The following is a 115,343-nucleotide window of genomic DNA, read 5'->3' as shown; positions in this document are numbered from 1 at the left end:
TCTTTCTTCACAAAAGCAGTTGTAGCAGCACTGAAGAAATATCCGCTGCTTAACGCAGAAATTCAAGGTGATGAGCTCGTCTTGAAGAAATTCTATGACATCGGCATCGCTGTTGCTGCTAACGAAGGACTTGTCGTACCGGTTGTCCGTGATGCAGACAGATTGTCGTTTGCAGGGATTGAAAAGGAAATTGGTCATCTTGCGAAAAAAGCACGAGATAACAAATTGTCTCTAAATGAGCTGCAAGGTGGATCATTCACGATCACAAACGGCGGAACATTTGGTTCACTGCTTTCAACACCAATTTTAAACAGCCCTCAAGTTGGAATTTTAGGGATGCACAAAATTCAGCTTCGACCTGTGGCAATTGATGAAGAACGTTTTGAGAACCGTCCGATGATGTATTTAGCTCTTTCTTACGACCACCGGATTGTCGATGGTAAAGAAGCAGTTGGATTCCTTGTCACGATTAAAAACTTACTTGAAGATCCAGAGCAGCTCTTGCTTGAAGGATAATCTTCAATTTGAAAAGCTAGCACCCATTAAAGGTGCTAGCTTTTTTTCTTTTCATTTTCAGTATTTCCTCTCTTTGACCAATACGTCGCAAGCCAGGAACCAGATAAATTATGCCACACACTAAAAATGGCACTTGGTACGGCTGCAAGTGGCGAGAAGTGTGCTGTCGCTAGAGCTGCACCAAGTCCAGAGTTTTGCATGCCTACTTCAATCGAGATGGCTCTTCGAGAAGGGATATCCATTTTGCACCACTTTGCAATAAGGTAACCAAATAAAAGACCAAGTCCATTATGTAAGATCACAACAGCCAATATTAGCAGCCCAGATTGAAGAATCTGCTCTTTATTTGCACTGACAACCGCTGCAATGATCACTACAATTCCGGCGACAGATACAAGCGGCAATGCTTGAACCGCATAGGTCACTTGTTTTTTGAAAAACAATTTAACGATGACACCTAAGATAATTGGGATCAACACAACTTGTACAATTGACAAAAATAGCGCTTCTGGCGATACAGGTAACCATGATCTTGCAAAGAGTAAAATAAAGACAGGTGTTAAAAATGGAGCAAGAAGGGTCGATATGGTGGTGACGGCTACAGATAATGCCGTATTTCCTTTCGCCAAAAAGGTCATCACATTGGATGCTGTACCGCCTGGGCAGCAGCCCACAAGAATAACGCCTACTGCAATTTCAGAAGGAAGCTGTAATCCGTAAGCTAATAGAAAGGCGATAAGCGGCATGAGTGTGTACTGCGCCAGAACCCCAATCAGCACATAGAGAGGTTTTCGAAACAGCTCTTTAAAATCTTCAGCAGACAGGGTAAGCCCCATCCCAAACATAATAATACCGAGTAAAAAAGGAATATAAGTTCCAATCTTAGAAAATTCGGCAGGAAAGGCAAATCCAAGACACGCAAATAAAATGACCCAAATTGCAAAGGTTCTTCCTGCAAAGTGACTAATGGTTAATAAAATCTTCATTCATTGCTTCAGCTCTCTTTCTATACATATCTTTTCTATTTTAAATGAATTTTCTGAAAAAACAACCCATTCTTTTAGTGGTGATAATAATATTATGTAAACTATAAATACTCCATATAAGCAAATGCCTACATGGAGTAGCGTTTTTAAAAAGGGGTCCATTTCACTTGCTGAGCTTGCTTAAGGCGTGCTTCTGGCTCACGCCAGTCAACGACATTCCACCAGCGATCTACATATGTCGCTTTTTCATTCAGATATTGCAGATAGTAGGCGTGCTCCCATACGTCAAGAGCTAGAAGAGGGAGCACATCCCATTGTGATAAAAATTGATGGCGTTCTGCTTGTAAAATCTCTAATCGCTGAGATCTTGGTGCCCATACGAGAATGGCCCATCCAACACCTTCAACTTGTTTGGCTGCAGCTGAAAATTGGGATTTGAATGCATCATAGCTTTCAAACGATTGTTCAATAAGACGAAGCATTTGACCAGTGGGCTTTCGTTTGCCTGAAGGACTCATAGAAAACCAAAAAATGCAATGTAAATAGTGTCCCGCACCATTGAAGGCTAGCTCCCGTTCCCAATGCTTGATCATTTTAAAATCATTGGTTCTTCTTGCTCTTTTTAAGGCAAGCTCAGCTTGGTTCAGACCATCAACATATGATTGATGATGCTTCTGGTGATGCAAATACATCACCTCTTTTGAAATAAACGGTTCTAGTGCATCATACCGGTAAGGGAGAGGGGGTAATTGATGGCCGCCAACTGCCACATCTCGCATTGCATCTTGTGGAATTATATCCTCTGCAATACTTTCAGCCAATTCGTACCACTCTTCTTCACTGGAATGTTCATCATTCATGATGAACGATAAATGTTCTGCTTTCTGACGGGTGTTGTCATCTTGAACTGCACCTTGAATGAAGCTAAGCCAATCTTTAAGCTGCATGCGATATTCTTCCTTATTCATTTTTACGCCTCATTTCTTCTAAAAATGTGGAACAAGCCATCATTGGAAAGACAAATGGATAGCTATGATAGGTGATGTAAAATTGCTTTGGAAGACCAATACCTACTGGATAGTGCAAGGCTTCACTCGAGTGCTGATGTTGAATCAAAAATGAGATGGCTTTTAAAATCACTTTGTCATCTGGCTGCACATATTGTAAAAGTGCCTCAGCAGCCCAAGCCGTTTGAACCACTGTCCCAAATGGAAGCGGGACGTACCTTTTAACCTCTGCACTTTTACACGATTCTCCGAAGCTGCCATCTTCTAATTGAATTGTTTTTAAAAATCGACATGCTTTTTGAACAGCAGAATGCGATGAGGAGATGCCAGCAGCCTTTAGTCCTGTTAACGCAGCCCAAGTACCATAAATATAGCAAACGCCCCATCTTCCGAACCATGATCCGTTTTTCTCTTGATGATCAAGCAGCCATTTCACACAATGATCTTTTTGCCTTTGCATGAGTGGTGACATGCTATTCTCTTCAAGAGCAATAAGATGGAGCACACGACCTGTAATATCAGGCGTAGAAGGATCAATGGCCGCATCCTCAGCAGATTCGAGCGGGAGATGACGAAGCAAGAAGTGATTTTGATTTTTTTCAAAAGCTGAAAAGCCGCCATCCCGGTTTTGCATGGAAAGAAGCCAATCAAATCCTCGTTTCCACTGAACGGGAGCGTATGTTTGAGGAACGGCTTTTAACACAATTTGCGTATCATCGCAATCTGGGTTATTTGTGTTTAAATCTGAAAAACCAAAGCCTCCCGGAGCCGCATGCCGGTTATGGATCGCCCAATCTGCTTTCTTCATTTGCTGCCGGTTCAGTAAGTACGTAAAAGACTTTTTGATCACTGGATCATCTTGTGTTCTGCCTGCTCGCTGAGAAGCATAACTGACAAGCGCTGTATCCCAAACAGTGGATGTAGAATTCTCAGCATATTTCCTGCCCCCACAGTCAGTGACTAGCTGTTTCATCCCTTTGACTGCTTTTAAAATGAGATGATGTCCCGGAGAGTATCCAAGACTCATGAGTGCATAGACCATAAAAATACTGGCACTTAAATAGCTATAAAGCGTGCCATCTTTTTCAAGGCGTTCAAACATATACCGCTTCGCTGCCTCATACCCGAAAAAGTCGAGCCGGCTGTCGAGTGCAGTATACGACCGCATGTATGCTAGAAAGTGGTGAGTGGAACGTTCTTCTCTTGCCATAAACCAGTCAAAAGGATTTTTAGACATGTTTGCATCGAGATGTGCTAAGCTTGGAAACTGTTCATGAGAGGCATATCGTTTGTTGAGTGCAATCATCATTGGGACAAAATGAATTCTTGCATATGCACTAAGATGATAGAAGTGAAGCGGGAAATATGTAGGGATGAGTAAAAATGAAAGTGGTGCATAGAAGTATGGCCAAGGGTGCATGCCATTGACAGCAAGCATCCACTTTGTCATAAAATGAACATTCTTCAAGCCGCCATTTGATCGAATAAAATGTGCTGCTTTTTCCATATGCGGCTCATCTTGTTGATACCTGCCTGACACGAGCATCCCGCAGTAGCCTTGCACAGTCGCGGTTACATGTCCCGCCTGATCATGATACAAAGAAAAAGAACCATCCTCATTTTGCTTTTCACGTATAGCTTCTGCCAATTGATGAACCAAAGCCTGATCCGAATCACCGACCGCCTTTAACAGCATAATCAAAAAAGCATTTGTCATCATTGGCCCTTCAAAGCAGAAGACAAAAGCGCCATCTTCTCGTTGTCTGCGCTGCATTTGCATGTGCAATTCATCAATATATTCGTTTACTTTTGTTTTAAAATCTTGCATATTCGGCCATGCTCCTTTCCTTTATTACTATATTCAGGAGCCTGCCTGTCACATGCAATCACAAAAAAGCCGATGACATGGTCACCGGCTTTATAGGCGTCATTAGTCTTGGAGATTAATCCACACACTTTTGACTTCTGTATAGTTGTTAAGGGCGTATGATCCCATTTCTCTGCCAAGACCTGATTGCTTGTATCCTCCAAACGGGGAGGCAGCATCAAAGACGTTATAGCAGTTGACCCAAATCGTGCCTGCTTCAAGACGTGCAGCAATGTCATGGGCATGCTTTAAGTTTTCTGTCCAAAGTCCTGCGGCTAAACCATAGTCAGACTGGTTGGCTCTTTCGACCACTTCATCAATGGAATCGTAAGGAATCGCAGATAGGACAGGTCCAAAGATTTCTTCTTTTGCGATGGTCATGTCATCTTCTACATCTTTAAAAACAGTAGGGGAGACAAAATAACCAGCCTCATAAGGGCAATCGCCACCGACAACGGCTGTTGCACCTTCTGATTTACCTTTTTCAATATAGCCTAACACGCGCTCGTGCTGTTCTTTACTTACGAGAGGTCCGATTTGCGTATCTTGATGAAGACCGGCTCCTTGTTTGAGGGATGTCGCATATTCAGCCATTTGATCGACAACCTCATCATATTGGCTCCGGTGAACAAAGACCCTAGAACCAGCACAGCATACCTGACCTTGGTTAAACATGACCCCATTTAAAGCACCTGGAATGGCTTTCTTTAAATCAGCGTCTGGCAAAATAATATTTGGTGATTTTCCGCCAAGTTCTAATGTGACCCTCTTAATGGATTTGGCTGCTTTCTCCATGATGAGTTTCCCAACACTTGTTGACCCCGTGAAGGCAAGCTTATTCACATCAGGGTGATCGGTTAACGCATTCCCGGCTGTTTCGCCAAATCCAGGTACGATGTTAATCACACCTTCTGGGAAGCCGGCTTTATCAACTAATTCAGCTAAATAAAGAGCAGAGAGGGGTGTTTGTTCAGCTGGTTTTAAAACGATGGTGCAGCCTGTCGCAAGTGCAGCACCCATTTTCCACATGGCCATGAGCAGCGGGAAGTTCCAAGGAATGATTTGTCCAACAACGCCAACAGGCTCATGACGGGTATAATTAAAGTATCCTTGGCTGACAGGAATGGTTTGTCCACTTATTTTGGTTGTCCAGCCCGCATAATAGCGCATATGCTCGATTGCGAGAGGGATATCTGCATTGGTTGTTTCATTAATTGGCTTTCCGTTATCTAAAGTTTCAAGCTGAGCGAGCTCTTCTTGGTTTTCTTCCATTAAATCAGCAAGCTTGAACATGAGCCGGGCGCGTTCGGCGGCAGACATGGAGCGCCAAGGACCATGAAAGGCTTTTTTGGCTGCTTTTACTGCCTCATCAATGTCTTTTGCACCTGCTTCATATACATCAATAAGGGTTTCACCTGTGGCTGGGTTAGGAGTTGAAAAGGTTTTGTTATCGTGACTTGTGACAAACTGACCATTAATGTAGAGTTTTTTCGTCCCTTGGAGAAAAGATTCGAGTTTTGAACTAATTTGAAGTGTTGTAGAGCTCATAAATAAACAAACCTCCTTAAAGATATGGATTGTTCTGCGAGTTCTAGGTGAAAAAGCGGACCTGAAGCAAATGATCTAGTATACGCACATGGATGTAAACGTATACATTCATCATATTACATGACATCTTTGAAAGCAATCCATAACACTCATTGCATTTCATGAAAAATTGGCTACAATAAATGTATAGATGAAAAAAGGAGTTTTTAAATCATGATCCATCAAAACTGGCAAACGGCTCAAACGTTAAAACAAGTAAAATGTATACATACGAATGCGAAAAAATATATGGTCGACCGTGCACTAACGGTTGGAAGCACATATGAAGTGAAAAATGAAACAGAAGAATTCCTGTTTGTCGTTGATAATACAGGTAAAGTAGGCGGGTATTATAAAGAGTATTTCGAAGACTTTTCTGCTGAATGATTTTGATCATCATCACTCATACTAAGAAAAACAGTAAAGGGTGATGATGATGAAAAAGAAGCAAACAGATGAGCAGAATCAACAAAATGCTTGGCATGATAACGAAGATGCTGATATGGCAATTACGCTTGAGCAGATTTCCGATGTATATGCCGAGGGAACCATTGAAACACCAAAAGACGAATAGTCCAGATTGTTGACAGAGTGCTAAAATGATCTTTATTTTAGCACTTTGTCTTCTTTTTCAGTGTGACATGAAAACCTTTGCAGCCCTAGGAAGGACGAGTACCGGCGCGGAGCGAATTTGACATTCGTGATCACCGGACTGACAAAGAATGCGAGGGTTTGTCTACACGCTGACAGTGATTTGAAAAAATCACTGTTTTTTTATTGGTCACAATTCAACCATTTTTCTCAAAAAGAACTGAAACTTTTTTCCTGCTTTAACTGTCTAAATAAGTAGAGGAAAGAGCATCGAATCAAAAAGAAAAAGTTAAATGAAATTTAATCTATTCGTAATGGAATAACGATCATTTATAGCGTATTCTATAAGTGAGAACAAAACGTACCCACAGAGCGTGTGGCCGTTTTTTCATAAAGGAATTTGATGGAGGAAGAGGGGGTTTACGTGGGTATTTTTTCTGTCAGTAAACAAAATGATAAGAAATTCGAATCCTTACTAATTGAAGGGGAAAGAATTGAAGCTGTTTACAGACTGCGTCACGACCAAATTTGTTTCACCAATAAACGACTGATCTTTGGCGATAACCGCGTATTTTCTAAGAAGAAAGTTAGGGTCTCCTTGCCATATCGATCAATTGAAAGTTTTGCCATTCAAGAAGCTGGCGTGTTTGATCAGGACACAGGTATGCTGCTTGTCACAAGCTCAAAAGTATTTGAACTTGATTTTTCAAAAGAGACGGATTTGAGTGATGTTCAAGCCATTTTGACAAAACATATTTGCTGATCAACCTTGCGATTACATAGATCACATGCACTTTTCTCATTCTACGTATTTATTTTAATAGATCGCACATTGCCTGAGCCCTTCCCCATATTTTCTTGGAAGGGCTTTTTTGTTTAGGTGTTTGAATGATAGCAAAAAAGGATAAAGATGAAACAGATACAGAAAGGGGAATGAACAATGAAAGTATTAGTTGCAGGAGCAAATGGACATACAGGTAGACTCGTCATTCGTTATTTAAAAGAAAAAGGACATGAGCCGCTTGCTCTCATTCGAGATGAAAAACAAGCGGATGCGCTAAAAGAACTTGGTGCAGCGCCTGTCATCGGTGATCTTGAAAAGGATGTGACAGATGCTGTGAAACAAGCAGATGCTGTCATCTTTGCAGCTGGTTCAGGCTCCAAAACAGGTGCAGATAAGACGATTGCAGTGGATCAAGAAGGTGCAAAACGTCTTGTCGACACAGCGAAAAAAGAAAACATTCAGCATTTTGTGATGCTGAGTTCCTTTAATGCCGATGATCCAAACCAGGGAAAAGGGCAAGGAAGTATGGAAATTTATTATGAGGCGAAAAGAAAAGCAGATGAACATCTAAAACAGTCTGGACTTTCCTATACCATTGTCCGTCCAGGTGCCTTGCTGCATGAGGAAAAGACAGGAAAGATTGAAGCTGCGGAGCATATTTCAGATAATCAAAACATTGAGATTTCAAGAGAGGACGTAGCCACTGTACTAGTGGAAAGCTTAACAGAATCCAATGTGAAAAATAAATCCTTTGACTTAATTAAAGGGGATAAACCAGTAGAAGAAGCACTTCGCACCCTGTAAGAGAAGCAAGCTGCTGCCAATAAGGCGGCGGCTTTTTTGATGTTTTCATTTCGTTTGCAGCGGGAAGGGAATAAGAAAGGAGTGATTGACCGTGGGCTTAACGAAAGAACAAAAAGCTGATTTATACGAAAGATTGAATCAATTAAAGGAAGATGTAAAAGGGTCAAAAAAGAAAGAAGAATCTATGCTAAGTGAATCGAGCGAGATTTCAAATGGTGTTGGGAACCATATCGCTGATCATGGGAGCATTTATTTAGACCGCATGACCGAACAAACGCTGGACCAAGTTGATGGCCAGCTTGAAGCTGAAATTGATGCAGCCCTGAAACGAATGGAAGACGGAACATATGGGGTCTGTGAGAAAACAGGGAAAGACATTCCATATGAACGTTTAAAAGCAGTTCCCTATACACGTTATTCAATCGATGCGAAGAAAAATGAAGAAACCACTCAAGACCCAAACGAGTTTGACCGTAATTTCTCAGATCAAATGCGTGATTTAACAAATAGACAAACAATGGATCAGATGCATTCAGATACGTATGAACGATTAGAGGAAGAGCAGGATGTTGACATAGACGAAGAAAAATAGGATAATAAATCGAAGTTACATTTTTTCAGAATAATTTTTTCTTATGTATGCAATGACAAATATCTTGTATACATGAGTATTTCATAGAAAAAAGATCTCTTGAAATTTAATAAACTTTCGTGTAATATAGTTTAAAGGCTGCGATGCGCGTAATGTTAATTAAGTTTTAACCTTTAAGCTGTAATAGGGAGTTTTATATTGAAGCCGGAATGTCATGCCTCCTTAGAGAGGAAGACAGGAACGTTTCTGCAAACACCCACTTTGAGGAGTGGTGGTTTAAAACTTTCTTACTTAGATTACGGCATCCGCAGCTTTTCCTAGGATGATTCAAGCCATTTTCCATTTCGGAAAATGGCTTTTTATTTTGTAAAAAGACGAAATTCGACTGATCGCCTGTAGAGGCAAGAATCTATGTTAAAATGGACAAAACAAATGACGGAGAGGGAATTGAATGTTAGAACAAGCAGAAGCACTCCTGAAACAATATTATGGCTTTGATGCCTTTAGAAAAGGACAGAAACAAGCTATTGAAGCGATTGTAAATAAACAAAAGGATACCGTCTGCATTATGCCGACAGGCGGAGGGAAGTCAGTTTGCTATCAGATCCCTGCGCTAATGATGGAAGGTACAACGATCGTAGTATCTCCGCTTATTTCTTTAATGAAGGATCAGGTTGATGCGTTAAATGAGATGGGCATACGTTCTTCCTTTTTAAACAGCACTCTGTCCGCAGCTGAAATGAATGAAAGGCTGAAAAAATGCGAAAACGGGGAATATGAACTGCTTTATATCACACCTGAACGCTTACAAAATGAACGTTTTTTTCAGCTGTTAGATCGGTTAACGATTCCTTTAATCGCGATTGATGAAGCGCACTGTATATCCGAGTGGGGACATGATTTTAGGCCAAGTTATCGCTTCATTCAAGAATGCTTGAACAAGCTGTCAAAAAGACCGGTGATTGTCGCATTAACAGCTACAGCGACGAAAAAGGTACACCAAGATATATGTGAACAGCTTGGCATAAACGGAGAAGAAACCGTCTTTACTGGGTTTGCTAGAGAAAATTTGTCCTTTCAAGTGATCAAAGGAGAAAACAGTGAACGTTTTATCACACAATATATGAAGAAAAACAGTCTTGAGTCTGGCATTATTTATACAGCCACTCGTAAAGAAGCAGATAATATTTATCATCGACTAAAAAAACAAAAGATCAAAGCTGGCGTTTATCATGGTGGATTGGATGATCATACGAGAGAAGAGCAGCAAAACCTCTTTTTAAATGATGATATCCAGGTGATGGTCGCCACATCAGCATTTGGCATGGGAATCAATAAGTCGAATGTCCGTTTTGTGATCCATCATCAAATTCCAAGGGATATTGAAAGCTACTATCAAGAAGCTGGGCGTGCCGGCAGAGATGGGCTTGAAAGTGAATGCATCTTACTGTTTTCACCTCAAGGTGTAAGAGTGCAGCGCTTTCTCATTGAACAGTCAATAGAAGATGAGACGCGCTACCAGCATGAGCTGCTTAAATTAAGGCAAATGGTGGATTACTGTCATACTGAGCAATGTCTGCAGCAATTTGTGATGGATTATTTTGATCAAACAGCTAGTTCGCCTTGTGGTAAATGCAGCAACTGCCTTGATGAAAGAGAGCGTGAAGAGGTCACAAGAGAAGCACAGATGGTGTTATCTTGTACAGTGAGAATGAATGAGCGCTTCGGTAAAATGATGATCGCCCAAGTACTGGCGGGCTCTAAAAACAAAAAAGTGCTAGAGCTAGGATTCGATCGTCTCCCTACATATGCTTTAATGAAACAACATTCGGCTCAGCAAATCAGTGACTTCATTGAATTTTTAATTACAGAAGAGTATTTGCACATGTCTGAAGGAGCTTACCCAACACTGAAGGTGACCCATAAAGGGAAGAAAGTGTTAGTTGGACAAGAGGCTGTGTATAAAAAGCAGGCGTTCAAAGCAGAAGCCATTCAAGAAAACGATGCATTATTTGAGCGATTGAGATCGCTAAGAATGAAGCTAGCTAGAGAGCAAGGTGTTCCGCCGTTTGTTGTCTTTTCTGATCAAACATTGAAGGAAATGTCAGCGGTAGAGCCTCAAACAGATGATGAATTACTCCAAATTAAGGGGATTGGCGCTCAAAAAAGAGAGAAATACGGAGATGTTTTTTTAGAAGAAATTCGTTTATTTATAGAAAAAGAGAAAAAATAAAGAGTTTGAAGAAGAAAAATAAATATTTTTCGCTGCACTTGGACACGTTTTCAGCAGGCCGTTTTTGATCCTTTTAAAACCTTGATATGGCGGGGAATCAAGCCGTTTTGTGGTCTGATTTACCAATGGAGAGAGATGTTTCATGTAAAGGAACTGTAATCTAAAACATATCGTTTTGTTATTGAATTGACATTTACATATGTTACGATAGCACTCGTTAGCCGCCATAAAAAGCTAACAAGGGAGGATTTACTTTATGAAGAAGACTATTATGTCCTTGGTTGCTGTTGCAGCAATCTCAACAACAGCATTTGGAGCGCAGCAAGCTTCTGCAAAGGAAATCACTGTACAGAAAGGTGATACACTTTGGGGAATCTCACAAAAAAATGATGTGTCTCTAAAGGACCTAAAGGGTTGGAACAATTTATCTACTGATATGATCTATGTAGGTGATAAATTGACAATCTCTTCAAAAGAGAAAACTCAGGAGCAGTATAAAGTCCAGAAGGGGGACAGCCTCTGGAAAATCGCTCAAAAATTCAATGTGTCAATTAGCGATATTAAGTCTTGGAATAACTTAAACTCAGATATAATTATGGTTGGTTCAACACTAAGTGTTGCTGGCCAAAGCTCGGCTCCGGTAAGCTCAGAACCTGTTCAAAAACAGGAACCTGTCCAAAAAGAGCAAACAACGAAAAAAGCTGCTCCTAAAAAGGAAACAGCTAAAGCAGAATCATCTTCTGCTAGTCAGAGTGTACAAAAAGAAATGACTGTTACAGCTACGGCTTATACAGCAAATGATGGTGGCATCTCAGGTATTACTGCAACAGGGGTAAACTTAAACAAAAACCCAAATGCAAAAGTCATTGCAGTAGATCCTAATGTCATTCCATTAGGAAGTAAGGTTTATGTTGAAGGCTACGGTGAAGCCATCGCAGCAGATACTGGCGGCGCAATTAAAGGTAACAAAATTGATGTACATGTACCAAGCAAATCCCAAGCGAAAAATTGGGGCGTAAAATCAGTCAAAGTAAAAGTACTTAACTAGTAAACAATTGTTTTTTGGAAGAAAGCATCAGGTGGCGGCCTGATGCTTTTATTGTACCCTTTTTTTGGTCAAAAATACACATATTTTTCAGAAAAATTTGCATTTTCGACAAAAAGCAGCGCATATCTTATGATACACGCTAGTTTTTGTCGTTAGCTGTCCACCCAATAAATTTCTCCGCTTTGTTCTTTCCAATTGATCTGGACATCAAATTGATGCTTTTCATAAAAATGAATTAAGCGATCTACGTGATCCCAGTCTCTTTTGACGAGGTCGCCAGTAATCACGGGTATGTTCTGCTCTCTTGCGATTTCTTTTAAATGCTTCATGCAGATGGAGCCGTATCCATTATCTGGCGGGCCTTTAATATCGGCAATATGAATCTTTCCTTCTTCAGGATATTCCGCAATTAAGGAAAAATCAGATTGTCCGCGAAAAGCTTTTTCACAATCGCTGAGCATAATTTTACATGTATCTGCACTTTCAATGGCAGAGACGATCAGCCACTCATCTTCTTTCGCTTGATCAATGCCAATGATCTTTGCTTTTTTCGAAATATCTTTCATATTTTCTTGCATTCGATACATTTGGAACTGCAATTGCTGTAATTCTTGCTCTAACGTCTTCACATCGTTGGCTGTTTCCTGTAAGATTGACAAGTCCATTACTCCTTTCCTATCAGAAATGATCAAAATCACATAAATTCCAATTTTAAAGGAAGTGGATGGATCTTTCAAGCCGTTAGAACGCCTGCAACCTGCAAGTTTGTCTAAAATTCGACGAAGACAGCGAATTCATTGACTTTATAGAGAAATTTAAATAACATACTCTTAGTCGGAACTAATAAAGAGAGGTTTTCAAACATGAACGAACAGAATCAAAAACCGAAAAATTTTACTGGTATTGTGATCATTTTAACAATTGCCATCAACGGATTAATCGCTTTATTATTTTTAATGCCAAAATCAGATAAATTTAGCCATCTGGATATTACATTTTTGCCGTTACTTAATGCCGTGATGAACAGCTTTACGTTTATCTTTTTACTTTCAGCACTCATCATGATTAAACAAAAGAACATTAAAGCGCACAGACGATTTATCTTTGCTGCATTTTCAACGACACTTGTCTTTTTAATTTCGTATGTGACCTATCACTCAATGGCAGCTGATACCCATTTCGGAGGAGAAGGGATTATCCGTCCAATTTATTTCTTTATTTTAATCACACATATCGTCTTATCAGCAGTCATTGTACCGCTTGCCCTGATTACGCTGTTTAGAGGCGCACAGATGCAAGTCGAGCGTCACCGTAAAATTGCTCGCTGGACCATGCCGCTGTGGCTTTATGTCAGTCTCACTGGCGTCATTGTGTATATGATGATTTCTCCATACTACAGCTAACGTATGTCCAACTGGACATACGTTCTTTTATTTACAAGATGCAGTGCTTTGGATAAAATGGGAATTGGGTATCCGACTTGCACGGTATCTTCCCATCTATAGACTCACATCATTTTTGGCCGTTTGCTCGTTTGGAGAACAACAATTGAACGAAACGGGGGTTATATGATGACTGAACAACTGCAGTATAAACCGGGGCTTGAAGACATTGTGGCAAGCGAAACGTCTATCTCATACTTAGATGTGCAGCAAGAAGAGATTGTAATTCGCGGGTATGACCTCATCGAGTTGGCACAAAAAAAGACCTATTTAGAAACAGCCTATCTGCTTATTTATGGAAGATTACCAGATGCGATGGAATATCACCAGTTTCAGCAAGACATTTCCTCACAAACCAACTTACATCCAACCATTCAAACCATTTTAACAAAACTGCCAAAAACCACACATCCGATGGATGCCATGAGAACGTGCATATCTGCTCTTAGTGGGTACGATGATGCGTTACAAGATCGATCAGAAGCATGCCAGCAAAAGCGTGCTGTTCGATTACTCGGCCAGCTACCGGCCATTGTCGCTGGAAGCTATCATATTCTCACAAAAGACGCCGCTATTTCTCCAGATCAGACCAAATCCTACACTGAAACCTTTTTAACCATGCTAACCGGACGCACGCCAACCCAAGACGAAATCACCGCTTTTGACCAAACACTCACATTATATAGTGAACATGAGCTGCCTAATTCAACGTTTGCGGCTAGAGTTATCGCATCCACACATTCTGATATGTATGGTGCTTTTACTGGAGCAATTTCTTCATTAAAAGGTGACTTGCACGGAGGAGCGAATGAAGCTGTCATGCATATGCTTCTCGAAGGGAAAACCACGGAAGGCTTCCTTGCGCTGATTGAGCGAAAATTAGCAGCAAAGGAAAAAATGATGGGCTTTGGCCATAGGGTATACATGAGAAAAATGGACCCAAGAGCCGCTCTTTTAAAACGATCATTGAAAACGCTTACGGAATCAAAGGGAGATACAACGCTTTATGACATGTGTGTAGCAGGAGAGGCATACATGAAAGAGAAGAAAAACCTCTATCCGAACCTTGATTATTATGCCGCACCTATTTATTACGTGCTCGGGATTCCAATTTCACTTTATACACCGATTTTCTTTGCTGCAAGGGCAAGTGGATTAGCTGCTCATGTCATTGAACAGCATTTGCATAATCGCATTTTCAGACCGAGAGTCCGTTATTTAGGGCCAAGAGGATTAAAAGTTTCAGATGATGATGGAAAAATGGGGGAATGAACATGAATAAAACAGCAGTCGCCAATCAAACGGATCAGCTATTAGAAGAAATCGCAGCCTATGCAGTAGACGGGGAAATTACGAGTAAAGAAGCCATTGAAACGGCACGCTATGTGCTCATAGACACACTTGGCTGCGGAATGCTGGCGCTCAATTTTCCTGAATGTACGAAGCATCTTGGACCGATCGTCCCTGGAACCGTTGTACCTAATGGAGCAAGAGTTCCAGGTACTTCCTTTGTGCTAGATCCTGTTCAAGCGGCTTTTGATATAGGCTGTATGATTCGCTGGTTAGATTATAATGACACGTGGCTTGCAGAGGAGTGGGGACATCCGTCAGATAACTTAGGCGGGATATTAGCTGTGAGTGATTACATCAGCAGAACAAGGCTTGCAAACGGAGAAGAGCCACTTTCGATGAATGACGTACTACATGCGATCGTCAAAGCACATGAAATTCAAGGCGTGCTGGCTTTAGAAAATTGTCTGAATCGCAATGGCTTGGATCATGTGCTATTTGTCAAAGTAGCAACAAGTGCTGTTGTATGTGCATTGCTTGGCGGAACAAAGGAAGACGTGCAGCATGTTTTATCGCAAGCGTTTGTTGATAATTCACCGCTTAGAACATACCGTCATGCCCCGAACACAGGATCAAGGAAATCATGGGCAGCGGGTGATGCAACAAGCCGCGGGGTGAGACTCGCAATGATGACACTCAAAGGGGAAATGGGCTATCAAACGCCGCTTAGTGCAGAGAAGTGGGGCTTTGAAGATGTTCTGATGAAAGGGAAATCTCTCACACTCGCTCAGCCGCTAGGATCATACGTCATCGAAAATGTGCTTTTCAAAATTGCTTATCCTGCTGAGTTCCATGCCCAAACGGCTGCAGAGGCTGCTATGATCCTGCATGACGCTGTAAAAGGTCGATTAGATGACATTGACCGAGTAGAGATTACAACACATGAATCAGCGATTCGGATTATCGATAAGAAGGGACCGCTGTATAATCCAGCAGACCGCGATCATTGCTTGCAATATATTACTGCGATTGGATTAATCTATGGTGAGCTCACAGCTGACCATTATGAAGAAGAAACGGCGCAAAATCCGGTCATTGATCGTCTCCGGGATCAAATGGTCGTCAAAGAAGATAAACAATATACAGCGGATTATTTAGATCCGAAAAAGAGATCCATTGCAAACAGTGTGCAGATCTTCTTTAAAGACGGGACGATGACAGACCGAATCGAAATTGAATATCCACTTGGTCATCGCAGAAGAAGGCAGGAAGGCATTCCTCTGCTTGAAAAGAAATGGCTCTATCATTTGAAGACGAGATTTCCACAAAAACAAGTGGATCAAATTGTGTCACTCTGTCAAAATCCAAATCAATTAAAAACAACAACCGTACCAGCATTTATGGACTTATTCGTCATATAAGGGAGGGAATTAGTGTGTGGATCGTGAATGATGAATCAAGTCAAGTAGATTTAGCCGCAGCCTTTCAAGAACAAATGCACAAATCAGCTTTATTTCAAATTCCAGGCGTTCACGATGGAATGTCTGCGCTCTATGCAAAAAAAATGGGCTTCCAAGGGCTCTATTTATCCGGAGCCGCCTTTTGTGCCAGCAAAGGATTGCCTGATCTCGGCATGATCCATTCAACGGAAATAGCTGAAAAAGCAAAGGAAATCATTCGAGCTTCTCAGCTGCCGCTTTTGGTCGATATGGATACTGGCTATGGCGGTGTATTGAATGCTGCAAGGGCGGCAAAGGAAATGATAGAAAGTAAGGTGGCAGCTGTTCAAATTGAAGATCAGCAAATGCCAAAAAAATGCGGACATTTAAACGGAAAATCGCTCGTTCCAGTAGAAGAGATGATCGCAAAAATCAAAGCCATCAAACAAGCGGCACCAACGCTTTTAGTGATTGCGAGAACCGATGCAAGGTCCGTAAATGGGATGGAGGATGTCATCCGCCGGGCCAATCTTTACGTAGAAGCAGGAGCTGACGCTATTTTTCCTGAGGCACTCATCACAGCAGAGGACTTCACGCATGCGTCAAACAATATTAAAGGACCGCTCCTTGCAAATATGACGGAGTTTGGCAAGACGCCTTATTATCATGCAGACGAATTTTCTGTATTTGGCTTTCAAATGGTCATTTACCCTGTGTCATCACTCAGAGTCGCTGCAAAAGCGTATGAGCGTTTATTTACAGAAATCATGGAGAAGGGGACGCAGCAAGGAATGCTAAAGGACATGCAAACGAGACAAGAGCTGTATGAAACGATTCATTATGATGAATATGAGGAAATGGATCAGCATTTAGCGAAAACGATCCTGCCGGAAATCGGGAAAGAACATCGATAAAATGAAAAGCACTTCCATTTAGGAAGTGCTTTTTTTACGATGATGGTGAGGATGACGAAGCCAATTTCATCTTTTCTTCAACTGTTTTCGTTTTTTCTTTTACTTTTTCAGCATAAGTGAAGTCACCGAAGCAATATGGGTAGCGGAAGTTATCTTTGTTGCCTCCGCACGTATAGACTTCTGGGTTTCGTTTCACTTGCTTTTTAGAGTATTGTTTTGCCAATTTCTCGGAATGTTTTCCCCCGTTTTTTGCAACAAAATCAATATAGCCAATTCCCATATTATAGCTTTGGATAATGGTTTCCAAATCAACGCCTTTTTTCTTCCCATGCTTGTACATAGTAGAAAAATGATGGACTCCTTGTCTAATGCTTTTCTGAGGGTCATTGATTTCATTTCGTTTCAAACCAAGAGATTCAGAGGACTGCATTGGATCTCCGCCTCTGCCTTTTGATTCTTGATACATCATACCGAGGATTAACGCGGTATATTGATCTAAATCTTGATCTCTTAACTCTGTTTCTACAAGCGGTTTGAAATCATCCAATCTCGACAAAACAATTGATTCCGTATCAATCGGCAGCTTTTTTAACTCCTTTTGATTAAAGGACATGACAATGGCTGCTAATACGAAAACAAACAGAAAAATCGTGAAGCAGCCTGAAATGGCAAAACATCCTGTTTTTTTCTTTTTCAAGGTCAGTTCACCCCTGTTTTGCCCCGCTTTTAAAAGGGAAGTACAGCCTTTTTATTATGCCATATCCTGCACAAGATACCAAGTGAAAACCTTATAATCAATCGTACCCAAATGTAAATTCGGGTCTTGTTTTCAGTCTGTAGCAGAAATAAACAAAACCGATAATCAGCCAAAGCAAACCAATGATTAATGCATTTGTACTGATGTTCGTTAACAGCCATATACAAAAGGCCGTCCCGCACAGAGGAATCACTGCGTATCTCAATGTATTGAGTACACCTCTTTGTTTTTGTCTAATGAAATAGTACGCAAAAACAGATAAGTTCACTAATGTGAATCCAATCAACGCGCCGAAGCTGATAAAGGAATAAATGACTTCAAGTTCGCCAACGACTGCGGTTAAGGAGAAAGCACCAATTAATAAAATATTAAAAACAGGCGTTTTTAATCTCGGATGTATATATCCGAAGAAGCGCTTCGGTAACGACTCATCTCTACCCATTGCATATAATAGCCTTGCTGCACTTGCATGTGACGATAAGGAAGAAGAGATAACAGCGACCATTGTGCCAGCTAAAAAGAACGAGTGGAGAAAGGCGCCGCCCACAAAATCCGCAATTTCAAGTGAGGCCGCATCGGGATGCTTGAACTGCTGAAAATTTGGAAATACTTGCTGCAAAAAATAAGACGTCAAGGTAAACAGTACGCCTCCAATGGCGACGGTTAAGAAGATGGCAAGTGGGATCGTCTTTTTTGGCTTAATGGTTTCCTCAGACAGGGTCGAAATCGCATCAAATCCTAGAAACGAAAAACATAAAATGGTTGCTCCTGAAAAAATAAGCGCTGGATCTAAGCTCGCCGAATAAAAAGGCCGGGCGGACAATAATTCCCCGCTGCCTGCGTTTTGCGTGAGCCCATACATAATAAATCCAACAAAAGTGACGGCGACAATGACCTGAAAGGTCACAAATAGTGCCGTGATGTTGGCTGTAAGCCGGATACCGATTACATTGACAGTCGTTATGGCGATAGCAAGTATGGTGATCCAAATGTAATGAGGTACATCAGGAAAGGCTGCGGTTAAATAAGCACTTCCAATCGCAAAATTCACCATAGGCAAAAATAAATAATCCAGTAAAAGTGTCCAGCCTACAAGAAAGCCAACATGAGGATGAATACTTTTTTGCGCGTATGTATAAGCAGATCCTGCTTTTGGAAAAGCCTTCACCATATTCCCATAGCTAAGCGCTGTCAATAGTAATGCAAGTAACGTAAATATATAAGCTGTAGCGACGTGTCCTTTCGTCAGCTGAGCCACAATGCCGTATGAATCAAATACGACAAGTGGATCCATATAAGCAAGCCCGATCACAACAAGTGGGAAGACAGTCAGGCTGCGTTTTAGTCTTGGCTCTTCAGTCAATTTGCCTATCAGCTCCTCTAAAAAAATGAATAAATAATGCTCATTTTAAAAAGAATGCTACCAAGTGTCAATGCTATTTGAGTAAATCTTTTTTCTAAAGTGTGCTCTCTTTGCATGCCGGACGTTTTGGTATATGATGATACATAGAATAAGTCGTGATTTGACGGACAAGAAAGGTGAAGCAAAATGAAGGAAGAACTGAATACAAATCAAGAACAGGAACGGATGGAGCTGGATGAAGAAAGTCTATTTCTTGTCTCCCAAACCTTTAAAGCTTTATCTGATCCGACACGTATTCGAATTCTGCACCTGCTGTCTCAAGGTGAACACTCGGTAAATGATATAGCAGAAACACTGAATCTCATGCAATCAACCGTTTCTCATCAGCTGCGCTTTTTAAAAAACCTTCGTCTCGTGAAATCTAGACGAGCAGGGACCTCGATTTTTTACAGCCCTGAAGATCAGCATGTGATGGAAGTGCTTGAACAGATGATTCACCATGCACAGCACGATTGATAAAAAACCTTCCTACTTTCATATAGGAAGGTTTTTATGCATGATGCACATGTGTCGATCGTTTATTTGCTTTCATCATGTGAAAAGAAAAAACAACATAGTAAGCAGCTAAAAGAAAAAAGCTGAGCATGGTCATCGCATCATCGCTCACGATGTGCTGATACAGTTCAACGACACTGATTTTGGTCATCGAATGGTTTGTGAGCTCAACCAGCTTAAAACTAAGCCTGGATAAAAACAAACACAAAATGAAGCTTTCAATCCATTTACTCGTTTTCATATACAGCCGGCCATTTTCTTCTTTCATACGAATCGTCTGATAGGCATGAACAGCTAGGCTGCTTCCAAAAAGCATACCAATAGCGGCATAGATGAGGATATTATGATTTTGCCATCCTTCTGATAGGAGAATAAGGGCTGAAAGACCAAAGAGATACATTCTCATCAAAAGCCTGATGGGGCGTACAAGCTGAAAGCGTCTCATTCGATTCATTCGAATCATGATGCAGATCAACATAATGCTCCCAATCATGAACAATTGCCACACGTTATGTGTCATGATGCAACCTCCTCCTGCACGTGCAGGGATGTAAACGAATGCTGGCTGTTACTTATCTTTACCATTCTTTCTTTTTTTATCAAAACAAAACCTACATTTATGAAAAAGAGGAAAAGTCATGAAAATCGACCGCATTTTATCTACTGTGATGCTGCTCATTAGCAAGAAGCAAGTACAGGCGAAAGATCTTGCTGAACTTCACGAAGTGAGCACGAGGACCATTTATCGTGACATTGATACCATCAATCAAGCGGGAATCCCTGTTGTCACAACCCAAGGAGCAGGTGGAGGCATTTCACTTGTTGAGGATTATCGTTTAGAGAAAAAATTATTTACCGATGATGACATCGAGGTCATTTTAACAGCCCTCGAAAGCATGACGAGTGCCTATTCCTTTAAAGAAAGCGAACATGTACTGAAAAAAATCAAATCGCTTATTCCCACGCATACGTGTGAAAACGAAAAGCAGCATCATGTCTTCATTGATTTAAGCTCCTGGGGAAAAGACAGCCAGGCAGAAAAGAAGCTCCAGCTCATTCATACAGCTGCGTCAGCGCACCAATACATTCAGTTTACTTACCGCAATGCGAAAGGTGAAACACTTCCACGCAAAGTGGAGCCTTATACGCTCGTTTTAAAAGGGAGGCATTGGTATTTGTATGCGTTCTGTTGTGTAAAAAAAGCTTTTCGTCTGTTCAAGCTAACTAGAATGACGGGTCTTGTCACCATTTCAGGGTATTTTCAACCGAAAAGAATCAAAAACGAAGAAAAGCCTTGGAATGATTCTTGGCAAGAACAACCGTCGGTCAGCTCTGTCACGCTCAGGTTAACGGAAGCATCAGTGGGGAAAGTGAAGGAGTGGGTAGATGAGAACGAATTGAATGTTTGTTCAGACGGCACTTACCTTGCCACCATTACCGTACCTCTTGATGATTGGTTAAATAGTTTCCTATTCCATTTAGGTCCAGATGTTGACATTCTTTCCCCGAAGCATGTCAAAGAAGCGTTTGACATTCAGTTGAAACAATTTCTCAAACGAATAGAAACTTGACACAGTGTTGTCAGGTTTCTTTTTATATGATAGAAAAAAAGGAGATGAGAATGTATGTACGATATCGTGACATTAGAGAAACAATGGATGAAAGGGTTGTCTGTTCGAACAACAAACGAAATGGAGCAAACAAAAGAGCGGAAGATTGCTCCACTCTGGCAACAATTTTTTGCGCAGCAGCTTCACGGAGGGCAAGCGCCCGTCATAGGATTATATTCAGATTATGAAAAAGATGAGCATGGCTCTTATTTATTTACTGCTGGGCAATTCGTGGATCAGCAGGTAGAACATGTCATAGAGATTCCTTCATCGACCTACGCAAAATTCCGAACGAGAAAGGGACCTATTGAAGAGGTTGTGTTGGAGACATGGCAGCAGATTTGGGCGTGGGATGAGCGCCATTACCGCACATATACAGGCGACTTTGAATGGTATGATGAAAGATCTATAGATCCAAAAGAAGCGCAAATTGATATTTATATTGCGGTTGATGAAGAAATGCTTGATAAAACTAATATCATTAGTTAATATAAAACTAACAACATTAGTTTTAGGAGGACATATGATGAGATTGACAACTTTTGATCGCCTGCACCAGCTCACATTGATGCCGCGTCTATTTCCGGTAAATTGCTATGTATTTGAGGAAGAAAATGGACTGATATTAATTGATGCTGCTTTAAAAATGGCAGCAAGCTCGATCATTGAATTTGCGCACAAAAAAGACAAGCCAATCGACAAGATTATTCTCACTCATAGTCATATGGATCATATCGGTGCACTAGATGAAGTGAAAAAGGCTTTTCCAGAGGCAGTCGTTTATTTATCAAAACGCGATGCCCTCCTTTTTGAAGGTGATTTTTCCTTGCTTCCTGGTGAACCTCAGCAAAAAATTAAAGGCAGTTTTTCAAAAGACATTCACACAAAACCAGATGTGCTTGTCGAAGAAGGGGACGAGATTGGGTCACTTAAAGTCATCTCAACACCAGGGCACACACCTGGCAGCATTTCTTTATACGATGAAAGGTCAGGGATTGTCATTGCAGGAGATGCACTTGTGACAAAAGGCGGTTTATTCGTAACGGGTGAGTTTCGCTTGACCTTCCCGTTCCCGGCTTTTGCCACTTGGGATGCAGAAACAGCACTCAAAAGTGCCGAAAAATTGCTGGCACTTCCCTTATCTTGTCTTGCAGTAGGACATGGTGATCTTATCATGGAACCTCATGCCAAGCTTCAAGCTGTCATAACAAAAAGGCAGCAACAGTTAAAGAAAGGGGAGCAGTAAACCGTGTCTCCAAGAATGGGTATCACGCAAGAAAAAATCATCGATACAGCGGCCGCATTTGTTGATGAAGAGGGCTTTTCTGCATTGACCATTGCTACATTGTCTAAAAAGCTGAACATCAGACCACCTTCTCTTTATAATCATGTATCTGGTCTTCTTGAAATTCAGGCGGCACTCGCAGAAAAAGGGCTGTCCATGCTACGTGAAGAAGGTATACACGTAACAGAGGGATTGGATAAAGAAGAAGCTGTGTTAGCCTTTGCCAAACAGTATGTTGAATTTGTCCGCGAACATCCAGGCCTTTATGAAGCGGCCTTTTCACATATGGAGGAGAAAAAAGTAAGAAGTGAGGCAGAGCGCCTTGTTGAATTTGTCCAATCCATCATGGCCCGTTTTGGTGTCAAAGAAGAAGAGATGACACATGTGGTCAGAGGACTAAGAAGCTTATTGCACGGCTTCGGTGATATTTCAAATAAAAATGGATTTCAACGAAAAGAACAGCTTGAAGACAGTGTGAGCTATGCGGTCAAGCTTTATATCTCAGGTGTGTTGCAAAAAGAAGATCTGTCTCATTGACAGGTCTTTTTTTGGTAGTGAACCGATATGTTAAAGAGGCGACCATCTTGAACCAATTTTTTGACAAAAAAAGAATAAACATTTGACAGTTTTGTGAAACATGGTATGCTTGTTATGTGAAATAATTCACATAGAGGAGTAGAGGCAGATGAAAAGAAAGCCTGTTTATGTGGAAACAACCATTCATGCACCGATAGAGAAAGTATGGGAGTATACGCAAAATCCAAAGCTTCATGAACAATGGGATTTGCGCTTTTCAACCATTTCATTAAATGAACCTCAAAATGAACAGCCCCAATCCTTTTTGTATGAAAAGCATCTTGGATTTGGTTTAAGTGTCACAGGGACAGGAGCTTATCGAACAAGAATGATGGATGAACGGAATGAGCGGGCATCCTCACTTCAATTCAAATCGTCACACCCATTGTCTTTTATCAAAGAAGGCAGCGGCTACTGGAAATATATGAAAACAAGCGACCACATTGTGTTTCAAACTCAATTTGATTACAAAACGAAAGAAGGAAAAGGATGGACATGGGCAGACCGGATTCTTTTTCGCCCAATGATCGGGTTTATGACAGCCTTTAGTTTTGGGGCATTAAAGACGTGGCTTGAAAAGGGAACGCATCCCCGTTTGCTGCTAGAGAGAACACTTGCTCATTACGGGATTTGTTTGCTGTTTGCCATCGTCTGGCTATGCCAAGCGGTCATTCCTTTTTCACATTCGGCTTTTGATCATAGCACGAGTTTCCGATTGTTTTATGCGCTTTTAGGCGTATCATGGCTAATTCCCAAGCTAACAAAGAAATATCTATTTATTTTTCAAAGTATGTTTCTTCTCATCATGCTTTGTATAGGGGTCCTATCCCCGCAAACGACGCTTCATGAGCCGCTTGTGATAAGTGCATTTTTCATTTTGTCGATTGCAGGTATGATCAATCTAAAAGATTGTGTAGATGTATTTTCCATCAAACGAAAAAGGGGAGGTAGACATGGTCGTTCATCGTCATCAAGTAAAGGATTACGATAAACTGCATCCAAAGCTAAAAGAGAGATACAATCGCGCGTTTTCTGCTGAAGGCACCATGGAGGAAATAGGCGGCGGGTCAAGACTCATTCGATTTATTTTCAGAATTGGTTCTTTGTTTCGGTGCTTTTTCCCTGAAAGAGGAAAAGACATTCCTTTCCAAATTGTCAATGATCCCTTTGTGACACATAAGGGAGAGGAAGGGATGCACTGGTATCGAACGTTTTATTTCCCAAAGAAGGAGCGGCACTTTGATGCTGATATGATCATTGATCAGAAGAGTCATACAGTACTAGACTACTTTGGAAAACCTAGACTTCTTGTGTCAGAGCTTCATTTTACAGTAACAAAGCATGGTTTCTTGCACATCCAATCCGGCCGGCAGAAGTTTTTGATGTTCGGCAGGGAATGGCCGCTGCCTTCATGGCTTTATGGTGTGTCAGATGTAACGGAAGGCTACGATGAGCATGCAGGTGAATATACCATTGATGTCCACGTGAAAAATCGCCTGTTTGGTACTCTTTTTACATATAAAGGCCGTTTTACAGAAAGGGTGTCTCATGATGAATAAGTGGCATTTGACATCCAGTCTGATCTTCATGTCTTGTTTTATCGCCACCCGTTTCATGACAGGCCGGGTAGCAGAATTTTTTGTTCTCATGGCAATTCTATTTTTTGTTCCCTCTGCCTTACACTTTTTTGAGAAAGAAGGGAAGAAACACAAGCCAGAGAGGCTGATCGGCTTTTTAATGAAAGCCTTTCCACTAGCGGCTCTTTGTGCAACCGCTGCTTTTATCTATCATTCCGCTTGGTTTGCATCGGGATGGCTTTTATATACAATGTTATTGGCGTTATTTGGCTTTTGTCGTTTGCTGGAAAGAGGAATCTTTCCGCTTCATGAGCTGATGATTGATGGCGCATGGATGTATCTCGCTTTAGGCGGTCTGTGGTTTTGGCTGTACACAGCAGATATACAGGTGATGACATTTTCGCCGATCATTGTTCTTTTGACCGCTATTCATTTTCATTACTCGGCTTTTTTTATCCCGCTTTTTTATGGATTTTTAGGAAGGCAGCGAACAAAAGAGACAGCTTTATACAAAGCGGCAGGCTGGGTGATTTTGCTGTCGCCTGTGATGATAGCTGTTGGGATTAGCTTTTCCCGTCTATTTGATACGTTCAGCGTCATACTTTATGTAATGGCGCTCTACATATATGGTATCCTTTGTATGAAAACAAGATTTCGGTCGACTTTGGCAAAAGGTCTTGTTGTGTTTTCTAGCTTAGTTTTAATGGGGACGATCGTGTTATCACTTCTTTATTCCGCTGGTATGCTGATGCGTGTGACCTACATCAGCATGGATCAGATGATTTGGTTTCATGGCAGTATCAATGCTTTTTTTGTGATTTTGCCGGGGTTGATTGGCTGGCTGATTGAAGGGCCGAAGGATCAATTAAAGCAGAAGAACTTTCCGATTTCGAAAGTGTATGGCCGGTTTCAACTGATCTCTTTTCAAGAGGAAAGCGTGCATAACCATGAGAAGCTGGGTTTAGTCGATTCGCTTGATGAATTAAATGGAACGACATTTTCAGCTGACAGGGTCTCACCTGTGATTCGCAGATTTTATGAAGACCCTATGGCTTTTACATTAAAAGCAGCCGTCAACTTTCATTGGTGGGTAAGGCCGTTCGTCTTTTTACTTCAGCCGCTGTTTAAGAAAATAGGTCAGCTATATTTGGGGTTATCTCGTCATCCATATGAGATGCAGGGACGTCTGACTAGATTTCAACATCCGAAGGAAGAAAGGGAAAATGTTCGGGCTTGGATACGTCACAATGTAAAAGGAGAGCAAGTCTTTTTTGCACTTTATGCTCTTCATTACGATGCAGCTGCGGGTTATATGAATATTGCGCTGCCACTTCCGTATTCTCAGCTGACAGCTATTTTAAAGCCTTTTAATGAGAAAGAAGATTTTCTATTAAAAAGCGCATGTCCAAAAGGCAGTACCGGTGACGAAGGATTGTATTTGCATACGCCTTTTATCACCATGAAACTGCCAATGGAAGAAAGCTTTCATATGAAGCCGGAGACAGATCAAAGTCTCACAGCGGTACATCAAATGAAGCTGTTCGGTATTCCTTTTTTAACGATTCATTATCATATTGACAGTGAAAGTCATCATGTTAGTCAATGATGTCGCATGGTTCACCGTGTCGAATGATGTTCACAATCGCTTGCCCATCACTCGGATGATGATCTGCATACTGGACTGGCAGCAGTGCAAAAAATACATAGTAGACTGAGAAGTAAGCAAATTGATAGAAAAATTGGTGCTCTGGCAGGAAATCATTGGCGATCATTGTGTTCAGTATGAGAACACTGAGCAGGTTGCATAATGAACCGCCTAAGTAGACAAGAATGTGCGACAATCGGTTGTTTTTCCTCATTTCTTCATAGTGGCAAAATGCATCTAGAAAATAGATTCGTCTAATTTCAACGACGCCTACTTTCAACACTTTTTTCCCTCTGCCAAGCGCAAAGGAAACCTTTGCTCCAAACATCCACGCGACCACAATATGGCCAAGCTGATGCAGGATGGCAACGATAGGAAGAATGACAAAAAACGACCAGCAAAACGTCCACATATCCGATAATGTAAACAAGTGTGAACCCTCCCCAATATATTCGGGAGGAAGCAGTAGGATTATTTGCCATTTTACTGAATTCATTTTCAGGATGCAAACATTTAATACACGACAATAAATTTATTATGTAAACTATAAAGGTGATTTTAGCGCTGTATAGGATTTTTGAACCTCATCTATGACAAAATGAATGTGCTACAATGGATAATCAATAGATTACGTTACCTTTTATGAAGAGGAGAGAGTCAGATGGCAGATATTGAACAGTTTTTGGCGTTAGATATTCGCGTTGGGACGATCATAGAAGCAGAATTTTTTGCAGAGGCAAGAGTGCCTGCGTTGAAGCTTAAGATTGATTTTGGTGAAGAAATTGGTGTAAAGCAATCTAGTGCTCAGTTGACGAAGCGTTATACAGCGGAAAATCTTACCGGCAAACAAATCGTAGCGGTCGTTAATTTCCCGCCAAGAAGAATTGCAGGGTTCAAATCAGAAGTGCTTGTCTTAGGAGGCATGCCGTCAAAAGAAGACGTGGTGTTGTTAGCGACAGATGAACCGGTTGAGAATGGAACAAAAATAGGGTAAGAAAAAAGACATCTTCCTAAGAAGATGTCTTTTGCGTATTGAGGCGGAATAACCACACGCCACATTCGTGTGTGTCTCAAAGAGACATGTTACCCGACTTACACAATTCAGCTCATCGCTTGATTAATATAGCATGGGATGAGCTTGAATGCAACCTTTAAATGAATTCTTTCAGATTTTCTTGTCATTTCACAAGATGAATGACAAGAAATCGATTATTTGGATTATTTTTTCAAAATATATTGAAAAGTCAGATCAGATTTTATAAAATGAATTCATCTTAGTTTGTTTGGTCAATAAACTAAGATGAATTTCAAGTATTGATCCCTATATTGAAGGAGATGATTCTGTCATTCGACTGTTTTGCTGCGCATTTGGGCTAAGCTGAAAGGAAGAGATGTTCAGCTACATTTTTATAACAAATTGAAAGCGCTTTATATTCCCTGTATTGATTGCTGCTGCCCTCCGTCATCTGTTCGTTAGAAGAGGCTAAGTGAAGAAGGGAGAAAGCTCATGGTTAGTGAGAATTTAAAGAAGATTCGTATGTCTGAAAAAGTGGGATATGCTTCAGGGGATTTCGCATGTAATTTGATTTACGCAACTGTTTCTACGTATCTATTATTTTTCTATACAGATGTGTACGGTTTATCAGCGGCAGCAGCAGGGACGATGTTTTTGGTTGTTCGCGCCATCGATGCGCTTGCAGATCCATTTATTGGTGCATTGGTAGACCGGACGAACAGCCGTTTTGGTAGATTCAGACCTTATTTGTTATTCGGTGCGTTTCCTTTTGTCGTACTTGCCATTCTTTGCTTTACAACACCTGATTTTTCCGAAATGGGTAAACTCATTTATGCCTACATCACGTATGTTGGTTTATCGCTTACATACACATTCATCAACGTTCCTTATGGTGCTTTAACTTCCGCAATGACAAGAAATAACCAAGAGGTTGTCAGTATTACGTCCGTTCGTATGGTGTTTGCCAATCTAGGTGGTCTAGTTGTTGCTTTTTTTGTTCCTTTTCTTGCGACCTTTTTAAGTGATACGACAGGAAATACAGCACTTGGCTGGCAGATGACGATGGCTTTTCTCGGCGTTCTTGGCGGCGCATTACTGATTTTCTGTTTTAAAAGCACGAATGAACGTGTCACGCTTCAAAAGCCAGAGGAAAAGATTAAATTCAGTGATATCTTTGTCCAGTTACGAGTGAATCGCCCGCTTGTTGTATTAAGCATTTTCTTTATTATTATTTTTGGTGTGAACTCGATCAGCAACTCTGTTGGGATCTATTATGTGACGTATAACCTTGGCAGAGAAGATTTAGTGAAATGGTACGGACTCATTGGCAGTCTGCCAGCTTTAATGGTGCTGCCGTTTATTCCGAAGCTGCACAAGCTGTTAGGAAAGAAAAAGCTGCTGAATTATTCTTTATCGCTGAATATCGTAGGTCTTCTTGCCTTACTTGTGATACCGCCGAGTCAAATCACTTTAATACTGATTTTCAGGCTAGTTGCTGCTGCGGGGAGTATTACAGCGGGTGCTTACATGTGGGCGCTCATTCCTGAGACTGTTGAATACGGCGAATATAAAACTGGAAAAAGGATGGGCGGACTGATCTACGCAGTCATTGGATTTTTCTTTAAATTTGGGATGGCATTAGGCGGGATTGTTCCGGGGCTTGTACTCGATCGATTTGGCTATGTTGCAAACCAAGTGCAGACGCCAGAAGCATTGCTTGGCATTTTAATCACGGTAACAGTGATTCCTGTATGCTTACTGATTTTAGCGATGATTGATATTAATTTTTATAACCTAGATGAAGAAGAGCACCAAAAAGTCGTGAGGGAGCTTGAGAATAGGGATCAAGTATATATCGATCATATGGACGATTTTAAAATGTAGGTCGTGAAAGAGGAGGAAGTTGAATGAAAATCACCAATCCAGTACTCAAAGGATTTAACCCGGACCCAAGTATTTGCCGTGTAGGAGAAGATTATTACATGGCGGTCTCTACATTTGAATGGTTTCCAGGGGTGCAAATTTATCATTCGAAGGATCTTGTGCATTGGCGGCTTGCTGCGCGTCCTTTGCAAAAAACGTCGCAGCTGGACATGAAAGGGAATCCTGATTCTGGCGGAGTATGGGCACCGTGCCTAAGCTACGCAGATGGTCAGTTTTGGCTCATTTATTCAGATATCAAAGTAGTGGATGGTCCATTTAAAGATGGTCATAATTATTTGGTTACGGCAAGTGAGGTTGATGGTGATTGGAGTGAGCCGGTTAAGCTTAATAGCTCTGGCTTTGATCCCTCTTTATTTCATGACCAAAGCGGGAAGAAATACGTCTTAAATATGCTGTGGGATCATAGAGAAAAGCACCATTCCTTTGCGGGTATTGCCTTGCAGGAATATAGCGTGACGGAAAAGAAACTCATTGGTCAGCGGAAGGTCATTTTTAAAGGCACACCGATTAAATTGACAGAAGCACCGCATCTTTATCACATCGGTGATTACTATTATTTATTAACAGCAGAAGGAGGCACTAGGTACGAGCATGCGGCAACAATTGCCCGTTCCCGGCAGATTGAAGGGCCTTATGAGGTTCATCCTGATAACCCAATTTTAAGTGCTTTTCACTCACCTGAACATCCGCTTCAAAAATGCGGTCATGCTTCCATTGTTCAAACGCACACAAATGAGTGGTATCTCGCTCATCTGACTGGCCGCCCTATTCAATCAAGCAAGGAATCTATTTTTCAGCAAAGAGGGTGGTGTCCTTTAGGAAGAGAAACAGCGATTCAAAAGCTTGAATGGAAGGATGGCTGGCCGTATGTTGTGGGCGGAAAAGAAGGAACGCTGGAGGTTGAAGCGCCAGCGATCAACGAAAAGGTTTTTGCTCCTACCTACCATACAGTCGATGAGTTTAAAGAATCAACGTTAAATAGACACTTTCAAACATTAAGAATTCCTTTTACTGAACAGATCGGTTCATTAACGGAAAAACCTCAGCATTTAAGGTTATATGGTCACGAATCTCTAACATCTAAGTTTACTCAAGCCTTTGTTGCAAGGCGCTGGCAAAGCTTTTATTTTGAAGCAGAGACAGCTGTGTTGTTCTATCCAGAGAATTTTCAGCAAGCCGCTGGTCTTGTGAATTATTACAATACGGAAAATTGGACAGCGCTTCAGGTGACATATGACGAGGAACTTGGCCGAATTCTTGAATTATCTGCCTGTCAAAACCTTTCCTTTTCTCAGCCATTGGCACAAAAAATCGTCATTCCAGAGGAGGTCACCTATGTGTATTTAAAAGTGACCGTTCAGAAAGAAACATATACCTATTCTTATTCATTTGATCAAAAAGACTGGAAGGAAATTGATGTGATATTTGAATCTAGCCACCTATCTGATGACTTCATTCGAGGAGGAGGATTTTTTACAGGGGCATTTGTCGGCATGCAGTGCCAGGATACAAGTGGCGAGCGTCTTCCTGCTGATTTCAACTATTTCCGTTATGAGGAAACAGATAAATAAAAAAAGACAACACGGTAAGAGCTGTCTTTTTTATCTATGAATCTGTCATGGTGAGAGGGTAGCATCTTGCAGGAAAGCTTCAATGACGAGAGATGTCATCCCTAATACTGGTGCGTTGTGTCCTAATGACGATGGAAGCAGCTCGACATGTGAACTGAATTGAGTATCCATCCTGGAGGAGACCTCCTCTTGAATCACACGTAGAACCGTTGGCTGCGCTTCAATCACCTTGTTTCGTAAAATAATCGCTTGCGGGTTAAAGGTATGGAGGACGTTTGTGAGACCAACCCCAAGGTAAAAGCCAAAGTTGCGCAGGGCATTGAGGGTTTTCATGTCATTTAACGTCGCCAGCTTTTCCAATTCTTGATGAGAGATGGGCTGATCATTTGTTTGAAGGGACTGAAACAAGGCTTTCTCAGATGCATACAGCTCCCAGCAACCACGGTTTCCGCAGCTGCATGTTGGTCCATTAAAGTCGATGGTCATATGTCCCATTTCACCAGAAAAGCCATATGCACCTCTGTATAAATGATGATTGATAATGATCCCGATTCCAATGCCGGTGCCGATGCTGGCATAGATCAAATGATCATAAAGTTTAGCGGCACCAAAGATTTTTTCACCATATGCACCGGCATTTGCTTCATTTTCAATGAAGACGGGTACTTGAAATGCGTCTTGGAGCGTTGTTTTCATGTCAACATTTTTCCATTTAGAATGCGGCGTAAACACGATTTGTTGATCGGCATCCACTAGCCCGGGTATACATAGGCCAATACCTATGAGCCCATATGGGGAAGAGGGGATTTGGGCCTTCAACTGCTGTATTAATTCAGTTAATATGCGTATGGTCACATCAGGAGCGCTTGATGGGAGCTTGATCTGTTCTTCTTGAAGGATGGACCCTTCAAGGTCGGTTAAAATGCCATTGACATAATCAACGCCGACATCAATCCCGATGGAGCAGCCAGCACGTTTATTAAACATCAGTAAAACCGGTCTTCTCCCGCCGCTAGACTCACCTTGACCGATCTCATAGACGAGTTGCTCTTTCATTAATGTACTCACTTGAGAGGAAACAGTCGATTTATTTAACCCAGTGCGTTCAGATAATTTAGCTCTAGAAATTGGCGCATGCTGGAGAATTTCTTTTAATAATAGCTTTTGATTTATTTTTTTCACAAAGTTCTGATCAGCGATATCCATGTTATCCACTCCATTTGTTTCGTCTTTAGATTAAGTGAAGAAAAAAGCTGCTTTTCTACGCATGTAATCTGTAAGAAGGATGTTTTTAACTTTATTATAACGAAAATATTTCTAAAAAACTAAAAAATATGGAAAATTCAAAGTGAATTGATCATCAATTGAACATTAGTTTGTTGAATCAACTTACAAAGTATATTCATAGGAGGAATAAAAGATGGCCAACTCAAATATGAAAACGTTACACAGCTTAGAAGGAATCGGAAAAATACAATATGAAGGAAAACAATCAAAAAATCCACTCGCTTTTAAACACTATGATCCAAGTGAAATGATTGGCGGAAAAACAATGAAAGATCACCTGCGCTTCTCAGTCGCTTATTGGCATACATTGACTGCTGATGGAACAGACATGTTTGGAACTGGTACGATGCAAAGAGCCTGGGACTCCTATAGCGGAATGGATTTAGCAAAAGCTAGATTGGAAGTAGCCTTTCAACTGTTTGATCTATTGGATGTTCCGTATTTTTCCTTCCATGACCGTGACATTGCACCGGAGGGAGATACGCTTCAAGAGACGAATCAGCAATTAGACATCATTTTAGAAAGAATGAAAGAATACATGCGGGATAGCGGAGTCAAGCTGCTGTGGAATACAGCCAATATGTTCAAGCATCCTAGATTTGTACACGGCGCAGCAACATCTTGTCATGCAGACGTCTTTGCCTATGCAGCCGCACAGGTGAAAAAAGGCATCGAAACAGCTAAAGAACTTGGCGCAGAAAATTACGTTTTCTGGGGAGGACGAGAAGGGTACGATACTCTGCTGAATACAGATATGAAAAGAGAGCTTGATCACATGGCGTCATTTTTGCATATGGCTGTTGATTATGCAAAGGAAATTGGGTACACTGGCCAATTTTTAATTGAGCCTAAGCCAAAGGAGCCAACCACTCATCAATACGATGCAGATGCAGCGACATCTATTGCCTTTTTAAAGCAATACGGACTAGATTCACATTTTAAATTGAATATCGAGGCCAATCATGCGACGCTTGCTGGTCATACGTTTGAGCATGAATTACGCGTCTCAAGAATACATGGATTGCTCGGTTCTGTGGATGCGAACCAAGGGAATACGCTGCTTGGCTGGGACACGGATGAATTTCCAACCGATTTATATGCCACAACTCTTGCCATGTATGAAATTCTGCAAAATGGCGGACTAGGAACTGGCGGTCTCAATTTTGATGCAAAAGTGAGAAGAGCTTCTTTTGAGCTTGAAGATATTTTGTATGCCCATATTGCGGGCATGGATGCATTCGCAAAAGGACTGCGGGTGGCTCATAGACTCATAGAAGATCGTGTGTTTGAAGATGTGATCAAGCACCGATATCGCAGTTTTTCTGAAGGGATTGGCCGTGACATTTCAGAAGGAAAGGCAAACTTTCATACATTAGAAGAGTATGCGCTCAAGCACCCTTTAATCAGTAACGAATCGGGAAGAGAGGAACAGTTGAAAGCCCGGTTAAATCAATACTTGTTAGAAGATTGATTGAAGAAGCGGACCTGTTTTGAAGGAGTGAAGACATGAAGTATGTGATGGGAATTGATCTTGGAACGAGCGGAGTCAAAGCCATATTAGTCGATGAGAATGGAAAGGTGTGCGGCGAGGCCACTAAGCCTTACCGCCTCATTCAAGATAAACCTGGATATTGTGAACAGAACCCAGAGGAATGGGTTGAGCAAACAGTGGCTGCGATGAAAGAACTGATGGCAAGGCAGCCTGTCCTTTCAAAGAAAGTAGAGGGCATCAGCTTCTCTGGACAGATGCATGGTCTGGTTCTTTTAAATGAATCCCGCGAGGTGCTCCGCCCTGCGATTTTATGGAATGATACACGAACGACAGCGCAATGTACACATATTACAAAAAAACTGGGGGAACGGCTCCAACAGTTCACGAAAAATCAAGCGCTAGAAGGATTCACACTGCCAAAATTATTATGGGTAAAGGAGCATGAACCAGAAATTGATCAACAAATCGACATGTTTTTACTCCCAAAAGATTATGTCAGATTTCGATTAACAGGTTCTGTTCATATCGATTATTCTGATGCGGCTGGCACATTGTTATTAAATATTGGAGAGCAAGCGTGGAGTGAAGAAATTTGTCAGGCATTTGATATTCCTCCTCATATTTGTCCGCCACTGATCTCATCAGAGGAAGAGGTTGGTACACTATTTCCGCACATTGCACGTGAGACGGGGATCGAAGAGGGTGCAAAAGTCTTTGCTGGCGGGGCAGACAATGCTTGCGGAGCAATTGGTGCTGGTATTTTATCCTCTGGTCGCACGTTATGCAGTATTGGCACATCTGGGGTCATTCTCTCTTACGAAGAGGATCATGAAAGAGAGCTTCAAGGAAACCTGCATTTGTTCCATCATGCAAAAAAAGACGCTTACTACACAATGGGTGTGACCCTTTCAGCAGGATATAGCCTTAACTGGATAAAACATTTACTGACTCCAGAGGAATCGTTCCAATCACTTTTAGAGGGTGCGGTTGATGTCGCGCCAGGAGCAAATGGATTGCTCTTCACGCCATATTTAGTCGGGGAAAGAACACCTCATGCGGATGCTATCATTCGTGGAAGCTTGATTGGATTAGACAGCCGGCATGAAAGGGCACATGTCGTTAGGGCTGTGCTAGAAGGGATTACTTTCTCGTTAAATGAATCGATCGCTTTATTCAGGCAAGCTGGGAAACACATAGATTCAATTGTTTCCATTGGAGGCGGTGCGAGAAGCCGGACATGGCTTCAAATGCAAGCAGACATTTTTCAGGCAGAGGTCATCCAGTTAGACAATGAACAAGGGCCTGCTTTAGGAGCAGCGATACTGGCCGCCGTTGGCTGCGGTTGGTATCCATCGCTTGAAGCATGTGCAAATCAGTTTATTCATCAAGCTGCTGTCTATGAGCCAGAGCAGCAGCTTGCAAGTATATATGATGATCTGTTTCATCTGTATCAAAAGGTCTATACACAAACAAGAGATATCCATGCTGGGTTAGAACAATACCGTTCCGTCTAGCAAAAAGGGTGACATGAAAGGAGGTGATGAGTTCGCTTCATCTTAGAGAAGGCAGAACAATTTTAATGAAAAAAGGAGAGGGATTGAAAATGAACTTGAAAAGATTGAGGCTATTGTTTGTGATGTGTATTGGATTTGTGCTGACACTGACGGCTGTACCAGCTCATGCGGAAACGATTTATGACAATAGAATAGGCAATCACAGCGGGTACGATTTTGAATTATGGAAGGATTACGGAAATACCGCAATGACACTCAATAACGGCGGGGCATTTAGCGCGCAATGGAACAATATCGGAAATGCTTTGTTTCGAAAAGGGAAGAAGTTTGATTCCACTAAAACTCATCATCAACTTGGCAACATCTCCATCAATTACAACGCAGCCTTTAACCCAGGCGGGAATTCCTACTTATGTGTCTATGGCTGGACACAATCTCCATTAGCTGAATACTACATTGTTGAGTCATGGGGCACCTATCGCCCAACAGGAACGTATAAAGGATCATTTTATGCCGATGGAGGCACATATGACATTTATGAAACGCTACGTGTCAATCAGCCTTCTATTATTGGAGACGCTACCTTTAAGCAATATTGGAGTGTACGTCAAACAAAACGTACGAGCGGTACTGTATCCGTCAGTGAGCATTTCAGAAAATGGGAAAGCCTAGGTATGCCAATGGGGAAAATGTATGAAACAGCATTAACTGTAGAAGGCTACCGAAGCAACGGAAGTGCGAATGTAATGACCAACCAGCTGATTATTCGATAAAACCAAATGAAAAAAGCCAGCAGTTTTTTGCTGGCTTTTCTTCTGTCTATGATCATTTTTCAACTTCCACTCTGCCCGAAAAGAACGTCGCACCGCCGCCCATATCTGCCAGCCGATCAGGTGTTAGCCCGTTAACTAGATGCTTTTTGCCTTTTTGATCTGCCCATAATCCTTGGCTGACCACAACACCAGGTAATACATTGTGACCGACTGACACGACAAGCTCGCATTCTCCTCGGTCATTGAGCACACGCACCATGTCACCATCTTCAATTTTTCTTGCCTTTGCATCTTGTTCATTCATGTGAAGCTTCGGGAACTTCTCAAGCTTTTGATGCTTTTCATGAAGTGAGAAGGTCGAGTTAAGAAAATTATGATTCGGTCCCGGTATAAAGGTAAGCGGATATTCGCTTTCCTGATAAAGGGGCACGTAGGTAGGAAGCGCCGGATATCCGTCTTTTTTCATTTGTTCAGAATAAAGCTCAATTTTGCCGCTCGGGGTAGAGAGCTTTAAGTCTTGGAAAGGTCCTCGTTTTGCTTTGATCCATTTCTTTTCTTTTAATGCCTCGTATGAAATGTCCTCATAATGCGGATTTTCTGGATGATGAAGGGCTTGTTCCATGAGTTCCGCATCTGTCTCGCGGAAGGCTTCATCTTCAAAGCCCATCGCATGGGCTAACAAGCGAAACACTTCTGTATTGGATTTGCTTTCTCCATAGCGTTCAATCACTGGCTCTTGAATTTGAATATAATGGTGCCAGTATGATGTATAGAAATCCTCATTTTCAAAGGCGGATGTTGCCGGCAGGACAATGTCTGCATACTTAGCTGTCTCTGTTAGAAATAGGTCGTGAACGACTGTAAATAAGTCATCTCTCAGCAAACCTTCTCTTACTTTATTCGCTTCAGGCGTCACAACAGCTGGGTTGCACGAGTAGACAAAGAGTGAATCAATGGAAGGCGCTGCATTCGTCAGCACACTGCCTAGCTGATTCATATTAAATGATCTTGGCGTGCGTTCCTTTAATAAATCCGGCCGCTGAAGAGCTGTTTCATTATAGCTGAGAAAAGAAGAGTTTGATTTCATCGCACCGCCGCCCTTGTGGAGCCATTGACCAGTCAGGGCAGGGAGGCAGGATATGGTTCGAATACTCATTCCGCCATTATCATGGTGCTGCAAACCATTGCCAATACGAATAAGAGATGGCGATGTCTCTGCGTACATTCTTGCAAGTGTAAGGATGTCCTCTTTAGAAACCCCCGTGATACCCTCAACAGTGTCTGGATCATACTGCTTCACATGCTCACGCAGCTCCTTATGACCGGTTGTATAAAATTCTAAAAAGGCTTCATCTGTTAGTCCTTCTTTAAAAAGAACATGCATGATGCCAAGGGCAAGGGCACTGTCAGTACCAGGTCGAAGCGGAATAAACCAATCTGCCATCCGTCCGGTTTGGTTCTTGTGTACATCAATCACGACAATCTTTGCTCCTTGCTTTCGCGCTTTTTGTGCGAGGGTGATTTGGTGCATATTGGTCGACACGGCATTGATGCCCCAAAAGATGAATAGTTTCGTATGAATGGTCTCTTCTGGATCTGTCCCAATGCTTGCACCCATTGTATATTTATAGCCAGTCGTTCCTGCAGACTGACAGATGGTCCGGTCTAATTGACTTGAACCAAGACGATAGAAAAAGCGGCGGTCCATGCCTTCTGCATTCAGATTGCCCATATTCCCATAAAAGCTGTAAGGCAGAATACTTTCTGGACCTTTTTCTTCAATCAGTTTTGTCCATTTTTGCCGAATGGTTTCAATGGCTTCTTCCCACGTAATCGGAGCAAATTGTCCATCGCCTTTGCGGCCAACACGCTTCAAAGGAGTGGTCAGTCGCTTTTCATCATATAAACGGGCTGTGACATTCCGCACCTTGTTGCATATGTTGCCTTGGGTGACGGGGTGGTCTGGATCTCCCTGCACTTTTACGATCTTTCCATTTTCTTTATGTATCAAAAGACCGCACTGATCTGGGCAATCTAACGAACAAACTGATTTGAATATTCCGTCTTTCATTGCTGTATAATCGGTCATGAATTTTTGGCTCCTTTTCTGAAATCCGTTATCACTTTATATGGACTTTATTTTAGCATGTTCGGAGGTGGAAGGTAAGAAAGAGATGATGAATTGAAGAAAATGAAAAAAAGCCCCTCAAAAGGGACTTTTAAAAACGGGTGACCTGTACAGGAAATTCTTTTACCCCAAAAACAAATGTGCTTTGAATGGGTTTTAGCTGATCTGCCGCACAGGTGATGTCTTGAAACGTCTGGAGTAAAATCTCAAGTGCAATGTTGCTCTCAAGGCGGGCAAGCGGTGCACCGAGACAAAAATGAATGCCAAAGCCAAAGCTCATATGCGGGTTTGATTTCCGGTCAAGACGGAACGTATCCGGATCGTCAAATTTCTGTTCATCACGATTTGCTGAAGCAACCCAGCTAATGAGATAGTCTCCTTTTTTAATTTTCGAGCCTGCAATCTCAACATCCTCGGCCGCGATTCGCCCAATGGCTTGAACAGGCGGGTAATAGCGTAGTGTTTCCTCGGTCAATTGAGGAATAAGAGAGGGGTCTTGCCGTACTGCTTCGGCGATATGCGGCTGCTCTGTTAGCAGTCTTACTGCATTAGTAATCAAATTGGTCGTTGTCTCATTACCAGCAACAAGTAATAGAATGCAAAAACCAAGTAGTTCATTCTCGGTTAAACGCTCACCATCGATTTCTGCTTGAATAAGAAGTGAGATCAGGTCATCAGCAGGGGATTCTTTTCGTTTTTGGATCAAGTGAGCAAAATAAGCGGACAGCTCTTCCTCTGCGCGTTTCTGCATATCGACTACTGCTTGAATGGCTTCTTTTGATTCATCCTTTGCACCTGCTACTAGGGCATCAGAATGTTTCTTAATGAACGCTCTATCCTTTACCTCTGCACCTAGAAGCTCAGCAATAATCATGACAGGCAGGGGAGCTGCTAGATCTTCTACGATATCAAACGTACGCTGACCCTTGACTTGTTGCAGCAGGTCATGTGTCAGGTCTTTAATGTTATCTTCTAATTGTTTAATCGCTTTTGGTGTGAATGCTTTATTGACGAGTGCTCTCATTTTTGTATGTTTTGGCGGGTCCATCGTTAAAATACTCGTTTTCGTTGTGCTTCTTCCTCGCTGTGATGAGAACACTTTTGGCTGCTTCAGAACAGACTGGATATCCGCATATCGAAAGAGATCCCAGCACTTTCTTGTTTCATCATATCTAATATCACTCTGGGCACGTAGCTCATTGTAAATAGGGAACGGGAAAAGAAGGTCATCGGTCGAACGGATTTCTTTCATTGGAATGACATTGATATAGTTTTCTTTCACTTTCATTATGAACGCTCCTTTTTCACTTAGTTTCCCTTTCACGGTATCACCCGTAAAATATCATTTCAACGGACATGTTTTCTAAAATATGTCAATAGTCTAATCGGAAGATTCAAGCACATTCATCGTATAGGAAAATAGAAAGTCATTAAAAATGATAGCGCTTTCTAAAAAATAGAATTGAAGTCACCGAAACCAAAAATAAAATGGGGAATTCAGTCGAACGAAAGGGTACTATGATGCAAATACGAATAGTACTTTTGATCTAAAATGTTGTTTTGCAAAAGCGCAGTCAGTATACATACAGCAAGCGGTTGAACGCGTATTCGGGACTTTTGAAAAGCGCTGGCTCTTTCTTGACACGATTTCTCATCATGTTACGATAACTAACGTGCGAAAAACACGAACAAAAAGCGAACAAGGGAGAGGATCAATATCATTGATCAAAAGAAAGTTGCTTTCATTGGAGCAGGTTCTATGGCGGAAGGAATGATTGCCGGGATTGTGCGATCAGGACAAATGCCACTAGGCCAAATTTACGCAACAAACAGACAAAATCAAATTCGATTGAATGAACTAACGATACGTTACGGAATACAAACAGCCACAATGGATTCTTTTCCTTTTGAAGAAATGGATATGTTGATCCTGGCCATGAAGCCAAAGGATGCTGAAACAGCACTTGAATCGTTAAAACCTCATATTCGGAGAGACCAGCTGATCATGTCTGTCCTTGCAGGCGTGAAGCAATCGTATATTGAAGATATGCTGCATGAAGGACAGCCCGTGATGAGGGTCATGCCGAATACGTCAAGTACGATCGGGGCTTCAGCGACCGCTTTATGTGCTGGACGTTATGTGAAAGACGACCATATCAGCATGAGTCAGGCTCTTTTATCTGAAATGGGCGAAGTGTATACCATTCAGGAAGAGCAAATGGATATTTTCACTGGAATTGCCGGAAGCGGGCCAGCCTATTTTTATTTCTTAATGGAAAGAATCGAAGAAGCAGGAGAAGAAGCAGGTTTATCTAAGGAATTGTCTCGCCAAATTGGCGCGCAGACACTTCTCGGTGCTGCGAAAATGTTGCAAGAAACAGAGGAAGACCCTTCTACTCTGAGAGAGAAAATTACGTCACCAAATGGAACAACAGCTGCAGGACTGAATGCATTAGATGATTTTGGCGGAGGAGAAGCAATCAAGCAGGCCGTCAAACATGCTGCCAACCGATCAAAAGAGATCAGCAAACAGCAAAAACAAAAAGTATCTATATAATAAATAGAGCTCAGGTACAGGAGTGATAAGGTGTACGCAGATAAAGAGAGAAAACGAATTGTTGTAAAAATCGGAAGCAGCTCACTTACTAGCTTTCAAGGGGAGATTAGTTTAAAAAAACTAGAAAACCTCGTCAATCAAATTGTAAAACTCAAAGATGAAGGACACGAAGTCATTTTGGTTTCATCTGGTGCGGTTGCAGCTGGTTACCGAAAACTAGGATTTATCGATAGACCCAAAACACTGCCGGAAAAACAGGCATCTGCCTCAATTGGGCAAGGCCTTTTAATGGAATCATATTCTACTTTATTTTTATCACACGGTTATATTGCCTCACAGCTTTTAATCACAAGAAGTGATTTTTCAGATGAAACGCGCTATCAAAATGTGCGCAACACGATGAATGTGTTATTAGATCGAGGCATCATTCCGATTATCAATGAAAATGATACAGTGACGATTAACCGCTTGAAGTTCGGAGATAACGATACATTGTCTGCAAAAGTAGCTGGACTCATTGATGCGGATTTCCTTTCCATTTTATCTGATATTGATGGCTTGTATGAAGAGAACCCGCATACAAATCCGAATGCGAAAAGAATTCTTGAAGTCACAGACATCACAGAAGACATCGAAGCAGCAGCTGGAGATGCAGGGAGCAGTGTGGGCACAGGCGGAATGAAATCAAAACTCGATGCGTTTAAAATTTCAATGGCAGCTGGCATTAACGGCTTTTTAGGCAAAGCGGATACGCCTCACATTTTAGACAAAGCCATTAATGGAACAGAGGACGGCACTTATTTTACCGCGGATGAAAATTTAGCACCGCTGAATTACAAGAAGCAGTGGATTGCCTTTCATTCTGGACCAAAAGGCGAGATTGTTGTTCAAAAGAAATCGCAGGAACACCTCATCCATAGAGAGAAATGCCTTGATTCGGGTGGCATTGTCAATGTAAAGGGTTCGTTTAAAAAAGGTGATGTCGTCCGCATTTTAGATCAAGATGGAAGAGAAATCGGGCTTGGTATTGTGAATTATCCATCTGACGAACTTGCACTGAGCAGTGACTCGTTGCAGGATGAAGTGGTTCATGTCGTCGATCTTGAAGCTTTTGTTTGTCATTTAGATTTATCGATACCAGTTTGCTAACCAAAAGGGAGGAATTCCATGACACTGACAGCTGAAGTTGTCACATCGGTCAAAGAAAAAGCGAAAAAAGCAAAGCACGTTTCAAAAAAACTAGGTTTACTTCATACAGAGGATAAAAACGAGGCACTGCTGAAACTAGCAGAAGCGTTAGAACAAAATAGCACGTTCATCTTGCAAGAGAATGAAAAGGATATAGATGCCGGGAAGGAAAAGGGATTTTCAGAGGCACTCTTGGATCGTTTAATGTTAAATGAAGAAAGAATTCATGAGTTTGCCGAAAGCTTGCGGCTTGTGACGAGATTAACAGATCCTGTTGGAGAAATATTGGATGAATGGACTCTTGAGAACGGCTTGCATGTGAAAAGCCGAAGAGTACCGCTCGGCGTGATCGGGATGATCTATGAAGCGAGACCGAACGTCACTGTCGATGCAGCAGGGCTTGCCCTTAAGGCAGGCAACGCAGTGATTTTAAAAGGCGGTTCCTCCGCTATTTCTTCCAACAAAGCCATTGTAAGTGTTATTCATGAAGCATTAGATCAAACAAAGATTCCGCGTGATGCGGTGCAATTGATAGAACAAACAGACCGTTCATCGGTTCAAGCGATGCTTCATCTAAAAGAATGGATCGATGTCTTAATTCCGCGAGGCGGAGCTTCTTTAATCAAAACCGTGGTTGAACAATCTACCATTCCTGTCCTTGAAACAGGAACAGGAAACTGTCATGTCTTTATTGATCAAACAGCCAATGTGAAAAAAGCCATTGAGATTGTCATCAATGCAAAAACGAATCGTCCGGCTGTATGTAATGCACTTGAGACGCTAATCATCCATCGCGATTGGCTGAAAGAAAATGCGGCATCGTTGAATGAAGCTCTGCTAGAGCACCATGTCACCGTACATGGCGACGAGGAAGCACTGTCTCATTTTTCAAACGCCATTCCTGCTGAGGAAGTGGACTGGACAGATGAGTATTTAAGTCTTGATCTTGCAGTAAAGGTAGTCGATTCAATCGAGGAAGCGATCCACCATATTGAAGAGTACGGTACAAAACATTCAGAAGCCATCGTGACAGAGGATGAAGAGCAGGCACTTAAGTTTTTAAACGAAGTCGATGCGGCGGCGGTTTATCATAACGCATCTACCCGTTTTACAGACGGCGGTGCACTTGGATATGGGGCTGAAATTGGCATTTCTACTCAAAAACTGCACGCAAGAGGTCCGATGGGACTTCCAGCACTCACGACAACGAAGCTGCTTCTGTCGGGTGACGGTCAGATTAGAAGCTAGATGAGATTCAAAAAACACTACCTTTTTCATGGGGTAGTGTTTTTTGATGCTGATATTTATTAGCTAGAGCAGGTTTTCTTCATCACTTTCTCAAATTTAAAAAATTCAAATTCTTCAGGTGCTGAAGGCTTAGTTTCTTGATCAGCTGCATGAGGTGCGTTCGGATCTGGATGTTTCATATGATAAAATTCCACAATTTGAAAGCCGCACTTATTGACATAGAAATGAATGTTGCGTTTTTCAAAATACGGAGTCACAACCTCCCAAACAATCGTTTCTGGATATTGCGCCTCGATGGCTTTCCATGCTGCCTGACCAATGCCTTTTCCGTGTGAGGATGAAGAGATGTATAATAAGTCAACTGAGTTGTGGTGGGTCTCTTGGTTGATTTTAATGACAACGCCGCCTGCTTTTTCGTCATTTAGCATAATGTGGTAAACGATGTGTTCATTCGAATGAAAAGATTCATCAATCACTTCACCTGGAGGAATCGGTCCATCATGCGCATCGCCAAATGCGTCGATCACACCAGCTGTAAAAGCTTTCTGTAGCTCATTTTTCATAAAAGGGAATTCCTCTTTTTTTGCAAGTTCTAATGCCACTTCATGTTGAGTGATGTTGTTCATGTTTTTATCCTTTCCAAGCGTAGTGGTGTTCTGCATGTTATCATAAAGGGTGGAGTAACTCCATAGTCAAGAGGGGAGCCTTAGTTATGATAAATGATGTGCAAAAAACATTTTTTACTGGAGAATTTGCCAAGCTATTTGATGTAAAGAAAGACACCTTGTTTTATTACGATAAAATTGATTTATTTAAGCCAGCTGGTGTTCATGAAAATGGGTACCGATACTATACACTTGAGCAATTTGATCATTTTATAGCGATTCAATCCCTTCGAGCTGTGCAATTTCCGATAAAAGAGTTAAAGCAATATTTCACTGAGCCTTCCCGAGAAAGGCTCCAAAGCCTAGCAGCTGAACAAATAGAAAAGGTCAAACAAGAGATTGAAAAACTTCAAGATATCCAGTCTTTTCTTATGCGGGTCATGGAGACGACGCAGGAACTATCATCTGTCAAAATGGGGGAGGTCTTGTTTCAAGAGCTGCCAGAAGAACCAGTTGTATTAAGTGCACCGAACCCGATTGACATGAATACATCCGTAGAAGAAATATCTCGTATTGTTGGACATTTTCTAAAGGAAATCGGCATAAAAGGGGCTGCGGCAAATGGGGCTGTCTTAAAAAAGGAGCAGTTCCTTCAGCGTCACTATCATCAGTCAGATCAGCTGTTTTGCCGAATGGAAGCGCCGGAAGCAGTTAAAAAACCTGCGGGCCTTTATGCGGTGATGTATGATCAAGGATCATACGAGGAGATTGATTCTGCTTATTCGCGCTTGTTAGATGAAATTGAAAAAGAGGACATGATGCTAGATGGAGATGTATTTGAGGAGTATTTGCTTCATTCACTCATGTCTAAAGATGAAGCAGAGTATATAACGAAACTCAGTGTAAAAGTGAAAAAGCGTTTAGATTAACCAAAAAAGGATAGACCGCATGGATGCGTGTCTATCCTTTTTTATATTTAACCCACTTGATTCTCCGTAAATTGGCTCATATATAAGTCTGCATAGAAGCCATTTTGTTTTAAGAGTTCGCTGTGCGTTCCTTTTTCAATGATGGTGCCATCTTTCATGACTAGAATAACGTCGGCATCCTTGATCGTCGAAAGTCTGTGTGCAATGACGAAGCTTGTTCTGCCTTTCATCAATTCATTCATCGCTTTTTGAATGTGCATCTCTGTCCGTGTATCTACGCTGCTCGTCGCTTCATCTAATATTAAGATCTTTGGATCAGATAAAATCGCACGGGCGATGGTTAACAGCTGACGCTGACCTTGAGACAGGTTGCCGGCATCTTCTGTTAAGAGTGTGTCATATCCGTCTGGAAGCGTGCGGATGAAGTCATCAGCATAAGCATGTTTGGCGGCTTTAATGACATCCTCTTTTGAGACGTTCTGCCTGCCATAGGCAATGTTGTCGTGAATCGTCCCTTCAAAAAGCCACGTATCCTGAAGAACCATCGCAAATAGGTCGCGTACTTGATGACGGCTGAGGTCAGTTGTTTTGACACCGCCGATGCGGATAGAGCCTTGATCTAATTCATAGAAACGCATTAAAAGATTGATGATGGTTGTTTTTCCTGCTCCTGTTGGCCCGACAATCGCAACCGTTTGACCTTCTTTGACATCTAAAGTCAAATCTTTAATAATCGGATGGTCTTTTTCATATCCGAATTGAACTTGTTCAAAGCTCACATCGCCTGAAAGTGATTCAAGATCAATCGCTGCATCTTCCTCGGGACTTTCTTCTTTCTCATCCAGAATTTCAAACACCCTTTCAGCAGAAGCAATCGCTGATTGAACCAAGTTGGCGACACTTGATGCTTGCACTAGCGGTTGAGACATTTGCTGCGTGTATTGAATAAACGCCTGCACATCTCCGACACGAATATTCCCGTTAATCACAAGAATACCGCCGGCTACACTGACTGCCACATAGCCGAGGTTCCCGATAAACGTCATCACTGGCATCATTAAGCCAGAAATGAACTGTGCTTTCCTTGATGATTCATACAGCTGCTCGTTTAATTGATCAAATGTATCGATCGCTTTCTTTTCGTAGCCATACGCACGAACTGTCTGATGCCCTGTGAACATTTCATTAATATGTCCATTGATCATCCCGAGCTCTTTTTGCTGCGCTTTAAAATGCTTTTGAGAAAATGACGTAATGCCGCGAATCGCAAACAGGCTGAGCGGCAGTGTTAAACAAACAAGCAAGGTTAGCAGCGGACTAATCAATAGCATCATGACGACAATCCCAATGACTGTGATGACAGATGTAATCACTTGGGTGAGTGCCTGCTGAAGCGAAGTATTAATATTATCGATATCATTCATTACACGGCTCAGCGTGTCCCCGTGGGTTGTTTTATCAAAATACCGAAGGGGGAGACGTGTGAGCTTGTCATTTGCTTCTTGCCGTAATTCAGCAATGGTCTGTTGAGAGACACCGGCCATGACATATTGCTGAACGAATGAAAAGAGAGCAGCAACGACGTATAGCACGACAAGCAACCATAAGATTCGTGAAATGACATCAAATTGAACAGCTGTTCCTTGTGTAAAGCTGTCAAACAGGGAAGAGGTGGCATCCCCGAGCAGCTTTGGACTAATGACGTTAAAGACGGTTGAACCGACTGCTGCAATGAAGACAATGATCAATTGAATCTTCCTTGGTTTTAAATAGCCAATCAAACGAAGCAGTGTTTTCTTAAATTCCTTTGGTTTTGCGACAGGTCCTCTAGGGTGGCCGCCTTTATGACCCATGCCGGAAGACATTTTTTTACTCATCCTCGCTCCACCTCCTGACCTTCCTGTGATGCAACAATCTCTTGATAGACAAGGTTCTCCTTCAGTAATTGTTCATGTGTACCGATACCTGCGATTTTCCCATCATCTAGTACGATGATTTTATCACTATGCTTCACTGTGCTGATTCTTTGCGCCACAATGATGAGGGCTGCATGCGCTTTTTCAGCTTCTAAAGATGCCCGAAGCTTCGCATCTGTTTTGTAATCAAGTGCTGAAAAACTATCGTCAAACAGATAGAATGACGGCTTTCTCACTAGCGCTCTTGCAATAGAAAGACGCTGCTTTTGACCGCCAGATAGATTCGATCCACCCTGGTCAATTTCCGCATCGATGCCGCCATCTTTTTGCAAAACAAATTCTTCTGCCTGCGCCGTTCGCAGCGCCTGCCAGACGTCTTCATCGCTTGCATTCTGCCTGCCGAAGCGCACATTATCGGCAATGGTTCCGCTAAATAAAACCGCTTTTTGAGAAACATAGCCCATCTGGCCTCTTAGTTTCTCCTGAGGCAGCTCTCTAATGTCTACACCATCTAGTGTAATCCGGCCTTCAGTTGCTTCGTAAAAGCGCGTCATTAGCTGGAGAAGGGTGGTTTTCCCTGAACCTGTACTTCCGATAATAGCTGTCGTTTCGCCAGTTTTGGCTTCGAACGAAATGTTTTGAACTGCCGGCTTTTCAGCATTTGAGTAATAAAATGACACATCCTCAAAGCGAATGGATTGTGCTGGCGCGCGCAGGTCAGGAACCGTTCTTTCATTGTCTTGAATTTTCGGTTCCATGTTTAACACTTCGTTCATCCGTTTAGCTGATGCTTGTGCTCTTGGGACCATAATAAAGCTCATTGACAGCATAATCAGTGCCATCAAAATCATCATCGCATATTGGATAAAGGCAATGAGGTTCCCTACTTCCATCTCTCCGGCATCAATTCGGTTTGCACCTAGCCAGACAATGCCGATATTCGTGAAGTTCATGATAATCAGCATAAATGGAAACAAGTAAGCCATTAAACGATTGACTCTAAGGCCGGTATCCTTGTAGGATGTGTTGGCTTCTTGAAAACGCTCCTTTTCATCATCTACTCGGTTAAAAGCACGAATGACCCGGATGCCTGAAAGAGATTCTCGCATAATTAAATTCAGCCGGTCTGTTTTTTTCTGAAGCTGGCCAAAGAGCGGAATGGCTTTTCTCGACACCAAATAGATAAATCCGCCAAGAAGGGGAAGTGCTGCTAAAAAGATGAGAGACAGGACAGCATCGCGTGATACAGCTAAAATAATTCCGCCGACAAGCATAAGCGGGGCTCTCGTCATCATTTGTAAAATCATGATCGTGACATCTTGGACTTGTTTTACATCATTTGTTGATCTTGTAATAAAGGAAGACGTTCCGATCTTTTGAAATTCTTCTAATGAAAATTGTTCGACATGCACAAATAGCTGTCTTCTCATATCACGCCCGAAGCCAAGTGCAGTCTTTGATGACAAGTAGGACTTCCAGATCGTGAGTAAGATGGCAAGTAAAGAACAGGCCACCATCCAGCCGCCAACCTTCCATATGTAAGCAATATCTCCTTGGACGATCCCGACATCGACGATATCTGCCGTAAGCGTCGGTAAATACAGCTGGAGCATACTGCTTAAAAAGGTGAGGATCACAATGGACACAACGGATAGCCGATACGGCTTTAAAAACGATAAAATTGATTTCATACGAATACCTTTCTTCCATATAGTGTGTTGTTCTGTAACCCATCATATACAAAGAGGGATTATTTCCACAAATGAAATGTCTTGTTTTAATGAGTTATTTATATTGTTCAATTTTAGAAAAGAAATCCTTCACGAACACATAAAAATCATGAGCAGAAGGTGACATTTCTCGTGATTTAGAAGCAATAATTCCAACCGTTCTTCTCACTTGCGGAAAATCGATCGGAATTTTCACTGTAAAGCGCGGTGTGGTTTCATAAAAGGCGCTTTCGGGTAATAAGGTAACGCCCATACCCGCTGATACGAGACCTTTAATGGCGTCTAAATCTTCTCCTTCTGATGAAATGGTTGGCTCATAACCTGCCTGCTTACAAGCATCAACCGCAATTTGTCTCAGGACATATCCTTCCGGAAATAACACGAAATGATCTTTTCTTAAATCACTTAAATGAATACTCCTTTGTCCGCTAAAGGGGTGGCTGACAGGCAGCAAGGCGTAAATGCTTTCTGAAAACAAAATATGTCCTTCTATTTGAGGATCGTTTGTCGGTACGGGTCCTAAAAAGGCGAGATCAATATCTCGATTTTTTACAGCTTCAATGAGAAATTTATAGGATCCTTGACGAAGTAAAAAATCGACCTCTGGGTATTCCTGTTTAAAGGCGGAAATGACAGAAGGTAGCACTTGGCTTGCTAGGCTAGTAGGAAAGCCGATATTGACGGTTCCTTTGTGTGGATCTAAATATTCATCAATTTGTTCTTTCGCATAATCAATGGCTTTTAGAGCCGTTCTGACATGATCTAAAAATTGTCTGCCGATCTTCGTTAATTTGATATTTCGTCCTTCTCGTTCGAATAAGGCCACTCCAAGCTCTTCTTCTAAATTCGCAATCTGCCGGCTGATCGCAGATTGGGCAACATGTAAGTTTTCAGCCGCTTCTGACACGTGTTCACGGTCTGCGACTTCTACAAAATAACGTAACTGACGAAGCTCCATTTTTACACTTCACACCCATCTATCTCAAAAAGAGATTGTTTTCATCTAAATTATATATTGTTTATATTAATTTGAAAACTTAAAATAAGTTACAGAGTTTGTGAGATTTTATTACTGTGAAAAAACGGATCTTTTAAACGGGGGAGAGAAACGATGACTTATAATCAACTACCACAACCACAAGGTCTCTACCGTCCTGAATTTGAACATGATGCATGTGGGATCGGACTGTACGCTCATTTAAAAGGGGAAGCGACACACAGCATCGTCAAAAAGGGATTACAAATGCTGTGCCAGCTTGATCACCGCGGCGGGCAAGGCAGTGATCCGTATACAGGTGATGGTGCCGGCTTAATGGTACAACTACCAGACGCTTTCTTTAGAAAAAGCTGCAAAGACTTTGCACTTCCTGAAAAGGGCCGTTACGGGGTAGGAATGGTCTTCTTTTCAAAAGAGGATGACGAGAAAACGCGCCAAGCCATCGAGCAAAAAATCAACGGGTTCATTAAACAAGAAGGTCAAACATTAATTGGCTGGAGAACAGTTCCTATTGATGCAGGGAAAATTGGTACTGTCGCAGCGAAGAGCTGTCCGGTTGTGAGGCAAGTCTTTATCGGGGCAAATGACAAGATCACAGATCGTTTGTCATTTGAAAGAAAATTATATGTCATTCGTAAGCAGGCTGAGAACTGGGGGACAGCAGAGGAAAAGCAATTTTACTTTGTCAGCCTGTCGAGTCAAACCATTGTATACAAGGGGCTTTTAACATCAGATCAAGTCGATGCTTTTTATCTTGATCTTCAGGATGAAACATTTGTTTCTGCATTTTCACTTGTTCATTCACGATTTAGTACAAATACATTTCCTACATGGGAAAGAGCCCATCCAAACCGCTATTTGATTCACAACGGTGAAATCAACACATTAAGAGGAAACATCAATTGGATGAGAGCAAGAGAACAACAATTCGTATCTGAAGCTTTCGGAGACGATTTAGACAAGATTTTGCCAGTGCTGAATGCAGACGGAAGTGATTCATCCATTCTAGACAATGCCTTTGAATTCTTTGTGCTTGCAGGCCGAACACCTGCTCATACAGCGATGATGCTGATTCCAGAGCCATGGACTGAAAACACGCACATGTCGAAAGAAAAACGGGCATTTTATGAATACCATAGTTCTCTTATGGAGCCATGGGATGGGCCAACAGCTATTTCCTTTACTGATGGTAAACAAATCGGAGCCATCTTAGACCGAAACGGATTAAGACCAGCAAGATACTATGTCACAAATGATGATCATATCATTTTCTCTTCTGAGGTCGGTGTGATCGACACAAATGAAGAGGATGTGAAGTATAAAGATCGTCTTGAGCCAGGTAAAATGCTTTTAATTGATTTAGAAGAAGGGCGAATTATTTCTGACGAAGAAGTGAAATCGACGATTGCGAATGAACTTCCTTATCAAAAATGGCTTGATGAAGAAATGGTGCACGTCAATCGCTCGGAAGAAAATTCAGAAAATTCTAGTATAATGGATGATTTATTGACGCGCCAGCGTGCCTTCCATTATACGTACGAGGACATTCAAAAGTATTTAATTCCTTTACTAGAAGAAGGCAAGGACCCAATCGGTTCAATGGGAAGCGACACTCCGCTTGCTGTGTTATCAGATCGTGCGCAGTCTCTGTTTTCTTACTTCAAGCAGCTGTTTGCACAAGTGACGAACCCGCCGATTGACGCCATTCGTGAGCAGCTTGTGACATCTACGATGACATGGTTAGGTGCTGAAGGAGATATTTTACATCCGAATGAATATTCATGCCGACGAATTAAACTGTATACACCCGTCTTAACAAGCGGGCAGTTTAACGGTTTGAGAACAATTGTTCATAATGCCTTTAAAAGCAAAACGATTCATACTCTTTTCACCGATGATTTAAAGCGCGGGCTGGATGCGATGTTTGAAGAGGCGGAAAAAGCGATCCGCGAAGGTGTATCTTTATTAATTCTTTCCGATCGTGAAATGACGGAAGAAAAAGTGCCGATTCCACCACTTCTAGCGCTAAGTGCACTGCATCAGCATCTTGTGCGTCAAGGCTTACGGACAAAGGTGAGTCTGATCGTTGAATCTGGAGAAGTCAGAGAGGTTCATCATTTTGCCGCACTGATTGGCTACGGAGCAGATGCAATCCATCCTTATCTTGTGTATGAAACGTACAAACAGCTGATTGCAGAAGAAGCGATCTCTTTCAGCTTTGATGAAGCAGTCACTAAGTTTGGTAAAAGCGTAACCGAAGGTGTCGTCAAAGTCATGTCTAAAGTGGGAATCTCCACTGTGCAAAGCTATAGAGGAGCCCAAATCTTTGAAGCCGTTGGTATTAGTGAAGACGTCATTCAGGCGTATTTCACGGGAACAGCTTCTCAGCTTGGCGGGATTGACCTTGAGACCATTGCACATGAAGCAAAACTTCGTCATGAAGCAGGGTATCAGGCAGCGACTGACCAAACACTCGAATCAGGAAGTGACTTCCAGTGGAGAAAAAATGGTGAGCACCATGCCTTTAATCCAAAAACGATCCATACGCTTCAGTGGGCATGTCGCAATGAAGATTACGATCTATTTAAGCAATATACAAAGGCAGCGGACGAAGAAAGAATCGGCTTCCTTCGAAATTTATTTGCTTTCCAGCCAAAACAAAAACCAGTTCGTTTGGAAGACGTTGAATCTGCTGAATCCATCGTGCGCCGATTCAAGACAGGCGCCATGTCATTTGGGTCTTTAAGTAAAGAAGCGCACGAAGCACTTGCGATTGCCATGAACCGAATTGGCGGTAAAAGTAACAGCGGAGAAGGCGGAGAAGATCCTGCACGCTTTACAGTTGATGAACGCGGCGATGATCGCAGAAGTGCGATTAAACAAATTGCTTCTGGCCGCTTTGGCGTAAAGAGTCATTATTTGGTCAATGCAGATGAACTGCAAATTAAAATGGCACAAGGAGCAAAGCCTGGAGAAGGCGGACAGCTGCCAGGAAATAAAGTATACCCTTGGGTCGCCGATGTACGCGGATCTACACCAGGCGTCGGATTGATTTCACCACCGCCGCATCATGATATTTATTCCATCGAGGATTTAGCGCAGCTGATCCATGATTTGAAAAACGCGAACCGTGATGCCCGCATCAGCGTCAAGCTTGTGTCTAAAGCAGGCGTTGGTACGATTGCAGCAGGTGTTGCAAAAGGAACGGCGGATGTCATTGTGATCAGTGGATACGATGGCGGCACAGGAGCTTCGCCGAAAACGAGTATTAAACACACAGGACTTCCTTGGGAGCTCGGTTTGGCAGAGGCGCATCAAACCCTTGTGTTAAACGGCCTTCGCGAGAGAGTCGTTCTTGAAACGGACGGAAAGTTAATGACTGGTCGCGACGTTGTCATGGCTGCGATATTAGGAGCAGAAGAATATGGCTTTGCGACAGCTCCACTTGTCGTATTGGGCTGCGTGATGATGAGAGCATGTCATTTAGATACTTGCCCAGTCGGCGTCGCTACACAGAATCCAGAGCTTCGTAAAAAATTCATGGGGAACCCTGACCATATTGTGAATTTCATGATGTTTATTGCAGAGGAAGTAAGAGAAATCTTAGCGGAGCTCGGCTTTACATCAATGGATGAATTAATTGGACGCACGGATGTTCTAGGAGTTAGCGAACGAGCAAAAGCTCACTGGAAAGCAGGCCAGCTAGACCTTGAAACACTGCTTTATCAGCCAGAAGGAGCTCGTACATTCAGAACACCGCAAAATCATAAAATTGATGAATCACTGGATATGAATGAAATCCTCCCTTATGTACAGGAAGCGTTGAATCATCAAACACCGGTTGATCTATCATTGAATATTCGCAATATCAATCGTGTGGCCGGAACCATTACTGGAAGTGAAGTGTCTAAACGCTACGGGGAAGAAGGCTTGCCAGAGGATACGATCACACTAAGGTTCACTGGTTCCGCAGGACAAAGCTTCGGCGCATTTGTGCCAAAGGGCATGTCTCTCTATTTAACAGGTGATTCAAATGACTATATCGGCAAAGGACTCTCTGGAGGCAAAATTGCGGTCAAAACATCTGATCACTTTGTACAAAATGGACATGAAAACGTCATTGTTGGAAACGTCGCATTCTACGGAGCGACAAGTGGAAAAGCCTATATTAACGGGCGTGCAGGTGAGCGCTTTGCCGTTCGTAATTCAGGCGTGCAGGTGGTTGTTGAAGGAATCGGTGATCACGGCTGTGAATACATGACTGGCGGACGTGTCGTCATTTTAGGAGACGTCGGAAAGAACTTCGGCGCAGGAATGTCTGGCGGCGTAGCTTATGTCCATACATCCGATGCGAAACAGTTCAAAAGAATGTGCAACATGGAAATGATCATGTTTGAAAAACTCACAGATCACGATGAAGAGCAAGAAGTGAAACAGCTGATTCAAGAGCACCTTCACTATACAAACAGCGCAAAAGCTTCGGCACTTTTAGAAAACTGGGCGCAAGAAAAGGATCAATTCATCAAGGTCATTCCGAGAAATTACAAAATGATGCTTCAAAGCATTGAAGAACAAAAACAAGCGGGCCTTAGTCATGAGGAAGCGGTCATGTATGCCTTTGAAGCAAACACAAAACCGAAAAATCAAGAAACGGCAAACGGGCAAAAAGCAGCCCTCGCTCATTAAGAAAGGGGAGAGGACAATGGGCAAAGCAACAGGTTTTATGGATTATAAAAGAGAAAAGCCAAATGAACGTGACCCTCTCACTCGTCAAAATGACTGGAAAGAATATTCAGCTCCTTATACAGATGACGTATTGAAGAAGCAGGGCGCTAGATGTATGGATTGCGGCACACCGTTTTGTCAAATTGGGATGGAGATCAAAGGCGGCGTGTCAGGCTGCCCGATCTACAATTTAATTCCAGAATGGAACGACCTTGTGTATCGAGGCAGATGGAAAGAAGCGCTCGAAAGACTGCAAAAAACAAATAATTTCCCTGAATTTACTGGGAGAGTGTGTCCAGCGCCTTGCGAAGGGTCATGTACAGTCGCCATCAATGATCCAGCTGTTTCGATTAAAAATATCGAACGCACCATCATTGATAAAGGCTTTGAAAATGGATGGATCACACCGAGAATTCCTTCAAGCCGTACAGGCAAGAAGATTGCCATTGTCGGCTCAGGACCAGCAGGACTTGCAAGTGCTGATCAATTAAACCAAGCAGGCCACGCCGTCACAGTGTTCGAACGGTCTGATCGCCTTGGCGGACTGCTGACATACGGCATTCCAAACATGAAGCTGGACAAAGAAGTAGTGGAACGAAGAGTCAAACTGCTAAGACAAGAAGGCATTGATTTTGTAACGAACACAGAAATTGGCGTCGATGTCACTGCCGATGAACTGAAAGAGCAGTTTGATGCGGTCATCCTTTGTACAGGTGCACAAAAGCAGCGTGACCTGTTGATTGAAGGCCGGGAAGCTAAAGGGATTCACCTAGCGATGGATTATTTGACCCTCGCAACAAAAAGCATGCTGGATTCAGGATTTAAAGACAAAAACTTCATTGATGCAAAAGGAAAAGACGTGATTGTCATTGGCGGGGGAGATACAGGTGCAGATTGCGTTGCAACTGCACTTCGCCAAAAAGCAAAAAGTGTTGTTCAGTTCGGGAAGCATCCGAAGCTTCCAGATACACGTGTAGGGGATAACATGTGGCCTGAACAGCCTTACGTCTTCTCACTCGATTATGCTTATGAAGAAGCACAAGCAAAATTCGGGGAAGATCCGCGTCAATATTCCATTCAAACCACAAAAATTGTGGCAGACAAAAATGGAAAATTAAAAGAGCTTCATACGATTCAAATGGAAAAGGTGAAAAACGAACAAGGGAAGTTTGAATTTCATGAGATTCCAGGGACAGAAAAGGTATGGCCGGCTCAGCTAGTCTTTATTGCAATTGGTTTTGAGGGAACTGAACAGCCACTCGTGAAACACTTTGGCGTGGACAGCAAAAACAATCGCATTGACGCAACGTATGGGGAGTATACAACAAATGTAGAAGGCGTATTTGCAGCGGGAGATGCAAGACGCGGGCAAAGCTTGATTGTCTGGGCAATTAATGAAGGCAGACAAGTGGCGCACGAGGTAGACCGTTATTTAATGGGGAGTTCGGTTCTGCCAAAATAGGTCAAACAAAGGGTGTTTATGATATAGAAAAGCCATGATCCAATAGTGATCATGGCTTTTTATGATTCAGATAGTGAGCTGATTTGAAAATCCATCTTTCATGAGGTGACATTCAAGCACCAGATCATGGATGCAAGTATATGACTCATTGCTTGAGGTAGACGACGTTTTACTTTGTAAACGGTTTAGATCCTTCCTTTCATGTGCATGCTGTAGGTAAATGCACTTTGAAAGGAAGGTATGTTTGTGCCATTTTTTAATATTTTCATTGAACTGTTTATCGGATTTTTTGCCTTATTTTCTATAATAAAATTATTAGGGAAAACACAATTTGCACAAATCACGCCGTTTGATTTTATTTCTGCACTGATTTTAGGCGAAATGGTCGGAAACGCCATTTTCGACCCAGAAGTCAAGATTCAGCACATTTTGTTTGCTGTTGCGGTATGGGGCGTTCTTCTCTATACAGTTGAATGGTTTTCACAGCGCTTTAAAGGTATTCGAGCCTTTTTAGAAGGAAGACCGACACTTGTCATTGATCAAGGGAAGATTCACTACAAACGTTTAAAGAAAAATATGCTTGATCTCAATCAGCTGCAGACACTGATTCGCGCGAAGGGTCATTTTGCCTTGAATGAAATTGAATATGCCATTTTGGAAACAGACGGCTCGGTAAGCGTTCTTCCGAAAATGAAATACGCAACAGCCACCGCAGAAGATGTGAACGTGAAGGGAAAAGAAGTCAAATTACCTAGAACGTTTATTATTGATGGTGAAATTTTAAAAAAAGATTTACAAGAAGCTGGCTTCGATGAAACATGGCTGAGTGAGCAATTAAAAAAGCAGCACATTTCTTCCTATCGAGACGTTCTATTTTGTGAATGGATTGAAAATGAAGGGATTTATGCAATGAAATATGAAAAGTCCAAAAAACATCCATAACATCTATAAGTGGGTGTTTTTTTGTGCGTGTCATGAATAGGATCAAAAAGAATGTTTGATTGAAAACGTTCACAAAGAGGAGGAGATGTACGATGAAGTATGGAAAGGTATGGCTTGTAGTCGTCTTGTTTTTATTACTATTGAACTCAGCTTCACTTCAAGCAGCCGGACATCAGAATCAAACAAATCGCGTCCTTGTGGTCGATCAAAAGGGAAATGGCTCGTTTCGAACCGTTCAATCTGCCATTGATGCGATTCCAGTGAACAATCAACAGCGCGTAACGATCTATATTAAAAATGGTGTGTATAAAGAAAAAATCCTGCTTCCGCAAAATAAACCTTACGTGTCCTTTATCGGGGAAGACCAATACAAGACGATTCTGACGTATCATGATACAAATGCAAGCACTGGTAGCACAACAAATAGCTCAAGCACAATGATTCGTGCGAACGAGTTTTACGCAGAAAATATCACCTTTCAAAATACGGCCGGCAGACATGCTGGTCAGGCGGTTGCACTATACGTGTCCGGTGACCGGGCTGCGTTCAAACAAATACGGGTCTTAGGCTATCAAGATACGCTTTATGCAACAGGTACAGGCCGGCAATATTATGAAAACTGCTATATCGAAGGCACGGTCGATTTTATTTTTGGATCAGCCACAGCCGTGTTTAAAAGAGCTGAAATAAAAAGTCTTGGAAATGGGTATATTACTGCAGCATCCACAACAGAAGCGCAAAAGTATGGATATGTATTCATCGATTCTACGCTCAAAAAGGGGACGGCTGCTGCTCAATCGGTATATTTAGGACGTCCGTGGCGGCCTCATTCTGCTGTGACATTCCTCTATACAAATATGGATGATCATATTAAGGCAGAGGGTTGGCATAACTGGGATAACCGTGATAACGAAAGAACAGCAAGATATAAAGAATATGGATCGACAGGAGCAGGAAGCAACGCAGCAACCCGCGTAAAATGGTCCAGTATTTTATCGAAAAACGAAGCAAGTCAAATCACAGTGCAAGCTGTTCTTAGCGGAACCGATGGCTGGAATCCAGAAAAAAGGTAAAGAGCTTGTCAGTTTTCGTCAAAGAAAGCTGACTTTTCTGTTTAAAAAACCTTTGAGAACAAACGTTCTTTTGTGTATAATGAACATATTCTTCTAAAATTGGCTGCGACTAAAAAGGAGGGATTGCGTGAAGCGTTTTTCACAGATCTTGTTTTTACACATATGTATCCTGTCGATTTTATTTCTCCCTTTTTCAGCAAAAGATGATCAACTTACAGCTCGTGACGACTCACTGCCGTGGGTGACAGCTTTAGATGAATTTATACGAACAGCACCTGATTTAGAGGGCGCGATCTCTGGCATCAGCGTCCGCGATACTTCTGACTCCTCTCTTCTTTATGAACATCAAGCCGATATTCGTCTTACTCCTGCTTCTAATATGAAACTGCTCACATCAGCCATCGCCCTTGATATACTAGGAGAAACACACACATTCCCGACAGACATCTGGATAGATGGTTCTATTCAAAAGAAAACGTTACATGGCAACCTGTATCTACGCGGTACCGGGGATCCGACTTTATTAGAAGAGGATTTTGCAGCACTTGCCAAACAAGTGAAAAAGGCCGGAATACATACAATTCGCGGACAGCTTGCGGCAGACGATACATGGTATGATGACACAAGATATTCGATTGATTTACCTTGGAGTGATGAGGATCAATATTACGGTGCACAAATCTCTGCTCTCACGGCTTCACCGAATCAAGATTATGATGCAGGAACCGTGATTCTCGAAGTAAAGCCAGGCAAAAAAGCTGGGCAAAAAGCAACCTATGACATGATTCCGAAGACTTCTGTCCCTCAAGTCATCAATCAAGTAAAAACCGTGCCAGAAGAAGGGAAAAAGAAGATTTCTTTTAAGCGCTCTCACGGCACCAACAAAATCACTTTAACTGGCACCATTCCGGTGAAAGCGAGTGTATCTAGACAATGGGTAGCATTATGGGAGCCATCCTCTTATGCGTTAGATTTAATGAAACGAGCGTTAAAGGCGGAAGGGATTCACGTAAAAGGACCGCTTAAAATAAAACAAGTTCCTAAAAAAGCCAAGAAAATTGCCACCCATTCATCGATGCCTTTATCAGAGCTCCTTGTTCCCATGATGAAACTCAGCAACAATACCCATGCAGAAATGTTGCTGAAGGAACTTGGAAAACAAGTGAAAAGCAAAGGGAGCTTTGAAGATGGACTGGATGTGATGAATGAACGGCTTCCTGCATTCGGCATCGATCCATCTCTTGCAGTGCTGCGAGATGGGTCAGGCATCTCACCTATTAACCTTGTTTCTGCCAACCAGTTCACGTTCTTTTTAACAAACATTCAAAAGGAAAAATGGTTTAAGACCTATGAACATGCGCTTCCGTTAGCAGGGGCAAGTGAACGAATGGTGGGAGGGACGTTAAGAAACAGGTTGAAAGAACCAGCTACACTAGAAAAAGTACGTGCAAAAACAGGTTCATTAACTACGGTCAGTACACTTTCTGGATATATTGACACAAAGAGTGGAAAGACGGTCGCTTTTTCCATTTTATTAAATCATCTTGTTGATGACGAGAAAGGGAAAGAGATAGAAGACCACATTGTTAGCATTTTAGCTGAGAATCTTTAGATAGAGAAGGAGAACCACCATGACGTTAGATAACAATCAATCTTTAGTAAAAACCATGTCCATTTTTCTCGTCCCGCTTTTGCTTAGCAATATTTTGCAATCAATCGGACAGCTTGTATCCATTGTCCTTGTCGGCAGATGGATTGGAGAGGATGCAGTAGCTGCCATTTCTGCATTCTTTCCGCTTTTCTTTTTACTCGTTTCTTTTTCCATCGGAATTGGATCGGGAAGTTCAATCCTTATTGGACAAGCGTATGGAGCAAAAAATGAACAAAGATTAAAAGAAATTATTGGCACAACGCTTTCATTCACTTTTTTGATCGGACTTTCTTTAGCAATCATTGGAGGTTTTTTTGCAACAGATATCTTAAATCTCATGGGAACACCTGCGAATATCGTGGAGGAAAGTGCGGCTTATGCCAGAATTCTATTCATCTCAATGCCGATCTTATTTCTTTATTTTGTTTACACGACTTTCCTGCGAGGGACAGGGGATTCAAAAACGCCTTTTTATTTCTTAATGATTAGTACGGCAACGAATATTTTGATGCTGCCGATTTTATTATTTGGCTGGCTGGGACTGCCGGCATTTGGTTTATACGGTGCTGCGTATGCTTCTGTGATTTCAACCATTGTGACGTTTATTATTCTACATATCTACTTATATAAAACAAAACACCCGCTTCGCATCGATGCATCGGTTAGAAAGCATTTATTGATGAAAGGGGATCTACTAAAAACATTATTAAAGCTCAGCATTCCATCGAGCATTAATATGATCCTTATTTCTTTATCAGAAATTGCTGTTATTTCCTTTGTCAATGATTATGGATCACAGGCGACTGCTGCCTATGGTGTTGTCAATCAAGTTGTGAGCTATGTGCAGATGCCGGCAGTAAGTCTTGGCATCGCGGTCTCGATCTTTGCAGCACAATTCATCGGCGCAGGGAATATCAACCGATTGAAAGATGTGATAAAAATCGGGTTAGGGCTCAATTTTGCCATAGGCGGATTCATTATTATCATTGTTTATCTCTTCGCACCGCAGATTTTATCTATCTTTTTAACAGATTCTAAGACGATTGACATTGCCTATAGCTTAGTTGTCATTACATTATGGAGCTATCTTATTTTTGGAACAGCCCAAATTGTTGCAGCCACGATGAGAGCAAGCGGAACAGTGCTATGGCCAACGATCTTTAGTATTTGTTCCATTTGGCTTGTAGAAGTACCAGTCGCTTATGTGCTATCGCACTACACAACCCTTGGCATCAAGGGCATCTGGATTGGCTATCCTGCGGCTTTTTTCGTGAACTTACTCCTTCAATACGGCTACTATCAGCTCGTATGGAAGAAAAAACAGATTGTAGCGCTAGTGCAGTCATAATGTAAAAGTGTGAAGCAGCATATACATACGAAGATCTATCACTTTTCAGGAGGTCTGATCTTCTATGTATTTGAATCAAAGAAGTGAACTGAGTGCGTACAATATCGGTGATTTTTCTTATGCCGGACCAGATTTCCAAGTGCTGACGTGGGGGGAAGGAACAACATTAAACATTGGAAAGTTTTGTTCCATCGCAAACGAAGTCAAAATTTTCCTTGGCGGTGAACACCGTACAGATTGGGCCACAACGTATCCGTTTAATCAAATTTTCAAGGAAGCTTCTCACATTAAAGGACATCCAAAGTCAAAAGGAGATGTCCACATAGGACACGATGTCTGGATTGGTTATGGAGCAACTATCATGTCAGGAGTATGTATAGGGAACGGAGCAGTGATTGGTGCAAATAGTGTCATCACAAAAGATGTGCCCCCATATGCGATTGCCGCAGGAAATCCGCAGCAGCTCATGAAATACCGGTTTTCATCTGAAATCATCGAAAAACTTCAGTTATTAGAATGGTGGAATTTAGAGTTTACCGTCATCCAATCTATTTTTCACCTCTTACAATCTGATGATATTGAACAATGTATAAATGTCATAGAAGACATAAAAAAGAAAGGCTGAAAAAGCCTTTCTCATGCTGTCGAGAAAATCTCGACAGCTTTATTTTTTCTTAGATATTTTCCATCTCTTTCCTTGAGAGCTGTACAAGATCGAAAAATCATCAAAAAGTGATCTCCAGACATGTATGGGAGAGGAACACAAGAAAAGATCAGACAAAATCGTCTGTCTGCCTCTGGAAAAGAGCTATATAAAAAAAGAAAAGAAAAATAGAGCGAAGCCTTGCAGATTCAAAACAACTGCATGGGCTTCGCTATTGCCGGTTGAGAGGAAAACAAAACGTGTGTGGGATGCCTTTTTTATTCAACCTAACGATTGTAGAAAAACATGAGTTTCTCTACAATCTGAAGGCTAAAGTAGCCCTTCTTTTTTTCGTTAACTGAGTCTTATGATTGTTAGGGATGCCCCGGTTGCACCTCCACCAATTAAAATAGCTGTTACAACTGCCCCAAACAATTGCAATGATATCGTATTTCCAGCAGTTAAATTCACAATCAATGTGTTACTGATAAATGTGGTTGAGACCACCGGTGATTGAATAGAACCTGGGATGACAGTGGCTCCATTAAGAAGTAGCCGTGCACTAACTAAAAGTGCAACTGTTGTATTAATTTGGTATGTGATATAGTATTTACCTGTTTGTTGTACAGTAAAAGTATCATTTGAACCATTCGGTGCAAATCCATTGATATTTTGATTACTTGGTAAAGCAATGTTCGTACCACCAAGAACAGTAATGATTGTAGGCCCCGTTGTATTTCCGGCATAAAGAGCCGTTTGAGTTGGACCAGTAGGCCCAGTGGCTCCAGTAGGCCCGGTATCTCCGGTTGCACCAGTAGCTCCAGTAGGACCGGTAGCTCCAGTAGGACCAGTAACTCCCGTTGGACCAGTATCACCAGTCGCACCAGTAACTCCCGTTGGACCAGTATCACCAGTCGCACCAGTGGCTCCAGTAGGACCAGTATCTCCGGTTGCTCCAGTAGCTCCAGTAGGACCGGTATCTCCAGTAGGGCCGGTATCTCCGGTTGCACCTGTTGGTCCAGTAGGACCGGTATCTCCGGTTGCACCAGTGGCTCCCGTTGGACCAGTTGCACCAGTAGGGCCAGTATCTCCCGTTGGACCAGTGGCTCCAGTAGGACCAGTATCTCCGGTTACACCAGTGGCTCCAGTAGGACCGGTAACTCCAGTGGCACCAGTAACTCCAGTAGGACCAGTATCTCCGGTTGCTCCGGTTGCTCCAGTAGCTCCAGTAGGGCCGGTATCTCCAGTAGGCCCGGTATCACCAGTCGCACCAGTAACTCCAGTAGGGCCGGTATCTCCAGTAGGACCGGTATCACCAGTCGCACCAGTAACTCCAGTGGCTCCCGTTGGACCAGTTGCACCAGTAGGGCCAGTATCTCCCGTTGGACCAGTGGCTCCGGTAGGACCAGTATCTCCGGTTACACCAGTGGCTCCAGTAGGACCGGTAACTCCAGTGGCACCAGTAACTCCAGTAGGACCGGTATCTCCGGTTACACCTGTTGGTCCAGTAGGACCGGTATCTCCAGTCGCACCAGTGGCTCCAGTAGGACCAGTGTCTCCTGTTGCACCAGTGTCTCCTGTTGCACCAGTGTCTCCAGTAGGACCAGTATCTCCGGTTACACCTGTTGGTCCAGTAGGCCCGGTATCTCCAGTGGCACCAGTATCTCCAGTAGGCCCGGTATCACCAGTCGCACCAGTATCACCAGTCGCACCAGTAACTCCAGTAGGCCCGGTATCTCCAGTAGGACCAGTATCTCCGGTTGCTCCAGTAGGCCCGGTATCACCAGTGGCACCAGTAACTCCGGTTGCACCAGTAACTCCAGTAGGACCAGTAACTCCGGTTGCACCAGTAACTCCAGTAGGACCAGTATCTCCGGTTGGTCCAGTAGGACCGGTATCTCCAGTGGCACCAGTAACTCCAGTAGGACCAGTATCTCCGGTTGCTCCAGTAGGCCCGGTATCTCCAGTCGCACCAGTAGCACCAGTGACTCCAGTAGGACCGGTATCTCCAGTATCACCAGTCGCACCAGTAACTCCAGTAGGACCGGTATCTCCAGTAGGGCCGGTATCTCCGGTTGCACCTGTTGGTCCAGTAGGACCGGTATCTCCGGTTGCACCAGTGGCTCCCGTGGACCAGTTGCACCAGTAGGGCCAGTATCTCCCGTTGGACCAGTGGCTCCAGTAGGACCAGTATCTCCGGTTACACCAGTGGCTCCAGTAGGACCGGTAACTCCAGTGGCACCAGTAACTCCAGTAGGACCAGTATCTCCGGTTGCTCCGGTTGCTCCAGTAGCTCCAGTAGGGCCGGTATCTCCAGTAGGACCGGTATCACCAATCGCACCAGTAACTCCAGTAGGGCCGGTATCTCCGGTTGCACCAGTAGCTCCAGTAGGACCGGTAACTCCAGTGGCTCCCGTTGGACCAGTTGCACCAGTAGGGCCAGTATCTCCCGTTGGACCAGTGGCTCCGGTAAGACCAGTATCTCCGGTTACACCAGTGGCTCCAGTAGGACCGGTATCTCCAGTAGGACCAGTATCTCCGGTTGCTCCAGTAGGACCGGTAACTCCAGTGGCACCAGTAACTCCAGTAGGACCGGTATCTCCAGTAGGACCAGTATCTCCGGTTGCTCCAGTAGGACCGGTATCACCAGTCGCACCAGTAACTCCGGTTGCACCAGTAACTCCAGTAGGACCAGTATCTCCGGTTGCACCAGTAACTCCAGTAGGACCAGTATCTCCGGTTGCACCAGTAACTCCAGTAGGACCAGTATCTCCGGTTACACCTGTTGGTCCAGTAGGCCCGGTATCTCCAGTCGCACCAGTAACTCCAGTAGGACCAGTATCTCCGGTTGCTCCAGTAGGCCCGGTATCTCCAGTAGGACCAGTATCACCAGTAGCACCAGTATCACCAGTATCACCAGTAACTCCAGTAGGCCCAGTAACTCCAGTAGGACCAGTATCACCAGTCGCACCAGTAACTCCAGTAGGCCCAGTAACTCCAGTAGGCCCAGTAACTCCAGTAGGACCAGTATCACCAGTCGCACCAGTAACTCCAGTAGGCCCAGTAACTCCAGTAGGACCAGTATCACCAGTCGCACCAGTAACTCCAGTAGGCCCGGTATCACCAGTAGCACCAGTAACTCCAGTAGGACCGGTATCACCAGTCGCACCAGTAACTCCAGTAGGCCCGGTATCTCCAGTCGCACCAGTGGCTCCAGTAGGACCAGTATCTCCAGTAGGACCGGTATCTCCAGTAGGCCCGGTATCTCCGGTTACACCTGTTGGTCCAGTGGCACCAGTAACTCCAGTAGGCCCGGTATCTCCGGTTACACCAGTGGCTCCAGTAGGACCAGTATCTCCGGTTGCTCCAGTATCTCCAGTAGGACCGGTATCTCCAGTGGCACCAGTAGCTCCAGTAGGACCGGTATCTCCGGTTACACCTGTTGGTCCAGTGGCACCAGTAACTCCAGTAGGCCCGGTATCTCCGGTTACACCTGTTGGTCCAGTAGGCCCGGTATCTCCAGTGGCACCAGTGGCTCCAGTAGGGCCGGTAGCACCAGTCGCACCAGTAGCTCCAGTAGGACCGGTATCTCCAGTATCACCAGTAACTCCAGTAGGGCCGGTAACTCCAGTGGCACCAGTAACTCCAGTATCACCAGTAACTCCAGTATCACCAGTAACTCCAGTGGCACCAGTAGCTCCAGTAGGCCCGGTAGCACCAGTCGCACCAGTAACTCCAGTAGGACCGGTATCTCCAGTATCACCAGTAACTCCAGTAGGGCCGGTAACTCCAGTGGCACCAGTAACTCCAGTATCACCAGTAACTCCAGTTGCACCAGTATCTCCAGTAGGCCCGGTAGCTCCAGTTGGACCAGTATCTCCGGTTGCTCCAGTATCTCCAGTAGGCCCGGTATCTCCAGTAGCACCAGTAACTCCAGTAGGCCCGGTAGCTCCGGTTACACCTGTTGGTCCAGTAGGCCCGGTATCTCCAGTTGGACCAGTATCTCCGGTTGCACCAGTGGCTCCAGTAGGGCCGGTATCACCAGTAGCACCAGTAACTCCAGTAGGACCGGTGTCACCAGTAGCACCAGTAACTCCAGTAGGACCGGTAGCTCCGGTTACACCTGTTGGTCCAGTTGGACCAGTATCACCAGTGGCACCAGTAACTCCCGTTGGACCGGTAGCTCCAGTTGATCCTGCTGCAGCCAGTAATGTGTAGTCTAGGGAAGTATCTGGTGTACCTGTTGGTGGTGCAGTATTTACTACATACGTACTGCCATTAAAGGTCACTACTTGCCCTACTTGGTAAGTAGGGCTGATTACCGGATCAAACGCTTCAATACCTGTTAACCCTGCACCAGTAGCTCCGGTTGCACCAGTTGGACCAGTAACTCCAGTAGGACCGGTAGCTCCGGTGGCTCCAGTAGGACCTCTTTTTACAATTTTATTATTTGTTTTTTTCCGTCCTTTTGCTTTAGCACAAGTGCTGTGATGTTTAACAACTTTGTTCTTTTTACATTCTCGTTTAAGAAGAGGGCAGTCATCAAATAGAGGTCTATCGTGACGAGATTTTCTGTAATGAGGTTGCCAATCATGCTTTTTTCCGCAAAAGGGACATTTGTTGTCGTACTGATTATACAAATTCCCCCATCTCCTACAAGTTAATATTTTATTCTATGTGGAAATTTAAAAAGCGGAATTAAGTTAAATGATATTTTTATTTCGAAGTTTATCGAATCAAATTATTTAAAAGTTAAATTGTTTTATGTAAATTTATCCTCTGTGACAGAAGGCGGCACTATTAAGGTATCTTTTGAACATAGTATGGATTTAGCAAAAAAGGCGGAGAAGTGGGGTTATCATAGATACTGGCTGGCGGAACACCATAATATGGAAGGTGCTGCTTTCTCTATTATAAAATGGGGGAATGGAAACTTTAAGGAAAAAAATAAAGCTGTCGAGATTTTCTCGACAGCCTGAACGCATAAAGGCCAAAGCCTTTATGCGTTTTGTTTATACATATATTACAGCATTTGCAGCTCGAGTATCTGTGTTAACAGTTGTTATATTTGACTGTGCTGTAATAATGATATTAACAGTATATACATTATTACCCGTACTAGTTACAGTATCAACGTAAGTGGTGGAAACTACAAAGCTTTGTGCCCCTGCGCCTGATCCCGATCTAAAGAAAGGAACTTCTGTTAACAATGTTCCGTTTCTCCTTAATCGAGTATTTCCACTTATACTATAATTCGCTGTAGTGTTAGCTGTAACATTTGCTGATAGGTCAATCTTTACTCTTTGACCACTTGTTACAGGAACTGTAAAAGTGAGTAATGTTATTTCTGAATTCAACGGAGGAAATACTTGCTGCTGTGTTGCTGTTTGGTCAAAGAAAATTTGTGAGGTTGGTCCAGTGGCTCCGGTAGATCCGGTTGAACCAGTGATACCAGTGGCTCCGGTAGATCCGGTTGAACCAGTGATACCAGTGGCTCCGGTAGATCCGGTTGAACCAGTGATACCAGTGGCGCCAGTAGGACCAGTTGCACCCGTGATGCCTGTCGCCCCAGTAGGACCAGTAGCACCCGTGATGCCTGTTGCCCCAGTAGGACCAGTAGCACCCGTGATGCCTGTTGCCCCAGTAGGACCAGTAGCACCCGTGATACCAGTGGCGCCAGTAGGTCCAGTTGCACCCGTGATGCCTGTTGCCCCAGTAGGACCAGTAGCACCCGTGATACCAGTGGCGCCAGTAACTCCAGTAGGACCGGTAGCTCCGGTTACACCAGTGGCTCCAGTAGGACCAGTCGCACCAGTAACTCCAGTAGGACCGGTAGGACCGGTATCTCCGGTTGCACCAGTGGCTCCGGTAGATCCGGTTGAACCAGTGATACCAGTCGCCCCAGTAGGACCAGTAGCACCCGTGATACCAGTGGCGCCAGTAGGACCAGTAGCACCCGTGATGCCTGTCGCCCCAGTAGGACCAGTAGCACCCGTGATACCTGTCGCCCCAGTAGGACCAGTAGCACCCGTGATACCAGTGGCGCCAGTAGGACCAGTAGCACCCGTGATGCCTGTCGCCCCAGTAGGACCAGTAGCACCCGTGATACCTGTCGCCCCAGTAGGACCAGTAGCACCCGTGATACCTGTCGCCCCAGTAGGACCAGTATCACCAGTGGCACCAGTAACTCCAGTAGGACCGGTATCTCCGGTTACACCTGTTGGTCCAGTAGGACCAGTATCTCCGGTTGCACCAGTGGCTCCAGTAGGACCGGTAGCTCCGGTTGCACCAGTAACTCCCGTTGGACCGGTAGCTCCAGTTGATCCTGCTGCAGCCAGTAATGTGTAGTCTAGGGAAGTATCTGGTGTACCTGTCGGTGGTGCAGTATTTACTACATACGTACTGCCATTAAAGGTCACTACTTGCCCTACTTGGTAAGTAGGGCTGATTACCGGATCAAACGCTTCAATACCTGTTAACCCTGCACCAGTAGCTCCCGTTGGACCGGTATCTCCGGTCGCACCAGTAACTCCAGTAGGGCCGGTAGCTCCAGTGGCACCAGTATCACCAGTGGCACCAGTAACTCCAGTAGGGCCGGTATCTCCGGTTGCACCTGTTGGTCCAGTAGGACCAGTATCACCAGTCGCACCAGTGGCTCCAGTTGGACCAGTATCTCCGGTCGCACCAGTGGCTCCAGTAGGACCAGTATCTCCAGTATCTCCAGTATCTCCAGTATCTCCGGTTGCACCAGTGGCTCCAGTAGGGCCGGTATCTCCGGTTACACCTGTTGGTCCAGTAGGACCAGTATCACCAGTAACTCCCGTTGGACCGGTATCACCAGTGGCACCAGTAACTCCAGTAGGGCCGGTATCTCCGGTTGCACCTGTTGGTCCAGTTGGACCAGTATCACCAGTGGCTCCAGTAGGACCGGTAACTCCGGTTGCACCAGTAACTCCAGTATCACCAGTAACTCCCGTTGGACCGGTATCTCCGGTTGCACCAGTGGCTCCAGTAGGGCCGGTATCTCCGGTTGCACCAGTGGCTCCAGTAGGACCAGTATCTCCAGTATCTCCAGTATCTCCGGTTGCACCAGTGGCTCCAGTAGGCCCGGTATCACCAGTCGCACCAGTAACTCCAGTTGGACCAGTATCACCAGTAACTCCAGTAGGACCGGTAACTCCGGTTGCACCAGTGGCTCCAGTAGGGCCGGTATCTCCGGTTACACCTGTTGGTCCAGTAGGACCAGTATCACCAGTAACTCCCGTTGGACCGGTATCACCAGTGGCACCAGTAACTCCAGTATCACCAGTAACTCCAGTATCACCAGTAACTCCAGTAGGACCGGTATCTCCGGTTGCACCAGTAACTCCCGTTGGACCGGTAGCTCCAGTTGATCCTGCTGCAGCCAGTAATGTGTAGTCTAGGGAAGTATCTGGTGTACCTGTCGGTGGTGCAGTATTTACTACATACGTACTGCCATTAAAGGTCACTACTTGCCCTACTTGGTAAGTAGGGCTGATTACCGGATCAAACGCTTCAATACCTGTTAACCCTGCACCAGTAGCTCCCGTTGGACCGGTATCTCCAGTTACACCTGTAGGTCCAGTAGGACCAGTATCTCCGGTCGCACCAGTGGCTCCAGTAGGACCAGTATCACCAGTCGCACCAGTGGCTCCAGTAGGGCCGGTAGCTCCGGTTACACCAGTAACTCCAGTAGGACCGGTATCTCCGGTTGCACCAGTGGCTCCAGTAGGACCGGTATCTCCGGTTGCACCAGTAACTCCAGTAGGCCCGGTATCTCCGGTTACACCAGTAACTCCAGTAGGACCGGTAGCTCCAGTGGCACCAGTATCACCAGTGGCACCAGTAACTCCAGTAGGGCCGGTATCTCCGGTTGCACCTGTTGGTCCAGTTGGACCAGTATCACCAGTCGCACCAGTGGCTCCAGTTGGACCAGTATCACCAGTAACTCCAGTAGGACCGGTAACTCCGGTTGCACCAGTGGCTCCAGTAGGGCCGGTATCTCCGGTTACACCTGTTGGTCCAGTAGGACCAGTATCACCAGTAACTCCCGTTGGACCGGTATCACCAGTGGCACCAGTAACTCCAGTAGGGCCGGTATCTCCGGTTGCACCTGTTGGTCCAGTTGGACCAGTATCACCAGTGGCTCCAGTAGGACCGGTATCTCCGGTTGCACCAGTAACTCCAGTATCACCAGTAACTCCCGTTGGACCGGTATCTCCGGTTGCACCAGTGGCTCCAGTAGGGCCGGTATCTCCGGTTGCACCAGTGGCTCCAGTAGGACCAGTATCTCCAGTATCTCCAGTATCTCCGGTTGCACCAGTGGCTCCAGTAGGCCCGGTATCACCAGTCGCACCAGTAACTCCAGTAGGCCCGGTATCTCCGGTTGCACCAGTGGCTCCAGTAGGGCCGGTATCTCCGGTTGCACCAGTGGCTCCAGTAGGACCGGTATCTCCGGTTGCACCAGTAACTCCAGTAGGCCCGGTATCTCCGGTTACACCAGTAACTCCAGTAGGACCGGTAGCTCCAGTGGCACCAGTATCACCAGTGGCACCAGTAACTCCAGTAGGGCCGGTATCTCCGGTTGCACCTGTTGGTCCAGTAGGACCAGTATCACCAGTCGCACCAGTGGCTCCAGTTGGACCAGTATCACCAGTAACTCCAGTAGGACCGGTAACTCCGGTTGCACCAGTGGCTCCAGTAGGGCCGGTATCTCCGGTTACACCTGTTGGTCCAGTAGGACCAGTATCACCAGTAACTCCAGTAGGACCGGTAACTCCGGTTGCACCAGTGGCACCAGTAACTCCAGTAGGGCCGGTATCTCCGGTTGCACCTGTTGGTCCAGTTGGACCAGTATCACCAGTGGCTCCAGTAGGACCGGTATCTCCGGTTGCACCAGTAACTCCAGTATCACCAGTAACTCCCGTTGGACCGGTATCTCCGGTTGCACCAGTGGCTCCAGTAGGGCCGGTATCTCCGGTTGCACCAGTAACTCCAGTAGGACCGGTATCTCCGGTTGCACCAGTAACTCCAGTATCACCAGTAACTCCAGTAGGCCCGGTATCTCCGGTTGCACCAGTAACTCCCGTTGGACCGGTAGCTCCAGTTGATCCTGCTGCAGCCAGTAATGTGTAGTCTAGGGAAGTATCTGGTGTACCTGTCGGTGGTGCAGTATTTACTACATACGTACTGCCATTAAAGGTCACTACTTGCCCTACTTGGTAAGTAGGGCTGATTACCGGATCAAACGCTTCAATACCTGTTAACCCTGCACCAGTAGCTCCCGTTGGACCGGTATCTCCAGTTACACCTGTAGGTCCAGTAGGACCAGTATCTCCGGTCGCACCAGTGGCTCCAGTAGGACCAGTATCACCAGTAACTCCAGTAGGCCCGGTATCCCGGTTGCACCAGTGGCTCCAGTAGGACCAGTATCTCCGGTTGCACCAGTAACTCCAGTAGGCCCGGTATCTCCGGTTACACCAGTAACTCCAGTAGGCCCGGTATCTCCAGTGGCACCAGTAACTCCAGTAGGGCCGGTATCTCCGGTTGCACCTGTTGGTCCAGTAGGACCAGTATCACCAGTCGCACCAGTGGCTCCAGTTGGACCAGTATCACCAGTAACTCCAGTAGGACCGGTATCTCCGGTTGCACCAGTAACTCCAGTAGGACCGGTAACTCCGGTTGCACCAGTAACTCCCGTTGGACCGGTAGCTCCAGTTGATCCTGCTGCAGCCAGTAATGTGTAGTCTAGGGAAGTATCTGGTGTACCTGTCGGTGGTGCAGTATTTACTACATACGTACTGCCATTAAAGGTCACTACTTGCCCTACTTGGTAAGTAGGGCTGATTACCGGATCAAACGCTTCAATACCTGTTAACCCTGCACCAGTAGCTCCCGTTGGACCGGTATCTCCAGTTACACCTGTAGGTCCAGTAGGACCAGTATCTCCGGTCGCACCAGTGGCTCCAGTAGGACCAGTATCACCAGTCGCACCAGTGGCTCCAGTAGGGCCGGTAGCTCCGGTTACACCAGTAACTCCAGTAGGACCGGTAGCTCCAGTGGCACCAGTGGCTCCAGTAGGACCAGTATCTCCGGTCGCACCAGTGGCTCCAGTAGGACCAGTATCTCCAGTATCTCCAGTATCTCCAGTATCTCCGGTTGCACCAGTGGCTCCAGTAGGCCCGGTATCACCAGTCGCACCAGTAACTCCAGTAGGCCCGGTATCTCCGGTTGCACCAGTGGCTCCAGTAGGCCCGGTATCTCCGGTTGCACCAGTGGCTCCAGTAGGCCCGGTATCTCCGGTTGCACCAGTAACTCCAGTAGGACCGGTATCTCCGGTTACACCAGTAACTCCAGTAGGACCGGTAGCTCCAGTGGCACCAGTATCACCAGTGGCACCAGTAACTCCAGTAGGGCCGGTATCTCCGGTTGCACCTGTTGGTCCAGTAGGACCAGTATCACCAGTCGCACCAGTGGCTCCAGTTGGACCAGTATCACCAGTAACTCCAGTAGGACCGGTAACTCCGGTTGCACCAGTGGCTCCAGTAGGGCCGGTATCTCCGGTTACACCTGTTGGTCCAGTAGGACCAGTATCACCAGTAACTCCCGTTGGACCGGTATCACCAGTGGCACCAGTAACTCCAGTATCACCAGTAACTCCAGTATCACCAGTAACTCCAGTAGGACCGGTATCTCCGGTTGCACCAGTAACTCCCGTTGGACCGGTAGCTCCAGTTGATCCTGCTGCAGCCAGTAATGTGTAGTCTAGGGAAGTATCTGGTGTACCTGTCGGTGGTGCAGTATTTACTACATACGTACTGCCATTAAAGGTCACTACTTGCCCTACTTGGTAAGTAGGGCTGATTACCGGATCAAACGCTTCAATACCTGTTAACCCTGCACCAGTAGCTCCCGTTGGACCGGTATCTCCAGTTACACCTGTAGGTCCAGTAGGACCAGTATCTCCGGTCGCACCAGTGGCTCCAGTAGGACCAGTATCACCAGTCGCACCAGTGGCTCCAGTAGGGCCGGTAGCTCCGGTTACACCAGTAACTCCAGTAGGACCGGTAGCTCCAGTGGCACCAGTATCACCAGTGGCACCAGTAACTCCAGTAGGGCCGGTATCTCCGGTTGCACCTGTTGGTCCAGTAGGACCAGTATCACCAGTCGCACCAGTGGCTCCAGTTGGACCAGTATCACCAGTAACTCCAGTAGGACCGGTAACTCCGGTTGCACCAGTGGCTCCAGTAGGACCGGTAACTCCGGTTGCACCAGTAACTCCAGTAGGGCCGGTATCTCCAGTGGCACCAGTGGCTCCAGTAGGACCAGTATCTCCGGTCGCACCAGTGGCTCCAGTAGGACCAGTATCTCCAGTATCTCCAGTATCTCCGGTTGCACCAGTGGCTCCAGTAGGCCCGGTATCACCAGTGGCTCCAGTAGGCCCGGTATCTCCGGTTGCACCAGTAACTCCAGTAGGACCGGTATCTCCGGTTGCACCAGTAACTCCAGTAGGCCCGGTAGCTCCAGTGGCACCAGTATCACCAGTGGCACCAGTAACTCCAGTAGGGCCGGTATCTCCGGTTGCACCAGTGGCTCCAGTAGGGCCGGTAGCTCCGGTTACACCAGTAACTCCAGTAGGACCGGTAACTCCGGTTGCACCAGTAACTCCAGTATCACCAGTAACTCCAGTATCACCAGTAACTCCAGTAGGGCCGGTATCTCCAGTAGGGCCGGTATCTCCAGTAGGACCGGTATCTCCGGTTGCACCAGTAACTCCAGTAGGACCGGTATCTCCGGTTGCACCAGTAACTCCCGTTGGACCGGTAGCTCCAGTTGATCCTGCTGCAGCCAGTAATGTGTAGTCTAGGGAAGTATCTGGTGTACCTGTCGGTGGTGCAGTATTTACTACATACGTACTGCCATTAAAGGTCACTACTTGCCCTACTTGGTAAGTAGGGCTGATTACCGGATCAAACGCTTCAATACCTGTTAACCCTGCACCAGTAGCTCCCGTTGGACCGGTATCTCCAGTTACACCTGTAGGTCCAGTAGGACCAGTATCTCCGGTCGCACCAGTGGCTCCAGTAGGACCAGTATCACCAGTCGCACCAGTAACTCCAGTAGGGCCGGTAGCTCCGGTTACACCTGTTGGTCCAGTAGGACCAGTATCTCCGGTTGCACCAGTGGCTCCAGTTGGACCGGTATCTCCGGTGGCACCAGTAACTCCAGTAGGACCGGTAGCTCCAGTGGCTCCAGTGGCTCCAGTTGGACCAGTATCTCCGGTTGCACCAGTGGCTCCAGTAGGGCCGGTATCTCCAGTAGGACCGGTAACTCCGGTTGCACCAGTAACTCCAGTATCACCAGTAACTCCAGTAGGACCGGTATCACCAGTGGCACCAGTAACTCCAGTAGGACCGGTAGCTCCAGTGGCTCCAGTAGGACCAGTATCTCCGGTTGCACCAGTGGCTCCAGTAGGGCCGGTATCTCCAGTAGGGCCGGTATCTCCAGTAGGACCGGTATCTCCGGTTGCACCAGTAACTCCCGTTGGACCGGTAGCTCCAGTTGATCCTGCTGCAGCCAGTAATGTGTAGTCTAGGGAAGTATCTGGTGTACCTGTCGGTGGTGCAGTATTTACTACATACGTACTGCCATTAAAGGTCACTACTTGCCCTACTTGGTAAGTAGGGCTGATTACCGGATCAAACGCTTCAATACCTGTTAACCCTGCACCAGTAGCTCCCGTTGGACCGGTATCTCCAGTTACACCTGTAGGTCCAGTAGGACCAGTATCTCCGGTTAGACCAGTGGCACCGGTTGCCCCAGTAGCGCCAGCAGGTCCGGTGGGTCCTATAGGCCCAGCGGGACCTCTTCGTCCAACCCTTTGAATTGGTTTTGATTGTTTTTCTCCTTTTGCACTGTGACAGAGAGGATTTCCTTGAGGTCTATTTTGTTTCGAAAGTTCTTGTTTGATAAATGGACAGTCTCTTCTTTGAGAACGGTCATGACGTGATCTTTTGTAATGAGGCTGTTCATGATATTTACCGCAAAAGGGACATTTGTGATCGAATTGATTGTACAAATTGCCCATCTCCTAAAATTGATATTTCATTCTATGTGCAAATTTTTAAATTGGAAGTAAAACCTAGAAAATCATCATTTCGAAAATCATCGAATCAAATCATTTAAATGTTTGATGATTTTATGTTATGGTGTTGAAAGTATGAAACTAGTATGATTTTTGACAGAAATGGGGACATCATTTATGAGTCAATCAGTTTTACAGCGTACAGCTTATTCCGTTTTAAATTTATCCTCTGTGACAGAAGGAGGCTCCATTAAGGAATCTTTTGAACATAGTATGGATTTAGCAAAAAAGGCGGAGAAGTGGGGTTATCATAGATACTGGCTGGCAGAACACCATAATATGGAAGGTGTTGCAAGTTCAGCAACGTCCGTTTTAATTGGGTATATTGCTGGCGGAACCGAAAAAATTCGAGTAGGATCTGGTGGAATTATGTTGCCAAACCACTCTTCACTTGTCATTGCTGAACAATTCGGCACACTTGAGACATTATATCCGGGGAGAATTGATTTAGGTCTTGGCAGAGCACCAGGGACAGATCAGTTAACGGCAAGGGCGCTTAGACGTAATCTTCATAATGGAGAAGATTTCCCTGAGCAGCTAGAAGAACTTCGGCAATATTTTAAACCAACCGGACAGGTCAAAAAACATGTAAGAGCCGTTCCGGGAGAGGGTCTAAACATTCCGATTTGGCTGCTTGGTTCAAGCGGTTTTAGCGCAAGACTTGCAGGAGAGCTTGGATTGCCATTTGCCTTTGCGGCACATTTTTCACCTAAAAATACAATTCCTGCTTTAGAGTTGTATAGACAGTCATTTAGACCTTCTGATGTGTTGAAAGAGCCTTATGCCATGGTGGGGGTGACAGCTTTTGCTGCAGATCAAACAGAGCGGGCTGAATATTTGGCAACCTCTCATTATCAGCGGTTTTTGAGTCTCATTCGAAATACTCCAGGAAAACTCAAAGCGCCTGTCGACAGTATGGACGGCCTTTGGAGTCCATATGAAAAAGTGATGGTGGATGAACAATTAAGTTCAACAATGATCGGGGATAAAGAAAAGGTGAAAAAAGAATTGGAAGCCTTTGTTGAAGCTACTCAAGCAGACGAAGTGATGATTAATTCGGATATGTTTGACCATCAAGAAAGAATGCGTTCATATGAAATCATCAGCGAGATCTTCCAAGAGGCACAAGAAAAATAAACATAAAAAAGAACTGCACAAAGCAGTTCTTTTTTTACTTATGCTTTTGTAAAAATACGAAATGGTTGTCCAATTGGCAGTACAGTACGGCCAAAATGAGTATTGAGCACAACTGCTGCTGAACCATAAAAAGAAAGCAGGGAAATGATCAATTCTGCAATACCGGCAATGGTATGAGTCACATCGTACATCACACCAAATGAGCTTAGGGAAAGACCAAGGAATAAGAAATCAATAAAGACGAAAATCAAAAATAATACTTTATGTGTTTCCATTGCACCAATCGTCATAAACAAGCTGAAAATTAAATATCCGATAAACGCAAAACCTAGTTGTTTTGGATCTGCTGCTTCCGCAAGCGTTTTCCCAAAAACGCCCGCTTGAATGAGCCAAGTCGTACCAACGCCCATCCAAAAAAGACCGAATGCGCCAAAGGCAGTGGCTCCAAAAATATTTTGATGCTTTGAATCTTGTATGGACGCGATCAGCTGCGCGATGCCTCCAAGGAAGATAGCCCAAGGTAAAATAAGGGAAGTGCCATCTGTAATTCCTAGTTTTTGTGAGGACGCAACGAGCGTCACCATTGCTAAACCAAACAAACCAAGTGGTGTTGGGTCTGCAATTGATAATCGATAAGCTTGAACATTCTGTTTTTCCATAATGACCTCCTACAATTTGCACTTACAAAAGATACTCGAATTAGACCGAAACGTCAAGCTCTTTTTTAGTAGACACTTGCAACGTCTTCCAAATAAATCTATATTTAATACATATCAAATGTGATAGAAAAAGAGGGATAAAATTGAGTAAAGGCTTAGCTGGAAAAACGATTGCCATTTGTGGAACGAGAAAAACAGAAGAAATGCGTACACTTGTCGAAAAGCAAGGGGGACAAGCCGTTATTCGTTCTCTTCAAGGAACCGTATTTTTAGCCAAAGAGGAGTTAAAGCCAGGCATTGAAACCTTTGTGAAAAAAGGCGCCGATTGGGTGATTTTAACAACGGGTATCGGGACTGATACATTAATTGAGAGTGCAGAAGAGCTTCATTTAGGGGAAGAATTTATGCACATTCTATCAAATGCACAGATTGCTTCAAGAGGATACAAAACCTATGCTGCACTCAAAAAACGCGGAATTCAGCCAGACGTATCTGATGAAGATGGAACGGTGCGTGACCTAATCTCAAAGCTTGAAGGCAAAGAGTTTCAAGGCAAACGTGTCATGGTGCAGCTGCACGGAGAAAACGCTCCGGCTCTCATGAAGTTTTTACATGACAAAGGGGCAGATGTATTGCCGCTTTTACCTTATCAGCATACACCACCTGAACCAGAAGCCGCAGAAACATTGCTTCAAGAAATGAAAGATGGAAAAGTCCAAGCCGTCTGTTTTACAACCGCTGTTCAGGTGCACGCCTTTTTCACACTAGCGGCAAAATGGGGAAGAAAAGAAGAACTCCAAGCGCTATTCGAGCAGCCCGTACTGGCAGTAGCTGTTGGAAAAGTCACAGCTGAAGCTTTAAAAGAAGAGGGAATTGACCGGATTCTCGCCCCGTCACTTGAGAGAATGGGTGCAATGATTATGGAATTATCTCAATATATGAAAAAACAATCCTTACACTCATAGAAAAAACGCCTTTCACTAGATCAGTGGAAGGCGCTTTTCATTAGATTGTCCGTTTTCGGTTCGTACGAATTTTTTTTAAGACGAAATAGAGAACGATCAGGACAATCGCAATGGCCATAATAGGAGTGGTATAAGCGTGAGCAACACTTTGAATGTGGTCCCACTTTGTCCCAAGCTGCATACCGAGATAGATAAATAAGATCGACCAAGGGATGGCTGCTAATCCTGTCAAGAGGACAAATTTCAAAAAAGGCATTTTGGCAATACCGGCTGGAATGGAGATGGCATGGCGGACAATAGGAATAAAGCGCGCTGTAAACACCACACCGGTTCCATATCGATCAAACCAGCGCTCTGCAGTGGCGATATGATGTTCATGGATGAATAAGTATTTCCCGTACTTTGTTAAAAAAGGTCTTCCGCCATAAATACCGATCCAGTATATAAAACACTGTGCGAGCGTACCTCCGATGACGCCGGCGATAACAGCTCCAACAAAACCGATTGTTCCTGTTGACACCATATATCCGCCATAAGCAAGAACAATTTCGCTCGGAATGATTTCAATCATCAGACCTAGTGCTACACCTACATAACCAAGGCTTGTCAGCCAAGTTAAAATTTCATTAAACAAGGTTCCCATTCATTTCACTCTGCCTTTAAATACGAATTTTCTTCAAGCATCCATATAAAAGCCTATGCTTGTTTTGTTTCTCTCATGAGTCTGCTTTCCGCTTACCTCTCTGAAGGTCAAACCGAAAAACGCCCATCTAGCAAACTTTATCATACCATATTTGCTCGCACCTAGACGATCTACTTGCTGAACACTTGTTATCATGATATCAGGAAAGAAAATATGAACAGGCGGCTTCCGTTTTTTTCAACAGATCATGATATAATTTGTTAGATGAAACGAACGGGTGGTGCATAAACATGTATTTAACAATCGAAGAAACAGCTGAATACTTAGAAGTATCAGAGGCGTATATTGAGAAATTAATTCAGCAAAAAAAGATCCGTTTTGTATTTGACGGAGAATCATATCTCATTTATCAAGGACAGTTTCAAACGCATATGAAGCAGCTTGAACAATACAAAGAGCTCGTCCAAGAGATTTTAAATGAACCGATTCCTGAAGATCCAGATGTAAAGGATGAAGATTAGATTCAAAGGAAGTGAATGGAGTGGAAAAAGTCGTCTTATGTGAAGCCTGTCAAAAAAACGCAATGAATGTGGTAGAAGATACTGATGAACCGAAACAACCTTATCAATTATGTCAGCCGTGTCACAAGAGACTAATCAACAATTCTTTACGACCGATTGAATGGTATAACTTAGCCGTTCTCCATTCTCCTAAACAATTTTTACTGCATGATGACTTTTATGGAGAGGATGGACAGGCTTTGGATGGTGTCATCGTCACCAAAGAAGATAAAGCCCCCACATTACAAGACGTGCGGCAAGATTTGGCGTCTTTAATAGACTTCTCAATTACTAGGTGGTTTCTTGAGGATGATGTCATTGATGCGCTGAAACAGCATGATCAGCAAAGGACCTTAGACTCTGTTCAAAGCCGGTTTGAGGAAACTCAGCATATCGAAGTGAAATCACGCATGTTAGAAATCGTGGCTGATGTTTTAGGTACATCTGCCGTTGGGTGGGTAAGGGAACTGGTGAATCAGGCTGACGAAGAATTTCTTTATCCACTTTCTTGGGCAGCGGCCAGCAGTTTGCCCGAAGATGAAGGTTTACAACATGTGATAGAGAAATTGAAATCGATCAGTGAAAAAGAATTACCGACAGCTGCTTTTATCTGTCTGTACCGTTTCCACTCTAACAAAGTATTAAATTGGATGGAGGTCACTTGCACTCATTTTCACGTTCATTGGGGAAGGCTGGCAGCTTTAAGCTGTCCAAACTGGGATAGAATGAAAACATGGCTAGACAAAGGAAGACCTTTCAGTTTAATTGCCCTTGAAACAATGACACACTGTGCTAAAGGGAATAGACCGGTCCTTGTGGAACAATGTTCACCTAAGATCCTTCACACAGATAAAAGTGAAGTAGAGAACACGTTAAATGACTATCTTCAAAAAGACTGCGTTCCAAGAGTCAAAACGAACGTGTCTACCATATTGAACAACAAAGAAGATATTTTCGAATAATTTCCAACTCCTTTATTGACTGACACCAGTTTGCACAATTTTCATATGGCATTTAACTTGTACATCCGCATCAGGATAGATTTCCTTCCATTTTTCTGGTGTCATAGCTTTGTCTTTTGATCGATACCTTAAGCCTAGCCCAAGCGGATCAATATGTTGCTTTTTAAAGGACTGAACAAGGTCTTGTCCTTGCTGGGCGACACGTTTTTCAACTTCTTTTTCGACATGGTCCAATATATTCGGTTTATCAATTTTCTTGGATTTCATGAATTCTTTTAATTCGCCCTTCAGCTTGATATCAATCGTGATATGAGGCTTTTTTGTTAGGTTATTCGTTGGTTTGACCTGGTAGGACACATGTGATTTGATATTTTCAATGACGACATGGGTCTTTTCTTGATCAGCCAATTGAAACTCGTAGATACCATTTTTATGATTTTCAATCATCGCTTTAAATGTAAACGTGTCTTCTCCAGGGATATGACCGACCATTTTTTCCTGATCAAACAGAGCAACTCCTGTGACTTTAATGGCGTTGCTAGTTTTCTTGATGTAAGGCAGGTAAGCATCGACTCCTTTTGCCAGCATCTGATTCATGAAAATATGCTGATTAGTGACAGGTTGATTGCCATTTCGCATATTTTGGGATAACAGATCAGAGAGATACACACCTATATTTAAGTTCGTTTGATTCATTTTTGTATATAATAAATCTTCAACTTCTCCGCCTACAATCGCAAACACTTGGCGTGAACCAATGATAGGATCACGATAAATGTAATTCATTAAATCGATCATGCCGACTTCCTTTGCTAATTTTTCACTGACTAAAATAACGAGCACCTGACCCATGACGACTGGAAAAGGTGATTTTTCTGATACGAGAAACTGAATATTACTAATGGTATTTGACCTTGCGCTTAATATTTGATAACTTCCTTGCTCCTCACTTTTAAAGACAGGGAAGACAAAGAAGCCCTTCATTTCTCCATCTTCGATTAAATCAAATCCTGCCGCCTGAGAGATATTTAATTCATCTAAAAGACGAGGCTGTGCACAGCTAGTTAAGAAGAGACTAAACAACATGAGACCCGTGAGTATATAACGTTTCATGCTCGTTTTTTCACCCACCTTTTTTTCAACATCAGTCCAATAACCATACATACAATCAAGCCATATACAAGAAAGTATCCGCTATATTCCACCCATTGGTTAAAGGTTTCAAAAGAAGTCGCCCCCGTAAAAAATGAAAACATGACCAGAATGAGGATGCTGAGCGCGATGAACGTGACGCGCTGGCTTGTATGAAGCACTTGTTTTGCCATTCGGCTCGCGGCCCACAGTGGAATCGCGATATTCGGAATGATTAAAAGCAGCCAAAGAGACACTTCGATAAATTCAAAGCGCTGGATAAACGGGAGCTTCACAATGCTTGTTAACGTTAACGTCGGCCATTTTGTTAATTTAAGCTGAGCACTTGAGTAATACGCAATGGAGACGAGAAAGACGAGTAAATTTAAGCATGTCGTAAATAATGCCCCCATGTGAGCAAATTTTTGAGACGTCTGCGCATGTTTAATAAAGGGATAATAGACAAGCAGTGTGCCAAAACCAAACATAGATAATGAAGCATCTTTGACTCCCATCAACAGCTGCGAAAATGTATGATCAAACATCGGGAACATGAAACGAATGTGACTATATTTCATGGCATAAAAACAAATAAACGTCATCCAATACGTCAGTACAATACTAAAAAATGCCCATCCAGCAATCGTTCTAAACCCGCCGGTATGAATGTAATACACGAGCAGCAGAAGTACAGACGCAAACAATAGACCAGGAATTTCTTTAAACAGCCATACATGGATCACATCCATATAATGGACGAGAACGGTCAACGACAAAGAAGCAAAATATAAGATATAGAGAATGTTGAATAATTGCCCAACCCACTTGCCAAATACATATTGCGTGATATCACCAAATTCATCCGAAGGGGCCTTTTTAAACATCATGTACATAAGAAAGATCATGACATTGACACTGAAGCCAGAAATCAGAATGGCGATCCATCCATCATTATTCATAGAACGAACAAGGTTTGTTTGAAAGTTTAAAATGCCAACACCAACTTGATTAGCATTAACGAGAAAAAACACAAAAAAAGGGGAAACTTGAAATTTCTCTTTTACAGAAGAAGAACTCATGCTTTCACTTCCTTATTCATAAAAATCATTTTTCCCCTTACGGCCTTGCTTAGGCTTTTGCCGATGGATGGTTTCATTTTTCGGGCGTAAATTTTCCGGTCTTTTATTCAAAAAACGAAGCTGAGGGCGAATCAAACTGCCCTTTAGATCTGTCAGGCGCAGCGGAAAAATAGGCTCTAGATACGGACGTCCAATAGACGTTAATTTCATTAAATGGGTGAGAAGGAATGATCCCATCACTGCAATACCTAATGCACCCCACACCTGTGCCGCAAGTAGAAAGGGAAATCTCAGCAGCCGAATGGCACTGCCCATTTTGTAAATAGGGGTGACAAATGAGGCAAGAGCAGAAAGGGCAACAATAATGAGTAAAATATTACTTGTTAATCCTGCTGCCACAGCAGCCTGTCCAATGACAATCCCTCCAACAATCCCGAGCGTCTGACCGACTTTAGCCGGAAGCCTCGAACCCGCTTCTCTTAGTAATTCAATCGAAATCTCTAAAAATAGCGCCTCAATGATTGGAGGAAATGGAACAAGATAGCGGGAGGCCACAATGGTTTCTAATAAGTCTTTTGGAATTAGCTCATAATGAAACGTTAAAACGGCTACATATAAAGGTGTCGCAAAAATGGAAAATATCACAGCAAATATGCGTAACAGCCTAAAGCAAGAAGCCGCAATCCACGACATATTGTAGTCTTCCATAGTGGAAAAATACTCAAGTAAAATCGTCGGGGCAAGCAAGACATGAGGCGAGCCATCCACTAATATGGCAATTTTCCCTTCTGATAAACCTGAAGAGACGCGGTCGGGTCTTTCTGTATTTAAAAACAACGGAAAGATCGTATTGGACACATCATAAAGCATCTGTGCAAGGTAATTTGCATCTAAAATTTGATCAAAATCAATGTCTTCAATACGCTGGAGAACGGTTTCAATGTTTGTCGGATTAGCAATCTCTTCAATATATAACACCGCTACTTTTGTTTGCGAAAGCGTGCCAACCGTCTTTTCTGACACTTTCAGGTTCGGTGTCGGCAGCCGCCGTCTGACCAAATTTAAATTGGTATCCAAAACCTCCACAAATGCTTCCTGTGCACTAATAATGCCAAATTCTATCTCGGGTGGACCTACTTGTCTGCCTTTCTTTTCTTCAATCGGGATCAGAAGCGCTTTGCCCCAATCCGTTTCGAGCCGAATGGCCAAGTTACCTAAATGAAGCGCTTTTTCCACTTCCTGAAGATCGGTCGTGATGACAGACTGTTCAATGGGAATTCGTTCTTTCAGCTCCTCAAGAGTAGGGGTGAGATGTAATTCTTTCATGCAGGGCAAAATTTGTTCATGGAGTAGATGCCCATTAATTAAAGAACGAAAAAAAGAAATTCGATAAAGAAACCCTTCACTTCGTGACAACTCGTTTGTAAAATCAGAGGAACGTGACAATGCCTCAAATACTGAATTTGGGTCTTTTTGATGTTGTTTGTTTTTCTTCAGCACTTGAACCATCTCCTTCCGCAATTTGCCTCTATTATCCAACCAATTGCCGGAAGATATGCATGAAAAAAAGCGTTCAGCTTGATGTGCTGGACGCTTCTTTTCCATATTGAACCGCTTCTAATAAAAAATCTACGAGATGAACAGCACGCATGCTGTTCGATTGTCCTGAACGTTTGATACCTGCTGCCATTTGCAGCTGGCAGCCTGGATTGGACGTGACAATAGCAGTCGCAGCTGTTTGACTAGCTTCTGTCATTTTATGATCTAAAATTTGCATCGACATTTGTGGCTGCAAGATATTATAAATTCCGGCGGATCCGCAGCAGCGGTCGGCATCCTTCATTTCTTTAAATGATACCCCTTGAATTGCCTTCATGAGCACCCTTGGCGCTTGCTGTACACCCATTCCGTTCCGCAAATGACAGGAATCTTGATAGGTGATGACTTGCTTTGGCAAAGCAAGCGGCGTACGGCCGTGAAATTCCAGCTCCACGAGAATGTCTGATATATCCGTGATTTTCTGTGAGAAGGCTTCACCTCGCTTTTGAAAAGGCGGATCATCCTTTAGTAAATGATCATAATCACTTAAAAAGGCACCACATCCGCCCGCATTCATGACAATGGCATCTGCCTCAACCTCCTCAAATGCTTCAATATTCCGCCTTGCTAGCTCTTTCGCTTGCTCTTTTTCTCCACTATGACCATGAAGTGCACCGCAGCACGTCTGAACAGGAGGGATGACAACGTCACAGCCGGCCAGCTGCAAAAGCTGGATGGTCGCTTCGTTTGTGCTGGAAAAAACGGTGTCCATTAAGCAGCCAGTAAAAAAGGCGACACGTTTTCTTGCTGTGCCAATGGCCTTGTATTCTAACGCACGGCTTTTTTGTTGTCGCGGCACCTTTGGAAGGGCCTCTTCCATCAGCTGTAAATGCGGCGGAAGTACCTTTAGCATGCCAGACTTGCGGGCGGCCGTTTGCAGACCAGAGGTTTGATAAAATCGCAGTAGTCCAGCCGCTTGACGCATTCGGCTTTGGGAAGGAAAGAGTCCTTTAAACACAACACGTCTCACAAATTTGACAGGAAGAGATTGTTTTTTGTGCTGCTGAATGATGTCTCTTGCATCCTCAAGTAAACGTCCATATTTGACGCCTGAGGGGCAAACCGGTTCACATGCACGGCAGCCAAGACAAAGGTTCAATGAATGTTCGACGTCTTCATCAGGCTCAATCACGCCGTCTCTTACCGCCTTCATTAAAGCAATTCGGCCGCGGGGTGAGTGCGTTTCTTGTTGACCGGATTCAATATAAGTAGGGCAGGAAGGGAGGCAGAAGCCGCAGCGCATGCAATTGAGCAGCTCCTTTTCATCCATTTGCTGTTGAAATGTTTGCTGAATCTTTGTTTGTTTAGAGGAATTCATGAGACCACCACTCGCTTCCTTGCCGCTTTTCCAAACACCTTATCAGGATTCATGATATTTGCTGGATCTAGCGCTTGTTTGATCGCTTTCATTGCAGCGATTCCTTCTTTTTTGACCTTTAGCTCCAAATAGGGGGCTTTCATTAGACCCACACCATGCTCACCCGTAATGGTGCCACCAAGGGAGACTGCTTTTTCAAAAATGGCCTGAAATGCTTCTTCAACCCGCTTCATTTCTTCTTCATTTCTTGCATCAGTTGCACAAGTAGGATGCAGATTTCCGTCACCTGCATGACCAAATGTACAGATTTTCACGTCGTACTCTCTCGCAATGTCTTCGATCGCGCGCACCATGTTCGCAATTTCAGAACGGGGCACTGTTGCATCTTCTAAAATGGTCGTAGGGCTTAAACGGGCGAGGGCAGATAAAGCGGCTCGTCTCGCTGTTAAAAGGGCACTTGCTTCTTCTTCAGAGTGTGCGATATTCACTTCTTTTGCACCGTGCTGCTGACAAACCTTTGCAATGCTTTGCATATCACGGGAAACAGCCTCAGGATTGCCGTCCTGTTCGATTAATAGCACCGCTTGAACGTCAGTCGGCAGGCCGATTTTGGCAAAGTCTTCGACGACTTCTAGTGTCGGCTGATCCATAAATTCTAACGTGGCGGGGATGATACGCTCTGCAATAATCGCCGAAACTGATGCAGCTGCTTCCTCAAGGCTTTCATATAAACAAAGCATCGTTTGTTTAGTTTCTGGAAGCGGCAAAAGCTTCAGCGTGGCTTCAGTGACAATTCCGAGCGTTCCTTCTGATCCAACAAATAAACGGGTCATATCATACCCGGCCACGTCCTTTGCGAGCTTGCCGCCCGTTTTGATGATGTCACCGTTTGGCAGAACCACTTCAAGTCCAAGTACATAATCTCTCGTCACACCATATTTTAACCCCCGGAGCCCACCTGAATTTTCATTAATATTGCCGCCTAACGTCGAAATTTTCATCGAGCTTGGGTCTGGTGGATAGAAAAGGCCTCTTGCCTCTACTTGGTGAATGAGTTCCTGTGTGATCAAACCAGGCTGGACCGTTGCAGTCAGGTTTTCTTCGTCAATTTCGATGAATTGGTTCATTCTTGTAAACAACATCACAAGTCCGCCTTGTGTCGGACAGGTGCCTGCACAAAGGTTCGTACCGGATCCTCTTGGCACAATCGGCACCTTATATGAGGCGCAGAGCCGAACAATTTGCTGGATCTCCTCAGCCGCGTGCGGGCTTACGATGACATCTGGCATATGCTGAAAATTAGGCGTTGCATCATAAGAGTAGGCAAGCCGATCGGCTTTACTGCGCTGTACATGAGACGCACCGACAATCTTTTTTAATTGACTAAAAAATTCAGAATTTAACATACGCATTCACTCCTACTGATTAGACATACCGTTTCTTTCAGTATAAAAAAAGAATCGCCTCATGCCTATGGACGATTCTACAAAATATCGGGCTTCTCGCCTCGTTTATTTGGATGATGATCTAATAGCATCAAGGCTAAATAAAAGAGCATCGCATCTTGCATGCGTTTCGGATCAAGGGTCGTTAAATCTTGGATACGTTTTAGCCTGTAATGCAGTGTATTGATATGTACGTGCATCGCTTCCGCAGTATATTTCAATGAGCAATCTGACGTCATGAGTACACGCAATGTTTTCACTAGTTCAGGGTAGGGGAGAAGCGGGACAATCGTTCGATCAAGGAACACTTCTTTTGTTTCCTGACTCACTTCTTCTATAAAAAGTTCAAGTGTTAAATCCTCATCAAACACAATCGGTGTATCTGCATTCGCCATTTTTAAAGCACGAAAGGCTTGATGAAATGATTGCTTCATCATCTGTCCAGCTGCAGGTTTTCCCGCACCTATCAAAACCTTTGACTTAGGATGTGCGGTGAGCGCAGCATGGATGTGAAAAAGACGCTGCCGCAAAGTATCACGGTCATTTGCCGAGGTTTGTAGCATGAGCAAAAAGCGGGCATGTCCCCAGCGGACGATCATTTCCTGATTGGTGAGATGCAGCATTTCCTTCACTTTTTTGTATTGATCCTGCTTCATAAACGATTCATCGTGACAATCAATGAGGACGACCGCACGCTGCTTATTGATATCAAGCTGAAGCCGCGCTGCTTTTTCAGTGAGATCGATGGCTGTCTCTGGCAGATGAAGCCAGTCGAACACAAACGCTTCAAGCTGCCGTTCATCGGTTTCTGTTTCTAGAAAAAATTCATGTTCTTGAATAAGCAATTCGGTCATTTTTCGTAATATTTCGCCAAATGGAGAGACATGGACAGGATTTCCTGTCATCCCAATTACACCAATGACCTCTTGCTTAAAATAAATAGGCAGATTGATGCCAGCTTTGACCCCTTTCATTCGCTGCTCATCATCCTTTGTGAGGATTCGTTTTTGTCCTTCAAAGGATGTCAAATATGCCCCTTCATGAAATTGACCAATGCGCGCTGGATCTGTTGCCGCTATGATGGTGCCGTTTGTTTGTGTAATGATGATTTCCTCAGTCAGCACCTTTTTGACCTCGTCTACGATTTTTTCTGCCAGTGTCATTGTGAGCAAAACGTACCCCTCCGAGATGTATCTTTTGACACTATCATACCATCATATGCTGAGTCATATCTTTCTTTTCATGAGTTATGCTAAAATAATACACGCACATGAAGGAGAAGAAAGGAGACATAGCCATGTCGCTACAAAATCGCTTACAAGATTTATTGAAAGAAGGACAAGCGCTGACAGACTTTGAATATGACGAAGCGGCGCGCCACAATTGGCCTTTAGAAGGTGCAAGAATAAAGGAAGAGGCACGCTTTAGCGATGTATATATAGAGCGTGTAGACAAAGAATCCGAGGACATGATTCAATCAGAGGGCGCCTCATTTCTAAACACACCGCTTACATATGTAAAACAACATCAAAAAGAATTCATTTATATCGAATCAAAGTGGTTTGATGTGGTGAGAGTCGATGGATTAGCCATTGAATGGGACGAAGTATTTCAAACGTATACCGTGTTATTCGGTTTCAAACGTCCTAAAAAAGACACAGGCATTCTAAAGGACATGCTGGCTTCATTAAATGGTGCGCAGCTTCAATTTAATGGGCAAGACGGCTTGTTTGATGTGAATTTACAGCTTCTTGAGCTTGAGGATATCCATGAAGATATGCCCTTCATTGAAGTCATCTCTGCCGTGTACCGCTTTTTATTCCGCTTGATCATGCAGCTTGAAATGAATGAATTAAAAAACGGCTCAAATTCCTGAGCCGTTGTTTTGTGATCCATCTATTTTGATGAAGGCGTGACAAACCGTACATCATGCTCTTTTCCATATTGAAGATAATCTTCACTTGGCTGTTTATTCGTCACGACGACATCAAGATCTTGCAAATGACAAAATGTGGTCAAAGCGTAATGATTAAATTTACTATCATCCACTAATAAAAACGTTTTGGCACTTTTTTCAACAACCGTCTTTTTAATATCCGTTTCAAGCGGGGACGAATTCGTGACGCCGTGATCAATGGATAAACCAGTTGATGCGATAAAGGCTTTATTGACATTGTAAGCTTTCAAACGCTCTACACTTTGATAGCCAACGAATGAATTCGTTTTTCTCTCAAGCATCCCGCCGGTGGAAAAGATAGTGAGATTCTCATAAGGCATCGCCTGTGTGATGAAATCTACATTATTGGTCACAACAGTCACCTGTTTCTCAGTCAAATAGGGAAGCATCTCAAGTGTTGTCGTACCAGAATCAACAAAAATCATATCCCCATTTTCCACAAAAGCAGCTGCTGTTTGACCAATCAATTGCTTTTTACTCAGCTGATGGGTCTTTCGCTCCTGATATACTACTAATGTTGAATGATTCACAGCCACTCCGCCATATACTTTTTTGAGCACGCCGGACTCGACCAATGCTTGTACATCTCGGCGTATCGTGTTTTTTGAAACGCCAAAATGCGCCACAAGCTCATCCAGTGAGGCAGATTCCCGGTCAAACACATACTCTTTGATTTGCTGAATCCGTTTTGTTTTGATCATGCTACATTTCTCCAATCCAACCGTATGTCCTTTTTCCATTATACCAAATGGCTTCTCTTTTCCCCATCTCGATAAAAGCGTATGATAGAGAAAAGAACGTAACGGAAAGGACTTTCACTTCTATGAATCAATCAAACAACCCATTTTCAAAGCTTGCGAATTTTAGAGAAGTAGGGGGACTTCACACAACAGATGAAATGGTGATCAGGGAGGGGATGATTTATCGATCCGCAGATTTGTCCCGTCTGACGAAACAAGATATCGAGACGTTTTCGACCCTTGGGATTCAAACCGTTTGTGATCTTCGTACAGCCTCAGAACGCAAATCACATCCGCCAAAGATCAAGGAACATAACAAAATCGTCCATATTCCCATGCATCCTGACAGTAAGATGCCAAGTAAATGGACCATGTTTCGTATGCTGGTAGCAGAAGGGAAATCTTTCACTTTCACACCGATTATGAAGGATTTATATCAAAGCATGCTCACAGAGCGTAAAGAAGAAATTCAGCAACTGTTCACACTGCTTTCAGATAAAAGCAATTACCCGCTGATGCTTCACTGCACAAGCGGTAAGGACCGGACAGGCTTTTTATCTGCCCTCATTCAATTAGCAGTAGGTGTACCGATGTCTGCCGTTTTAAGTGAATACATGCGCTCTAACGAAGGGGTGAAAATGCTTGTCAGAAGGCAGCAGCGATTTGTCCGGATGATGAGTTTATATCGGGTATCAAAAGAGCAAATTCAGCCGCTTCTCGGTGTGCAGCAAGATTATCTGGAAGATGTGCTAAACGAAATGATGAAGACATACGGGAGTGCAGAGCGGTATTTAATCGAGGCTTGCGACATCCCTGAAGTCCAGCTCAAGGAAATGAAAAACATCCTGCTGACACCATCTGCTGGCATTCGATCTCAAAAAGCGGAATAAACTGATGATGAGGTGATGCAAAAAATGGTGAAAAAGATCTGTATGACGTGTCTAACACTAATTTTAATGTTTGTATTCTTATTGATTCCTTCTAGCAGTCTAGCTCGTCCAATCCCAAAAGGGAAGCTTGAAAGCACAAGAGAGATGCGCGCAGTATGGATCGCATCGGTTTATAATTTAGATTGGCCTTCAAAGAAAGGGCTGCCTGTCAAAGAGCAAAAAGAAGAGTTTATTCATTTGTTAGATGAGATCAAAGCGATGAATATGAATGCCGTGATCATGCAAATTAAACCGACAGCAGATGCCTTTTACCCTTCGGCATACGGGCCGTGGTCCGAATATTTAACCGGCACGCAAGGGAAAGATCCCGGGTATGACCCGCTTGAATTCATGATCGAAGAAGCTCATAAACGCGGGCTCGAATTTCACGCTTGGTTTAACCCGTATCGCATCACAATGAATCATACCGATCTCAGCCGTTTATCAGCCGATCACCCGGCAAAAAAACATCCTAATTGGACCATTGCGTACGGAAATCAGCTTTATTTCAATCCAGGCATTCCAAAAGCTCAGGAGTTCATTGTCGGCGGTATAGAAGAAGTCGTGAAAAACTACGATATTGATGCAGTGCATATGGATGATTATTTTTACCCGAATAAAATAGCCGATGTGCCGTTCCCAGATCAAGAAACGTATGAAACATATGGAAAAAAGGCATTTACGCATATAGAAGATTGGCGAAGAGATAATGTGAACCAATTGGTCAAGCAAATCAACGACACCGTGAAGAAAGTAAAGCCGTATGTGAAATTTGGTATTAGCCCATTTGGAGTATGGCGCAACATAAAGGATGATCCGACTGGTTCAAATACCACAGCAGGGATGACCAATTACGATGATTTGTATGCTGATACAAGAGAGTGGATTCAGCAGCATGATATCGACTATGTCACCCCGCAAATTTACTGGAGCATCGGTTTTCAGGCAGCCGCCTATGACGTGCTCACGAAATGGTGGTCAAATGAAGTGAAGGGAGAGCCTGTTCACCTGTACATTGGTCAGGCGACGTATAAAATTAATCAAAACAGTGATCCTGCTTGGTCAGATCCAGAAGAATACTTTCGGCAGATCCAGCTAAACAGACAGTCACCTCTCGTACAGGGAAGCATGCACTTTAGCCTAAAGGATATCAACCGTAACCCTTTGAATGTCAAAAATCGATTGATAGAAGACGCCTACCGTAAACCGGCTCTCATTCCAGAAATGCCTTGGCTTCATCAGAAAGCGCCAAAAAAACCAATCATTCAATCTATTAAAAAAACAGCAGATGGTGCAGCTTTACAGATCAAAAATGATCCGCAATCTACCGCATCCTATTATGCAGTCTATCGATTGACGACGAAAGGAACATATGAGTTGCTTCAAACTGTTAGAAAAGAAACTGGTACGCTGACATCCGTCAAAGATCTTTCAGTTCACCAGAATAAGAGTGTTACTTACAAAGTAACGGCTCTCAATCGTCTTCATCACGAAAGCAAACCTTCTACAAAAAGAGTGAGATAACGAAAAAGCATGAATGAGGATTTTCTTCGTTCATGCTTTTTTCTATTATTTTTGTTTTAATTTTCTGAATTCAGCCAAGCTTGGCATGAAGCAGCCACTTGATTAATAAATATGATAGAAAAGAGCCAAAGGGGGAAACATGATGGATTTTGAATTAACGAAAGAACAGCAAATGATCCGGCAGATGGTCAAAGAATTCGCCAAGGAAGAAATTGCACCACTCGCTCAAACCATTGATGAACAGGCTGTATTCCCAGCCCAAACTTTTCAAAAAATGGGGGAGCTCGGCTTGATGGGTATTCCTTTTCCAGAGAAATACGGAGGCTCAGGTGGAGATACAATCTCATATGCACTCGCTGTAGAAGAAATCGGAAAACAGTGTGCCAGTACAGGTCTTAGCTATGCCGCGGCCGTTTCCTTAGGCGCAAGCCCGCTGTATTACTTCGGTACAGAGGAACAAAAGATGGATCACCTTGTCCCGCTGGCATCTGGAACAGCACTCGGTTCCTTCGGATTAACAGAACCAAACGCAGGATCAGATGCAAAAGGGACGAAAACAAAAGCGGTCAAAGACGGACAAGAGTATGTCATCAGCGGGGAGAAGTGCTGGATCACAAACGCCAATTTTGCCAGAACCATTATTGTCACCGCTGTCTCGGATCATGATGAAAATGGCCGTCCGATCATCTCCGCCTTCATAGTGGAGAAAGGGCAAAAAGGGCTGTCCATTACAAATCCATATGACAAAATGGGCGTGCGCGGTTCAGATACAGCAGAAATCATTTTAGACGGTGTACGTGTACCAGCCCAGAATATTTTAGGAGACCCAGCGAAAGGCTTTAAGCAATTTTTATATACATTAGACGGTGGACGCATTTCAATTGCTGCGTTATCAGTTGGCATCGCACAAGCTGCACTAGATGCTTCGCTCTCGCATGCAAAGGAAAGAAAGCAATTTGGGCAGACCCTTTCTTCCTTCCAAGCCATTCAGTTTAAGCTGGCAGATATGGCGATGCAAATAGAGCTCGCCAGACAAATGGTGTGGAAAGCCGCTTGGCTGAAAGATCACGGCAAGCCATTTACAAAAGAAGCTGCCTATGCCAAGCTTTTCGCTTCAGAAATGGCGACAAAAGCAAGTCTTGATGCTGTCCAAATTCACGGAGGAACAGGCTATATGAAAGAGTGCGGGGTAGAACGGCTTGTGAGAGATGCCAAGCTCATGGAAATTGGAGAAGGCACCTCTGAAATTCAGCGTTTAGTCATCGCAAGACAATTGTTAGCTTAATTCTGTTATGAAAACGCTTACTATTGGTGGAGGAGGAAATTCATGATGTCGATTCATCCACAAACGATTGGCTCCCTATTAAAAGAGAAAAAGGAGCAGCACCCAGCACATGAAGCCATTGTGTATCCAGAACGTTCATTACGTTATTCATACGAAGCGTTTTTTAAAGAGGTCAAGGAAACAGGGAAAGGTCTTATGGCATTAGGCGTTCAAAAAGGAGATCATATCGCCATTATGGCACCCAATGTACCTGAATGGCTCATGCTGCAATTCGCCTGCGCTTCTATTGGAGCCGTTCTTGTCACCGTGAATACGAACTTTCAATCACAAGAACTCGCTTACTTACTAAAACACTCTGATAGCAGCATGCTGTTTATCGTAGACGGGTTTAAAGAGACATCCTATGTCAGAATGCTTGAAGACCTCATCCCAGAGCTCCAAACAGCTCATCAGGGCGAGATCACTTCAACAGCATTTCCATATTTAAAAAGTGTCGTTTATATTGGCGAGCACACGCCAAAGGGCATGCGCAGCTGGGACAGTATTCAAGCTGCTGCCAAAAGAACGGAGGATGATGAATGGGAGAAACGAATGGAGGAGCTAACGCCTGATGACGTCATTAATATGCAATATACGTCAGGGACAACAGGCTACCCAAAAGGTGTCATGCTCAGCCATACAAACATCGTCTGCAATGCCAGTCAAATCGGAGATTGCATGAAGCTCACCCGTGAAGACCGCATGTGTATCCCCGTGCCGTTCTTTCATTGCTTTGGGTCTGTTCTTGGCGTACTTGCTTGTCTCGCAAAAGGTGGCACGATCATTCCAATTGAATCTTTCCACCCAGAGCGAGTCCTTCAAACAGTGGAAAAAGAGAAGTGCACGGTTCTTCACGGCGTCCCGACAATGTTCATCGCAGAGCTTGATCATCCGAATTTCCACAAGTACAATCTGTCAACATTACGCACCGGCATTATGGCAGGATCTCTCTGCCCATCCCATGTGATGAAAGCCGTCATTGAACAAATGGGTCTGAAGGAGCTCACGATTGCCTACGGCCAGACTGAAAGCTCGCCTGTCATTACCCAAACAAGAACGGATGATTCATTTGAAAGGCGGGTTCAAACAGTCGGACGGGCGCTTCCTCACATCGAGGTAAAAATCACCGCCCCAGGTACCCCATATGAAGTACCAAGAGGAGAACAAGGCGAGCTGTGCACGAAAGGCTATCACGTGATGAAAGGCTACTATAAAAATGAAGAAGCCACAAATGAAGTCATTGATGAGGACGGGTGGCTTCATACAGGAGATTTAGCGGAGATGGATGAGGATGGCTATGTGAAAATCACAGGACGGCTGAAAGATATGATCATTAGAGGCGGGGAAAATGTTTATCCAAAAGAGATTGAAGACGTTCTTTACACGCATCCAGCCATTCTTGATGCACAGGTCGTCGGTATTCCTGACGAGACTTACGGAGAAGAAGCCGCCGCATTCATTCGGCTCAAACAAGGTCGCACGGTGACGATTGAGACATTAACCAGCTACTGTCAGTCACAAATGGCACGCTACAAAATTCCGAAATATTTTTTCATCACAGACGAGTATCCGATGACCGCCTCAGGGAAGATTCAAAAATTTCGTCTGAAAAAACAGGCACTTGATCTAATAAAGGAGTGAGGGCAGCGATGTTCAAAAAAGTATTGATCGCCAATCGAGGCGAAATTGCTCGTCGAATTATTCGGACTTGTAAAAGGCTCGGGATCAACACCGTGGCTGTTTATTCAGAGGCAGATCAGCATGCACTTCATGTGCAAGAAGCAGACAGCGCCTATCTTATTGGAGGTGCAAAAGTATCTGAAAGCTATTTAAACATGGAAGTGATCATCGAGGTAGCCAAGCAGACAAATACAGACGCCATCCACCCTGGGTATGGCCTTTTATCAGAAAATGCCGCCTTTGCAGAACGCTGCCGCAGCGAAGGAATCGCTTTTATTGGTCCATCTGCACAGGTCATTCAGCGCATGGGGAATAAAATTGAAGCGAGAAAAACGATGGATCATGCGGGAATCCCCATTGTACCTGGCGTTTCAGCACCTCTCCATGACGCAGAAGAAGGAGTCAGTAAAGCGCAGTCACTCGGTTATCCGATCATGCTCAAGGCATCAAGCGGAGGCGGAGGTATCGGCATGCAGCTTGTCCGAAATGATGAGGAGCTGCGTAAAGCTTTTGAGGGAAATCAAAAAAGAGCGCAAAGTTTTTTTAACGACGGGACGCTTTATATGGAAAAGGTCATTGAAGACGCGCGGCACATTGAAATCCAGGTCCTCTTTGATTCATTCGGCCACGGGGTTCACTTATTTGAGCGCGACTGTTCACTCCAGAGAAGACACCAGAAAATCATCGAAGAAGCACCAGCTGCCTGTCTCGATGAATCCGTAAGACAAGAGATGGGACGGGTGGCGGTGAAAGCAGCCAAAGCCATTGGCTATGAAAATGCAGGGACAATTGAATGTTTAGTCGATCAAAACCAACAATTTTACTTTTTAGAGATGAACACGAGATTACAAGTAGAGCACCCTGTCACAGAAGAAATTACAGGTATTGATCTTGTCGAGGAGCAACTGAAAATCGCTGCATCAGAGCCGCTTTCCTTCAATCAGGGGGACATTCATCAAATCGGGCATGCCATCGAGGTCAGAATCTATGCGGAGGATCCCGTCACCTTTTATCCGTCACCAGGAACAATCACTCGGCTATCTATACCAGAAGCTCCCTATATACGCCATGAATCAAGTGTGACAAGCGGGAGCGTCATTACCCCATATTACGATCCAATGATTGCGAAGATGGTCGTTTACGGTGATACACGAAAACTTGCAATAGAACGATTAAAACAGGCGTTACAAGCATATGAAATAGAAGGGATCAAAACCAACTTACCGCTTTTGAGGGAAATGGCTGAATCATCTACTTTCTTACATGGCAGCATCACAACCGATTTTCTCATGAAAAAAAGGGAGGGGAACCGTTCATGAAAACGGTCACGATACAAATGGCGGGAAACTTATGGAAGCTTCTTGTGAAACAAGGCGATGAAGTGCAACAAGGGCAGGAGGTCGCTATCTTGGAATCAATGAAAATGGAGATTCCAATAGTGGCAGAAGAGGCAGGTGTCATCAGCAAAGTGTATAAAAGAGAGGGAGAATTTGTCGATGAAGGGGAGGTTCTTCTAGAGCTGACAGAATAGGGGGAAGCGAGATGGCATTACCAAAGCGTGTACTTATTAGGGAGGTTGGCCCGCGGGACGGATTGCAAAATGAATCCACTTGGCTGGACACAAGTGAGAAACAAAGATGGATTGAACTGCTCACAACAGCCCGGCTTCCTTATATTGAAGTCACCTCATTTGTTCATCCTAAATGGGTCCCAGCCTTAAAAGACGCCAAAGAGTTAGCCCAATCCTTACACAAAAGAGGCGACATCACCTATGCAGCACTCATTCCTAACGAAAAAGGCTTAGCTCACTTTTTTGAAGCAAATCTTGACACAGGCGCTATGTTTATCTCCTCGAGTGAAACACATAACAAAAAGAATATGAATCAATCCATCCACGAAACACTTCCTGTCATCAAACAAATGACAGCTGATTTAAAAGTAGCAGGAAAACAGACACGCGCATATATTTCCACCGTGTTTGGCTGCCCTTATGAACATCAAGTGCCGATGGATCAAGTGTTGCGGTTAACGGATATGCTGCTTTCTTATGGCATTGATGAAATATCACTCGGCGACACCATTGGAGAAGCCCATCCGCTTCAAGTAGAAAGACGCTTAGACATTTTACTTGAACGTTTTCCTGCTGATAAAATCGCTCTTCATTTTCATGATACGAAAGGGATGGGTCTTGCCAATATTTATACGGCATTAAAAGCTGGAATCACCACATTTGACGCCTCTAGCGGCGGGCTAGGCGGCTGTCCATATGCGCCTGGCTCTAGTGGAAATGTCGCGACAGAAGATGTCGTGCATATGCTTCAAAAACTAGGAATTGAAACCAATATCGATTTTCCAGCATTGATAAAAGCGGCAGAATGGATCGAATCAAAAGTAAATCGAACCTTGCCTAGTCATTGTTTACGCGCTTTTCACTCTCATACTACTTCATAAAGGATGAATGTGACATGACATCATTGGTCAATTTTACGATACAAGATGAACAGATTGGAATCATGACCTTAAACAGACCAGCACAAGCAAATTCCCTATCTGCTGCGATGCTTGAGGAGATCAATCAACTCATTCAAGAAATCAAACATGATGAAAGCATCCGCTGCCTGCTCATGACAGGAGCTGGTTCTAACGTTTTTTGCGCAGGTGCTGATTTAAAAGAGCGACGATTGATGACAGAAGAAGAAGCAAAAGCGGCAGTTCTGTCAATTCAGCAAACCTTTACAGAACTTGAATCCCTTCCTGTACCTGTCATTGCCGTCATGAATGGACACGCACTTGGCGGAGGACTTGAGCTCGCACTGGCTTGTGATATTCGCATCGCACGAGCCGGAGCAAGACTCGGTCTGCCAGAAACAGGACTAGCTATCATACCAGGGGCAGGAGGGACGCAGCGGCTTCCTCGTCTCATTGGACTCGGTAAAGCAAAAGAACTCATTTTCACAGGTGCTTCATTACAAGCTGAAGAAGCCATTCAAATTGGACTAATTGAGCACCTCTCTTTAGCAGATTCCCTTATGAATGACGCCATTTCTCTCGCAAAACAAATCGCCAAAAACGGCCCAATTGCTTTAAAAGAAGCGAAACGAGCGATTCAAATGAGTCTTGATCACGATCTGCGTACAGGTTTGATGAAGGAATACGAAGCCTATGTACGGCTCATTGATACAGAAGATCGAATGGAGGGTCTTCAAGCTTTCCAAGAAAAACGAACGCCTCAATACAGAGGCAACTAGCAAGAAAGGGGAATGGGTATGATTGAAGAATATGAAGTGAAAAAACAGCGGATTGTCAAAGGAGGAACTGAACGATACCATCAAAAAAACAAAGAAAAAGGAAAATTGTTCGTCCGTGACCGGCTCCAGTTGCTATTAGATCAGGGTTCGTTCATTGAGGATGCGATGTTTGCCGAGTGTAAAGATGAGCATTTACCAGCAGATGGTGTTGTTACAGGGACGGGGCGGATGAATGGGCAAACCGTATGCGTTATGGCCAATGATTCTACTGTCAAAGCTGGATCATGGGGCGTCAAAACGGTCGAAAAAATCATCAGAATCCAAGAAACAGCAGAAAAGCTCAACTGTCCAATGCTGTATTTAGTCGACTCTGCGGGTGCTAGAATCACCGATCAAATTGCGATGTTTCCAGGTAGAAGAGGAGCGGGACGCATTTTTTATAACCAAGTGAAGCTGTCTGGACGTATCCCGCAAGTTTGTTTACTATTTGGTCCTTCTGCGGCAGGAGGTGCTTACATTCCTGCTTTTTGTGACATCGTTGTGATGGTCGAAGGGAATGCCTCGATGTATTTAGGCTCTCCGAGAATGGCCGAAATGGTGATTGGAGAAAAAGTAACACTTGAAGAAATGGGCGGGGCAAACATGCACTGCAGCATATCAGGATGTGGTGATATTTTAGCCAAAACCGAGGAAGAAGCCATTCAAATCGCTCGCGACTATTTAACCTACATGCCTGCCAACTATACAGAAAAACCAAAACTGGCAGCCGGAAAAGCACCTAAAGCATCTGAGAGGACCATCCAAAACCTTATTCCTAAAGGGCAGAATACCCCTTTTGATATGTATCAGCTCATTGATTTACTCATTGATGAAGGATCATTTTTTGAAATCAAAAAACTGTTTGCCGCAGAGCTGATCACAGGCTTTGGCCGCATGAACGGACAGCCTGTCGGTCTTATCGCCAACCAGCCGAGGGTAAAAGGCGGGGTGCTGTTCCATGACTCAGCTGACAAAGCTGCCAAGTTTATTCAGCTATGTGACGCCTTTCATATCCCGCTCCTTTTCCTTGCGGATATACCGGGATTTATGATCGGAACAAAAGTGGAACAAGCTGGCATTATTAGGCACGGGGCGAAAATGATCTCCGCTATGTCAGAGGCAACCGTTCCGAAAATATCGGTCATTGTGCGTAAAGCATACGGTGCAGGTTTATATGCAATGGCAGGACCAGCGTTTGAACCAGACTGCTGTCTTGCTCTTCCATCAGCGCAAATTGCTGTCATGGGGCCAGAAGCGGCTGTAAATGCTGTCTATGCAAATAAGATTGCCGAATTGCCTGCTGAAGAGAAAGCTGCATTTATCCAAGAGAAACGCAAGGAATATCAAGAAGATATGAATATATATGAGCTTGCTTCTGAAATGATTGTCGACGGCGTCATCCCGTTCGACCACCTGCGAGATGAGCTTTGTCATCGATTACAAGCCTATTCCTCAAAAGAGATGACATTTACAAGACGAAAACATCCGGTCTATCCGGTCTAAGGGGGCAGCCTCATGATGAACCTGAAACCAGTATGGAAACCGGAAGAGCAAATGATCAAACAGACACGTCTTTACCAATGGATGCACTCACTTGGTTTTTCTACTTATGATGCATTCTACAAAGCTAGTATCGAGCGTACCGATTGGTTTTGGAGAGAAGCTGAAAAGGCGGTCGGTATCAAATGGAAGATGCCGTATGAAGCCGCATTAGGTCAAGATTCACTCATGTGGCCAAACTGGTATAAAGGCGGCCAACTCAACATAACCGAAACGGCCGTGGACAAATGGGCAGAGAACGAAGAAGCGCAGCATCAGCCAGCCGTGATTTGGAAAAACGAGATGGGCGAAGAGAGGAGATGGACGTATCTCGATCTTCAGGAAAAGGTGAATCGCCTCGCTGCTGGCTTTTTGAAGAATGGGCTTCAAAAAGGAGATGTGGCAGTCATTTATATGCCGATGCTTCCTGAAACGGTCGCTGTCATGCTAGCCTTTGCAAAAATTGGCGTTATCTTTAGCCCCGTCTTCTCTGGATATGGAAGCGAGCCTCTTGCCGTACGTATTCGTGCGTCAGGTGCAGCCATTGTCGTTACAGGCTCAGGCATGACGCGCCGCGGGAAGAAGATCAATATGCGGGAATGTGCAGCAGAAGCCATAGGCAAAACCACGACCGTCAAAACCGTTATTGTACACACTTCCTCTGACACTGAATATGAAGGAGATATTAGGTTAAACGATTTGTTAAAAGAAGACCCGATAAGTGAACCGACCTATCTCACAAATAAAGAGCCTCTCATGATCTTATACACTTCTGGAACGACTGGTACGCCAAAAGGAGCGGTCCATACACACGCAGGATTCCCTGTAAAAGCAGCTTTTGATGCCGGTCTTTGTATGGACGTTGCAAAAGGAGACCGCTTGTTTTGGCTCACAGACATGGGCTGGATGATGGGGCCATTTCTCGTCTTTGGCGGCTTGATCAATGGAGCTGCGATTGTTTTATATGACGGCGCACCCGATTATCCAGATGAACAGCACCTCTGGTCATTCATTCACAAGCAAAGGGTCACCCACTTTGGTCTTTCACCTACGTTTGTTCGATCCGCAATGCAGCAAGATCTTGCAAGTATAAAGCTGCCCCATGTCAAAGCCATCATATCTACAGGTGAGCCATGGAATGAAGCACCATGGCAATGGCTTTTTGATAAAATTGGTCATAAGCATATTCCAATTCTAAACTATTCGGGAGGAACAGAAGTCTCAGGCGGAATTGTAGGAAGTACGTTGCTTCGCCCAATTAAACCAGTCCTTTTTAATGCGGCGATTTTAGGAATGGCAGCTGATGTATATAATGAAGCAGGTGAGAGCGTCATAAATGAAGTAGGAGAGCTCGTTGTGAAAAAGCCATGGGTTGGCATGGCATGTGGGTTTTGGAAAGATCCTAAGCGTTATGAAGACACGTATTTCAAACGATTTGATGGGGTGTGGACACATGGTGACTGGGTGGTGCAATCAGAGGATGGCACGTTTCATATCACTGGCAGATCAGATGATGTCATTAATACAGCAGGAAAACGTGTCGGTCCAGCAGAAATTGAATCCATTCTTGTCGGACACCCAGCTGTACACGAGGCAGCTGTGATTGGGGTAAAGGATGAGGTGAAGGGGGAGGCACTCGTATGCTTCATCGTGAGCAGCCCGCAGTCTTGTGACGAATCAAAACTGATTCAAGAGCTCAAAACTCATGTTGGTTCATTTGCGGGAAAAGCGCTCACGCCAAAGGAAATTCATCTTATTTCAGCTTTACCGAAAACAAGAAACGGAAAAATCGTCCGGCGTTTATTAAAAGGAGCTTATGAACAGCAGCCTTCACCAGATCTTTCTTCTTTAGACAATCCTCATGTGTACAAAAGCATTTGCGAGTACTTAAAACGGAAACAGAACTGCGTGTAAACAAGAGCCCTCGCATCGGTGTTCAGATCTGCGTGCCGGTACTCGTTCTTCCTAGGGCTGAAAAAAAGACAGGAGAGTGTCCTGTCTTTTTCTATTGCACATGAAAATTCGTGCCATCTGTTGTTTCTTTGACAATCCCTGCCCGAACAACAAAATCACCGAAATGTTCTTGGTCTTCTCGTTCTTTTGCATAGCGGGGGAGAAGAGAGCCAAGCTCGTTTAAAATCTCTTCCTCACCAACATTTTCACGGTACAGCTTACTTAATCTGCTGCCATCAAACGCAGCGCCAAGATACATGTTGTATTTGCCAGGTGATTTGCCGATAAAACCAATTTCACCTAGCGCATGGCGGGCACAGCCATTTGGACAACCAGTCATACGAATCGTGATTTCTTTATCACTTAAGCCGTTTTCTTCAACAATCTCTTCAATTTTGTCAATCAAGCGCGGGAGGTAGCGTTCTGCTTCTGCCATTGCTAAGCCGCATGTTGGAAGAGAAACACAGGCCATTGAACTGCGGCGGAGTGCAGAGTGCTGCTGACCAGCTGATAAACCGAACTCCTGTATGAGCTGCTCGATTTGTTTCTTTTTATGAGAAGTGACATTTCCAATGATCAAATTTTGATTCGCTGTTAAGCGGAAGTCACCCGTATGAATTTTTGCGATTTCACGAATGCCCGTCATCAGCGGATAATCATCATAATCTGTGATACGTCCGCCTTCTACAAACATCGTATAATGCCATCTGCCATTGATGCCTTTTACCCAGCCATAGCGGTCCCCATTATGATCAAAGTGATAATCTCTTGCGCCTAAAAGGGCAAACCCGAGGCGGCGCTCCAGCTCTTCTTTTACATTCTCAAGACCAAGGCGGTCCACTGTATATTTAAAGCGGGCATTTTTTCGCACGGAACGGTTTCCGTAGTCACGCTGAATAGTAATCACTTGTTTCGCAATCTCTACAACCTGTTCCGGTGTACAAAAGCCAATTACTTTTGCAAGCTGAGGATAGGTCGCTGTATCACCATGAGTCATACCCATTCCGCCGCCAATTGCGACATTAAAGCCGATTAATTGCTCATTTTCGATGATCGCAATGAAGCCTAAATCCTGCGAAAAGACATCAATATCATTAGCAGGAGGGACCGCCACACCAATTTTGAATTTCCTTGGTAAATAAAGCGGGCCATACATCGGTTCAACTTCTGTATCTGGCGTTGCCGCAACCTTTTCCTCATCAAGCCAAATTTCGTGATACGCTCTTGTTTGCGGAAGCAGGTCATCACTTAATTTTTTCGCCAGCTCGTATACATCATGGTGCACTTCTGATTGATAGGGGTTTGATGTACACATGACATTCCGGTTCACGTCGCCGCAAGCAGCAATTGTATCAAGCATAGTAGAATGAATGTCTTGAATGGTTTTTTTCATATTCCATTTTAAAATACCGTGAAGCTGAAAGGTTTCACGAGTAGTCAGCTTTAACGTACCGTTTCCGTATGTGTGAGCAAGCTCATCCATCACTAGCCACTGCTTAGATGTGGCGATTCCGCCAGGCAGGCGTACGCGCAGCATAAATTGATAGGCAGGCTCAAGTTTTTGTTTCTGCCGTTCATTTCTGAGGTCCCGATCATCCTGTAAATAGCTGCCGTGATGCTTCATCAGGCGGTTGTCATCATCAGGAATTCCCGCTGAAATCGGATCAAGCATTACTTCTTTTAACGTACCCCGTAAATAATCACTTTTTTCTTTGATTTCTTCTACGTCGCTCGGAGGTCCATCCGGCGCTGTTAATGCTGTCTTCACCATGTAAGTAAAAGCTCCTTTCTTTCAAGCATCAAGTCCATTAATATACGTCGCGCTGATAGCGTTTTTGCTGCTGCAAGTTAGCTAGATAGCTTTCTGCTTTCTCTTTGCTCATCGCTCCTTCTTCTTGGATAATCGATAGAAGGGTACGATGCACATCATGCGCCATATGCTTTTCATCTCCGCAAACATATACATACGCACCTTGCTCCAGCCATTCGAATAATTCTTTACTTTGCTTCTTCATTTGATGCTGAACATATACTTTTTCGTCTGAATCTCTTGAAAAAGCCACATCCATTTTCGTTAAGACGCCATCTTTTAACCACTTTTGCCATTCGGTTTGATATAAGAAGTCCGTCACAAAGTGCTGATCGCCGAAGAATAACCACGACTTTCCGCTTGCACCGATTTCTTCTCGTTCCTGCATAAACGAACGGAAAGGGGCGATACCTGTACCTGGTCCCACCATAATGATCGGTGCATCAGGGTTTTCAGGAAGCTTAAAGTTTTGATTGTGCTGAATATAAACAGGCAGCGTGTCACCTGGCTCTAAGCGCTCTGCACATAGAATGGAGCAGACACCTTGACGTTCTCTCCCGTGCGCATCATATCTCACAGCACCGATCGTCAAATGAACCTCTTCTTCATTCGCTTTCAGGCTGCTTGCAATCGAATAAAGGCGGGCAGGAATTTTTCTTAAAATCGCAGTAAAGTCTGCGGCTGTTCCTTCAAAAGGACCGAAGTCGCGCGCAGCATCGACTAAATCTCTTCCTGCTAAATACGCTTTTAACTTTTCTTCATTTCCTTCTTCTAAAAGGGCATGAAGAGCTTCATTTTTCGTCAAGTCCGCCAACTTTTGAAGAAGAGGTTTTGTTAATACGGTAATCTCAAAATGTGAGGTAAGTGCTTCTTTTAAAGGAAGAGTGTCACCGTTTTTATGAACAGTTACGGCTTCGTCTGCATTCCATCCACATGTCGTGATCAGTTCATCAACAAGCGCAGGATCATTTGTTGGATAAATTCCAAGGCTGTCACCCGGTTCATACACAAGTCCTGATCCTTCTAGTGAAAGCTCCAAATGGCGGGTTTCTTTGTTCGAGCCGCGGCCATTTAGGTTGATATTTTCAAGAACTTCCGCATAAAAAGGATTCGTTCTTGAGTATTCAGTAGCTGCTGTTTGGTTGCTCTCTCCTGCTGATTCTTGCGGGAATGCTGCGGCTTCACCTTCGCTAAGTGACGATGTCACCCCTTGAAGCCATTCCGAAAACGGCTCATCATAATCAAGGTCACAATCCACTCGATCTGTCAGGCGCGTTCCGCCAAGCTCTTTGAAGCGTTCATCAAATTCTTTTCCAGTCTGACAGAAGAATTCGTAGGAGCTGTCGCCTAGCGATAAAACAGAAAAGCTTAAATGATCAAGCTTTGGCGCACGTCTGCCGTGGACATATTCATGGAAAGAAAGGGCATTATCAGGCGGATCTCCCTCGCCATGTGTGCTGACGATCATCAGTAAATTGTGTATTTTTTTCAGATTATTTGGTTTAAAATCTGACATAGAAGAGAGCGTCACTTGAAAACCTTTCTCCTCAAGATGCTGCGCTGTCTTTTTCGCTAATCCTTCAGAATTACCTGTTTGTGAGCCATAAATGACGGTCACATCTTTACTGACAGGCTGCGCAGGTACTGCGGCAGAAGGAGAAGGGGCTAGAGTAGCTGTTTCTGATCCGGTTAGAGCTGCCTGTGCTGATAAATAACCGGTAAGCCAAATTTTTTGTTGATCTGTTAAAGTCGGAAGCAGCTGATTAAGCAAGTCTGCCTGCTGCTGACTAAACGGACTGTTCAATACATGAAGTTGCAACGATATCCACCTCACAAGGAATATAAACATAGATTAATTCGATAGGAATTATATATATAGGTTCAATTTGAACTTTACCGAAAGTTTGCCATTAAGTAAAATATATAATATTGATTGTCATGATTAACATTTCTAATACCTTTACAAGGTAAATGAACTTGAGGGTAAATCGGTTTAACTGTATAAAGCATCTTAAGAAAAATGGGTCGTTTTGTTCTAAGAATGCTAGTATGAAGAAGCGAACGCAAAGAATTGAAAAGGGGTGAATGAAATTTGATACAGCTAAAGTTTAAAAAAATAAAATGTTTTCGGCTTGTCATCTTGATTTTTCTCATTTTATTAGTAGCGTGCAATTCTCCGAAGGGAAATATAAAGGATTCATACAATCAGAATAAAACAACAGCACCTTTTTCAAAAAAAGGCATACTGCTATGTAAAGAGGAGACGAGTTTACTTCTTATAAACAATAAAACGCCCCTAAAAAGCGATGATTCATTAAATACTCATCTACTTATTGATAAGTATAAAAATGATCTCATCATTATCGATTTAACGAAAGTAGATTCTAAAGAACTGTCACAGGGGCAAACGATTGAGATTTGGTTTGATGAGTTACAAGAATCGTTTCCTCCAAAAGCAACCGTCGAAAAATACAAAATCATTATGGATAAGAATAAATAAGAGAGTAGTAAGCAGTTCTTAAAATTCGAAATGGGTTCTTATTGATTAAATAAAAAGGGGAGAAAAACCCTAGAGTTTTCCCCCCTTCTCGATTTATGCAGTTGGTAACCCCATCACAGCTTTCACTTCTAAATATTCCTCGATGCCGAAGTCTCCCCATTCTCTTCCGATACCTGATTGCTTGAAGCCGCCAAATGGGGCAAAGTAATCTGTTTCGGCATTGTTAATGGTGATTTGGCCAGCACGAATATGTTCAGCGACATATTTTAATGTTTTTTCATCTTTTCCAACAACATACCCAGCAAGGCCATACACTGTATCATTGGCGATCTCAAGGGCATGATCCAGGTCCTGATACGTGATGACACTCATGACCGGTCCAAAAATTTCTTCTTGTGCAATGGCCATGTCATTTTTCACATTGGTGAAAATGGTATGCTTGGCGAAATATCCTTTATCGATTCCGTCTGGCTTTCCAGTTCCCCCAGCAAGAAGGGTAGCACCTTCTTCGATTCCTTTTTCAATATAAGATTGCACGGTATCCCATTGCTTTTTAGATACAAGCGGGCCTGTAGCATGATCTTCTCTCGGATCACCCACTGTAAACTTCGGCAGGGCGTTCAGCAGCGCTTTTTCAAACTTGTCTTTCATTGATTCTGGAATAAGCACACGCGTAGCTGCAGAACACACTTGACCTGTATTCATCGCAATATGATGAACAGCGGTTTCTGCTGCTACATCCACATCTGCATCATCTAAGACGATAAGAGGGGATTTCCCGCCAAGCTCAAGAGCCACTTTCTTCACATTGTCCGCCGCGTTTTCCATAATTTTAGAGCCGACGGCACCTGATCCGGTAAATGAAACAAAGTCAATATCAGGATGTGAGCTAATGCCGTCACCAATCACGTCACCCGTTCCGTTTACTAAGTTGAAGACTCCTTTCGGTACACCAGCTTCATCCATAATTTCTGCAAGAATCATCGCAGCAAATGGTGTAATTTCCGCTGGCTTTAAGACAACTGGTGAGCCTGCCGCAATGGCACCTGCGATTTTAAGAGATGTCTGATTCGTTGGGAAGTTCCACGGTGTAATCAATCCGCTGACGCCAATCGCTTCTTTTATAATGGTATGTCCGCCGCGGTCCTCTGTAAATGTATAAGATTTAAGTGCTTCCGCTGCTTTAGAAAAATGTTCATAGCCCATTTTGTAATGAACTTCTTCGGATACTTTTAGCGGTGCACCAAGCTCTTGTGTCATCACTTCTACAAGTTCATCTTTGCGTTTTTCGTAGCCGCGCACAATGTTTTCCAGCATCTTCACTCGGTCATTTCGAGATGTTTTGGAGAAAGAAGGGAAGGCGGCACGAGCTGCTTTCACTGCCTTATCTAAATCTTCTTTTGTTCCTAAGCTAATGGTGCCAATGACTTCCTCTGTCGCAGGGTTGATGACCTCTGTCGTTTCGTTTCCTGTTGATGCAATCCATTCTCCGTTTATAAAATGTTTCTCTTGATTTCTCATTCTGACATGTCTCCTTTTTGTATATGATTCATTCAATATTCTGTTTTCAGCTGATATAAAACTGTACCCACTGTGAAAAATCTAAAACGAACAAACTGCAAAAGAAAAAGTTTCTGATATAATACGCAAAGTGGGACATATGTCCTTTTCAACCGGCAGGCATGTATCATTTAATGGAACTAGACTGAAAAAAGAAGGAGCTTTTGAACGAATGAAAGGTGTTATTTTCGCTTTATTAGGAGGCGCTTGTATTACACTACAAGGCGTAGCCAACGCAAGAATTAGCCAGGATATCGGCACATGGCAGGCAGCCACCATCACGCAGCTGACCGGCTTTATCATCTCGCTCGTCATTTTACTCATCGTACGAGACGGACACTTTAGCGAATATCGAAAGGTGCAGCCACTTTATTTAATAGGCGGCGCATTTGCAGCGATTATTATTTTTAATGAAGTCACCGCGATTCAAATCATCGGTGTGACACTCACTATCGCAGCTTTACTCATTGCACAGCTTGCTTTTACCTTTGCAATCGATGCAAAAGGATGGTTTGGTGTTCAGAAAAAGAAAATGAAATGGCCACATTACGCAGGAATTTTATTGATGGTCACAGGCGTGATCATTTTAAAACTATAAAGGAGGGCGACAGATGGAGGAGCTTCAAGATGAGTCTCTTTTTGCCTCATATATGAAGGCACATCAATTAGAAAGTGTCTTTCATCAAAAGCTCATATCACACGTAAGTTTGTGGCGCTATGAGCAAGGGGAGCTCGTTTGTTCAAAAGGGGATAAGAGGGAGTACCTGTACTTGTTAGTGAAAGGAAAATTAAAGATTTTCACGACCACAAAGGAAGGGAAAACCTTTATTCTTAGCTTTAAACATCCCCTTGAAGCGATTGGAGATATCGAATACGTTCAGCAGACGGACATGGTCAATACAGTCGAAGCGGTCACAGAAGTACATATGTTAAGGATTTCTCATCAAGCGCTCATGCGCCATGCGAAGGATGACCCGCGCATGCTAACCTTTCTGCTAAAAGGGATCACAAACAAATTTTATACAAAATCAAACGATTTGAGTTTCCACCTGTTATATCCTGTGGAGGTCAGGCTTGCAAGCTACTTATTGTCTGTTGTCACAGATGACGACAGCGCGAGCGCCCTTCGTCTCACTGATGCGGCAAGCTTAATCGGTACAAGCTACCGTCATATTAACCGAGTCATTCAGCATTTCTGTGAAAAAGGACTGATAGAAAGGCAGAGAGGAAAGATTACGATTTGTGACCGCAAAGGGCTCCTAGAAATAGCCGAGCACAACATTTATGAATAGAAGAAATGAAGGGATTTATATATGATCATAGGAATAGTATTAGCCATCACGGCTGGCGCACTCGTCAGCTTACAAACCATTTTTAACAGTAAGGTCAATGAGCAGACAGGCTCTTGGTCAACGACAACCCTCGTTCTTGGAATGGGCTTTATTGCTTCACTCCTGATGGGGCTCTTACTAGAGGGGACTGGCATGTTTCGATTAAGACATATGGAAGCATGGTACTGGATCAGCGGGGCCATTGGGGTAGGAGTGGTCATTTGTCTTGTTCAAAGTATCAAACGTCTTGGACCGACTTATGGCATCTCGATTGTCCTCACGTCACAGCTCGGCTGCGCGCTTTTGTTTGATTCGCTTGGCTGGCTTGGGTTAGAAAAAGTAGAATTCTCTTTGACAAAACTTTTAGGTGTTATTGTGATTGTTGCTGGAATCTTGGTGTTTAAATTGACCAAATTGGAGTCAGCTGAAGAGCAGCAATCGCAAGAAAAAGGGCTGCCACAGGAGTAGCTGCCCTACTTTAAATCAATCTCCTCCATAAAATCGTTATTGCGGATAATCCATTTAAAAGGAGCCTTTTCATCAAAGGCTTTTTTTTCTGTCCATAAGCGCTCGTCTGGTAGACAGTTCGATCTTTAGCAACGAGATAACTATAGGCGATTTTTCGTTCAATTGTTTGCGTAAGTGATAACGCAAACGGGGCACTGTCAATGACCAAAATGGACTCTGTGTTTAAAAAACTAGACCTCGCATCTAAGTTATATGTCCCAATAATACTCAGGTAATCATCAATCACCATTGATTTCGCATGAATCGAATATGGACCTTCGTATTCATACAAATGAACGCCTGTTTTCATCAATTCCTTTTTTGTACTTAAATATCCAGCAAAGGCTAATGGATTTGGCGTCGCCGTAAGTGAATTCGTCACCACGGTCGTCTGGATATCACTAGGTAAGGGAGTGAGTCCGGCTTTCATTGGGCGCGTTGGGATGACATAAGGCGTCTGGATGAGCACAGAACGCTTTGCCCGGTGCGCAAGATCGTTCAGTTTTTTCAGCACAAGTGGTCGCTTATTAAAGCGTTCCACAGGATTTGTGAAAAAGGCAATCTGTTTCACAGAAGTGGTATCTGCTGCCCAGTTAAAGGACGACATCACAAAAGGTTCTTTCGTGCGCATGGCTTCTTGATAGGATCTGAGCAGCTGTTTTCTTAGTTTTAGCCCTTTTTTCGCTTTTGGCTTAGAGAACACATCTTTTGTTCTTTTTGTAAAATCATGATTCCATAGATAAACGAAATATTGCTCCATTTCATCTAATACTTTTCCCTTTTTGGGGTTATAGAGCAGCACATCACGGTCAAAAGCAAAGTCTTTCGGCGGCTGGTCTGCAAAGTATTTATCACCGATATTTCTTCCGCCCATCACAGCCACTCGGCCATCTGCTAGTAGCAGCTTATCGTGTAGCCGATTATGCCACGTCCATGGCTTCAACAAACGAAAGGGCTCATAAAAACGAATCGACATGTTCGGATGATTTGCTACCGCATAGCGCAAATGCTTTAGCGGACCGCGCAAACTGTGACAGATGCCATCTAACAACAGCTGCACTTTCACACCTCGATCAGCTGCTTCAATTAAAGCACCTAGTATCCATTCGGCTGTTTTTCCCTTTTGAATGGAATAGTAACTGAGGCGGATCACCTTCTTTGCCTCACGAATCATTTGAATCCTCACCTGACCAGATTCAAACCCGTCGTCAAGAAGCATCACTTGATTTGTCCCCTGATCGTCTCCTGAGATAGAAGAGGCTTTATAAATGCAATGTTCTTTGCATGTTTTTCGTATCGGTAAATAAAACAAAACAAATGCGGTCAAAAATACATAGACGACATAAAGAAGGATGAGATAAAACAAAAGATGAAGCATCATGATCAGCTCCTTTCACACAGACACAACTTTTCCTTAGTGTATGTCAAAAATGAAATTTCACTCATTTTGGCTTTTTTAAAAAAATACATGACAAAAGAATCAACTTGTTTTTATTGGGCATTTAATTATAGTATGAAATGAGTAAGGGGGAATCGAATTGAATGAACCACTATTTAACATTCCAAGCGAAGTGTATCAAACGCTAAGTGAAACAGAACGTTATTTACTCCATTATATTCACCAGCATTTAGAGGATATTTCCACCTTATCCATCGTCACATTGAGTGAAAGAGCGAATGTGTCGACAGCCACAATTGTCAGACTGATGAAAAAAATTGGCTACAACGGCTATACATCCTTTAAATATCGATTGAAACAAGAAAAGAAAATGACCGATGCAAGTGATCAGCTCAAAAACATTGATGAAGACATTAAACTAGCGATTCGGAAAAATGAAGAAGAGGTTTTAAAGACGATCCAGCTGCAAAGTATTGGGCAAATTGAAGATGCCGTTCAAAAAATACATAATGCGGACAAAATTTATATTTTCGGCAGAGGCTTCTCAGAGATGATTGCCAAAGAAATGACCATCAAATTACAGCTCATCGGAAAAACATGCGAAGTACATGACGATCCGAATATCATTCGGCTGAAATCGAGAGACATCAGTAAAAACGAACTTGCGATCTTTGTTTCATTAAATGGCGAAACAGCGGAGCTCGTTGAAGCGTGTCAAAACCTTAGCATGAAGCAAGTCACGACCATTACCGTCACCACAAGAATAGATTCTACATTAAGTAAAATATCAGATATGACTCTAGTCGGATATAAAGGCGAACAATCTTTCTTCCCAGATTATGAGGTCAGATCGCGCCTGTCTCTTCATGTCATTGCCCGCATTTTACTAGATGCCTACGTGATTCGAATGAAATAACCGATAAAGAAGCCTTCGAGACTTTGATCTAGAAGGCTTTTTATCATGAAAACCTTTACACAATCTGAAAACATTTTCACTCCTGCGTATGAGATACTTTCTTTAGAGAAAAGAAAGAAGGTGAAACCAATTGATTTATACCTGCACCTTAAATCCTGCTATTGACCTATATATTGCATTAAAAGAAATGAAGGCAAATGCAGTCAACCGCACGGAAGATGAAGATTATCAGCCGAACGGCAAGGGAGTCAATGTCTCCATTATGCTAAAGAAATATGGATTCACCAGCACTGCATTAGGATTTATTGCTGGGTTTTCAGGCTCTTATATTGAACAATCCTTAAAGGACCTTTCCATTCAAACCGATTTTATCTCAGTTGAAGGAATTACACGCATTAATGTTTTTATTAATACGACAGAAGAATACAAGCTCGTGAACCAAGGACCTGCGATTGAAGAAAAAGCACTTCACGCCTTTCGTGAAAAAATAGCGGCCATTCCGCAGGGGGACATCCTGATCATGTCAGGCAGCCTGCCAAAGGGCATACCAGCCAGCATTTTTTCAGAAGTAGCAGCTATTTGTCATAAGCACAACGTCAAGTTTATTTTAGACACAAGCTCCGCAGCAGTTCTTGAGACGCTTCAATACAAGCCGTATTTATTAAAACCGAATGAAGAAGAAATCGCTGCTTTTTTCGGCAAAACACAGCCTATGTCAGAAAAAGAACTCATTCAATCAGGAGAAAAGCTCATTGAGATGGGTGCAGAGCAAGTGCTTATTTCCCGCGGGGGAGAAGGGGCTTTGTTCATTACAAAAGACGCCGTCTTAAAAGGAAACGCACCGACAGGCACTGTAGTAAATACAGCTTGCTCTGGAGATGCGATGCTCGCAGCCTTTCTTAGTAAACAGCTTGAGGGTCATTCACCTGAAGAGTGCTTACGTTACGGCATTGCAACAGGGGCATCTACTGCATTTTCTAAAGGCTTAAGTGATTTACATGACATTCATTCATTAATTGATCAAGTACACATTGACAAGATATAAGGGGGAATAGACATGAGCCGCAAAAAAATTGTCGCTGCAACTGGCTGTCCAACAGGCATTGCACACACATTTATGGCAGCTGAGGCATTAAAAATAGCTGCTGAGCAACTAGGGGTCGACATCAAAGTTGAAACGCACGGTCAAGTAGGAATTGAAAACGCTTTAACCGATCAAGACATTCTGGAGGCCGATGGGGTCATTGTCGCAGCTGACAAAGATGTGAATACAGATCGTTTTCATGGCAAACCACTGATTGAAGTGCCTGTAGCGAAGGGTATCCGCACGCCAAATGAACTGATCCAAGGCATTATCAATGGAGAAGCTCCCGTTCATCAAGTGAAAGGAAGAGCTACTGGAACAGAAAAAACATCTGCTTCTTCTTCACCAGCTCAACAAAAGTCGGCGAATAAGTGGATACACACCATCTACAAACATTTAATGAACGGTGTATCACACATGCTTCCATTTGTTGTTGGAGGCGGGGTCTTAATTGCTTTATCTTTTCTATTCGGTATTTACTCAGCTGATCCTCAGCATGAAACGTATCATCCGTTTGCTGCCTACTTGAAAAACATTGGCGGACTCGGCTTTAGCTTAATGGTGCCTATTTTAGCAGCATTTATCGCTGATTCAATCGCCAGACGCCCAGGGATGGTTGTCGGATTTATCGGCGGCCTGCTTGCAAACGATGGAGGTGCTGGATTCTTAGGTGGTATTATCGCAGGTTTTGCAGCAGGGTATATCATCGTACTCCTTCAATTCCTGCTTCAAAAATTACCTGCATCACTTGACGGATTAAAATCAATCTTCATCTATCCTGTCATCGGTATTTTCTTAATTGGGGCTGTGATGACACCTCTATTAGTACCAATCACGGGGCTAAATAATTCATTAATGGATTTTCTCTCAGCTGTTCAATCCACGAATCCGCTGCTCTTAGGTTTAATTGTTGGAGCGATGTGTGGATTTGACATGGGAGGACCTTTTAACAAAGCAGCCTATGTCACAGGAACGGCTTTACTTGCAGAAGGTAACCTTTACTTCATGGCAGGTGTGTCAGCAGCATGTATCACACCACCGCTTATCATTGCGATTGCCACAACGATTTTCCGAAAACATTTCACACCGCAGGAACGAAATGCAGGGGCCATCAACTATATTCTAGGAGCGACACATATAACAGAAGGGGCCATCCCATTTGCGGCAAAGAACCCGATCGTTGTTCTGCCAATTATCATGTTTGGTTCCGCCATCTCTGCTATATTGACGTATCTCTTTGGCGTACAGGTTCCAGCTCCGCATGGCGGGTTCCTTGTCCTTCCAGTCGTCACAGGCGCATTCCAGTGGGTACTATCCATACTGATCGGATCACTTGTAGGTGCCATTCTATACGGACTTTATCGTAAAAAAATAGACAAACCCGCAGTTTAATAGGGAGGAAGAGAAATGATGGAACATATTTATATGAATCTTCATGAAACCGCGTCGTCACAGGCTGGCGTTTTCGCAGCCATTGCTGATATTGCCTACAAAGCAGGTATTTGTACATCACCAGAGGATGTTAAAAAAGGCTTAGCGGAAAGAGAAGCACTGAGCACAACTGGATTTCAAGATGGATTTGCGATTCCGCATACACAAACAGACGCCATCACAAAACCAGCACTCGTGATCGTCCGCACGGAAACAGGCATTGAATGGGACGCTTTTGATGGGAAGCCATGCTTTTTCTTCTTATCCTTACTGATCCCCAAAAGTGAAGCAGGGACCACTCATCTAAAGGCTCTTTCTGCCCTTTCACGAGGATTAATGGATGAAGCGAAACGACAAAAGCTACTGGAAACAAGAACAAATGAAGAGATGCTAACTGTATTAGAAACAGATATTTTAACGAGAGAGGATGTTTGATCATGCCTTTACTATCCACAACACCAATGCTTGAGACTGCGAAAAAAGAAAAATACGGAATCGTTGCATTCAATGTACATTCCTTTGACAGCATTTATTGGGTGCTCGAAACGGCCGCAGAATTAAAGTCACCTGTCATTTTGCAAACAACGGTTGGAACCGTTCAATCTCTTGGAGCAAAAGCGATTGCAGATACAGTCAAAGCGGCGGCTGATCAATATCAAATCCCAATCGGTCTGCACCTCGATCACTGTACGGATTTTGATGTGATTCTCACCTGTATCAGGGCGGGATATACATCCGTCATGATCGATGCATCGATGCATTCATATGAAGAAAATGTTCGCCGTACAAAAGAAGTGGTGGACCTCGCATTAAAAGTAGGGGTGAACGTTGAAGCTGAACTAGGCAAGGTGGGCGGCGTAGAGGATGATATCGTTGTCGATGAAAAGGATGCTGAAAAAGCCATTCCATCAGAATGCCGTCAATTTGTAGAAGAAACTGGGGTACCAACTTTAGCACCTGCAATTGGTACCGCACATGGCATTTATAAAGGGGTTCCGGATATTGATTTTGACCGCATTGAACAAATTGCATCACTGGTCGATGTTCCCCTTGTGCTGCACGGGGGTTCCGCTGTACCGGATGAAGACGTCAGACGATGTGTGGCACTTGGTATGGCAAAGGTCAATGTCTCAACTGAATTAAAAAATGCGTACTCTGAAGCCATTCGTGATCATTTCTCAAACGAACCGGAAAGCTTAGATCCACGGATGTATTTACAAAAAGCTAAACAAGCAGCAAAAGATATGGTCACATCGAAAATACGGATCGTTGGCAGTGAGGGCAAAGCCCATCCTCTATATCAGTGAAACAAAAAAGCAGAGCCGCTTAAGCTCTGCTTTTTCACATTATTCGCTTTCTTTCATTTCATTTGATGTGCGCACCCGTGCATTTCCCATAAACAGGACCGTAATCGCTGCAAGGGCAATAGGGAATAACGCAATCAAAAATACGTACGTGATACTTTGTGACATCGCATCGATGACTTTATTTAAAATATCAGGCGGAATTTGTGAACGGGCACCTTCTTGGAAAATGGCCTGTGGATCGCCTATTTGAGAAGGGACTCCTTTCATTCCGCTAAAGGCATCTGCTAAGCGATTCGATAGGACATTGGTTTGAATCGTCCCAAAAATCGTGACACCAAGTGTCATCCCAAGTGATCTCATAAATGAATTGGTCGAGTTTGCACTGCCTCGGTAACGAGGGGCAAGATCATTCATTGAAGCTGACGGCAGAAGGGAGAAGCTGAAGCCGACACCAAAGCCTGATATCATCATAAAGATTGTGAGCCACAGTCTAGCTGTATCTGGTGACATATTGGCAAGCAGCAGCATCCCCGCGAAAAATGAAATGACAGAGATCGTCATAAGACGTCTGAAAGGCACTTTCGTCTGCATCGTTCCGCCAATCATACTGCCAATGACAGACCCTATCATCATCGGTGTTAAAATGAATCCTGCACTTGTCGCTGATTCACCGTACACCGCCTGGACAAAAATAGG

At 43.7% G+C, this 115,343-nt stretch carries 95 protein-coding genes, 1 other RNA gene and 2 pseudogenes (2 of these 98 cut by a window edge); 64 read left to right on the top strand and 34 right to left on the bottom strand.

Going from position 1 to position 115,343, the window contains the following annotated elements; genetic code table 11:
• Window positions 1-516, top strand: partial view of a 2-oxoglutarate dehydrogenase complex dihydrolipoyllysine-residue succinyltransferase gene (gene odhB, locus MHB83_RS14450; protein ID WP_003215695.1) — the 3' portion only. It extends 741 nt beyond the left edge of the window; the window shows 516 of its 1,257 coding nt (coding positions 742-1,257); its start codon lies off the left edge, out of view; its stop codon occupies window positions 514-516.
• Between the two features lie 35 nt (window positions 517-551).
• Here odhB and MHB83_RS14445 read toward each other — a convergent pair whose 3' ends face one another.
• The 4 genes from MHB83_RS14445 to MHB83_RS14430 form a co-directional block, all read right to left on the bottom strand.
• On the bottom strand, window positions 552-1,502 hold the full coding sequence (locus MHB83_RS14445) for a bile acid:sodium symporter family protein (protein ID WP_310024941.1): 951 nt from the start codon (window positions 1,500-1,502) through the stop codon (window positions 552-554).
• 146 nt (window positions 1,503-1,648) lie between these two features.
• Window positions 1,649-2,470, bottom strand: coding sequence for a superoxide dismutase (locus MHB83_RS14440; RefSeq protein WP_310024942.1), 822 nt, complete (start codon window positions 2,468-2,470; stop codon window positions 1,649-1,651).
• Window positions 2,463-4,337, bottom strand: a complete 1,875-nt coding sequence (locus MHB83_RS14435) for a prenyltransferase/squalene oxidase repeat-containing protein (RefSeq protein WP_342496429.1) — start codon at window positions 4,335-4,337, stop codon at window positions 2,463-2,465. Before MHB83_RS14435 ends, MHB83_RS14440 begins: the two co-directional genes overlap by 8 nt.
• A gap of 102 nt (window positions 4,338-4,439) precedes the next feature.
• Window positions 4,440-5,924 carry an aldehyde dehydrogenase family protein gene (locus MHB83_RS14430; protein WP_003215950.1) on the bottom strand — a complete coding sequence of 495 codons (1,485 nt, stop codon included), beginning with the start codon at window positions 5,922-5,924 and terminating at the stop codon, window positions 4,440-4,442.
• A 213-nt stretch (window positions 5,925-6,137) separates the two neighbouring features.
• Between MHB83_RS14430 and MHB83_RS14425 the strand changes: the two genes are divergently transcribed.
• From MHB83_RS14425 to MHB83_RS14390, 8 genes are all read left to right on the top strand, one after another.
• On the top strand, window positions 6,138-6,350 hold the full coding sequence (locus MHB83_RS14425) for a DUF6501 family protein (RefSeq protein ID WP_003215772.1): 213 nt from the start codon (window positions 6,138-6,140) through the stop codon (window positions 6,348-6,350).
• Between the two features lie 49 nt (window positions 6,351-6,399).
• Entirely contained in the window at window positions 6,400-6,537 is a 138-nt protein-coding gene (locus MHB83_RS14420) for a DUF4025 domain-containing protein (RefSeq protein ID WP_223250615.1), read from the top strand.
• A gap of 441 nt (window positions 6,538-6,978) precedes the next feature.
• Window positions 6,979-7,317 carry a PH domain-containing protein gene (locus MHB83_RS14415; protein WP_003215537.1) on the top strand — a complete coding sequence of 113 codons (339 nt, stop codon included), beginning with the start codon at window positions 6,979-6,981 and terminating at the stop codon, window positions 7,315-7,317.
• Window positions 7,318-7,494: 177 nt separating this feature from the next.
• On the top strand, window positions 7,495-8,142 hold the full coding sequence (locus tag MHB83_RS14410; RefSeq protein ID WP_003216148.1) for an SDR family oxidoreductase: 648 nt from the start codon (window positions 7,495-7,497) through the stop codon (window positions 8,140-8,142).
• A gap of 91 nt (window positions 8,143-8,233) precedes the next feature.
• On the top strand, window positions 8,234-8,734 hold the full coding sequence (locus tag MHB83_RS14405; RefSeq protein WP_003215876.1) for a TraR/DksA C4-type zinc finger protein: 501 nt from the start codon (window positions 8,234-8,236) through the stop codon (window positions 8,732-8,734).
• A 132-nt stretch (window positions 8,735-8,866) separates the two neighbouring features.
• Window positions 8,867-9,052: non-coding RNA, 6S RNA (gene ssrS / locus MHB83_RS14400), on the top strand.
• A 133-nt stretch (window positions 9,053-9,185) separates the two neighbouring features.
• On the top strand, window positions 9,186-10,967 hold the full coding sequence (recQ, locus tag MHB83_RS14395; protein ID WP_342496428.1) for a DNA helicase RecQ: 1,782 nt from the start codon (window positions 9,186-9,188) through the stop codon (window positions 10,965-10,967).
• Between the two features lie 256 nt (window positions 10,968-11,223).
• Entirely contained in the window at window positions 11,224-12,015 is a 792-nt protein-coding gene (locus MHB83_RS14390; RefSeq protein ID WP_003216022.1) for a 3D domain-containing protein, read from the top strand.
• Window positions 12,016-12,167: 152 nt separating this feature from the next.
• Here MHB83_RS14390 and MHB83_RS14385 read toward each other — a convergent pair whose 3' ends face one another.
• Window positions 12,168-12,680 (bottom strand): hypothetical protein, encoded by a 513-nt coding sequence (locus MHB83_RS14385; protein ID WP_050782689.1) that lies wholly within the window; start codon window positions 12,678-12,680, stop codon window positions 12,168-12,170.
• 198 nt (window positions 12,681-12,878) lie between these two features.
• Between MHB83_RS14385 and MHB83_RS14380 the strand changes: the two genes are divergently transcribed.
• The 4 genes from MHB83_RS14380 (at window position 12,879) to prpB (ending at window position 17,100) form a co-directional block, all read left to right on the top strand.
• Complete coding sequence (locus tag MHB83_RS14380) at window positions 12,879-13,418, top strand: DUF420 domain-containing protein (protein WP_003215636.1); 540 nt, start codon at window positions 12,879-12,881, stop codon at window positions 13,416-13,418.
• A gap of 168 nt (window positions 13,419-13,586) precedes the next feature.
• Window positions 13,587-14,729: a citrate synthase gene (mmgD, locus tag MHB83_RS14375; protein WP_050943929.1), complete on the top strand. Its 1,143-nt coding sequence runs from the start codon at window positions 13,587-13,589 to the stop codon at window positions 14,727-14,729.
• Window positions 14,730-14,731: 2 nt separating this feature from the next.
• Window positions 14,732-16,168 (top strand): bifunctional 2-methylcitrate dehydratase/aconitate hydratase, encoded by a 1,437-nt coding sequence (locus MHB83_RS14370; RefSeq protein WP_050943930.1) that lies wholly within the window; start codon window positions 14,732-14,734, stop codon window positions 16,166-16,168.
• 14 nt (window positions 16,169-16,182) lie between these two features.
• Window positions 16,183-17,100: a methylisocitrate lyase gene (gene prpB / locus MHB83_RS14365; protein ID WP_106028812.1), complete on the top strand. Its 918-nt coding sequence runs from the start codon at window positions 16,183-16,185 to the stop codon at window positions 17,098-17,100.
• Between the two features lie 34 nt (window positions 17,101-17,134).
• On the opposite strand, the gene MHB83_RS14360 is transcribed toward prpB, so the two are convergent.
• Window positions 17,135-17,797 carry a lysozyme family protein gene (locus MHB83_RS14360; RefSeq protein ID WP_003215897.1) on the bottom strand — a complete coding sequence of 221 codons (663 nt, stop codon included), beginning with the start codon at window positions 17,795-17,797 and terminating at the stop codon, window positions 17,135-17,137.
• 97 nt (window positions 17,798-17,894) lie between these two features.
• Window positions 17,895-19,220, bottom strand: a complete 1,326-nt coding sequence (locus tag MHB83_RS14355) for an APC family permease (RefSeq protein ID WP_003215735.1) — start codon at window positions 19,218-19,220, stop codon at window positions 17,895-17,897.
• Window positions 19,221-19,406: 186 nt separating this feature from the next.
• On the opposite strand from MHB83_RS14355, the gene czrA reads away from it, so the two are divergent.
• The gene (gene czrA / locus MHB83_RS14350) at window positions 19,407-19,736 is read left to right on the top strand and encodes a Zn(II)-responsive metalloregulatory transcriptional repressor CzrA (protein ID WP_007500691.1); all 330 of its coding nucleotides are present in this window, start codon (window positions 19,407-19,409) and stop codon (window positions 19,734-19,736) included.
• Between the two features lie 34 nt (window positions 19,737-19,770).
• On the opposite strand, the gene MHB83_RS14345 is transcribed toward czrA, so the two are convergent.
• Window positions 19,771-20,295: a hypothetical protein gene (locus MHB83_RS14345; RefSeq protein ID WP_050943933.1), complete on the bottom strand. Its 525-nt coding sequence runs from the start codon at window positions 20,293-20,295 to the stop codon at window positions 19,771-19,773.
• Between the two features lie 118 nt (window positions 20,296-20,413).
• On the opposite strand from MHB83_RS14345, the gene MHB83_RS14340 reads away from it, so the two are divergent.
• From MHB83_RS14340 to MHB83_RS14310, 7 genes are all read left to right on the top strand, one after another.
• A complete protein-coding gene (locus tag MHB83_RS14340) occupies window positions 20,414-21,346 on the top strand; it encodes a YafY family protein (protein ID WP_050943934.1) in 933 nt (310 codons plus the stop codon).
• A gap of 54 nt (window positions 21,347-21,400) precedes the next feature.
• Window positions 21,401-21,874: a GyrI-like domain-containing protein gene (locus MHB83_RS14335; RefSeq protein WP_342496427.1), complete on the top strand. Its 474-nt coding sequence runs from the start codon at window positions 21,401-21,403 to the stop codon at window positions 21,872-21,874.
• A gap of 37 nt (window positions 21,875-21,911) precedes the next feature.
• Window positions 21,912-22,631, top strand: a complete 720-nt coding sequence (locus tag MHB83_RS14330) for an MBL fold metallo-hydrolase (protein WP_342496426.1) — start codon at window positions 21,912-21,914, stop codon at window positions 22,629-22,631.
• Window positions 22,632-22,634: 3 nt separating this feature from the next.
• A complete protein-coding gene (locus MHB83_RS14325) occupies window positions 22,635-23,207 on the top strand; it encodes a TetR/AcrR family transcriptional regulator (RefSeq protein ID WP_050943937.1) in 573 nt (190 codons plus the stop codon).
• A 148-nt stretch (window positions 23,208-23,355) separates the two neighbouring features.
• Complete coding sequence (locus MHB83_RS14320) at window positions 23,356-24,237, top strand: hypothetical protein (protein WP_342496425.1); 882 nt, start codon at window positions 23,356-23,358, stop codon at window positions 24,235-24,237.
• Window positions 24,200-24,805, top strand: coding sequence for a DUF4166 domain-containing protein (locus MHB83_RS14315; protein ID WP_251190421.1), 606 nt, complete (start codon window positions 24,200-24,202; stop codon window positions 24,803-24,805). The genes MHB83_RS14320 and MHB83_RS14315 overlap by 38 nt, the downstream gene beginning before the upstream one ends.
• Complete coding sequence (locus tag MHB83_RS14310) at window positions 24,798-26,429, top strand: YndJ family protein (protein WP_342496424.1); 1,632 nt, start codon at window positions 24,798-24,800, stop codon at window positions 26,427-26,429. Before MHB83_RS14315 ends, MHB83_RS14310 begins: the two co-directional genes overlap by 8 nt.
• Here the strand turns inward: MHB83_RS14310 and MHB83_RS14305 are convergent.
• Window positions 26,419-26,898 (bottom strand): site-2 protease family protein, encoded by a 480-nt coding sequence (locus MHB83_RS14305; RefSeq protein WP_003216048.1) that lies wholly within the window; start codon window positions 26,896-26,898, stop codon window positions 26,419-26,421. The genes MHB83_RS14310 and MHB83_RS14305 overlap by 11 nt on opposite strands.
• 231 nt (window positions 26,899-27,129) lie before the next feature.
• Between MHB83_RS14305 and csaA the strand changes: the two genes are divergently transcribed.
• From csaA to MHB83_RS14290, 3 genes are all read left to right on the top strand, one after another.
• Window positions 27,130-27,462, top strand: a complete 333-nt coding sequence (gene csaA, locus MHB83_RS14300) for a chaperone CsaA (RefSeq protein ID WP_003215734.1) — start codon at window positions 27,130-27,132, stop codon at window positions 27,460-27,462.
• A gap of 513 nt (window positions 27,463-27,975) precedes the next feature.
• Window positions 27,976-29,367 carry an MFS transporter gene (locus tag MHB83_RS14295; protein WP_003215869.1) on the top strand — a complete coding sequence of 464 codons (1,392 nt, stop codon included), beginning with the start codon at window positions 27,976-27,978 and terminating at the stop codon, window positions 29,365-29,367.
• Between the two features lie 23 nt (window positions 29,368-29,390).
• Window positions 29,391-30,998, top strand: a complete 1,608-nt coding sequence (locus MHB83_RS14290) for a glycoside hydrolase family 43 protein (RefSeq protein WP_050943941.1) — start codon at window positions 29,391-29,393, stop codon at window positions 30,996-30,998.
• Between the two features lie 45 nt (window positions 30,999-31,043).
• On the opposite strand, the gene MHB83_RS14285 is transcribed toward MHB83_RS14290, so the two are convergent.
• The gene (locus MHB83_RS14285) at window positions 31,044-32,204 is read right to left on the bottom strand and encodes an ROK family transcriptional regulator (protein ID WP_342496423.1); all 1,161 of its coding nucleotides are present in this window, start codon (window positions 32,202-32,204) and stop codon (window positions 31,044-31,046) included.
• A 214-nt stretch (window positions 32,205-32,418) separates the two neighbouring features.
• Here MHB83_RS14285 and xylA point away from each other — a divergent pair, with 214 nt between their 5' ends.
• From xylA to MHB83_RS14270, 3 genes are all read left to right on the top strand, one after another.
• Window positions 32,419-33,756 (top strand): xylose isomerase, encoded by a 1,338-nt coding sequence (gene xylA / locus MHB83_RS14280; RefSeq protein ID WP_251190424.1) that lies wholly within the window; start codon window positions 32,419-32,421, stop codon window positions 33,754-33,756.
• 35 nt (window positions 33,757-33,791) lie between these two features.
• A complete protein-coding gene (xylB, locus tag MHB83_RS14275; protein ID WP_342496422.1) occupies window positions 33,792-35,291 on the top strand; it encodes a xylulokinase in 1,500 nt (499 codons plus the stop codon).
• A gap of 89 nt (window positions 35,292-35,380) precedes the next feature.
• Window positions 35,381-36,064, top strand: a complete 684-nt coding sequence (locus MHB83_RS14270) for a glycoside hydrolase family 11 protein (protein ID WP_050943981.1) — start codon at window positions 35,381-35,383, stop codon at window positions 36,062-36,064.
• A 52-nt stretch (window positions 36,065-36,116) separates the two neighbouring features.
• On the opposite strand, the gene MHB83_RS14265 is transcribed toward MHB83_RS14270, so the two are convergent.
• Entirely contained in the window at window positions 36,117-38,153 is a 2,037-nt protein-coding gene (locus MHB83_RS14265) for a molybdopterin oxidoreductase family protein (protein WP_284907241.1), read from the bottom strand.
• A gap of 130 nt (window positions 38,154-38,283) precedes the next feature.
• Entirely contained in the window at window positions 38,284-39,480 is a 1,197-nt protein-coding gene (locus MHB83_RS14260; protein WP_226805293.1) for a cytochrome P450, read from the bottom strand.
• Window positions 39,481-39,951: 471 nt separating this feature from the next.
• Between MHB83_RS14260 and proC the strand changes: the two genes are divergently transcribed.
• From proC to MHB83_RS14245, 3 genes are read left to right on the top strand one after another with little or no spacing between them, the layout of a single operon-like run.
• A complete protein-coding gene (proC, locus tag MHB83_RS14255) occupies window positions 39,952-40,749 on the top strand; it encodes a pyrroline-5-carboxylate reductase (protein WP_342496421.1) in 798 nt (265 codons plus the stop codon).
• A 30-nt stretch (window positions 40,750-40,779) separates the two neighbouring features.
• Window positions 40,780-41,898, top strand: a complete 1,119-nt coding sequence (proB, locus tag MHB83_RS14250; RefSeq protein ID WP_342496420.1) for a glutamate 5-kinase — start codon at window positions 40,780-40,782, stop codon at window positions 41,896-41,898.
• An 18-nt stretch (window positions 41,899-41,916) separates the two neighbouring features.
• Window positions 41,917-43,185 (top strand): glutamate-5-semialdehyde dehydrogenase, encoded by a 1,269-nt coding sequence (locus MHB83_RS14245; RefSeq protein WP_335356119.1) that lies wholly within the window; start codon window positions 41,917-41,919, stop codon window positions 43,183-43,185.
• Between the two features lie 59 nt (window positions 43,186-43,244).
• Here the strand turns inward: MHB83_RS14245 and MHB83_RS14240 are convergent, their stop codons facing one another.
• The gene (locus MHB83_RS14240) at window positions 43,245-43,811 is read right to left on the bottom strand and encodes a GNAT family N-acetyltransferase (RefSeq protein ID WP_342496419.1); all 567 of its coding nucleotides are present in this window, start codon (window positions 43,809-43,811) and stop codon (window positions 43,245-43,247) included.
• Window positions 43,812-43,897: 86 nt separating this feature from the next.
• On the opposite strand from MHB83_RS14240, the gene MHB83_RS14235 reads away from it, so the two are divergent.
• Window positions 43,898-44,719, top strand: coding sequence for a MerR family transcriptional regulator (locus MHB83_RS14235; RefSeq protein ID WP_212046014.1), 822 nt, complete (start codon window positions 43,898-43,900; stop codon window positions 44,717-44,719).
• Between the two features lie 47 nt (window positions 44,720-44,766).
• Here MHB83_RS14235 and MHB83_RS14230 read toward each other — a convergent pair whose 3' ends face one another.
• The 3 genes from MHB83_RS14230 to MHB83_RS14220 all read right to left on the bottom strand — a co-directional run bounded on the left by MHB83_RS14230 (window position 44,767) and on the right by MHB83_RS14220 (window position 49,323).
• Window positions 44,767-46,596: an ABC transporter ATP-binding protein gene (locus MHB83_RS14230; RefSeq protein WP_212046015.1), complete on the bottom strand. Its 1,830-nt coding sequence runs from the start codon at window positions 46,594-46,596 to the stop codon at window positions 44,767-44,769.
• Window positions 46,593-48,326 carry an ABC transporter ATP-binding protein gene (locus MHB83_RS14225; protein WP_342496418.1) on the bottom strand — a complete coding sequence of 578 codons (1,734 nt, stop codon included), beginning with the start codon at window positions 48,324-48,326 and terminating at the stop codon, window positions 46,593-46,595. The genes MHB83_RS14230 and MHB83_RS14225 overlap by 4 nt, the downstream gene beginning before the upstream one ends.
• A gap of 94 nt (window positions 48,327-48,420) precedes the next feature.
• On the bottom strand, window positions 48,421-49,323 hold the full coding sequence (locus MHB83_RS14220) for a LysR family transcriptional regulator (protein WP_050943953.1): 903 nt from the start codon (window positions 49,321-49,323) through the stop codon (window positions 48,421-48,423).
• 153 nt (window positions 49,324-49,476) lie between these two features.
• Here MHB83_RS14220 and gltB point away from each other — a divergent pair, with 153 nt between their 5' ends.
• The 8 genes and pseudogenes from gltB to MHB83_RS14180 all read left to right on the top strand — a co-directional run.
• Window positions 49,477-54,048, top strand: coding sequence for a glutamate synthase large subunit (gene gltB, locus MHB83_RS14215; protein WP_050943954.1), 4,572 nt, complete (start codon window positions 49,477-49,479; stop codon window positions 54,046-54,048).
• A 16-nt stretch (window positions 54,049-54,064) separates the two neighbouring features.
• On the top strand, window positions 54,065-55,549 hold the full coding sequence (gene gltD / locus MHB83_RS14210; RefSeq protein ID WP_106032542.1) for a glutamate synthase small subunit: 1,485 nt from the start codon (window positions 54,065-54,067) through the stop codon (window positions 55,547-55,549).
• Between the two features lie 240 nt (window positions 55,550-55,789).
• Window positions 55,790-56,491, top strand: coding sequence for a DUF421 domain-containing protein (locus MHB83_RS14205; protein ID WP_212046017.1), 702 nt, complete (start codon window positions 55,790-55,792; stop codon window positions 56,489-56,491).
• Window positions 56,492-56,583: 92 nt separating this feature from the next.
• Window positions 56,584-57,564 (top strand): pectinesterase family protein, encoded by a 981-nt coding sequence (locus MHB83_RS14200; protein ID WP_342496417.1) that lies wholly within the window; start codon window positions 56,584-56,586, stop codon window positions 57,562-57,564.
• A 127-nt stretch (window positions 57,565-57,691) separates the two neighbouring features.
• Window positions 57,692-59,176, top strand: coding sequence for a D-alanyl-D-alanine carboxypeptidase/D-alanyl-D-alanine-endopeptidase (dacB, locus tag MHB83_RS14195; RefSeq protein WP_226805284.1), 1,485 nt, complete (start codon window positions 57,692-57,694; stop codon window positions 59,174-59,176).
• A 19-nt stretch (window positions 59,177-59,195) separates the two neighbouring features.
• Complete coding sequence (locus tag MHB83_RS14190; protein WP_003215779.1) at window positions 59,196-60,563, top strand: MATE family efflux transporter; 1,368 nt, start codon at window positions 59,196-59,198, stop codon at window positions 60,561-60,563.
• Between the two features lie 64 nt (window positions 60,564-60,627).
• The gene (locus tag MHB83_RS14185; RefSeq protein WP_212046019.1) at window positions 60,628-61,188 is read left to right on the top strand and encodes a CatB-related O-acetyltransferase; all 561 of its coding nucleotides are present in this window, start codon (window positions 60,628-60,630) and stop codon (window positions 61,186-61,188) included.
• Between the two features lie 80 nt (window positions 61,189-61,268).
• Window positions 61,269-61,457: pseudogene (locus MHB83_RS14180) on the top strand (transposase); the annotation flags it as partial.
• Between the two features lie 103 nt (window positions 61,458-61,560).
• Here MHB83_RS14180 and MHB83_RS14175 read toward each other — a convergent pair.
• Window positions 61,561-61,899 carry a hypothetical protein gene (locus tag MHB83_RS14175; RefSeq protein WP_342496845.1) on the bottom strand — a complete coding sequence of 113 codons (339 nt, stop codon included), beginning with the start codon at window positions 61,897-61,899 and terminating at the stop codon, window positions 61,561-61,563.
• A gap of 923 nt (window positions 61,900-62,822) precedes the next feature.
• Window positions 62,823-65,846, bottom strand: a complete 3,024-nt coding sequence (locus MHB83_RS14170; protein WP_342496416.1) for a hypothetical protein — start codon at window positions 65,844-65,846, stop codon at window positions 62,823-62,825.
• A 90-nt stretch (window positions 65,847-65,936) separates the two neighbouring features.
• Between MHB83_RS14170 and MHB83_RS14165 the strand changes: the two are divergent.
• A pseudogene (locus tag MHB83_RS14165) lies at window positions 65,937-66,116 on the top strand (LLM class flavin-dependent oxidoreductase); the annotation flags it as partial.
• Between the two features lie 102 nt (window positions 66,117-66,218).
• Here the strand turns inward: MHB83_RS14165 and MHB83_RS14160 are convergent.
• Both MHB83_RS14160 and MHB83_RS14155 read right to left on the bottom strand, forming a co-directional pair.
• Window positions 66,219-70,433, bottom strand: coding sequence for a collagen-like protein (locus MHB83_RS14160; RefSeq protein ID WP_342496415.1), 4,215 nt, complete (start codon window positions 70,431-70,433; stop codon window positions 66,219-66,221).
• A 98-nt stretch (window positions 70,434-70,531) separates the two neighbouring features.
• Complete coding sequence (locus tag MHB83_RS14155; protein ID WP_342496414.1) at window positions 70,532-74,305, bottom strand: collagen-like protein; 3,774 nt, start codon at window positions 74,303-74,305, stop codon at window positions 70,532-70,534.
• A gap of 183 nt (window positions 74,306-74,488) precedes the next feature.
• Here MHB83_RS14155 and MHB83_RS14150 point away from each other — a divergent pair, with 183 nt between their 5' ends.
• Window positions 74,489-75,508, top strand: coding sequence for an LLM class flavin-dependent oxidoreductase (locus MHB83_RS14150; RefSeq protein ID WP_284907644.1), 1,020 nt, complete (start codon window positions 74,489-74,491; stop codon window positions 75,506-75,508).
• Between the two features lie 38 nt (window positions 75,509-75,546).
• Here MHB83_RS14150 and MHB83_RS14145 read toward each other — a convergent pair whose 3' ends face one another.
• Window positions 75,547-76,167, bottom strand: coding sequence for a GPR1/FUN34/YaaH family transporter (locus tag MHB83_RS14145; protein WP_050944818.1), 621 nt, complete (start codon window positions 76,165-76,167; stop codon window positions 75,547-75,549).
• 143 nt (window positions 76,168-76,310) lie between these two features.
• Here MHB83_RS14145 and MHB83_RS14140 point away from each other — a divergent pair, with 143 nt between their 5' ends.
• Window positions 76,311-77,132, top strand: coding sequence for a uroporphyrinogen-III synthase (locus tag MHB83_RS14140; RefSeq protein WP_050944819.1), 822 nt, complete (start codon window positions 76,311-76,313; stop codon window positions 77,130-77,132).
• Window positions 77,133-77,172: 40 nt separating this feature from the next.
• Here MHB83_RS14140 and MHB83_RS14135 read toward each other — a convergent pair whose 3' ends face one another.
• Window positions 77,173-77,775, bottom strand: a complete 603-nt coding sequence (locus MHB83_RS14135) for a DedA family protein (protein WP_342496413.1) — start codon at window positions 77,773-77,775, stop codon at window positions 77,173-77,175.
• 290 nt (window positions 77,776-78,065) lie between these two features.
• Here MHB83_RS14135 and MHB83_RS14130 point away from each other — a divergent pair, with 290 nt between their 5' ends.
• Entirely contained in the window at window positions 78,066-78,296 is a 231-nt protein-coding gene (locus tag MHB83_RS14130; RefSeq protein ID WP_050944821.1) for an excisionase family DNA-binding protein, read from the top strand.
• A 20-nt stretch (window positions 78,297-78,316) separates the two neighbouring features.
• A complete protein-coding gene (locus MHB83_RS14125; protein WP_342496412.1) occupies window positions 78,317-79,297 on the top strand; it encodes a hypothetical protein in 981 nt (326 codons plus the stop codon).
• Between the two features lie 12 nt (window positions 79,298-79,309).
• On the opposite strand, the gene MHB83_RS14120 is transcribed toward MHB83_RS14125, so the two are convergent.
• The 6 genes from MHB83_RS14120 to MHB83_RS14095 all read right to left on the bottom strand — a co-directional run bounded on the left by MHB83_RS14120 (window position 79,310) and on the right by MHB83_RS14095 (window position 87,041).
• Window positions 79,310-80,410 (bottom strand): Ger(x)C family spore germination protein, encoded by a 1,101-nt coding sequence (locus MHB83_RS14120; protein WP_050944822.1) that lies wholly within the window; start codon window positions 80,408-80,410, stop codon window positions 79,310-79,312.
• A complete protein-coding gene (locus MHB83_RS14115; RefSeq protein WP_003212426.1) occupies window positions 80,407-81,507 on the bottom strand; it encodes a GerAB/ArcD/ProY family transporter in 1,101 nt (366 codons plus the stop codon). The genes MHB83_RS14120 and MHB83_RS14115 overlap by 4 nt, the downstream gene beginning before the upstream one ends.
• A 12-nt stretch (window positions 81,508-81,519) precedes the next feature.
• Complete coding sequence (locus tag MHB83_RS14110; RefSeq protein ID WP_310023999.1) at window positions 81,520-83,007, bottom strand: spore germination protein; 1,488 nt, start codon at window positions 83,005-83,007, stop codon at window positions 81,520-81,522.
• Window positions 83,008-83,080: 73 nt separating this feature from the next.
• Complete coding sequence (locus MHB83_RS14105; protein WP_268460098.1) at window positions 83,081-84,424, bottom strand: (Fe-S)-binding protein; 1,344 nt, start codon at window positions 84,422-84,424, stop codon at window positions 83,081-83,083.
• Window positions 84,421-85,830: a glycolate oxidase subunit GlcD gene (gene glcD / locus MHB83_RS14100; RefSeq protein ID WP_050944825.1), complete on the bottom strand. Its 1,410-nt coding sequence runs from the start codon at window positions 85,828-85,830 to the stop codon at window positions 84,421-84,423. The genes MHB83_RS14105 and glcD overlap by 4 nt, the downstream gene beginning before the upstream one ends.
• A 77-nt stretch (window positions 85,831-85,907) precedes the next feature.
• Window positions 85,908-87,041, bottom strand: a complete 1,134-nt coding sequence (locus tag MHB83_RS14095) for a sugar diacid recognition domain-containing protein (protein WP_106032535.1) — start codon at window positions 87,039-87,041, stop codon at window positions 85,908-85,910.
• A 125-nt stretch (window positions 87,042-87,166) separates the two neighbouring features.
• Here MHB83_RS14095 and MHB83_RS14090 point away from each other — a divergent pair, with 125 nt between their 5' ends.
• Entirely contained in the window at window positions 87,167-87,745 is a 579-nt protein-coding gene (locus MHB83_RS14090; RefSeq protein WP_309217394.1) for a branched-chain amino acid aminotransferase, read from the top strand.
• A 20-nt stretch (window positions 87,746-87,765) separates the two neighbouring features.
• On the opposite strand, the gene MHB83_RS14085 is transcribed toward MHB83_RS14090, so the two are convergent.
• Window positions 87,766-88,527: a DeoR/GlpR family DNA-binding transcription regulator gene (locus MHB83_RS14085; RefSeq protein WP_137055659.1), complete on the bottom strand. Its 762-nt coding sequence runs from the start codon at window positions 88,525-88,527 to the stop codon at window positions 87,766-87,768.
• A 122-nt stretch (window positions 88,528-88,649) separates the two neighbouring features.
• Here MHB83_RS14085 and MHB83_RS14080 point away from each other — a divergent pair, with 122 nt between their 5' ends.
• From MHB83_RS14080 to MHB83_RS14035, 10 genes are all read left to right on the top strand, one after another.
• A complete protein-coding gene (locus tag MHB83_RS14080; RefSeq protein ID WP_335350050.1) occupies window positions 88,650-89,456 on the top strand; it encodes a tyrosine-protein phosphatase in 807 nt (268 codons plus the stop codon).
• A 24-nt stretch (window positions 89,457-89,480) separates the two neighbouring features.
• Entirely contained in the window at window positions 89,481-91,019 is a 1,539-nt protein-coding gene (locus MHB83_RS14075) for a family 10 glycosylhydrolase (protein ID WP_342496411.1), read from the top strand.
• Between the two features lie 142 nt (window positions 91,020-91,161).
• The gene (locus MHB83_RS14070) at window positions 91,162-92,304 is read left to right on the top strand and encodes an acyl-CoA dehydrogenase family protein (RefSeq protein WP_342496410.1); all 1,143 of its coding nucleotides are present in this window, start codon (window positions 91,162-91,164) and stop codon (window positions 92,302-92,304) included.
• 42 nt (window positions 92,305-92,346) lie between these two features.
• Window positions 92,347-93,984, top strand: coding sequence for an AMP-binding protein (locus MHB83_RS14065; RefSeq protein ID WP_335365570.1), 1,638 nt, complete (start codon window positions 92,347-92,349; stop codon window positions 93,982-93,984).
• 8 nt (window positions 93,985-93,992) lie between these two features.
• Window positions 93,993-95,342: an acetyl-CoA carboxylase biotin carboxylase subunit gene (locus MHB83_RS14060; RefSeq protein WP_050944833.1), complete on the top strand. Its 1,350-nt coding sequence runs from the start codon at window positions 93,993-93,995 to the stop codon at window positions 95,340-95,342.
• Window positions 95,339-95,554, top strand: coding sequence for an acetyl-CoA carboxylase biotin carboxyl carrier protein subunit (locus MHB83_RS14055; protein WP_253622532.1), 216 nt, complete (start codon window positions 95,339-95,341; stop codon window positions 95,552-95,554). The genes MHB83_RS14060 and MHB83_RS14055 overlap by 4 nt, the downstream gene beginning before the upstream one ends.
• Before the next feature lie 11 nt (window positions 95,555-95,565).
• Window positions 95,566-96,474 (top strand): hydroxymethylglutaryl-CoA lyase, encoded by a 909-nt coding sequence (locus tag MHB83_RS14050; protein WP_212046639.1) that lies wholly within the window; start codon window positions 95,566-95,568, stop codon window positions 96,472-96,474.
• A 14-nt stretch (window positions 96,475-96,488) separates the two neighbouring features.
• A complete protein-coding gene (locus MHB83_RS14045; protein ID WP_137055664.1) occupies window positions 96,489-97,271 on the top strand; it encodes an enoyl-CoA hydratase in 783 nt (260 codons plus the stop codon).
• Window positions 97,272-97,289: 18 nt separating this feature from the next.
• Window positions 97,290-98,813, top strand: a complete 1,524-nt coding sequence (locus tag MHB83_RS14040) for an acyl-CoA carboxylase subunit beta (RefSeq protein ID WP_342496409.1) — start codon at window positions 97,290-97,292, stop codon at window positions 98,811-98,813.
• Between the two features lie 12 nt (window positions 98,814-98,825).
• The gene (locus MHB83_RS14035; RefSeq protein ID WP_268460087.1) at window positions 98,826-100,763 is read left to right on the top strand and encodes an AMP-binding protein; all 1,938 of its coding nucleotides are present in this window, start codon (window positions 98,826-98,828) and stop codon (window positions 100,761-100,763) included.
• Between the two features lie 91 nt (window positions 100,764-100,854).
• Here the strand turns inward: MHB83_RS14035 and cysI are convergent, their stop codons facing one another.
• Window positions 100,855-102,573, bottom strand: coding sequence for an assimilatory sulfite reductase (NADPH) hemoprotein subunit (gene cysI / locus MHB83_RS14030; protein WP_050944839.1), 1,719 nt, complete (start codon window positions 102,571-102,573; stop codon window positions 100,855-100,857).
• Between the two features lie 37 nt (window positions 102,574-102,610).
• On the bottom strand, window positions 102,611-104,431 hold the full coding sequence (locus MHB83_RS14025; protein WP_335356020.1) for an assimilatory sulfite reductase (NADPH) flavoprotein subunit: 1,821 nt from the start codon (window positions 104,429-104,431) through the stop codon (window positions 102,611-102,613).
• 273 nt (window positions 104,432-104,704) lie between these two features.
• Between MHB83_RS14025 and MHB83_RS14020 the strand changes: the two genes are divergently transcribed.
• The gene (locus MHB83_RS14020) at window positions 104,705-105,112 is read left to right on the top strand and encodes a DUF3221 domain-containing protein (protein ID WP_335356021.1); all 408 of its coding nucleotides are present in this window, start codon (window positions 104,705-104,707) and stop codon (window positions 105,110-105,112) included.
• 93 nt (window positions 105,113-105,205) lie between these two features.
• Here MHB83_RS14020 and MHB83_RS14015 read toward each other — a convergent pair whose 3' ends face one another.
• Window positions 105,206-106,633: an aldehyde dehydrogenase family protein gene (locus tag MHB83_RS14015; protein ID WP_335356022.1), complete on the bottom strand. Its 1,428-nt coding sequence runs from the start codon at window positions 106,631-106,633 to the stop codon at window positions 105,206-105,208.
• A gap of 211 nt (window positions 106,634-106,844) precedes the next feature.
• Here MHB83_RS14015 and MHB83_RS14010 point away from each other — a divergent pair, with 211 nt between their 5' ends.
• Genes MHB83_RS14010 through MHB83_RS14000 form a run of 3 tightly spaced genes read left to right on the top strand, consistent with a single transcriptional unit; the run spans window position 106,845 to window position 108,471 of the window.
• The gene (locus tag MHB83_RS14010) at window positions 106,845-107,270 is read left to right on the top strand and encodes a DMT family transporter (protein ID WP_251190452.1); all 426 of its coding nucleotides are present in this window, start codon (window positions 106,845-106,847) and stop codon (window positions 107,268-107,270) included.
• A 13-nt stretch (window positions 107,271-107,283) separates the two neighbouring features.
• Window positions 107,284-107,964, top strand: coding sequence for a Crp/Fnr family transcriptional regulator (locus MHB83_RS14005; protein WP_335356023.1), 681 nt, complete (start codon window positions 107,284-107,286; stop codon window positions 107,962-107,964).
• Window positions 107,965-107,985: 21 nt separating this feature from the next.
• Window positions 107,986-108,471, top strand: coding sequence for a DMT family transporter (locus MHB83_RS14000; RefSeq protein WP_212046647.1), 486 nt, complete (start codon window positions 107,986-107,988; stop codon window positions 108,469-108,471).
• Between the two features lie 10 nt (window positions 108,472-108,481).
• Here MHB83_RS14000 and MHB83_RS13995 read toward each other — a convergent pair whose 3' ends face one another.
• Complete coding sequence (locus MHB83_RS13995) at window positions 108,482-109,888, bottom strand: phospholipase D family protein (protein WP_335356024.1); 1,407 nt, start codon at window positions 109,886-109,888, stop codon at window positions 108,482-108,484.
• Window positions 109,889-110,048: 160 nt separating this feature from the next.
• Here MHB83_RS13995 and MHB83_RS13990 point away from each other — a divergent pair, with 160 nt between their 5' ends.
• From MHB83_RS13990 to MHB83_RS13970, 5 genes are all read left to right on the top strand, one after another.
• Window positions 110,049-110,825, top strand: coding sequence for a MurR/RpiR family transcriptional regulator (locus MHB83_RS13990; protein WP_003211946.1), 777 nt, complete (start codon window positions 110,049-110,051; stop codon window positions 110,823-110,825).
• A 130-nt stretch (window positions 110,826-110,955) separates the two neighbouring features.
• Entirely contained in the window at window positions 110,956-111,870 is a 915-nt protein-coding gene (pfkB, locus tag MHB83_RS13985; RefSeq protein ID WP_335356025.1) for a 1-phosphofructokinase, read from the top strand.
• A 12-nt stretch (window positions 111,871-111,882) separates the two neighbouring features.
• Complete coding sequence (locus tag MHB83_RS13980) at window positions 111,883-113,301, top strand: PTS fructose transporter subunit IIBC (protein ID WP_335356026.1); 1,419 nt, start codon at window positions 111,883-111,885, stop codon at window positions 113,299-113,301.
• A gap of 15 nt (window positions 113,302-113,316) precedes the next feature.
• On the top strand, window positions 113,317-113,775 hold the full coding sequence (locus tag MHB83_RS13975) for a fructose PTS transporter subunit IIA (protein WP_003211874.1): 459 nt from the start codon (window positions 113,317-113,319) through the stop codon (window positions 113,773-113,775).
• Window positions 113,776-113,777: 2 nt separating this feature from the next.
• Window positions 113,778-114,647, top strand: a complete 870-nt coding sequence (locus MHB83_RS13970; protein WP_003210866.1) for a class II fructose-bisphosphate aldolase — start codon at window positions 113,778-113,780, stop codon at window positions 114,645-114,647.
• Window positions 114,648-114,686: 39 nt separating this feature from the next.
• Here the strand turns inward: MHB83_RS13970 and MHB83_RS13965 are convergent, their stop codons facing one another.
• On the bottom strand, window positions 114,687-115,343 hold the 3' portion of the coding sequence (locus MHB83_RS13965; protein WP_137055674.1) for an MDR family MFS transporter. The gene runs 864 nt beyond the window's last position; 657 of the gene's 1,521 nt are visible here — the last part of the coding sequence; the start codon falls outside the window, past its right edge; it ends in the stop codon at window positions 114,687-114,689.

Source organism: Bacillus sp. FSL K6-3149 (assembly GCF_038630515.1).
GTDB classification, from domain to species: Bacteria; Bacillota; Bacilli; order Bacillales; family Bacillaceae; genus Bacillus; species Bacillus pumilus.
Note: the sequence above shows the minus strand (reverse complement) of the source record. Positions and strands in the feature narration are given on the sequence as shown.

Coding starts and splice junctions, on each gene's coding strand:
- MHB83_RS14445 (WP_310024941.1), bottom strand. CDS start 1,502: ATGAAGATTTTATTAACCATTAGTCACTTTGCAGGAAGAACCTTTGCA.
- MHB83_RS14440 (WP_310024942.1), bottom strand. CDS start 2,470: ATGAATAAGGAAGAATATCGCATGCAGCTTAAAGATTGGCTTAGCTTC.
- MHB83_RS14435 (WP_342496429.1), bottom strand. CDS start 4,337: ATGCAAGATTTTAAAACAAAAGTAAACGAATATATTGATGAATTGCAC.
- MHB83_RS14430 (WP_003215950.1), bottom strand. CDS start 5,924: ATGAGCTCTACAACACTTCAAATTAGTTCAAAACTCGAATCTTTTCTC.
- MHB83_RS14425 (WP_003215772.1), top strand. CDS start 6,138: ATGATCCATCAAAACTGGCAAACGGCTCAAACGTTAAAACAAGTAAAA.
- MHB83_RS14420 (WP_223250615.1), top strand. CDS start 6,400: ATGAAAAAGAAGCAAACAGATGAGCAGAATCAACAAAATGCTTGGCAT.
- MHB83_RS14410 (WP_003216148.1), top strand. CDS start 7,495: ATGAAAGTATTAGTTGCAGGAGCAAATGGACATACAGGTAGACTCGTC.
- recQ (WP_342496428.1), top strand. CDS start 9,186: ATGTTAGAACAAGCAGAAGCACTCCTGAAACAATATTATGGCTTTGAT.
- MHB83_RS14390 (WP_003216022.1), top strand. CDS start 11,224: ATGAAGAAGACTATTATGTCCTTGGTTGCTGTTGCAGCAATCTCAACA.
- MHB83_RS14385 (WP_050782689.1), bottom strand. CDS start 12,680: ATGGACTTGTCAATCTTACAGGAAACAGCCAACGATGTGAAGACGTTA.
- MHB83_RS14380 (WP_003215636.1), top strand. CDS start 12,879: ATGAACGAACAGAATCAAAAACCGAAAAATTTTACTGGTATTGTGATC.
- mmgD (WP_050943929.1), top strand. CDS start 13,587: ATGACTGAACAACTGCAGTATAAACCGGGGCTTGAAGACATTGTGGCA.
- MHB83_RS14370 (WP_050943930.1), top strand. CDS start 14,732: ATGAATAAAACAGCAGTCGCCAATCAAACGGATCAGCTATTAGAAGAA.
- czrA (WP_007500691.1), top strand. CDS start 19,407: ATGAAGGAAGAACTGAATACAAATCAAGAACAGGAACGGATGGAGCTG.
- MHB83_RS14345 (WP_050943933.1), bottom strand. CDS start 20,295: ATGACACATAACGTGTGGCAATTGTTCATGATTGGGAGCATTATGTTG.
- MHB83_RS14340 (WP_050943934.1), top strand. CDS start 20,414: ATGAAAATCGACCGCATTTTATCTACTGTGATGCTGCTCATTAGCAAG.
- MHB83_RS14335 (WP_342496427.1), top strand. CDS start 21,401: ATGTACGATATCGTGACATTAGAGAAACAATGGATGAAAGGGTTGTCT.
- MHB83_RS14330 (WP_342496426.1), top strand. CDS start 21,912: ATGAGATTGACAACTTTTGATCGCCTGCACCAGCTCACATTGATGCCG.
- MHB83_RS14320 (WP_342496425.1), top strand. CDS start 23,356: ATGAAAAGAAAGCCTGTTTATGTGGAAACAACCATTCATGCACCGATA.
- MHB83_RS14315 (WP_251190421.1), top strand. CDS start 24,200: ATGGTCGTTCATCGTCATCAAGTAAAGGATTACGATAAACTGCATCCA.
- MHB83_RS14310 (WP_342496424.1), top strand. CDS start 24,798: ATGAATAAGTGGCATTTGACATCCAGTCTGATCTTCATGTCTTGTTTT.
- csaA (WP_003215734.1), top strand. CDS start 27,130: ATGGCAGATATTGAACAGTTTTTGGCGTTAGATATTCGCGTTGGGACG.
- MHB83_RS14295 (WP_003215869.1), top strand. CDS start 27,976: ATGGTTAGTGAGAATTTAAAGAAGATTCGTATGTCTGAAAAAGTGGGA.
- MHB83_RS14290 (WP_050943941.1), top strand. CDS start 29,391: ATGAAAATCACCAATCCAGTACTCAAAGGATTTAACCCGGACCCAAGT.
- MHB83_RS14285 (WP_342496423.1), bottom strand. CDS start 32,204: ATGGATATCGCTGATCAGAACTTTGTGAAAAAAATAAATCAAAAGCTA.
- xylA (WP_251190424.1), top strand. CDS start 32,419: ATGGCCAACTCAAATATGAAAACGTTACACAGCTTAGAAGGAATCGGA.
- xylB (WP_342496422.1), top strand. CDS start 33,792: ATGAAGTATGTGATGGGAATTGATCTTGGAACGAGCGGAGTCAAAGCC.
- MHB83_RS14270 (WP_050943981.1), top strand. CDS start 35,381: ATGAACTTGAAAAGATTGAGGCTATTGTTTGTGATGTGTATTGGATTT.
- MHB83_RS14265 (WP_284907241.1), bottom strand. CDS start 38,153: ATGACCGATTATACAGCAATGAAAGACGGAATATTCAAATCAGTTTGT.
- MHB83_RS14260 (WP_226805293.1), bottom strand. CDS start 39,480: ATGAAAGTGAAAGAAAACTATATCAATGTCATTCCAATGAAAGAAATC.
- proC (WP_342496421.1), top strand. CDS start 39,952: ATGGCGGAAGGAATGATTGCCGGGATTGTGCGATCAGGACAAATGCCA.
- MHB83_RS14245 (WP_335356119.1), top strand. CDS start 41,917: ATGACACTGACAGCTGAAGTTGTCACATCGGTCAAAGAAAAAGCGAAA.
- MHB83_RS14240 (WP_342496419.1), bottom strand. CDS start 43,811: ATGAACAACATCACTCAACATGAAGTGGCATTAGAACTTGCAAAAAAA.
- MHB83_RS14235 (WP_212046014.1), top strand. CDS start 43,898: ATGATAAATGATGTGCAAAAAACATTTTTTACTGGAGAATTTGCCAAG.
- MHB83_RS14230 (WP_212046015.1), bottom strand. CDS start 46,596: ATGAGTAAAAAAATGTCTTCCGGCATGGGTCATAAAGGCGGCCACCCT.
- MHB83_RS14225 (WP_342496418.1), bottom strand. CDS start 48,326: ATGAAATCAATTTTATCGTTTTTAAAGCCGTATCGGCTATCCGTTGTG.
- MHB83_RS14220 (WP_050943953.1), bottom strand. CDS start 49,323: ATGGAGCTTCGTCAGTTACGTTATTTTGTAGAAGTCGCAGACCGTGAA.
- gltB (WP_050943954.1), top strand. CDS start 49,477: ATGACTTATAATCAACTACCACAACCACAAGGTCTCTACCGTCCTGAA.
- gltD (WP_106032542.1), top strand. CDS start 54,065: ATGGGCAAAGCAACAGGTTTTATGGATTATAAAAGAGAAAAGCCAAAT.
- MHB83_RS14205 (WP_212046017.1), top strand. CDS start 55,790: ATGTTTGTGCCATTTTTTAATATTTTCATTGAACTGTTTATCGGATTT.
- MHB83_RS14200 (WP_342496417.1), top strand. CDS start 56,584: ATGAAGTATGGAAAGGTATGGCTTGTAGTCGTCTTGTTTTTATTACTA.
- MHB83_RS14190 (WP_003215779.1), top strand. CDS start 59,196: ATGACGTTAGATAACAATCAATCTTTAGTAAAAACCATGTCCATTTTT.
- MHB83_RS14185 (WP_212046019.1), top strand. CDS start 60,628: ATGTATTTGAATCAAAGAAGTGAACTGAGTGCGTACAATATCGGTGAT.
- MHB83_RS14150 (WP_284907644.1), top strand. CDS start 74,489: ATGAGTCAATCAGTTTTACAGCGTACAGCTTATTCCGTTTTAAATTTA.
- MHB83_RS14145 (WP_050944818.1), bottom strand. CDS start 76,167: ATGGAAAAACAGAATGTTCAAGCTTATCGATTATCAATTGCAGACCCA.
- MHB83_RS14135 (WP_342496413.1), bottom strand. CDS start 77,775: ATGGGAACCTTGTTTAATGAAATTTTAACTTGGCTGACAAGCCTTGGT.
- MHB83_RS14130 (WP_050944821.1), top strand. CDS start 78,066: ATGTATTTAACAATCGAAGAAACAGCTGAATACTTAGAAGTATCAGAG.
- MHB83_RS14120 (WP_050944822.1), bottom strand. CDS start 80,410: ATGAAACGTTATATACTCACGGGTCTCATGTTGTTTAGTCTCTTCTTA.
- MHB83_RS14115 (WP_003212426.1), bottom strand. CDS start 81,507: ATGAGTTCTTCTTCTGTAAAAGAGAAATTTCAAGTTTCCCCTTTTTTT.
- MHB83_RS14105 (WP_268460098.1), bottom strand. CDS start 84,424: ATGAATTCCTCTAAACAAACAAAGATTCAGCAAACATTTCAACAGCAA.
- glcD (WP_050944825.1), bottom strand. CDS start 85,830: ATGTTAAATTCTGAATTTTTTAGTCAATTAAAAAAGATTGTCGGTGCG.
- MHB83_RS14090 (WP_309217394.1), top strand. CDS start 87,167: ATGTCGCTACAAAATCGCTTACAAGATTTATTGAAAGAAGGACAAGCG.
- MHB83_RS14085 (WP_137055659.1), bottom strand. CDS start 88,527: ATGATCAAAACAAAACGGATTCAGCAAATCAAAGAGTATGTGTTTGAC.
- MHB83_RS14080 (WP_335350050.1), top strand. CDS start 88,650: ATGAATCAATCAAACAACCCATTTTCAAAGCTTGCGAATTTTAGAGAA.
- MHB83_RS14075 (WP_342496411.1), top strand. CDS start 89,481: ATGGTGAAAAAGATCTGTATGACGTGTCTAACACTAATTTTAATGTTT.
- MHB83_RS14070 (WP_342496410.1), top strand. CDS start 91,162: ATGGATTTTGAATTAACGAAAGAACAGCAAATGATCCGGCAGATGGTC.
- MHB83_RS14065 (WP_335365570.1), top strand. CDS start 92,347: ATGATGTCGATTCATCCACAAACGATTGGCTCCCTATTAAAAGAGAAA.
- MHB83_RS14060 (WP_050944833.1), top strand. CDS start 93,993: ATGTTCAAAAAAGTATTGATCGCCAATCGAGGCGAAATTGCTCGTCGA.
- MHB83_RS14055 (WP_253622532.1), top strand. CDS start 95,339: ATGAAAACGGTCACGATACAAATGGCGGGAAACTTATGGAAGCTTCTT.
- MHB83_RS14050 (WP_212046639.1), top strand. CDS start 95,566: ATGGCATTACCAAAGCGTGTACTTATTAGGGAGGTTGGCCCGCGGGAC.
- MHB83_RS14045 (WP_137055664.1), top strand. CDS start 96,489: ATGACATCATTGGTCAATTTTACGATACAAGATGAACAGATTGGAATC.
- MHB83_RS14040 (WP_342496409.1), top strand. CDS start 97,290: ATGATTGAAGAATATGAAGTGAAAAAACAGCGGATTGTCAAAGGAGGA.
- MHB83_RS14035 (WP_268460087.1), top strand. CDS start 98,826: ATGATGAACCTGAAACCAGTATGGAAACCGGAAGAGCAAATGATCAAA.
- cysI (WP_050944839.1), bottom strand. CDS start 102,573: ATGGTGAAGACAGCATTAACAGCGCCGGATGGACCTCCGAGCGACGTA.
- MHB83_RS14015 (WP_335356022.1), bottom strand. CDS start 106,633: ATGAGAAATCAAGAGAAACATTTTATAAACGGAGAATGGATTGCATCA.
- MHB83_RS14010 (WP_251190452.1), top strand. CDS start 106,845: ATGAAAGGTGTTATTTTCGCTTTATTAGGAGGCGCTTGTATTACACTA.
- MHB83_RS14005 (WP_335356023.1), top strand. CDS start 107,284: ATGGAGGAGCTTCAAGATGAGTCTCTTTTTGCCTCATATATGAAGGCA.
- MHB83_RS14000 (WP_212046647.1), top strand. CDS start 107,986: ATGATCATAGGAATAGTATTAGCCATCACGGCTGGCGCACTCGTCAGC.
- MHB83_RS13995 (WP_335356024.1), bottom strand. CDS start 109,888: ATGCTTCATCTTTTGTTTTATCTCATCCTTCTTTATGTCGTCTATGTA.
- MHB83_RS13980 (WP_335356026.1), top strand. CDS start 111,883: ATGAGCCGCAAAAAAATTGTCGCTGCAACTGGCTGTCCAACAGGCATT.
- MHB83_RS13975 (WP_003211874.1), top strand. CDS start 113,317: ATGATGGAACATATTTATATGAATCTTCATGAAACCGCGTCGTCACAG.
- MHB83_RS13970 (WP_003210866.1), top strand. CDS start 113,778: ATGCCTTTACTATCCACAACACCAATGCTTGAGACTGCGAAAAAAGAA.